Genomic DNA, 112,050 nt, shown 5'->3' with positions numbered 1-112,050 from the left:
AGCGCGACCGAGGACCTGACGACCGCCTTCGGGCGCTCCCCGTCGACCGCCGAGATCGCCCAGCGGCTGCGCATCTCCGAGGAGGAGGTGCTGTCCTGCATCGAGGCGGGACGGTCGTACCACGCCACCTCGCTGGAGGCCGCGCAGGAGGGCGACGGGATGCCCGGACTGCTGGACCGGCTGGGATACGAGGACCCGGCCCTGGACGGCGTCGAGCACCGCGACCTCGTCCGGCACCTGCTCGTCCAGCTCCCCGAGCGGGAGCAGCGCATCCTGCTGCTGCGTTACTACAGCAATCTCACCCAGTCGCAGATCAGCGCGGAGCTCGGTGTCTCGCAGATGCACGTGTCCCGGCTGCTGGCGCGCAGCTTCCAGCGGCTGCGGTCCGCAAACAGGATCGAGGCGTAACCGGAAAGAGCGAATCGTCCCACAGCGCTCTTCTGTGCACTTCTGGCCCGAAAGCCCGTCAGACCCCTTGTTTCCAGGGCTGATTCGCATCTCGGATGTCGATATGTCACTACAGCGCGTTGCCGACATGTGACATTCTGCGGAAAGCGCGTTTGCCGGAGCCTCGGCGCCGGTATTCCAGGTGATGGCTGCGTTCCTCGATCGGGGAGCGTCCGCCGCGACCGTCCCGCGACCCAAAGGGGGTGGCATGTCCGCAGAACAGGGCAGCTCGAAGGTGCTCACGCTCGCGGAGAGCGAGACAGCTCCCCATGCTCTCGACGCACTCGGCCCCATCGACGAGGGCCCGGCCCTCCCGACCACGCCCGCTCCGGAACTCCCGGACACGGCGGCCCTCGACACCCGCACCCTGTCCCGCTCCCTGTTCCTGCGGCTCGCCGCACTGGACGAGGACAGCCCGGAGCGCGCCTACGTCCGGGACACCCTGATCGAGCTCAACCTGCCGCTGGTGCGGTACGCGGCGGCGCGGTTCCGCTCGCGCAACGAGCCGATGGAGGACATCGTCCAGGTCGGCACCATCGGGCTGATCAAGGCGATCGACCGCTTCGACTGCGAACGGGGCGTGGAGTTCCCGACGTTCGCGATGCCGACGGTGGTCGGTGAGATCAAGCGGTTCTTCCGCGACACGTCGTGGTCGGTGCGGGTGCCGCGCCGGCTGCAGGAGCTGCGCCTGGCACTGACGAAGGCCGGCGACGAGCTCTCCCAGAAGCTGGACCGCTCCCCGACGGTCGCCGAACTCGCCGCCGTGCTGGGCGTGTCGGAAGAGGACGTCGTCGACGGGCTCGCGGTCGGCAACGCGTACACGGCGTCCTCGCTGGACTCTCCCGCCCCCGAGGACGACGGCGGCGAGGGCTCGCTCGCGGACCGCCTCGGCTACGAGGACACGGCGCTGGAGGGCGTGGAGTACCGCGAGTCCCTCAAGCCGCTGCTGGCCAAGCTGCCGCCCAGGGAGCGGCGGATCATCATGCTCCGCTTCTTCGCCAACATGACCCAGTCGCAGATCGGCGAGGAGGTCGGCATCTCCCAGATGCACGTCTCGCGGCTGCTCACCCGGACGCTGGCCCAGCTGCGGGAGGGCCTCATCTCGGACTGAGGCACGACGGAGGGCGGAGCGCCCGAGGGACGCTCCGCGCGTGACATCGGTTTCGTGGCCGCCGGGGCGCCTTGTGGGGGCGCAACGGCGGCCGCCGCGTTACCGGCTACTTCAGCGCGAGCCAGGCCACCGCCGCGACGACGGCCACGGCGACGACGACGCCGACGATCAGACCGATCCGCGGACCGCCGCCGGTGCTCGCGGCGGCCTGCCGGCCCTGGGGTTCCTCGTCGACGAACGCGCGGAACATCTGGGTGCTGCCGGCGGGGTCGTGGTTGCCCTGCGGGCCCTGGGTGTTAGCCATGCCCCGAGACCCTAGCGAATGCCCGGCGAGGCGCCCAAGTGGGGGCGCCGGCAAGGGCCGACGGGTGGTGCCGGCCGGGAGTGACGGGCGGCGCCGGCCGGGAGTGACGAGCGGCGACGGCCAGGTCTGACGAGTGGTGCCACCGGCGCGGACACCCCCGGACCTGCGGGTTTACTTTCGCGATTACTTGCCTTTGCCAAGTTTTGGGGCCAGGAGACCCGTTTTTATTTGCCTTCAGCAACCATCCATTCGTATCGTTGCCCTAAGCAATCAAAACGGGAGGTGCCATGGCCGGACAGGCGCAGTACGAGGAACTGGTCCGACAGTTCAGCGCCTTCGGCGCCGTCAAGCGGGAAATGAACCGGATCATGCCGACCGGCTGCCCCAGCGGCTCCGCCGCCGTGCTGGCACTGCTCGGCCGCCACGGCGACATGCGCATGAGCAGGCTCGCCGAGCTGCTGTCCGTGGACATGTCGGTCACCAGCCGCCACGTCGCCCATCTGGCCGAGCGCGGCTGGCTCGAACGCTTCCCCGACCCCGCCGACAAACGGTCCCGCATCCTGCACCTCACCCCCGCCGGCCGGACGCAGCTCGACGAGCTGTTCCGGCGGTCCACCCAGCTCCTCTCGGAGCGCCTGGACGACTGGTCCGACGACGAGGTCAGCCGGCTCACCCAGCTGATGACCCGGCTCAGGGACAGCTTCGGCGACTGCCGGGCGGCGCCCCGCCCGGCACCTCCCGTTCCCGAACAGACCACCCGTACACCCGCAAGCACGTAAGAGAAGGAAGTCCATGGCAACGACCACACCGAACGGTGTGCGGGCTCATGCCAAGCACGGGGGAGGCTCCTCCGCAGACGCTCCGATGACCCATCGGCAGATCATGGAGGCGCTGTCCGGGCTGCTGCTCGGCATGTTCTGCGCCATCCTGTCGTCGACCATCGTCACCAACGCCCTGCCCGAGATCGTGGGCGACCTCGGCGGCGGCCAGAGCGCCTACACCTGGGTCGTCACCGCCTCGCTGCTGACGATGACCGCCTCCACCCCCCTGTGGGGCAAGCTCGCCGACCTCACCAGCAAGAAGATCCTGGTCCAGGCGGCCCTGGTCGTCTTCGTCATCGGCTCCGTCGTGGCCGGTCTGGCGCAGAACCCGGGCATGCTGATCACCGCGCGGGCCATCCAGGGCCTGGGCGCCGGCGGTCTGTCCGCCCTGGCGCAGATCATCATGGCCGCGATGATCTCCCCGCGCGAGCGCGGCCGGTACTCCGGCTACATCGGCGCCACCTTCGCCGTCGCGACCGTCGGCGGCCCGCTGCTCGGCGGCGTGATCACCGACACCAGCTGGCTCGGCTGGCGCTGGTGCCTCTACGTCGGCGTGCCCTTCGCGGTCGTCGCGCTGATCGTGCTGCAGAAGACGCTGAACCTCCCCGTGGTCAAGCGGAAGGTCAAGGTCGACTGGGCCGGCGCCTTCTTCGTCACCGCGGCCGTCTGCCTGCTGCTCGTCTGGGTCACCTTCGCCGACGACAAGTACGACTGGATGTCCTGGCAGACCGGCGTCATGGTCGGCGGCGCGCTCGTCCTGACGCTGATCTTCCTCTTCGTCGAGTCGAAGGCCGGCGAGCCGATCATCCCGCTGCGCCTGTTCAGGAACCGCACCATCGCGCTGGCCTCGCTGGCCTCGCTGTTCGTCGGCATCGCGATGTTCGCGGGCACCGTCTACTTCAGCCAGTACTTCCAGCTGGCCCGGGACAAGTCCCCGACGATGTCGGGCGTCATGACCATCCCGATGATCGGCGGCCTGTTCATATCGTCGACGGTCTCCGGCATCGTCATCACCAAGACCGGCAAGTGGAAGAGCTGGCTGCTGGCCGGCGGTGTGCTGCTCACGGCGGGCCTGGGCCTGCTGGGCACCATGCGCTACGACACCCCGTACTGGCACATCGGCGTCTTCATGGCGCTCATGGGCCTCGGCGTCGGCATGATGATGCAGAACCTGGTCCTGTGCACGCAGAACCAGGTGGCCCCGAGCGACCTGGGCGCGGCCTCCTCCGTCGTGACCTTCTTCCGGTCCCTCGGCGGCGCGGTGGGCGTCTCCGTGCTCGGCTCGGTCATGTCCAGCCGGATCAGCGGCTACGCCCAGGACACCATCGGGCAGCTCAGCCCGCAGGAGCAGGCGGCGGCCGCCCAGGCCTCCGGCAGCGGCACGATCCCCGACATGGACCTGCTGCCCCCGGCCATCCGCACCTGGCTGGAGAGCGCCTACGGGCACGGCATCGCCGACATCTTCCTGTACGTCGCGCCGATCGCCCTGCTCGCCTTCCTGGTGACGCTGTTCATCAAGGAGGTCCCGCTGCGGACCTCCGGCGCGCTGGCCCAGGCCGCGGAGGCCACGGCCGAGGCCGCCCCGCCGGCGGCCCCGGCCCCGGCGGAGGCCACCCGCGTCGCCGCCGAGCCGGTTCCGGCCGGTGCGGTGGCCGCCGTGGCACCTGAGCCCCAGGGCGCCTCGGCCACGCAGCGCCTCACCGCCGTCGCCACGGCGGCCGGCCCCGGTGAGCCGGAGGCACCCGTCTCCGCCGGCGTCCCGGTACGCGGTGTCGTGCGCGGCGCCGACAGCGTGCCCGTGCCGCAGGCCGCCGTCACGCTGATCTCGCTCGGCGGGCGTCAGCTCGGCCGGTCGGTGGCGCAGGCCGACGGCGCGTACGCGGTGGACGCGCCCGGCGCCGGGTCGTACGTCCTGATCGCCGCCGCCGACGGCCACCAGCCGCAGGCGTCCACGATCGTCGTGAACGGTGAGCCCCTCGCCTACGACATCCTGCTCAGCGGCACCAGCGGGCTGACCGGAGTGGTCCGCACGGCGGACGGCGGGCTGCCGGTGAAGGACGCGATGGTGATCGTCACCGATGTGCGCGGCGATCTGCTGGCCACCGGGAGCACCGGTGAGCAGGGCGAGTTCTCGTTCGCCGAGCTGGTGCCGGGCGCGGTGACCGTGGCGGTGAACGCCGCCGGGTACCGGCCGCGCGCCCTGCCCGTCGAGGTGGGCGGCACCGGGGTCACCCGGGTCGAGGTCGACCTGGAGACCGGCGCCCAGGTGCGGGGCGTGGTCCGCGCCCCGCACGGGCCGCTGGCCGACGCCCGGGTCACCCTGGTCGACGCGGCCGGCAACGTGGCCGGCACGGCGACGACCGGTGCGGACGGGGCGTACGCCTTCGCCGATCTGGACGGCGGCGAGTACACCGTCATCGCGACGGGCTACCCGCCGGTGGCGACGGCGCTGACCGTCTCCGGCACCGGTGTCGACGACCACGACATCGAGCTCGCCCACCCGGGCGAGTAGCGAGATCCCGGCCCGTGGCGGGCGGGCGCGTCCTGTAGCGGAGACGCGCCCCCGCCACGGGCCGGTCCGTTCACGACCATTTTGTACGCGTATGAGCATGTGCAGGGAGAAAACGGGATGCCACTGACCGCGAGGATCCGCACCCGGGACGGATGGGCCGTGTCGCACGCGGTCGTCACGGTGACCGACGGGACCGGTACGCAGGTGCTGCGCGCCGGGGCGGACGCCGAGGGCGCCGTGCGGGACACCACCGCGCTGGCGCCGGGGGCGTACACCGTCGTCGTCACCGCGGTCGGGTACGCGCCCGCCGCCGCCAGCGCCATCGTCACCGCGAGCGGGCGGGCCGAGATCGGGACGGTGACGCTGGCCCGGCAGGGCGGCACCGAGCTGCCGCCGCCGGGGCCGTGGACCGTGGACCCGGCGCACTCGAGCGTGGCGGCCGTCGCCCAGCACCTGGGCATCTCCAGCGTGCGGGGCCGGTTCACCGAGTTCGCGGCCCTGGTGGAGATCGCGCCGGACGACGTCGCCAAGTCCCGCGTGGAGGCGGTGATCCGGGCGGCGTCCATCGACACCGGCAACGGCATGCGCGACACCCATCTGCGGTCCGCGGACTTCCTGGACGTCGAGCGGTACCCCGAGATCACCTACCGGTCCACGGGTCTGACCGAGGCGGGCTCGGACCGCTGGACGGTCCACGGCGAGCTGGCCATGCGGGGGGTCGTCCGGCCCGTCGACCTCGACCTGGCCTATCTCGGCACCGGGGCGGACCCGTGGGGCGGCACCCGGGCGGCCTTCCGCGCCACGGCCGAACTGCGGCGCGAGGACTTCGCGATGAACTACAACCAGGTCGTCCAGGCCGGCATCGCGGCCATCGGCACGACCCTCCGGGTGGAGCTGGACGTCCAGGCCGTGCAGGGGGAGTCGCTCCCGGCCGCGTGAGGTCCCGTCAGGGGCTGCCGGGCGGGCCGGACGATGGGGAGGGCGAGGTCGCGCGGTGCGACGTTCTCCCGCCGCGGGGCGCGCACCGGCACCCTCGTGTACGGGGTGGCCCGTCCGGACGGCGTGGCGAGCCGTGTGCCGGAACCGGCGGACCCGCGCCGCGACGTCCCCGTGCAGGACGGCCTCCCGGAGGCCGGGGCGGCCTAGTCTGACGCCATGGCACCGAACATCGCGACGAACACCCGCGTCTCCCTCGACGAACTGCTGGACTTCGTACGGCCCCGGCACCGGGCGATCCTGCTGACCCGGCGGGCCGACGGCGGCCCCCAGGGATCACCGCTGACCTGCGGGGTCGACGACTCGGGCCGGATCGTGGTCTCCACGTACCCCGAGCGCGCCAAGACCCGCAACGCCAAGCGGGACAGCCGGGTGAGCCTGATCGTCCTGAGCGACGAGTGGAACGGGCCGTGGGTCCAGATCGACGGCACCGCCGAGGTGGTGGACTCGCCCGAGTCCGTGGAGCCGCTGGTGGAGTACTACCGGAACATCGCCGGCGAGCACCCGGACTGGGACGAGTACCGCGCCGCCATGGTCAAGCAGGGCAAGTCGATCATCCGGATCACCCCGGAGCGCTGGGGCCCGGTGGCGACCGGCGGTTTCCCGGCGCGGCTGGTCGAGGGGGAGTAGACGGGTGAGGGCGGTGACAGGGGATGTCACCGCCCTCGCCGCTCCGTCGGGGCCGTCAGTCGTCGGTCGCCTTCCGCGTAAGGTCGTAGAAGGTGGCCGAGCCGGCCGTCACCTCCTCGAAGTTCTCCTGCACCCAGGTGGAGATCTGCGAGGAGCTTCCGGAGTCGCCGCCCATGCCGCCTCCCATGCCGCCGCCGGCGACGAAGTAGTGGATCTTCCCGTCCGCCACGTACTCCTTGAACTGGGCGAGCGTCGGGGACGGGTCGGTGCCGTTGAAGCCGCCGATCGCCATCACGGGTTCACCGGTGGCGAGCTGGTAGCTCGCGGCGTTCTGGGCGCCGATGGCCGCGGCGGCCCAGGTGTAGTCGCCGGCGTCGGCCTCCAGCAGTTCCTTCGCCTCGGAGTCGACGTCCGCGCCGCCGAGCAGACCGCCCATGCCTCCGCCGCCCCCCATGCGGCCCTCGGCGCTGCCGCCGGTGCCGTTCCCCGGGGCACCCTGGCCATTCTGGCCACCCTGGCCGTTCTGGCCCATGGGCCCGCCGCCGGGGAAGCCGCCGGTGCCGTTGCCGCCCATGCCGGGCGGGGTCTGACCCTGTCCCTGGCCCTGACCGCCCTGCTGCCCCTGGCCGCCGGGTCCGCCCCCGCCGGGGAAGCCGCCGCCCCTGCCCCCGCCCCCGCCGGGACCGCCGCCCATGCTCGCCCCGGCCGGACCGGCGGTGACGATCGAACCGGTGTGTCCCTCCCGCACGGTGCTCAGCGTGTACGCCGTCGGACCGGCCAGCGCGGCCACCAGGCCCAGCCCCGCCGCCGCGAGCGCCACCCGGCGCCCCACCCTGCCCGCGAAGACCAGCCCGAGGGCCGCGACCAGCCCGCCGACCAGGACCAGCCACTTCAGCCACGGCAGATAGTCGGGCGTGCGGTCGAGCAGGACGTACCCCCAGGCGGCCGTGGCCGTGGCGGCCGCCGCCAGGGCGAGCGACGCCCACAGTGCCTGCCGCCTCTCCCACAGGGCCGCCGCGCCCATGCCGACCACGGCCGCGAGGTAGGGAGCGAGGGCCACCGTGTAGTACTGGTGGAAGATGCCCGCCATGAAGCTGAAGACGACCATGGTCGTCAGCAGCGAGCCGCCCCACACCAGGAACGAGGCGCGGGCCAGGTCGGTCCGTGCGGCCTTGCGGGTGAGGACCAGGCCGGCGACGAGCAGGATCAGCGCGGTGGGCAGCAGCCAGGAGATCTGGCCGCCGATCTCGGAGTTGAACATCCGGTCCCAGCCGGTCTCCCCCCACTGTCCGCCGCCTCCCATACCGCCGCCGCCGACGCTTCCGGTCTCCTCGCCGTTGAGCCGGCCGAGGCCGTTGTAGCCGAAGGTCAGCTCCAGGAAGCTGTTGTTCTGCGAGCCGCCGATGTACGGCCGCGACGACGCCGGCCACAGTTCGACGACCGCCACCCACCAGCCGCCGGAGACGACCAGCGCGAGGGTCGCCAGGGCCAGTTGCCCCAGCCGCTTCCGCAGCCGGACGGGCGCGCAGACGCCGTAGACCAGCGCGAGGGCCGGGAGGATCAGGAAGGCCTGGAGGGTCTTGGCGAGGAACGCGAGACCGATCGCGGCCCCGGCCCACACCAGCCACTTCGTACGGCCGTCCTCCAGGGCGCGGACGACGAGGTAGCAGGCGACGGACATCAGCAGCGCCAGCATCGCGTCCGGGTTGTTGAACCGGAACATCAGCGCCGCGACCGGGGTGAGCGCAAGGACCGCGCCCGCGATCAGACCGGCAGCCGGGCTGAAGCGGCGGCGTACGGCCGCGTACACGACGGCGACCGTGCCGACGCCCATGAGCACCTCGGGCACCAGGATCGCCCAGGAGTTCAGGCCGAAGATCCGCACCGAGAGCTCCATCGGCCACAGTGAGGCCGGGGGTTTGTCCACGGTGATGGCGTTCGCCGCGTCCAGCGAGCCGAAGAAGAACGCCTTCCAGGACTCGCTGCCCGCCTGGACGGCCGCCGAGTAGAAGGAGTTGGCGTATCCGGAGGCGCTCAGGCCGTAGAGGTAGAGCAGTCCGGTGGCCAGCAGCAGGCCGAGGAAGGCGGGGCGCGCCCAGCGGGGGTCCTCGGGCCGGCCGCGCCACACTCTGCGGGCCAGCGGCCCGCGGGGTTCGCCGGGGGCGGCGTGCCGGGCCGGGGCCGGGGGTTCCCAGGTGGCGGGGTCCGCCGGGGGGCTCGGCTGGTCGTACTGCGTGGTCATCGGAAGTCCCTCGGGTCGGAGTCGGAAGGCCGGGACGGACGGGTGGGCAGCGGCGAGCGGACCGGCTGGAGCGGCAGGGTCGCGTCCTGCCAGGCGGAGGCGGCGGGGGCGTCCTGCCAGGAGGGCTCGGCGGGGGTCTCGGGGGACCGGGTGCGGTCCGGGAAGACCCACGCCCGGAAGAGCAGGAACCGCAGCACGGTCGCCGCGAGGTTGGCCGCGATGAGCACCGCCAGCTCGGTGGAGTGGGCGGGGTCGCTGGTGGCGGTGTTGAGCGCGGCGAGCGAGCCGCTGGTCAGGGCGAGACCGATGCCGAAGACGACGAGCCCCTGCGCCTGGTGCCGTACGGCCCCGCCGCGTCCCCGCACCCCGAAGGTGAGCCGCCGGTTGGCGGCGGTGTTGGCGACCGCCGAGACCAGCAGGGCGAGCCCGTTGGCAACCTGGGAGCCGGTGAAGGTCCGGAAGCCGCTGTAGAGCAGCAGGTAGAAGAGGGTGGACAGGACACCGACGACGCAGAAGCCGACCAATTGGCGGGCCAGTCCCTGCGGTACGTCCTGGAGGGTGCGGTCACGCGGGTCGTCGCCGAAGGGGCGGGCGAGCCGGTCCAGCGGCAGCGAGCCGGTGGCCAGGGCCCTGCCGACCCGCCAGACGCCCTTGAGGTCCTCGGTCGCCGTCCGCACGATGTGCACGGTGGAGTCGGGGTCGTCGACCCAGTCGACCGGCACCTCGTGGATGCGCAGCCCGGCGCGCTCGGAGAGGACCAGCAGCTCGGTGTCGAAGAACCAGCCGCTGTCCTCCACCAGCGGCAGCAGCACCTGGGCCACGTCACGGCGGATCGCCTTGAACCCGCACTGCGCGTCGGAGAAGCGGGCCTGGAGCGAGCCGCGCAGGATCAGGTTGTACGAGCGGCTGATGAACTCCCGCTTGGCGCCGCGCACCACGCGGGAGCTGCGGCTCAGCCGGGAGCCGATGGCGAGGTCGGAGTGGCCGGAGATCAGCGGGGCGACCAGCGGCAGCAGCGCGTTGAGGTCGGTGGACAGGTCCACGTCCATGTAGGCGAGGACGGGGGCGTCCGAGGCGGACCAGACGGTCCGCAGTGCCCGGCCGCGCCCCTTCTGCTCCAGGCGCACCGACCGCACCTGCGGAAGCCGTTCCGCCAGCCGGGCGGCCACGTGCGGGGTGCTGTCCGTGGAGGCGTTGTCGGCGATCGTGATGCGGAAGGCGTAGGGGAAGGTGCGGGTCAGGTGCTCGTGCAGTCTGCGGACGCACGGCTTGAGGTCCTTCTCCTCGTTGTAGACGGGGATCACGACGTCCAGGACCGGCGTGCCCGCTCCGGCGGCCGGGAGGTGCTCCCGCGCCGGCAGGGTGCCGGGAGAAGAATCGGTTCGCATGGAACCGACTCTGCTCAGGCGCCCTGTCCTGCCCATGTGGTGACGCTGTGCCGTGGCTGTGAGTACGGCTCGGACGCCAACTCCGTTTCCACGGCGGGGAGATGGAGCGTGAACACGGTGTGTCCGGGCACGCTGTCGACGGTCACGGCACCGCCGTGCGCGGTCGCCACGGCCTGCACGATGGCCAGGCCCAGACCGGTCGAACCGGTGGCGCGGGTGCGCGCGGAGTCGCCGCGCGCGAACCGTTCGAAGATGCGCGGGAGCAGTGCGGGCGCGATGCCCGGCCCGTCGTCGACCACGTCCACGCAGAGCCAGGGCCCGTTGCGGCGCACCCGCGCGGTGACGGTGGTGCCCGGCGGGGTGTGGTTGCGGGCGTTGCCCAGCAGGTTGACGAGGACCTGCTGGAGCCGGGCGGCGTCGGCGCACACCGGCGCGGGCTCGTCGGGCAGCTCGAGCCGCCACACGTGCTCCTGCCCTGCGGCGCGGGCGTCGCTGATGGTGTCCACGACGAGCGGTACGAGGTCGGTCTCCTCGAACCGCAGCGGCCGGCCCGCGTCCAGGCGGGCGAGCAGCAGCAGGTCCTCGACGAGCAGGGTCATCCGGCTCGCCTCGGACTCGATCCGGCCGAGCGCGTGCCGGGTGTCGGGGCCGACCTGCTCCCGGCCGCGCCGGGTGAGTTCGGCGTATCCCCGGATGGAGGCCAGGGGCGTGCGCAGCTCATGGCTGGCGTCCGCGACGAACTGCCGTACCCGCGTCTCGCTCTCCTGGCGGGCGTGCAGCGCCCCGTGGACGTGGTCGAGCATCCGGTTGAGCGCGGCGCCGACCCGGCCGACCTCGCTGTGCGGGTCGCACTCGGACTCGGGGACGCGCTCCTCGAGGTTCACCTCGCCGGTGTGCAGGGGCAGTTCGGAGACGCGGGTGGCGGTGGCGGCGACCTTGCGCAGGGGGCGGGTGGCGACGCCGACGATGACGGCTCCGGCGAGGGAGGCCGCGATCAGTCCGGCGGCGGTGACGCTGATCTCGACGAGGATCAGGGTGTTGATGGTGTTTTCGACGTCCGCGGTGGGGAGGGCGACGTAGAAGGTGCCGTTGGGGCCCGCCCGGTAGGCGGCGCGGTAGGTGCCGAGGCCGGGGATGTCCACGGTGTGCTCGGTGAAGTCCCGGGCGACGGAGCCGAGCGCGGCGGTCTGGGCCGCGTCCAGCGACTTGGCGCTCATCGAGAAGTCGTCCTCGGACTTCTTCCCGTACAGGGCCTCGGTGACGGCGCCGTTCTCGACCTTCGCCGCGATGGTGTAGCTCGGCTGCGGGCCGTGGGCGACGAACTCGGTGAGATCGACCGGCTTGGGATCCCGGCCGGCCCCGCCCTGCCCCGGCGGTCCGAAGTCGCCCGACGCCCGCGTCGCGACCTCCTTCAGCTGCCCGTCGAGCTGCTCGTACAGATGGGACCGCAGCGCCAGTGTGGTCACGGACCCGATCACCGCGCACACCACCGCGATCAGCACCACGGACGCGACGACGAGCCGCGTCCGCAGGGTGCGCGGGGTGCGCGCCCGCCGCCGCGGACGCGGCCGTCGCCGCGGACGCGGCCGTCGCCGTCCGCTCACGAGACCGCGGGCTTGATCATGTAGCCGGCGCCGCGCCGGGTGTGGATCATCGGTTCCCGGCCCGCGTCGATCTTCCGGCGCAGGTACGAGATGTACAGCTCGACGACGTTCGCCTGCCCGCCGAAGTCGTACGACCAGACCCGGTCGAGGATCTGGGCCTTGCTGAGCACGCGCCGCGGATTGCGCATGAGGAAGCGCAGCAGCTCGAACTCGGTGGCGGTGAGGTGGATGCCGTCGCCGCCGCGGGTGACCTCGTGGCTGTCCTCGTCGAGGGTGAGGTCGCCGACGACCAGCATCGACTCGGAGCGGCGGTCGGCCGCTCCGGAGCGGCGGATCAGTCCGCGCAGCCGGGCGACGACCTCCTCCAGGCTGAACGGTTTGGTGACGTAGTCGTCGCCGCCGGCGGTCAGTCCGGCGATACGGTCCTCGACGGCGTCCTTGGCGGTGAGGAACAGCACGGGTACGTCCGGGAGTTCGCGGCGCAGCCGGCCGAGGATGGCCAGGCCGTCCATGTCCGGCAGCATCATGTCCAGGACGACGGCGTCGGGCCGGAACTCGCGTGCGGTGCGGAGGGCCCCCTGGCCGTCCCCGGCGCTGCGGATCTGCCAGCCTTCGTACCGCAGGGCCATGGACAGCAGCTCGGTGATCGACTGCTCGTCGTCCACCACAAGCACGCGGACGGGGCTCCCGTCCGGCCTCAGCAGTTCGGTGCGCCCCTGGGGCGAGATCGTGGTCATACCGCACACGATGTCCGGGGCCTCTGAGAACACCCTTTCGGCAACCTGTGTTTTGGCTGAGAAACTCACAGGCTGTTCTCAGCCGGGGCGGGGCGGCCCCGCTCAGCCGGGCGGCAGGCCGAAGAGCCGGGCCGCGTTGTCGTGGCAGACCGCCCGCAGCCAGGCGTCCCCGAGGTCCAGCCGCTCCAGCGCGCGGAGCTGGTGGAGGCAGGGGAGGGGATGTCGGGGAAGTCGGTGCCGAGCAGGATCCGGTCGCCGAGGGCGGCCGGCCGGGGCAGGGAACTCCCGTCACGATGCCGAAGCGGACGCCCGGTGGCCGTCCGACCGATCCCGCCCCATATCCGGTGCTCCACAGGGCAGGGAACTCCCGTCACGATGCCGGGGCAGACACCCGGCGGCCGTCCGACGGATGCGCCGACGGCGTCCAGTGCGTGCCGGGCCCCGGATCAGAACAGCCCGTCCTGCGCCGCCGCCCGGTCCCTGACCGCCCTGACCGGCACCGTGAACTCCCGTCCCGGGGCCGGGAGCAGGTCCCACCCGGTCAGCAGCCGGGTGTCCAGCACCACGACGCCCTTCCCCGTCGCCAGATGCAGATCAGGACCGGCGGCGGCCACCAGCTCCCCGCTCACCGCGCCCCCGGCGACCAGCTCGCTCACCTCCCCCACGGCGGCCGGCACCCCCGCCAGCCCGAACACCCCGACGTGATCGACCGGCCGGAACGGCTCACGGGCGAGCGACTCCGGCCATCCGTCCAGGGCGACCGCCCGCGCGTGCAGCCCGGCGATCTCGGCCGCCCGCTCCTCCTCCCCGGCCGGGAGGACCGCCCGCACCGCCCGCTTGCCGGCGTACGGAATCCGGTCGGGCACCCGGAGAGCCGCGCGCAGCAGCTCCTCGGTGCGCCGCGCCGCCATCAGCGGCCCGGTCCCCAGCCAGCTGAAAGAGACCGCCCCCTGCTCCAGCAGCCGCGCCGGTCCCCGCTGTACGGCGGTGATCCCCACCTTGGTCATCCCCGGCCCGAACCACGCCAGGTACACGCGGTAGGGCCGCGGATCGTCCGCGAGGGTGTCGGCGGCCACCGAGTGCGCCCGGTCCAGCCGGGCGCACTCCTCGCAGCGCGCCCCCGTGCTCCGCCCCGGGACGGCCGCCGCCAGCGGACACGCGTGCCCCCGTGCCCCCACGCAGGTCCGCACTCCCCCTTCCCCGACCTCGAAGGCCACCCGTTTCCCCCGGGGCAGCGCGGAGCGCCGGCCGCCCTCCCACGCCAGCACGGGACCGTCCGCCGACCACCGCAGCCCCGAGCACCGCCACGCCTGTGCCATCTCCGACGAGCCTAGGGGGCACCACTGACAACGGCCACGCACCGCCTCCCGGCAGAGAACACACGCCGAGGTGCCGAGCGGGAACCGGAGTGCAAACCTGGTGGAGGGGCCGCAACGCTCGGGGACAGCCGAAAGGTCGGACACATGGCGAGCAATGTCAGCGGCACGCGCCACCACCAGGCCGGGTGGGAGGCCAAGAGCCCTTGGGCGACGAGCTGGACGGCTGCGGCGGCGGTCCTGATGACGTTCGGCGGCATCATGGCGATCTTCCAGGGCATCGCCGCCATCGCCCAGGACGACGTCTTCGTCGCCACCCGGAACTTCACCTACGAGTTCAGCCTGACCGGCTGGGGCTGGGTCCACCTGATCCTCGGCGCCCTGGTGACCGTCGCCGGTCTCGCCCTGTTCACCGGGGCCACCTGGGCCCGCATGGTGGGCGTCGCACTGGCCGGGCTCAGCATGGTCGCCAACTTCGTGTGGCTGCCGTACGCACCGGTCTGGGCGGTCGCCCTCCTCGTCATCGACGGCTTCATCATCTGGGCCCTGTGCGCACCACGCCGCGAGTCCCGGACCTAGAGCGCACCTCCGCGGCCCGGAACGCCCTGTGGCTCTGGCTGGTCCAGGCGGCGGGCGTGGCGACGATGGTCACCGCGTACTTCCTCCTGCCCCTGGACCGTCTGGGCCCGCGCCGCCCGGCCCTGAGCTGGCTCCTCTTCGGCCTCGCGCTGACGCTGATCGCGCTCCTGCTGCTGCGGCAGGTCGTCCACGTCCTGCTCGGCCGCCCGGACGTCCGCCCGGGGCTGGTCATCCCCCTGCTGATGAGCCTGTCCGTCCTGGTCTTCGCGACCGCCTACCAGGCCCTGGCCCAGCGCCCCGGCGAGCTCGACGGCATCGCCACCCGCCTCGACGCCCTCTACTTCACGGTGGTCACCCTCGCCACCGTCGGCTACGGCGACATCACCCCGCACGGCCAGGCGGCCCGCCTGGTCACCATCCTGCAGATCCTCTACACCTTCGTCTTCCTCACGGCGGCGGCCACCGCCCTGACCAGCCACCTCCGCACCGCACTCCGGCACCACGAGAGCACCCACCGTCCGGAGTGACCCCGTGTCGCGCGACAGAGTGACCGGCGTCACACTGGAAGGGGCGGGGGCGCACCCTGTACCGCACCTTCCCGAGGGGTGTCCGCTCATGAGCGGCATAACGGCAACCACGTTCGACAGCCTGCGCGAGACCCTGCGGGGACGGGTCGTCACACCGCAGGACACGGATTACGACGAGGCCCGCGGCATCTACAACGCCATGATCGACCGGCGTCCGGCCGCCGTCGCCCGGTGCGCGGGCGCGGCGGACGTCCGGGCCACCGTCGCCTTCGCCCGGGAGACCGGCATCGACCTCGCCGTCCGCGGGGGCGGCCACAGCGGGCCGGGGCTGTGCCTGGTCGACGGCGGGCTCACCCTCGACCTGTCCCCGATGCGCTGGGTACGGGTCGACCCGGAGACCGGGACCGCGCAGGTGGGCGGGGGCGGCCGGCTGGGCGACCTGGACCACGAGACGCACGCCTTCGGCCTCGGCGTGCCGGCCGGGATCATGTCGACGACGGGCGTCGGCGGTCTCACGCTGGGCGGCGGGCACGGGTACCTGACCCGCACGTACGGGCTGACGGTCGACAGTCTGATCGCCGCCGACGTCGTCCTCGCCGACGGCTCCTTCGTCACCGCCACCGAGAAGGAACACCCGGACCTGCTGTGGGCGCTGCGCGGCGGCGGCGGCAACTTCGGCGTGGTCACGTCGTTCACCTTCCGGCTGCGGCCGGTGCACACGGTCGGGGTCGCCGTGACCGTCTGGCCCATCGACCGCACGGCGGAGGTGCTGCGCTGGTACCGGGAGTTCCTGCCCGCCGCGCCCGAGGACCTCTACGGATTCTTCGCGGTGCTGTCCGTCCCGCCCGGCCCGCCCTTCCCCGAGCCGATCCACGGACAGAAGATGTGCGCCGTGATCTGGTGCTACACCGGTGACCTGGAGTCCGGCCGGCTGGAGGACGTCCTGTCCGTGGTCAACGACCCGGCCCCGCCGGCCTTCCACTTCACCACGCCGATGCCGTACCCCGCCCTGCAGAGCATGTTCGACCCGCTGATCCCCAAGGGCCTGCAGTGGTACTGGCGGGGCGACTTCTTCGACTCCATCCCGGACGAGGCCGTCGCGGTGCACGAGCGGTACGGCCACGCCCTGCCCACCGACCTGTCGACGATGCACCTGTACCCGGTGGACGGAGCGGCCCACCGGGTCTCCCCCGGCGACACGGCCTGGGCCTACCGGGACGCCGTGTGGTCCGGCGTCATCGCGGGCGTCGACCCCGACCCGGCCAACGCCGACGTGCTCCGGCAGTGGTGCGTCGACTACTGGACCGACCTGCACCCGCACTCCATGGGCGGCTCGTACGTCAACTTCCTCGGCGAGTGGGAGGGCCCCGAGCGCGTCCGCTCCACCTATCGCGACAACTACGACCGCCTGACCGCGGTCAAACGCGCCTACGACCCGCACAACTTTTTCCACGCCAACCAGAACATCCCGCCGTCCGCGGCCTGATCCGCGGCTCTGGACGGACCCGACGCGGCCTGCCGGGTCTCGAAGCCGGGTGTGGACCTGTGCCAGGATCGCCGGATGCTGCGACTCACCGATTTCATCATCGACTGCCCGGACACGATGAAGCCGGCGGCTTTCTACTCCGAGGTGACGGGCCGTCCGGTCAAGGAAGGCAGCTCCGAGGACTGGGCCGGCATCAAGTTCGGCGAGATCGAGCTGGCCTTCATCCGGGTGGACGACTACCGCGCTCCGCAGTGGCCCGACAGCGAGCACCCCAAGCAGTTCCACCTCGACTTCGAAGTGGATGACATCGAGTCCGAGCAGCGCCGCGTCCTCGACCTCGGCGCGACACTGAGGCAGGACTTCATCGGCCCCGAAGGCTACGGCTGGCGGATCTACACCGACCCGATCGGCCACCCCTTCTGCCTGTGCCGCAACAAGGGAGTCATCTGGACCGACCAGGGCCCGGTCTGGCCCGAGCGCGACTGATCAGCCGCCCGCTTCCCCACCCGCCGCTCTCCCCGGCTCCCGTCCCGTCCACCGCCTCGGCCGCGGGCGGAGCCGGTCCGGGTGCGGCGGCGGGCCGGAACACCCGGCACGACAAAGCCCCCTCCGGGATGATCCCGAGGGGGCTTCGACCTGTGTGCACTCGGCAGGATTCGAACCTGCAACCTTCTGATCCGTAGCTCTATGTGGATCGGTCGGTGACGGTCAGACCGGGCGGACGACGGCCCTACGAGTACGTTGCCAGTTAGGGGTGGTTGCTGTGGTTGCTGTACTTCGCTGCTGTACAGCAACCACAGTGATCAAGCTTGGGGCAGCAGGTCAGGCCTTGAACACTTGTAGCTCTTCCCCTCTGGCCAGATGATCGATTGCCCAGCAGTCTCCGCGAGCCCGATGAGGTCTGCGCGAGGCTTGCTTGGCACGAGCACGGCTCGGTACTTCGCGCGCACGAAGCGGTTGTAGTCGAGAAGCTGGCCAAGCGCCATGCGCATGTTCTCCCGTGTCACGCTGCCCTTGGCTTCGATGAGGAGATCGAGGTCCGGTACGTAGAGGTCCGTGAGGAGAGGCCTGGTCTCTCCTTCAGGCAAGATCCGTTGCCGGTGCACCCGGTAGCCCTTGGCGCGCAGATAAGCGCTGAAGTCTAGGACCAGCTTGCCCTCCCGACGCTCCGCCTCGTAGGGCTCGCGGTTCGGGTCGACGTACGTCTTCTCGGTCTCTAGTCGCTCAATGTCGATCTCGGTGACAGGTTGCTCCTGATCGGCGAGCAGCCGGCCCAGCTTCGTGCCAGCGTGTTTGGGCGGCGTGTCCAGCGGGCGAAGCTTGAAGACAATGACCTTGCGAAGCGGCCCGTCTCCAGTCTCCGGCGCGTCCGCTTCGTACCATCCCGCCACAGCGAACCGGCCGAGGTAGGTCACGTTGCCCCGGGCTCCCTGGAAGACCCGCAGGGCTCGCCCCTCGACCTCATGGTTCAGGATGCTGGCGTTTCCGGAGAGCATGCGCTGATCTCCGTATTGCCCTTCCCCGCTGTAGTGGAAGAGCTCATCGGGCATCCAGCCGTCGTAGTACCCGTGCTTCTCGCCGGCGATCGGGTCCGTAAAGATCATTACGTTCGGCGTCTTGGCTGATGGTCCGATGCCGCCCTGCGTCCGTCCGCCGTACTTGGCGTGCAGCTGCTTGCGCTCGATCACGTCACCTGGTTCGAGGTCCCACTCGATGGCCTCGCGCTCCGCGGAGCTCACCTCCGTCACGGTCGCTCTCCTCCTTAGCCCAACCGCGTCTACTGCGGCTGGGCTTAGTGTACGCTTGCCAAGCCGCATGGGAATCAGATGGTCGAATCGGATACCAGAATCACGCATCCGATTTGGATAGGACAGGTTGGAGGTGCTGGAGACACGACGAAACTTCTGAAGGAATTAATTGATCTGCACCGGCTTGCAATTCGTCTGCCGCTGACGCCCCGTCAAGCTCGAAGCTCCACAGGTATGCTGAGCCTGCTCGCTCCTTACCGATCACCGCTCCTCGTCGCACACCCGCGGTCGAGGGCCCGGCTCGCCCGGGAAGCAACACAGGTGAGGAGCAAGGTATGGGAAGGCGAGAGTCTGACGACGACCGCGAGGATGAGCGTGATCCTGACCCGGACCCACGGTGGTTCCGGCTTCTGATCAAAGCTCTGCCGGCCGTGGCAGCTGTCGCAACCTGTGTGGAGCAGCTCGTAGTACGGCGCTAGCGCCGTGGAGTGGTGCCGGACGACAGCGGACCGAAGCGGGTCCGACCGTTACCTAGTCGGCCGGACCCGCTTCGATTACTCCACGCACGAGCCCGGTCCTGGTCGGCAAACCGGGGCCGGGCCTCCGTGCTGGAGGTCTAGGCGCGATCTAGGGGTGCAACTTGATGTTGCATCTCCACTCAATAGGACCTACTGTCTCGCGTCGCCACTATATCTACCCTGGAGCTGGTTAGCTCCAGGTGGCGTTATTAGCGTTAGCGCTAACCGACGGTTCCTAACCGTGATGGCCATACCCGTAACCGCCCAACGCCACCGCAACCCACCACCCTCCCCAGCTCCCATCCCGTCCGCCGTCGACCCACACACCGTGGAGCGGGCGTGGTTCAGGGCGTCCAGGTGGAGCGCGCCACTGTACGAACGACCTGGGCGCCCTGGGCCGCGTCTGCTCGGCTCTGCCTGGGTCGATGGTGGTCGGGATGGGAGCACCCCGCGCACGCCACTACGGACCCGCAGTCGGGAACGGCGCCCCCTCCATCCCGGTGCCGGCCGATCCCCCGCCGGAGGCATCGTCTTGACCGTGGGCTGCTCTGTGCGGTGATCGCCTCATGGCCTCGGCCCTATCCATATGTGGGCGCGCGTCGGCGCAGCGCGGGCGGAGCGGGCCGGAGGCAGGAGCGGCGCCCGGAGCGGAGCCGGGAAGCGCGCCCGGCGGAGCGGAGCGCAGCCGGGGCTTGATGAGGTAGAGAAACTTGTAACAGCTCAGGTGCGCAGCGGTTCAGGGCTCGATGTCTCGTCGGTGAGACCGTGGTCGGCTGGACGGGTAGGGCGTTGGGCTAGCCAGCCAGACACTCGTGGGCCCCCGTTGACGGCGTTGCCTTCGAGGACGGTCCTCACGTGCTGGAAGCCTTCGTCCAGGTAGTACCGCTGAAGGCGCTCGTTGGTGGTCCACGCGTCGAGTCGTAGCCACTTGGCACCAGCGCGGTACGCCCGATCGCCGGCCCAATCGAGAAGCTTGCTCCCAAGGTCTTGTCCTGCGTACCCGCGCGAGACCGTCAACTTGTTGACGAACATCGAGGGGTCGCCGAGTTCCGCAGCATTCCACAACCCCTCTTCCGCCTCCGGCGTGAGTGTGATGGTGCCGGCGGTGCGCTCACCATCCCTCAGCATGAAGACGGTTCCGGCCTCGATGGTCGCCAAGAGTCGGTCCGCCGGGTATGGGCGGCTCCATTGGTCACTGCCAAGCTTGCTGATCCATTCCGCTGCTTCCTCCCGGAAGCTGAGCAGCCGGTCAAGGTCGGCGGGCGTGGCGCTCGTGATTCTCACTTGACGTCGTTCTCATTCCGGGCGCTCAGGTCGCCGATCTCGTAGTTCATGCGGTTCAGGTCACCGCGGAAGGTCGTCACCGTGCACCGGACGGGGCGCTCACTTGTATAGCCCGTGCGTGTCCAGAGCAGCACTGGGACGCCGGGGCCAATCTCAAGGAGGTGTGCTTCCTCCGGGGTCGGCATGCGGGTGGAGATCTCGTCTGCGTAGCCCACCTGCTCGATACCTCGGCCGGCTAGGTAGCGGGTGGTGCCCTCGTCGATGTCGCCTGGTTCGGCGAGTCGCGGCGCTTCCTGGATGAGCCAATCCGGGTAGTGGGTCGCCTGAGTCGACCACGGCACGTCATCGACGAAGCGGTGACAAAACCGCAGTACGGACCGGGAACCTGCCTCAACTCTCAGCCGCTTGGCGACGTACTCCGGCGTGGGCGTCATCTCCACCCGGAAGCGTTGATGTGGGCGACGGCCGGCGTTCGTGACGTCGGTTGAGTAAGCGTCGCCGTTCTGCGGGAAGGTCAGGTTCTCGAAGCGTGAGGCGTTCAGTTCGAAGACCTCATGCTTTCGCACCTCGTAGCCCAGCCCCTGACTGGACGTAACGAGTCCTTGGCTGACCAGCAAGCTCAGTCCTGATCGGACGGTGTTCCGGGAGGCATCGAAACGGCTGGCCAAGTCGGCCTCAGACGGTAGCCGGTCCCCAGGGGCGTACGTGCCGTTGTCGATCTCACGACGCAGCGCGTCGGCCACCTGCTGGTACTTCGGCTGCTTGCTCATGCCTCCATCATGACGCACTCGCTCAACTTGTTGGTACATGTTCGCGCGAAGTGCTTGACGTCTCACTCACGGTGCGTCAATCTCGAAGCATCAACTTGTACCAACAAGTTGAGCAAGAGGTCCAAGAGGCCTAACTCTGATGTGTTCTGGAGTGAGCTATGCCGTCGTTCAAGATCGACGTTTCGACCGCTGTGGTGTTCGTGGCGACCGCGCCGGAACCCAAGATGGCGAACAAGAAGACCGGTGAGCGGGCCGTGGACCGGGACACCGGTGCGGCGCTGTCGACGGTGGGCCTGCTGGTCTCGGACGAGGGAGAGGGCAACCTCTACCAGGTGACCATCCCGGAGACGGGTTACCCGGAGGGTCTGGCGCCGGGCATGCCGGTGCGGGTCGTCGGGCTGAGGGCGCGGGACTGGGAGAACGAGTTCAACGGCCAGAAGCGGCACGGGATCTCGTTCCGCGCGGTCGCGATCACCTCGGTGGCCTGACCGTGACTGACCTGCCGACGTGGCTGGAGGCCACGGGAGCCTTAGCGGGGGCCGGCGGTCTCGGCTATGCGAAGGTCCGCGCGCCGCGCGTGTACTGGTCGCTGGTCGGGATGCCGGTCACCTGGGGCCGGTTCACCTTCTCCTACGCCTCGACCATGGACGTGTGCGGTCTGACGGTTCAACCGTCCGCGCTGCGGGCGTTCATGACGCGCAACGTGGCCCGCCGTGAGGTGCGGCCGGTTCCGCCGAAGGTGCGCCGGGTGCGTCCGACCTCGACCGGGCTGCGGGTCTCGCTGCGTCTGCCCGCGGGGCTGGAGCCGGCCGACATCGCCGCTTCCTCGCAGCGCCTGCGGCACGCCTGGGGTGTGCAGTCGGTGACCGTGGTGGAGTCCAAGCCGGGCTATGTCGAGCTGCGCATGACCGGCTATGACGTGCTCGGCCGGGTCCGGATGCCGCGCCGGGCCGTGCCTCGCGGGCTGGTGGTTCCGGTGGCGCTGCGGGAGGACGGCACGGTCTTCGAGCGGGACTACCGCAAGATCCCGCACGCGCTGACGCTGGGTGCGAACCAGTCGGGCAAGTCGATGTATCAGCGCAACCTGATCCAGGGCCTGGCGCGGCTGCCGGTGGGTCTGGTCGGGATCGACTGCAAGCGCGGGGTCGAGCAGTCCCGGTACGCGCCGCGGCTGTCGGCGCTGGCCACCGACCGCGAGAGTGCCGGACACCTGGTCGACGCGCTGGTTGCGGAGATGGAAGAGCGCTTCGATCTGCTCGCCCTGTACGGCGTCTCGGACCTGTGGGAGCTGCCCGCGAAGGTGCGGCCGGCGCCGCTGGTCGTGCTGATCGACGAGGTGGCAGAGCTGTTCCTGGTGACCTCCAAGAAGGAGGAAGCGGCCCGCGATCACACGGTCATGCAACTGGTCCGCCTCGGCCAGATGGCCCGCGCCATCGGGATCTTCCTGGAGGCGTGCGGGCAGCGCTTCGGCTCCGACCTGGGCAGGGGCGCAACCGCCCTGCGGGCCCAACTCACCGGCCGGGTCGTCCATCGCGTCAACGACAAACAGACCGCCGAGATGGGCTTGGGTGACATCGCCCCGGACGCCGTGGTCTCCGTGACCGGGATCCGGGCCGACCGTCCCGGCGTCGCGGTCGCCGGTGACGCCTCCGGTTACTGGTCGCGCATCCGCACCCCCGAGACCACCCCGGCTCAAGCGGCGGCCATCTGCCGGGAGTTCGCCCACCTGACCCCGGACCTGCCGTTCCTGGCTCCGTTCCGCCCGGCCCTCTGCGCCGATGCGGCTGTGGAGCCCGCCGGTATCTAGCCCCCGGCTGCTCGCCCGGTCGGCGTGACCGTCTCACGCCATGCCCTTACCCGAGCCATGCCGAAAACCGAAGGGAGAGATCGCAGTGACGGTCATTCCGTTCCCGAAGCCCGACCCCGGTCCGGTGGATCCGCTGGAGTCGGCCTTGCTCTCCGCCTGGAACAACTCGCCGGACGTCATGGACGACTACCAGGACGAGGAGCCGGAGGACACCTCCGACTCCCCTTGGGCCTGGTGAGCGCCATGGCCGCACGCAAGTCGACCGCCCGCCGAACGCCGCCGGCCAAGCCGTGCCCGGCCTGTGAGGGCACTGGCGAGGTTTCCCGGTCCGTCCACGTCGGCCGCAAGCGCCGGGTCGCCGGACAGCAGACCGGCATCTGCCTGTCCTGCCTGGGTGCCGGAGAGATCCCCGCCGACGCCTGACCCGCCCGAGCTGGGGCCGACCCTCGGCCCCCGCCTCGGCCCGATTTTCCGAACGGAGGTGAAGACCGTGTTCCGCTCGATCCGCATCGACGCCGTGCTCATTCAGGCCGTGATCGCCGGTGCCCTGTCCTTCGCCCACCTGCACGACCTCGCCGAAGCGGCCGGACAGACCGGATGGAAGGCATGGGCCTATCCCGTCTCGGTCGACCTCCTCTTGGTCGCCGCCTGGCGCCGACTGCGCACCGCCCGCCGCGACCGCTCGGCCTGGACATGGTTCGTCATCGCTCTGGTCGCCTCGCTCGGCGCGAACGTGGCGACCGCCGGACTCCTCGACCTCGACCACGTCCCGGCCTGGCTGCGCATCCTCGTCGCCGGCTGGCCCGCGCTCGCCTTCCTCGGCGGCACCCTCCTCGTCCACCAACCCACCAACCCCGCGCCGGAACCGGTCTCTGCGCCTGCTCCCGTGCCGGTCGTCGACCGCCCCGAGACACCCGAACCGGCCCCGGAGGTCACCACACCGGAGCCTGCTCCAGCACTTCCTCAAGCCACGGCCCCCGCGGTTCCGCCCGCGCTGGTGGACCACGCGCGCAAGGTCGCCACCGAGCACCGCACCCGTACCGGCACGGACATCGACACCGCCACCCTGCGCGCTCGCCTCGGCATCCCGGAAGACCTCGCCGGCGCGATCGTCGCCCAACTCGCCTGAAAGGAGGTGACCCCTTCGTGCGCCCGAACCGCTTCTACGACGTGATCCGCATCGGCCCCGTCAAGGTCGGCACGTTCAACAACGGCCGCGGCCAGACCCGGCACACCGCCGCCTGCACCGCCCCGAACTGCGGCTTCTCCACCGAGCACCGCGACCGCTCCGCGGCCGAACTCGCCGCCCGTACCCACCGCTGCACCTGAGAGGAGGCCACCACCATGCAGCTCCCCGAAGACCAGCTTCGCGCCGGTCACATCCCCGCCGACCTCTACCGGCAGATCCCGCCCGGCACCGACCTGCGCCGCGTCGTGATCGTCCAGGAAGCACCCCGCTCCTACCGGGGGCCCATCGTCCTGACGCTCGTGGTCGTCACGGGGTCGGTCGCGGTGCTGCTGGTGATCGCCTTCGTCGTCCAGGCCATCGCCGGCGCCGCCGTCGCGGTTCTGTCGGCCACCGGCGGACTCAGCTACGCGATCAATCGCACCTCCAAGACCAGGAAGGGCATCTGACATGGGCTTCTTCAGCCGCAAGAGCAACGACACCCCGGCCAACCCGGAGATGACCGAACTCGGCCGTGAGTACGCCATCGCCCGGCGCCATGGCGACCGCAAGACCGTCCGACGCATCACCCGGCAGATCGGCGAGTCCGGTCTGAGCGGGAGCGACCGCGCCTCGTTCGAGCAGGGCCGCGACTCCTACGACGCGATCCCGCCGGCCTACTCCAAGCGCCGCAACCGCCGCCGCTAACGCCCTCCGGGGCGGCCTCAACCGCCAAGTGTCCGCCGCCCCGGACGGCTCCACCACTTCCTGATCTTTCGATCCGAAAGGGCTGTCCTCATCATGCATCACAACGACCCCTTCGCCGCCCGCGTCTGCCCCCACTGCGACGGCTTCGCCATCGTGGTCATCGACCGCGGGTCCCGTGACCGCTACGGGCAGCGTGTCACCGTCCCCGTCATCTGTCCGGCGTGCTGGGGCTGGGGTGTCTACCCCCGCATGCCGCGCCGCCGGTTCAACGCGCCGGCCGGGAGGTGACGGCCGTGGCTCTCCTCGACTGGCGCTCGCCCGAGCACTTCGACCACACCGGCGACCAGCCGTGCGTCCTCTGCGACAAGCCGACCCCGCTGCGCTCCGACCGGGGCAAGCCCGTGCACAAGGTGTGTGCGGAGGACTGGATGGACCGCCACGCCGCCGAGGAGGACGACGCGTGACCGACGCCGCCACCATGGCGGGCCTGGACCCGGCCACCCTCGCCGACGTGCTGAGGCTGGCCGGGTCCACCGGCTTCGACCGCATCCAAGACCAGATCCGACGTACCGGCGGCTGCTCCGACCCGATCCACCTGATGGGCTCGACCGTCACCCGCGACGCTGTCACCGGGCACGTGCTGCACGCGTACTCGACCGACACCGAACCGGGCGGGCGACTCCGCGTCGCCTGCGGCAACCGCCGCGCCTCGCGCTGCCCCTCCTGCGCCTGGACGTACGCGGGCGACACCTACCACCTGATCCGCGCCGGCCTCATCGGCGACCCGGCCAAGGGCACTCCGGAGACGATCCGGGACCACCCGCGGGTGTTCGCCACCCTCACCGCACCCTCGTTCGGCCCGGTCCACAACCGGCCCGGTGACCGGCCCTGCCGCTGCGGTGTCCGCCACGGCGAGGACGCTCCCGAGCTGGGCACCCCGCTCGACCCGGAGGCGTACGACTACGAGGGCGCGGTGCTGTGGAACAACCACGCCTCCGAGCTGTGGCGCTACTTCACGATCTACCTGCGCCGGGAGATCGCCAAGTGGGCCGGGCTCACGCAGAAGGACACCCGCGAACAGTCGCGCGTCTCCTTCGGCAAGGTCGCCGAGTACCAGAAGCGCGGCGCGGTGCACTTCCATGCCGTGATCCGCTTCGACGGACCCGACGGGCCCGACAGTCCGCCGCCCGCGTGGGCCACCCTCGACCTGCTCACCGACGCGATCCATGCCGCCGCCGCCCGCGTCGGCGTCGACGTCCCCGCCGCCGGGGACCAGCCGGCCCGCACCCTGCGCTGGGGCACCCAGCTCGACGTACGGCCGATCCGGGCCTTCGGCGGCGGCGAGGAGATCAGCGAACAGGCGGTCGCCTCTTACGTCGCCAAGTACGCCACCAAAGCGGCCGAGACCACCGGCGCCACGGACGCCCCCGTGCACTGCCGTACCTGCCGGGGCACCGGCCGTTCCCCCCGCTACGACCGCGCCGGCTCAGCACTCGGCCGCTGCGCCACCTGCCAGGGCACCGGGCTGGGTGAAGACCTCGCCCGCCTGGAGATCCCCGAGCACGCCCGGCGCTTGATGGCCGCGTGCATCGACCTCCAGCCGCTCTACTGCGATCGGCTGCTGGCCCGGTGGGCCCACATGCTCGGCTTCCGCGGCCACTTCTCCACCAAGTCCCGCAGCTACTCCACCACCCTCGGCGCCCTGCGCCAGGTCCGCGCCGACTACCGCGCCGCCCAGCAACGCGCCGCCCTCGGCCTGCCCGACCTCGACGACACGGAGGCAACCACTCTGACCCTCGCCCACTGGACCTACGCCGGCCACGGCCACACCCCCGGCGAATCCTGGCTCGCCGCCAACATCCGCCGCGACATCCAGCACAACCGCGAAACCGCCCGCGAGGAACTACCCGCTCTGCTCGACCTGGAAGGAACCGCCACATGACGACGGCTGTGATCACACGCAAGTGGTACACCACGGCAGAGGTGGCCGAGATGCTCGGCTTTGGCCTGTCCAAGACCAAGATGCTCGTCCTCACCGGAGAGATCCGCTCCGTCAAGGTCGGCCGTAACCGTCGCATCCTCCCGGCCTAGGTGGACGAGTACGTGCAGCACGTCGCCTCTCAGGCTGAGGAGATGTCGGCATGAGCGGCAAGCGCGCCAACGGCGAAGGCTCGATCTACCAGTACAAGAACGGTTACGCGGCCTACGTCTGGGTGACCAAACCGGACGGCAAGCGGGCTCGGAAGTACGCCTATGGGAAGACCCGGGAGGAGGTTCACGAGAAGTGGCTCAACCTCCATGCGGAGGCGAAAAGAGGGCCTGTGGCCACCCGGCACCCGACGGTGAGCACCTTCCTCGCGTACTGGCTCGACTCGGTCGTGAAGCCGAACCTGGCTCCCTTGTCGTACGTCTCGTACGAGGGTTCCGCCCGGCTCTACATCGTTCCGCACCTCGGCTCGAAGCGACTGGACCGGCTCACGGTCCGGGATGTCCGCGAGTGGCTTACCAAGCTGGCTACCGTCTGCCAGTGCTGCGCTCAGGGCAAGGACGCGAAGCGGGAGCCTTCCCGTCGGAAGTGCTGTGCGATCGGGGAGTGCTGCGAGTCCTATCCGTCCCGCCGTGTGGTCCAGGCCGCGCGTGATGCCCTGCGGGCGGCCCTGACCCATGCGGTCTCCGAGGAGCTGATCAGTAAGAACGTCGCTTCGCTGGTGAAGGTGCCCAAGCCGCGACGTCGCCGGATCAAGCCTTGGTCGGTCGCGGAGGCAAGCCAGTTCCTCACCGATGCCGCCGCGCGGGATGACCACCTCTTCGCCGCGTGGGTCCTGGTGCTCTGCCTCGGCCTGCGTCGTGGTGAGGTCCTGGGGCTGACGTGGAAGTCCGTGGACTTCGAGCGGGGCGAGCTGTACGTGGACCACCAGATCCAGCGCGCCGGACGTCAGATCTTGCACCGGGAGACCAAGACCGAGGACTCCGACGACTTCCTTCCTCTGCCGGCACTCTGCCTCAAAGCTCTGCGGATGCGTCGCGCACAGCAGATCGGAGACCGGAAGGCCGTCGGGGAGCTCTGGCAGAACGATCACGACCTGGTCTTCACCACGAAGTACGGCACGCCCATCGAGCCAGGCAACATGACCCGCATGTTCGCCCTGCGCGCTCGCCGCGCCGGACTCCGGGTGATCCCACTCCGGAACACCCGGCACACGTGCAGCTCGCTCCTGGTGGCTCTCAAGGTCCACCCGAAGGTGGCGCAGCGCATCCTGCGGCACTCGCAGATCGCCATGACGATGGAGGTCTACGCCGAAGCGAGCGAGGAGGAGGTGCGCGCCGCGATCGGCAAGCTGTCGAACGCGATGGGTGGTAGCGGCACCGACTAGTCGAAGCCGGTTGCTGTACTTCGCTGCTGTACGCCCCTGAAACGCAAGAGGCCCCGGATCTCTCCGGGGCCTCTCACCTGTGTGCACTCGGCAGGATTCGAACCTGCAACCTTCTGATCCGTAGTCAGATGCTCTATCCGTTAAGCTACGAGTGCTTGTCTTTTCAGTTTTCTCGCCGCTCCCCGGTCCTTTCGGCCCGCTCGCGGCGACAGGAAGAACATTACATGACTGCCGCCGTCATGTGAAATCCGTTTGGCTCACCCCTTGTGACCTGCGCAAACGCGGGATCGGCCAGGGAGCGGGAACGACGAAGCCCCGGCCATGGGACCGGGGCTTCGTGAGGTGGCGGAGGCGGAGGGATTTGAACCCTCGATGGGCTTTAAGACCCAAACCGCATTAGCAGTGCGGCGCCATAGACCGGACTAGGCGACGCCTCCATGCACAGAGCCCTCCGCGCGTGAGCGCGAGTGGATCGGTGCGTGCCGATGATGACACACCCGCGTGGGCTGTCACCAATCGCCACCCACGGTACTAGGCGGGGAGCCCGCAGGGCAAAGCACTTCCGCCCTCGCGTCGGTGTGGCGCGACGTCCCGCGCGGTGGCGCGTTGATCAGGCCATGTCGCAGCTCATTCCTCAGGTCGTGTCGCGGGGCCGGCGGGCGGACACCGCGCGCCCCGTGCCCGTGCTGTGGCGGCTCGTCGCCGTCGCGGCCCTCACCTCGCTGTCCACCGCGCCCCCGGCGGCGTACGCGCAGGGCGCTCCCCCGCGCGGTGACCGCCTCACCGTCACCGTGCGCGACGCGGGCGGCGGGGCGGACGGGACGTACGAGGTGCGGTGCCGGCCCGGTGGCGGCGACCATCCCGACCCCGCCGGGGCCTGCGCGGCCGTCGAGCGGAACACGCGGTGGGGGCGGGACGCCTTCGCCCCGGTGCCGCGGGACACCGTCTGCACCCTGCAGTACGGCGGGCCCGCCACCGCCCGCGTCACCGGCACCTGGGCCGGCCGCCCCGTCGACGCGGCCTACGACCGTACGAACGGATGCGAGATCGTCCGCTGGGACCGGCTGGTGCCGCTGCTGCCCGCAGCGGGCGCCGGGGGACGCGGGTGAGGGAGACCTCGGGGGCGGCGGGAGTGACGGGTGGGACAGGGGGCGCGTGGTGGCGAGTCGGGGCACAGGGGACGTAAAGGTCCCGCGAAGGTTCGGGACGCGTCGGTGCAGGCAGTCGCGTGTTCCGGACGTACCGGGCGTCACATCGCCGTCACTTTCCCGTGCGATGTCCGTCCCATCCGGCGTCGCGAGCGCAATCCCAGCCCTTAGACTCCCTCGCGTGACACGCTGCGGGCAGGTTGGCAAGATGGCCCGAGCGGTCGGCACGTCGCGGTAACAGGGAGGAAGCGTCTCGTGAGCAGCAGGCCATCCCGGGGCACTGCTCGCCTCGCAGCCATACTGGACGCGCTCCCGGACGCCCTGGTGCTGGTCAACGCCAACGGGACGATCGTCAACGCCAACGCCATCGCCCTGGAGGCCTTCGAGACCCCGGGCACGGCGCTGGTGGGGCGCGGGCTGCTGGACCTGCTGCCGGACTTCGACTCCAAGCTCATCCCGGGCTCCATGCGGCGGCCCGACCACATCGATCCCCGGGCGCGGACCAAGCCGACGCGGATGGTCGCCCGGCGGACCGACGGGACCGAGTTCCCGGTCGAGGTCACCAGTGCGAATCTGGAGAACGGCCAGCAGGCGTACGACAATTCCGGCTACACCGGCGACGAGCTGCTGATGCTCGTCGTCCGCGACCTCTCCGGCACCGTCGACACCGAGGCCGAGCTGGCGCGTTCGCAGCGGCAGACCGAGATGATCCTGCGGGCCGCCTCCGAGGGTGTCGTCGGGACCGACACCGACGGGCGGATCGTCCTCGTCAACCCGGCCGCCGCCCAGATACTGGGCTACCGGGCCGGTGAACTCGGCGGGCGCGAGCTGCACACGCTCGTCCTCCACTCGCGTGCCGACGGCTCCCCCTTCCCGTACGACGAGTCCCCGCTCGCCGACACCCTGCGCTCCGGGCGCAAGCACCGGGTGCGCGGTCAGGTGCTGTACGCCAAGAACGGCGACAAGCTGCCGGTCGACCTGACGACCGCGCCGGTGCGCGACGGCGACCAGCTCGTCGGTGCCGTCATGACGTTCCTCGACCGCCGCCCCTACGACGCGCTCGCCGAGGAGAAGGAGCAGGCCGAGCGGGAGCACGCCGAGGAGCTGGAGCGGCTCGCCGAGGAGCACGGCTCCGAGCTCACCGCCCTGCGCCAGGGCCACGTCACCGAGCTGGAGAAGCTGCGCGAGCAGCACGCGGAGGAACTCGCCGCGAACGAGGAGCGGTACGCCGCGCTCGGCGAGCGGGAGAAGGACCGCTACGAGGCCCTCGCCGCGCGTCACGACCAGTTGCTCACCCTGCTGGGGCGGTCCCTGCGGGGCCCGCTGGAGGAGCTGCGCCGGGAGCTGTCCGCGCTGGCCTCCGACGACGCCGGTCAGCTGTGGCCCGAGGCCAACCAGGTGCTCCACCACCTGTCGGCCGGCTACGCCCGGATCACCACCCTCATCGACAACGTCCTCGGCTACCAGCGGCTCGACGCCGGTGGTGAGCAGATCGCCCGTACGAAGGTGATGCTCGACGCCGTCGTCGCCGCCGGGGTCGACGGGGCCGTGGAGCTCATCGGGCCCGGGCGGGTGCAGTTCGCGGTGCACGCGCCGCCCATCGAGGCCGAGGTCGACCCGCGGCTGCTCGCGACCGCCCTCGCGCATCTCGTCGCGGACGTCGCGGGTGTCGACGCGACCGGCAACACGCCTGTGTCGGCGGGCGGTTACCTGGACAACACGGTCGTGGTCGCGGCGGCGCAGCGCGGTGAGGTCGTCCGCATCGAGGTGCGCGGGCCGTACGGCGGCGGCGACCCGGTGCACGAGCCGATCGTGCGCGGGATCGTCCGGGCGCACGGCGGTGTGCTGCAGACGCACGAGGTGCCCGGGATGAGCGGCAGCGCGTTCGTCCTCGAGGTGCCGATCGGGAACGGGGCGGGGTCCGTGCCGGCCGCCGGACCGGCAGCGCCGGCGGTGTCGGCGGTGTCGGCCGAGGTGGCCGTTCCCGCCGAGCCGGTCCCCGCCGGCGGCGGGCGGCGCCGGGCGCGGCGCGCGTCCGTGGACGCCTTCCTGGAGAGCGAGGTGCCGGGTCCGGACGACGGTTCCGGTACGGACTCCGCGCCCACCGGACGGCGCAGGCGCCGGGCGGCCGCCGCCGTCGACGACGAGCCCGCGCAGGCGTCCGGCGGCACCGGGCGGCGGCGCGGCCGGCCGGCCGAGGACGCGCCGGCCGCGGTGGGTGCCGAGGTCGAGCTCGCCGGGGCCGCCGGGGTGTCCGAGGGGGCCGTCGTCACCGCCGCCGAGCACGCGGCGGGGGCCGCCGCGTCGAACACCGGGCTGGGCGGGACCGTACCGCCGCAGGGGGTGCCGGGGCCGTCCGGGCAGCGCGCCCGGCAGGGGTCCGGCGAACAGCACGCGCTGCCGCCGGCGCTGCCCGCGCCGTCCGGCACCCCGCAGACCGAGGTCGCGGTGCATGTTCCGGCTCAGGCTTCGGAGCAGGCGCAGGCGCAGCCGACGGGACGGCGCCGGCGTGCGCTGGCCGCCGCCACCGAGCGGGCGGCGGCGCAGGAGGCGGCGCCCCGTACGGTGTTCGCGCTGCCACCGGCCGAGGCGGACCAGGAACAGCACACCGGCCTGCCCGCCCAGGCCGAGGCGATCGGACAGGCCGACGCGACCGGGCGGATCGAGTCTGTCGGGGCTGCCGGACAGGCCCGGGTCGACAACGGCCGCCATGACGCCGTTCCGCACGACCAGGCCGACGACCACACCCCGCCGCAGCCGCACCCCACCAGCGCACCGACGGGCCGCCGCCGGCGGGCCGCCGCCCAGCCGGCAGGGCCCGACGGCGCACCCACCGGGGCTCCCGTTCCGGCCGCCCAGGCGGCGACCGTCCAGGCTCCGGGGGCTTCGGCGCCGTGGGAGGCGGCACCCGCGCAGGGGGTGCCTGCCGCGCCTCAGGGGACTCCGGTCCCGCCGCCGGGGGCTCCCGTACCGGCACAGGGGACGGCTGTTCCGGCCCAGGGGGCCGCGGTTCCGCCGCAGGGCACGTCCGCCGCGCCGCAGGGCGCACCCGTGCCCGCACAGGGCGCGGCCGTTCCCCCGCAAGGGGCTCCCGTAGCCGCACACAGTGCCGCGGTCCCGCCGCAGGGCTCCGCGGTCCCGGCACCCGGCGCTCCTGTTCCGGCACCCGGTGCCGCGGTCCCGGTGCAAGGTGCCGCGGCTCCGGCGCAGGGCGCTCCCGTGCCCGCACAGGGCGCGGCTGTTCCTCCGCAGGGGGCTCCGGTACCGGCACACGGTGCCGCTGTCCCGCCGCAGGGCGCCACGCCCCCGGCGCACGGAGCTCCCGTACCCGCACAGGGCGCGGCCGTTCCTCCGCAGGGGACCCCGGTACCGGCACACGGTGCCGCCGTCCCCCCGCAGGGCACGTCCGCCGCGCCGCAGGCCGCATCCGTGCCCGCACAAGGCGCGGCCGTCCCCCCGCAAGGGGCTCCCGTAGCCGCACACAGCACCGCCGTACCGCCGCCGGGCGCCACGCCCCCGGCACCCGGCGCCCCGGTACCGGCTCCCGGTGCCGCCGTACCCCCGCAGGGGCAGGCGGCGCAGCCGCTTCCCGTCGCTCAGCCGCTTCCCGCCGAGGCCGCGCCCGGGTCGGGTGCCGCGGCCGGAGGTGGTCCCGTCCCGCAGCAGTGGCCCGCCGCCGGTGACACCTCCGGTGCCGGTACGGCCGTACCGGCGGCCGCGGGCCCGCCGCAGCCGACCCCCGCCGCCGGCACCCCGTTGCCGCCCGAGGGCGCGCCGGCGCGGCGGGCCGCTCAGCCGTTGCCGGCGGAGGCCTCGGCGCCGGTCGATCCGAACTCCACGCAGGGGCGGGCGATCAGCGTGCGGACGCTGGGGCAGGGTGTGCCGTTCAACCGGCAGGCCGCCCAGGTGCAGCAGCCGCTGCCGTCGGCCACGCCTCCCCCGCACCAGCCGGGCGGCTCCGGCCGCCGCCGCAAGCTCGGTACGCGCCCCGAACCGGCCGCGGGCGGCGAGCAGAACGCGCGCCCTCATCCGCCGGCCGAGCCCGTACCCGCCGGCGCGCACGCACACGCCCCGGCGCACTCCCGGCTCGCGCCGGGGACCGAGGGCACCGGACGGTCGTACGCCATAGGGGCGCCCGACGCGAACGCCGCCGAGGGGCCCGAGCCGCTGGACGGTCCGGGCGGGGCCGTCGAGGTGGCGGACCCGCCGCGTCCGCAGCCGATGGACGACGAGCTGCCGCCGGAGCCGCTGGACAACCCGCGCCGGCTGCTGGTGTGGCCCGCGCCGGACGTCACCACCCAGCAGGCGCTGAGCGACCGCGGCTACCGGCCGGTGATCGTGCACTCGCGCGAGGAGGTCGACGCGCAGATCGCGGCGTTCCCCGCCGCGCTGTTCGTGGACCCGCTGACCGGGCCGATCACCCGTACGGCCCTGCAGTCGCTGCGGCAGGCCGCGGTGGCCGCCGAAGTGCCGGTGCTGGTCACGGCCGGGCTCGGACAGGCCTCGCGCGACGCCGCGTACGGCGCCGATCCCGCCGTACTGCTGAAGGCGCTCGCGCCGCGCGACAGCGATCAGCACCCCCCGCGCGTGCTGCTGATCGAGGAGCACGCGGAGATCGCGCTGGCGCTGACCGGGACGCTGGAGCGGCGCGGGATGCAGGTCGCGCGGGCCGCGAGTGACGCCGACGCGGTGGCGCTGGCGGGGCAGTTCCGGCCGAACCTGGTGGTGATGGACCTGATGCGGGTGCACCCGCGCCAGGCCGGGCCCGCCGGGATCGTCGACTGGCTGCGGGCGAACGGACAGCTCACCCGCACCCCGCTCGTCGTCTACACGGCCGCCGTCGGCCAGGCGGACCTGCCGCGGCTGGCCTCCGGCGAGACGGTGCTGTTCCTTGCGGAGCGGTCCACCAGCGAAGAGGTGCAGGACAGGCTCGTCGACCTGCTGTCGCGGATCGGGACCAACTGACCCGCACCCGGCTGCGCGCACCGGCCGGCTGATGCGGCACGGCGGGAGTCGGCCCGTCGGCACCGGCTGCGCGCACCGCCGTCAGCGGGCGGCCAGGCGGCGGGCCGCCTCCTTCACGGACGCGCGCAGCCGGGCACGGTCGTCCGCCTCCCCGCCGACCAGGATGCGGCGCATCTGCGGGACGACGGCCGTCCAGTTGGCCAGCGCGGTCAGCAGGAACAGCAGGTCGCCGGCCGGGATGGCGTCGGTGACGACGCCCCGCTCCTGGCCGTCCCGGAGCAGGGCGACCTTGCGGACGTAGTGCTCCTGGCGTTCGCCCTCGTGGGGCAGCTCGTCGGTGCCGTACTCCAGGCCCTCCCAGAAGAGCAGGCGCAGCAGTTCGGGGTGGGCGGCGTGGTAGTCCATCAGCCGGTCGACCCAGCCCTCGATGTCGTCCGGGTCGACGGGGACGGACTCGGCGAGGTCCAGCATCTTCCGCTCCAGGACGATCGCGAACAGCTCCGCCTTGTTGCCGAAGTAGGCGTAGATGAGCTGCTTGTTGGCCTTCGCCTCGGCCGCGATGCGGTCGATGCGGGCGCCGGCGATGCCGTGGCGGGCGAACTCTGCGACCGCCGCCTCGAAGATCCGGGCCTTGGTGGCCTCGGGGTCCCTGACTGCCATGAGGACAGGGTAACCAACTGTTTGGTTGACAGGGAATCCGGCGGAAGTCCAGACTGTTCCCTCATCAGCCAACCAACCAGTTAGTTGTTAGAGCAGGCTCGAAGGGGTATCCCGCTCATGTCCTCAGCGCCCAGCGCCACCGGCCGGTCCGCCCGCAGGCCACCGGTCACCACTCCCGATCGGCATCCGGGTCCGGGCCCGTCCCGCGGCTCCGGTGCGTTCCTCACGCTCATCGCCGTGTGCACCGCGGTCACGGCCGCCAACATCTACCTCGCCGCGCCCCTGCTCTCCCTGATCGCCCGCGACTTCGGCTCCACGTCGTCGGCCGTGGCCTGGATCGCCTCGGTCGCCCAGCTCGGGTACGCCGTCGGCCTGCTCTTCTTCGCCCCGCTCGGCGACACCGCCGACCGGCGCCGGCTGGTCACCGTCCTCACCCTGGTCACCACCGTGGCCCTGCTCGCCGCCGCCGTCGCCCCCGGCACGGGCGCACTGGCGGCCGCCGTGTTCGTCGCCTCGGCCGGGACCGTCGTACCGCAGCTCCTCGTCCCGCTGGTCGCCGAACGCGCCCCCGCCGCCCGCCGCGCCCGCCATGTCGCGGCCGTGATCGCCGGCCTGTTCACCGGCATCGTCGCGGCCCGGGTCCTCGGCGGTCTCGCCGGGGAGGCCTTCGGCTGGCGGTGGGTGTTCGCGGGCGCGGCCGTCCTCACGCTCACTCTGGGCATCGCCACCGCCCTGGTCCTGCCGTCCGGACGGCGCCGCCGCGACGGCTCGCTGTTCGGCGGCCTCGCCGCGCTGCCCGGGCTGCTGCGCCGCTCGCCCGACCTGTGGCGCGCGTCGGTGCGCCAGGCGGGGATGTTCGGCGCGTGGAGCGCCCTGTGGACCTCGCTCGCCCTGCTGCTGACGGGCCCGGCCTACGGCCTGTCCACCGCCACCGCCGGACTGTTCGGGCTCTTCGGGCTCGCGGCGAGCGCGGTGGCACCGCTGGCGGGCGGGCTGGTCGACCGTTTCGGCGCCGCCCGGGTCGTACGGAGTGCGTATCTGCTCGCGGCCGTCTCCGTGCCGCTGTTCTGGCTGGGCGGGCAGGTCGTCTGGGCGCTGTTCGTCGCCGCGGTCGCGATCCACGCGGCCCTGGTCGCCTCCCACGTCGCCAACCAGACCCTCGCCCTGACCACCACCTCCAGCCCGGCCGTCGCCAACACGGCCTATGTCGTCTCCGGCTTCGCCGGCGGCGCCACCGCCTCGGCCCTCGCGGGCAGCGCCTTCACCCACTTCGGCTGGAGCGGGGTGTCGGCGGTGGCGGCGGTCTGGCTGGCGCTGGGATGGGGGAGCACGGCGGTACGGCGGTGAGGGTGGTGCCGGCGGTGGCGGCCGTCGCCGTACGGCTCGCCCCTCCACCGGTGACGGAGCCACACGCCGCCGGGCGGTGAGGTTCCGCCTCACCGCCCGGCGCGTCCGGCGTACGCCGTGTCAGAGCCGGGTGACGTCCAGCTCCCCGGCGGCGTACTGCCTGCGCAGCACCTTCTTGTCGAACTTGCCGACGCTGGTCTTCGGCACTGCCGCGATCACCGTCCAGCGCTCCGGGAGCTGCCACTTGGCGATCTTTCCCTCCTCCTGGAGGAAGGACCGCAGGGTGGTGAAGTCGGCGGTGGAGCCCTCCTTGAGGACGACCGTGGCCAGCGGGCGCTCGCCCCACTTGTCGTCCGGGACGGCGACGACGGCGGCCTCGGCGACGTCCGGGTGGGACATCAGCGCGTTCTCCAGCTCGACCGAGGAGATCCACTCGCCGCCGGACTTGATGACGTCCTTGGCGCGGTCGGTGAGGGTGAGGAAGCCGTCGGGGGAGATGGTGCCCACGTCGCCGGTCTTCAGCCAGCCGTCCTCGCTGAACTTGTCGGCGGGGCGCAGGGGTTCGGCGTCGGGACCGTTGTAGTAGGCGCCGGCGATCCACGCGCCGCGCACCTCCAGCTCGCCGGCCGACTCGCCGTCCCAGGGGAGGCGTTCGCCGCCGGGGCCGGTGAGGCGGGCCTCGACGCCGGCCGGGAAGCGGCCCTGGGTCAGCCGGTAGGCGAACTCCTCCTCGGTGCCCACGGCGTGGGCCGGCGGGCGGGCGATGGTGCCGAGCGGGGAGGTCTCCGTCATGCCCCAGGCGTGGCAGACCCGCATGCCCAGCTTGTCGAACGCCTCCATCAGGGCGGGCGGGCAGGCGGAGCCGCCGATGGTGACCTGGGTGAGGGAGGAGACGTCCCGCGGCCTGGCGGTCAGTTCGGCGAGCAGGCCCTGCCAGATGGTGGGGACGGCGGCGGCGTGGGTCGGCCGCTCGGCCTCGATCATCTCGGCGAGCGGGGCGGGCTGCAGGAAGCGGTCCGGCATCAGCATGTTGACGCCGGTCATGAAGGTGGCGTGCGGCAGGCCCCAGGCGTTGACGTGGAACTGCGGGACCACGACCAGCGAGGTGTCCTGGTCGGTCAGGCCCATCGACTGCGCCATGTTGACCTGCATGGAGTGCAGGTAGATGGAGCGGTGGCTGTAGATCACGCCCTTGGGGTCGCCGGTGGTGCCGGAGGTGTAGCACATGGCGGCGGCGGCGCGCTCGTCCAGCTCCGGCCAGTCGTAGGCGACGGGATGCCCGGCGAGCAGGTCCTCGTACTCGTGCACCCGCGCGGTGGCGTCCGCCAGCGCGGAACGGTCTCCGGGGCCGGAGACGACCACGTGCTCGACGGTCTTGAGGTGCGGCAGCAGGGGCGCGAGGAGCGGGATCAGCGAACCGTTGACGATGATCACCCGGTCGGCGGCGTGGTTGACGATCCACGCGAGCTGCTCGGCCGGCAGGCGGAGGTTCAAGGTGTGGAGGACGGCACCCATGGAGGGGATCGCGAAGTACGCCTCGACGTGCTCGGCGTTGTTCCACATCAGGGTGGCGACCCGGTCGTCGCCGGTGACGCCGAGGTCGTCGCGCAGGGCGTGGGCCAGCTGGGCCGCCCGGGCGCCGATCTCCGCGTAGGAACGGCGGTGCGGTGCGCCCTCGCCGGTCCAGGTGGTCACCTGCGAGGTGCCGTGGATCGTCGACCCGTGGGTCAGGATCCTCGAGATCAGCAGCGGTACGTCCTGCATGGTGCTCAGCACGGCGTCCTCCTGGGCGACATTGCCTGCGGGGCGGTAAGAGTTGCGCCGATTCTGCGCACATACCGCGCGGTATGTCACTAGGGGAGCGAATGATCGATCACGCCGCGTCGGCGGACCGGAGCGTGTCAGCCGCGGACGAGCCCCAGTTCGGCGTCCTCGCGGAGCTTGCCGAGCGCCCTCGACACGGCCGACTTCACCGTGCCCACCGAGACGCCGAGCACCTCGGCCGTCTGCGCCTCGCTGAGGTCCTCGTAGTACCGCAGCACGACCATCGCCCGCTGCCGCGCGGGCAGCCGCATGATCGCCCGCCACATCGCGTCACGCAGCGCCTGCTGCTCGGCCGGGTCGTCGCCGCCGGGCACCGGGTCGGGCTCGGGCAGCTCGTCGCAGGTGAACTCGTCGACCTTGCGCTTGCGCCACTGCGAGGTGCGCGTGTTCAGCAGCGCCCGGCGCACGTAGCCGTCGAGCGCCCGGTGGTCCTCTATGCGCTCCCAGGCGACGTACGTCTTGGTGAGCGCGGTCTGCAGCAGGTCCTCCGCGTCGCTCGGGTTCCCGGTCAGCGACCGGGCGGTACGCAGGAGCACCGGCTGGCGAGCCCTCATGTACGACGAGAACGACGGGTACGGGAGGGTCTGCGCCGCTGTCGCTGGAGTGGCGGCTTTCGAAGCGCTGGTGCAGACGGGTGTGGTCATGGCTCCACGCTATGAGCGGGGCCGGTCCGGCGGATCGCCCGCAGGTCCCGAAGGCACGTCCCCCTCAGGTTGTAGGGGTGGGGCCGGCTGCACCTCCTGAAGGTGGACCGGTGGGTGAGGGGTACTGCGGGTCGGACCCCGAGGGAGCGCCCCTGGAACGACCGGGCGACGACACCGAAGCACCGCCGCCCGGACGCCCCGCACCCCACGAAGCACGCCCGCACGGTCAGGGCGCCGGCCTCACCACAGCGGGGTGAAGACGATGGCCACGTTGTCGTTGCCCTGGTTGACGGCCGTGAAGGCGGAGCCGGTGACCTGGGCGGTGTTGTTCTGGTTCGTGGCGCCGGCTCCGGTGGCCTGCTGCTGCGTGGTGGCCGAGTTGCCGAAGTTGTCGCCGCCGACACCGCTGCCCAGGGCGTCGTTCTCGGAACTGGTGGCCGTCGCGTTCGATCCGTCGTCCGCGAGGGCGCCGCCGTCCGCCGCCGCGACGCCGGTGAAGAGGGCGGCCGCGAGCGGCAGGGCGGAGACCGCGGCGATGACGCGGGCGGTACGGATGCTTGCCATGGTGTGTTCCCTCCAGAACAAGGACGCACCGGCTCATGACCGTGTGCGGCTCATGACCGTGCGTGTGTGAAGTACGGCTGTTACCAGGGAAGTTGTCCCCCCGCCCCGGCGCTGTGGACGACGTCGCGAGATCAAGGCTGCCCGGGGAAACCCTCGCGAACCACCCTGGACACCGTTATTCGCACGCAAGTGTGACGACAAGGCGATAAACCCTGACGCGCCCCTTGAATCCCACCCTTTTCCTAGGGGAGAACCCCGCCCCGCTCCCGTAAGGGATGAAGCGTTCCGCCATCCCCGCCACCCGCCGCCCCCGCCCCGGCACGACGGACAGCCCCCTTCCCTTGCTCGAACATTCGTACGAAAATAGAGGCATGGCCACCACCGACCGGCAGGCCGCGACCCTGGCCCTCGCACACGCCCTGTCAGCCGCCGAACGCGGACTGGCCGTCATCCCCCTGTCCCGGACGAAACTCCCGGCCCTGCGCTCCCCGCACCGCGACGACCCGGAGCCGTCAGGTCCGCCCTGCCGCGGCGAATGCGGCCGCTTCGGCCACGGCATCCACGATGCCTCCACCGATCCCGCCCGCATCCGCGCACTGTTCGCCGCCGCACCCCGCGCCACCGGCTACGGCATCGCCTGCGGACTGCCCCCGCACCACCTCATCGGCGTCGACCTGGACATCAAGACCGGTACGGACTCGTTCGCCGCCCTGCGCGAACTGGCCCGGCGCCACCTGTTCACGATCCCCGCCACGGTGATCGTCCTCACCCCGAGCGGCGGCCGTCACCTGTGGCTGAGCGGCCCGCCGGACGTCGTCGTCCCCAACTCCGCGGGCCGGCTGGCCCCCGGCATCGACATCCGGGGCGCCGGCGGCTATCTCGTCGGCCCCGGTTCCCACACCGACCACGGCCCGTACACCACCGCCCCGGGCACCGCGCGTCTGGCCCCGGCGCCCTGTCCGCCCGCCCTTCTGCGCCTGCTCCTCCCACCGCCCCGCGCCCACCACCCGGCGTCCCCACCGGCCGACGGACACGGCCGGGGCCTGGTCCAGTTCGTCCTCGCGGCACACGAGGGCCAGCGCAACACCCGCCTGTTCTGGGCGGCCTGCCGCGCCTACGAGGACGGAATCGGCCCGGCTCTGGTAACCCCCTTGGTAGACGCGGCCCTCAGCACCGGCCTGTCCGAACACGAAGCCCGCGCGACGATCGCGTCGGCGGCACGGCTGGCGGGGCACCGCCCCTGACCATCCCTCGCCCGTCACCCATGCCGCCCTGTTCCCCCACGAAAACCGAAAGACCCCGATGCACCACCGCCCTAAAGTGCCGACCATGTCGCTCGCCCGTGTCCTCCTCCACTCCGGCCGCCCGGTCGACCTCTCCGAGCTGCGGATGTCGTCGACGTACGGCGGAATGCTCGAGGGCTATCCGTGCAAACCCCTCAACGACCGGAAGATCGACCGGCTGCTCCGGTCCGCCGAGCGCGACTTCCCCGGCGCTCCGGTCCACCTGATCCCGCCCCCGCGCGAGTACCCCGACCAGTACGCGGGTGCCTTCGGCCCCGTGGAGGTGCTGCCCGCCGTGACGTGCGTCGGCAGCTTCCGGTCCGAGGCGCTCGACCCGGCCTATGACCGCTCCCGCCTCACCGTCGTCTGGTTCCAGCCCTCCCCGCGCGTACCGTCCGGCTGTGAAGCGGAGCCCTCACTGCGGGACCTGCCCTAGGAACGACTGGCCGAGGACGAAGAGTTCTAGAGACCGGCGCTCGGACCCGCTCCGGGCGCGTGAGGTGACGGTTCCGCGAGGTGATGCACACGTACGGAGTGGCGGCAGCCTGAACGTCATCACACGTACGGGTGAGTGTCGAGGCCCGTCGCCGGGGTACGAAGCCGCTGCCCCGGCCTCCGCGAAGGCCACCCCCGTCGAAGGCGCGAGAGGGGAAAAGGCCTGGTGGCAGGAGATCGCGCGAAAGAAAACGATGCCGCGGGAGACCTTTTCGATCATCTGCTGTCAGTGGTGTGCGCGTGTCTACAGCGACCTAAACGTCCTGATTGTTCAGAATGTTGCCTACTGCCCCAGTTGAAACTATGAAGTTTCATTGCCGAGGAGCATGACATGCAGGTTCGCAGGTGGCTCCCAGACCAGCCCACTCGTATCGGCCGTCACGACTGGCCGGACGAGGGGGACAACGGAACGCACATGCGGCTGCGGGCCGGCTCCATCGTGGTACTGGACCGGCAGGGGTGGCGGATCCTGGAGATCAACGGCTACCCGAGCAACTGGTGGCCGGAATCCTACGAGAAGGCGTGGCGTGACCACGTGGAACTGTGGTGGCACGCCAACGAACTGCGCCGGGCCAACAACCAGGCGGTCAAACCGGCCCCCGAGCGGGCCGAGTTCTACAAACGCCCGGTGGTGCTGGTGCTGCGCAACGAGAACCTGCCCCGTTCCACACCGAAGCACTGGTGCGCTCCCGCCAGCCACGACTGGCGGGTCCTCCCCGAGCACTACGCCGTCTGCCGCGCCTGCGGCGAGCTGCCGCCCTGCCACCACGGGGAGTACCGCTGGGAGGGCGGCCCCCGCTGGCCGGAGCAGGACGGCGGTATCCCGCTCATGGTGCCGGAGGGCTGCTGCATGGGATGCGCCGAGCCGATCCGCCCCCGGGTGCGGACCGTGCGCTTCCCGGGCCCGAACCTCTGGTACCCGGACCTGGGGGAGGACACGGCCGTCTTCCACGCCCGCACGGCCTGCGCCGACCAGGTCGACCGTTACCGCATGCAGTGGCAGGCCGAGTACAACCCGCGCTCCTCCGCCCACTCCGCCACGCCCTCGTTCCCGGGTTTCGAGCACTTCGTACTCCCCCGCACACGCCACGCGCCGGACGTGTCCCCGCACGACCGGCGGACCCCCCAGGACCCGCACCGGCCGGAAGCGGAGGAATGCTCCTCCGTGACCGGCGACTTCGGCGCCTTCCCCGCCCCGTTCGACGGACGCCGGACGGACCCGGGGACCGGCACACCGCCGACCGCCCCGCCGGCACCCCCGGCCGCCCCGCCGACGCCCGCGGCCTCCGGCACACCCGCGGCGGACCCGGCGGCGCCAGCGCCTCTTCCCACGGTTCCCGCGGTTCCTGCGGTTCCCGCGACCGGTATGAGCGTGCCCGCCACCGCGCCGGCCGAGGCGCCCGCACCCACCGCCCCTTCCCTCGAAGGCCTCGGGCCGGCCCTCCGGTCCGCGCAGGAACTGGACCTGGTGCTGGCGGGCAGCCCGTCCTTCCACAACGCCGAGCAGGCGGCCCGGGTGATCGAGGAACTCACCGCCGCGGTCCGCAACATCGCGCTCTGCCTGAACAACCCGTCCGCACGCGAACGCCCCTGACCCGGGCCGGACGGCCGCGAGCACCCGAGCGGAACCGTCATCGCGCCCACTGCGCCGAGGGCCCGCCGTCTCCCTCCCCGGCCGGCGGGTTCCCGCGCGGGTACGTCGTCCGGCACGGCCGAGCGGACGAAGCCGCGGCACCTGATGGCCGCCCGGCGGGGGACCGGCCGGCACCGGGATGGGAGCCGGGGAGAGTGGCGGGTCGAGGAGGATCTTCCGCCCCGGAAGGAAATCGTGTCGGAAGTCCGGTCCAGGTTGGCCCTGTGAACCACAGCCGTTCCCACACCGGGGCGCCCCACGAACCCGACTTGCCGCCCTACCAGGTGGTCCTGGCGGAAACCGACTGGGGCTCACTCCAGACGGCTTTCGGGAACGGTGAGGACCTTCCCGCACTTCTGGCACGGCTGTTGGAGCCGGATCCCAAGGTTCAGGTCACCGCCTTGTCGGAGCTGGGTGAACTGGTCAGCCACCAGAACACCATCTACGAAGCCACCGCCCCCGTCGCCCTGTATGTCGCCGGCATCCTCAGCCACCCGGCGGCCATGACCCTCCGGCCCTATCGCAGCGCCCCCATCCGCGCGACGCTGTTGAACTGGCTGGTTTCCACGGCCTACGACGCCTCCGACGAGATCGTCGGCCGCACGGAGCGGTACTTCCCCGGATTCCTCACCCCCGACACCACCGTGACGGCCTTCCGGGACCTGCGCCCGATGCTCTACCGGGCCGTCGCGCCCTTCCTCCAGGACAGCCACGAGGACGTGCGCGAAGCCGCCGTCATCGCCGCGCTCATCCTCGCCGAGCACCCCGCGCTCGCCGAGCACCGCGATCACCTCGCCGCGCATGCGTACCTCGTCCTGGACACCAGCGCCGACGCCCCCAACCGGCGCGTCGCCCGGAAAGCACTCGAAGCATGGGGCCACAGCGTCCCCGGCCCTGAACCTCTCCCGGAGGAGCCCTGGGACCGGGGGCCGCACAGCGATGGCCGCGGCGATCTCGAACCTCCCTTCTGACCACTGCGCGCACGTGCCCCGGCCGTGCCCGGCCGAGCGGGAAGCCATGGGGACCGCGGCCAGCCGCGGAGAACCGAGCACGAGAACGGCCCCTGACCGAATTACCAGGTCAGGGGCCGTTCTCATTGCTCATCGCGCGGAGGCGGTGGGATTTGAACCCACGGTGACATCGCTGCCACGACGGTTTTCAAGACCGTTCCCTTCGGCCGCTCGGGCACGCCTCCCCGCACCGGCCGGTGATCGGCGGCGCGGGGACAAGGGTAACGGGTCCGGGGTCCGCGGGTGAGGTCAGCTGTCGCCCACGCGGGAGCCCAGGGTGAGCTCCGTGGTGCGTTCCTTGCCGTCGCGCTCGTAGGTGATCGTGACCTCGTCGCCCGGCTTGTGGGTCCAGATCTCGCCGATCAGGGTGGGGCCGGAGTCGATGACCCGGTCGTCGAGCTTGGTGATGACGTCACCGGGCCGCAGGCCCGCCTTGTCGGCGGGGCCGCCGGGGTCGACGGGCTCGGAGCTGCCCGCGCCCTGCTCGGTGATCTTCGCGCCGCCCGCCGCGTCCTCCAGGGAGACCGACGCGCCGATCTTGGCGTACACCGGCTTGCCCGTCCTGATCAGTTCCTGAGCGACGTACTTGGCCTGGTTGATCGGGATGGCGAAGCCCAGGCCGATCGAGCCGGCCTGCCCGGTGCCGAAGCCGCCGTTGCTGGTGGACTGGATCGCGGAGTTGATGCCGATCACGTTGCCCTGCGCGTCGAGCAGCGGGCCGCCGGAGTTGCCCGGGTTGATGGACGCGTCGGTCTGCAGGGCGCTCATGTAGGAGGCCTGGTTGCCGCTGCCGTCGCTGGAGGCGACCGGGCGGTTCTTCGCGCTGATGATGCCCGTCGTGACCGTGTTGGACAGGCCGAAGGGCGCGCCGATCGCGATCGTCGAGTCGCCGACGGCCACCTGGTCGGAATTGCCCAGGGGGAGGGGATCGAGGTCCGAGGGGGCGTTGTTCAGCTTGATGACCGCGACGTCGTAGCCCTGTGCGTGGCCGACCACCTCGGCGTCGTACTTCTTGCCGTCGGGGAAGGCCGCCGTCACCTTGCCGCCGTCGACGGCCTCGGCCACGACGTGGTTGTTGGTGACGATGTGGCCCTCTTTGTCGAAGACGAAGCCCGTGCCGGTGCCGCCCTCGCCGCTGCTGCTCTCGGCCTCGATGGTGACCGTGCTCGGCAGCGCCTTGGCGGCCACGGCGGCGACCGTGCCCGGGTCGCGCTTCACGTTGCCGCCGCTGGTGGACGCCGAGACGGTCGTCGAGCCGTTGCCGTCGTTCTCCTTGGCCAGCGTGTAGCCGAGACCGCCGCCCGCGCCGCCCGCGACCAGCGCGGCCACCAGGACCGCGGCGAGCAGACGGCCGCGCCCGCCGCCGTTCTTCGGCGCGGGGTGCTGCTGGTAGGAGGAACCCCAGCCGCCCGGACCGTGCCCGGCACCACCGTCGCCGCCGCCGTACGACGGGGTGGACGGCGGCGGGGGCGGGGGCCAGGAGGCGTCAGGGGCGGAGGAAGAAGGGGCGGGGTCCGGGTTTCCGTGGGCGCCGTGCGGGCCCCAGCCGGTCTCGCCCACCGGGGTGTGAGGGGCGGAGCCGTATCCCTGGTCCGCGTTCCGCACGGACGCCTGCGGCGGTGCGGACGGGGCCGGGTCCGGAGCCGCTCCCGGGGCCGGGTGCGCCGGAGCAGCGGGAGCATCCACCGGCGCGGGCGGCGGTGCGGACGGCGCCGGGGGTACCGCGGTGCCCTCGTTCTCGGTGCTCACAGCTTCTCTCCTCGATCCACGGCTGTTGTTGTCGGTCACGCTCGTTCACGCCCGTCCACGGGTCCGGCGCGACGCGGCTGTGCATGCCTTTTTGTATGACGTCAGCTTTTCCCACGGGCCGTCAGGGCACCATAAGCCGTTCCTGTGGGTCCGGGGCCATTCTTTATATAGGGCATTACTCACTTAAGGCGCACCACTCGATGCCTCCGACCGGACGGCGACACCGTTCACCCCACTCCTGGCACCCGTCTACCCGTGCACGGTGGCACCATGACGCGGTGACCCACGCACGGCAGCACCCGATCCGAGTCGTCGCGCACCGCGGGGCCTCCGAGGACGCCCCCGAGCACACCCTGGCCGCATATCGCAAAGCGATCGAGGACGGCGCGGACGCGCTCGAATGCGATGTGCGCCTGACCGCCGACGGTCACCTCGTGTGCGTTCACGACCGTCGCGTCAACCGTACGTCCAACGGGCGCGGTGCGGTGTCGGCGCTCGAGCTCTCCGATCTGGCCGCCCTGGACTTCGGCTCCTGGAAGAGCCGCGACGCCTTCGGGGGGCCACGCGTCGAGGAGCCCGACTGGGAGCACCGCCCGGAGGACCGGGAGGCCACCTCCGTCCTCACCCTGGAGCGGCTGCTGGAGCTGGTCTCCGACGCCGGGCGCCAGGTCGAACTGGCGATCGAGACCAAACACCCCACGCGGTGGGCGGGACAGGTGGAGGAGCGGCTGCTGCTCCTGCTCAAGCGGTTCGGCCTCGACGCGCCCGCCGCGGCGGAGGACTCCCCGGTACGCGTGATGAGCTTCTCCGCGCGGTCGCTACACCGCGTACACGCCGCCTCGCCGACGCTGCCCACGGTCCATCTGACGCAGTTCGTCTCACCGCGGCTGCGCGATGGACGCCTGCCCACCGGCGTGCGGATCGCGGGGCCCTCAATCCGCATCGTGCGCGGCCACCCCGCGTATATCGAGCGCCTGAGGCAGTCCGGGCACCAGGTGCACGTGTGGACCGTGAACGAGCCGGAGGACGTGGACCTCTGCGTACGTCTCGGCGTAGACGCCATCATCACCAACCGCCCCCGTGCGGTCCTCGATCAGCTCGGCCGCTGACCGCACGGCGCACCACCCACCCCACCGGCCCCAGGAGCAGTGCGCACGAGTCTTGACCTCGTGCCCGATCCCGGCGCATCCTCACATCTCGGCCACAGCGACGAAATCCAGCCACACGGCTACGGGGAGTGCTCCGGCGCGTTCGGTGCGTATTCGATCGCTTGGAGTGCGTCACCGCTCGCGGACCGACCGGTTTCCCGTTCGGGCCCATGGGGCATCCACACCGTGGCGTGGGGCGAAGGAGGTCTCGGGGGTGGCGTTGGTGGTGGCACAGGAGGTGCCCACGTCGTCGTGCATGGCCGTGCCCCATGGCCCTGCGGGCGTGGGGCAGGCGAGGCGCCGTATGCGCGCGCAGCTGCGCGACGGCGGGGTGGCGGACCCGGTCATCGACGATGCCGTACTGATTCTTTCCGAGCTGCTGAGCAACGCGTGCAGACACGGCCGGCCGCTCGGTGACGCCCTGGCCGGGGACGGGGACGTACGCGCCGCCTGGCGGGTGGACCCGTGCGGACGGCTCGTCGTGGAGGTCACGGACGGCGGCGGCCCGACCCGTCCGGCTCCGGCCACCCCGTCGGTCACGGCGCACGGCGGCCGGGGGCTGAACATCATCACCGCGCTGGCCGACGACTGGGGCGTACGCGACGAGGTGCCGGGCGAGGTCACGGTGTGGGTCGTCGTCCACGACGACGTGTACGACCCGGACGCCGGAACCGGGCACCGGCGCGAGGACTTCGCCGCACGGGTGGCGGCGCCCGCCGTTTCCCACGTGCCCGGGCTGGACTTCGCGGACGTCTTCGACGAGCTGGACTGAGTTCGACGAGCCGGACCGAGGGCGGCCCCGGCCGGGGGCGACGCCGGTCCGGCGCGGTGCCCGCGGTGTCCACAGGTCGGCACGTCGTCCACAGGTTCCCGTCGGTCGTGGCATGAACGGCTAGGCTCGCGCCCGTACGAGACGAGCCGTAACCGGGAGACACCCACGATGGCCAAGAAGCGACCCCAGACGAAGGCCAAGCGCCCGCAGCTCACGGACGGGCAGATCCCGGTCGTCGGCGCCCGCGAGCCCTGCCCGTGCGGCAGCGGCCGCCGTTACAAGGCCTGCCACGGCCGTGCCGCCGCGCACGCGGTGACCGAGCTGGTGCACCGCCCGTTCGAAGGCCTGCCGGGCGAGTGCGACTGGGTGGCGCTGCGCGAGCTGGTGCCGGCCGCCACCGTCGAACTGACGCTCAAGGACGGCCTGCCCGAGGGCGTCCCGTCGGTCACGCTGGCCACGGTGCTCCCGATGGCCTGGCCCGCCCTGCGCCGCGACGACGGCTCGGTCCTGCTCGGCCTGCAGAACGACACTTCCTCCGGCGACATCAGCCGCGATCTCGCCGACACCCTGCGGCGCGCGCTCACCGCCGACCCGGGCACTCCGGTGCAGGCCCGGCGCGCCCCCGCCGACGGGGTCCGGCTGCAGGACCTGCTCGACCCCGAGGGCGCTTTCGAGCCGGTCGTGCACAGCGGGTTCGAGTTCTGGGTCCCGGACTCGGAGAACGCCACGCCGGACGTCACCGCCTCCCTGGAGCGGGCCAACGCCGCGGCCATCCCGACCGTCAAGCTGTCGGGCGTGGACTCCGCGTACTGGTGCGAGACGCCCGAGAAGAACCATCTGCGGTGGGTCATGCCGCATCCCGAGGAGCAGCTTCTGGACGCTCTCGCGCGGTTGCACGCGGCGGGCGGCTCCTCGCTCGGTGAGGGCACCCGTCTCGTGGGCTCCTTCCGCGCTCACGGGCTCACCGTGCCGGTCTGGGACCTGCCCAGCGGGGTCGGCGCCGAGGACGTGGAGAAGCCGGCGGCCGAGTTCGCCGAGCGGCTCGCCGCCGCGCTGGCCACGGACGCGCCGCTGACCGCCGACGAGCGCCGTGCGCGCGGCGGCCTGACGAACCGCCAGGTCACGCTGAGCTGAGGTCCGGTCGCACACCCGGTTCCGCCGGTCGCCCGACCGGCGGAACCGCCCCGTCACGCACCATCGGCCTCCTGCGCAACTCCCGCCGCGTACAAGTCAGTCGGTGACCGGAAAGGCCGTGATCGAATTTGCGAACCGGCGATCTCTTGTTACCGTTCCCATAGCCCGGTTGCTGGTGCATCCCCCGTCGCCAGCAACCGGGTCTTTGCGTGTCGGCCACCGTTCACGGAGCGCGGTCACCCGTCAACCGCCCGTTGCCACAAGGGAGTTGCCTCCGGAGCGCAACGGCTGCGGTCCCCTTACGGCGCCGGCCCCGACCTCCGCGGCCGCCGTGCGGCACACGCGGCCACCCCGAGCGCACCGACCGCGCCGACCCGGCGTCCCGCGCGTGGCAGCCCGTCCCCGGCACGGTGCGTCCGCCGCCGGGTCCCCTGAGGCCGGGTACGGCGTCCCAGGCCCCGCCGGTGGCGTCGCGGTGGTGAGTCCGCGCCCCGGGATCCCGCCCTCGCGCCGGCACACGGGCCCGTGCCCCTGAGCCGTCGGGGAAGGCAAGGAGAGCACGGGGCGGCGCCGCGCGGCGGGCCGTGCGGAACCGGTGCGGTCCCCGGGCCCGGACGGGTGCACCCCGTCGGCGGCAGTGGCACCTCGACATCCCGTGCACAGCGGTCCGTACCGCACCGGTCGGCCCCGCGGGCGTGTCCCCGGCCCCGCCACGGCGGCACGCGACCGGGCGGGCCGCCACGGTACCCGTGAGGCGCGTGGGCACCCCGGTCCGGGAGGGAGGGGCCGCGCCCGGCCGGGACGCCGTGCGCGCACCCGCTACATCTCGGGCGCGCTCACACCCCTACGCGTGAGGGCGTCGACCACGGCGTCCACCACCGCCTCGACATCGGGCACCCACGGTGCGGCCGAGCCGGGCAGCGGCGCGCGTTCCCAGCGGATCTCGCCCTGCGCGGTCCCGGACGGGGGCAGCGCGAGGTAGCCGCCCTCACCGTGGAAGCGGAGGGAGCCGGGGACGAAGTCCTTGGCGTACAGCAGCTCGCCCAGCTGCTCCATGGAGTACGGCTTCACCAGGATCGACCAGCGGGCCGGCGCGGCGACGACCGGACCGAGCCGCATGCCGCGGCGGTCGAGCGCGGCGAGGGCGCGGGCGGCCGGCAGGGCGGGCAGGGACACCGCGCAGGGGGCCTTGCCTCCGGTGGCGAGGACGATCGGTGCCGTCGGCCGGTTGCCCCACCACCAGCGCACCATGCGCGCGTCGGTGGTGGCGGCGAGGAGGCCGGGGTCGAACGGGTGGGCACCCGGCACCGTGCACTCGGGGTCGGGGCAGACGCAGCGGGACCGGCCCTGCGGGTCCGCCGCCACGCCCGGGAGTACGGGCCACTGCCAGTCCGTGGCGAAGGTCAGGGCCGCGCCGATCAGATCGGGCCCTCCGTCGCCACGCCGGGACAGGAGCCTGCGTCGCCTTCCGAGGATCTCGCGCATGAGCGCTCGTTCCTTTCCGTTGCACGCCTGGCAACACCGTGGTCCAGATCACGCCATGTGTCGATCACTTCACTGTGCGTACCTATGGGCGCATCACACCCCCGTGCCGGGCAGGGGATACCCCTATGGGCCGAGCATGGGCTGCCTCCGCGGCCGTTCCACCCGTACCGCGTCTATCGGCAGTACGGGCGTGGCGTGGGGGTGGCGAAGTCTGGCGTTTGCCGTCGCGCGTGGTTCTCTCCGCCTCCGCCGCGGGAGGATGGGGCACGGTCGTCGGTGGTTAAGACGCCCGGGTCCGTCGCCAGGTTCCCGGGTGGTTCCCCACCACACCTGGCCTTCACCGAGTACGTACCCATCACGACCGTCGTGACGCTCCGTCGAGCAAACCCAGTCGACCGCAATATGCCTCCCCCTGAGGCAGTTTCAAGCCAACTTCACATTTCGGCAAGGGGGTCTGCGGGAATTCTCTCCAGCCCCACGGACACCAGGAATCCCAGCAGGACAATGCTGGACATCTCCTCACGAGTACGTGTACATGTGGAGACACTGCCGGTGACGCAGAATGACATGGGGGTTTGCGATGCTTTCGAGCAGTACGTACCGGTCGGAAAGCCGGACACCATGAACGCTCCGCACCCTCCGAAAGTGGCCGGAATCGATTCAACGGTTCCCTCACCCGCACACACTGTCGCGTCCGTCACCGCGGGTACCTCCCCGGCTCCCCCGGCAAACCCCCAGAACGCGCCGGGCGCGCTGCTCCAGGACCGGCTCGCCGGCTGGGTCTCCGACCTCACGACCCTCCACGAACTCACCGAACGCCTGGCCCGCGCGAGCACGCTCGACGAGGCCCTCCAGGAACTGCTGCGCGCGGGAGCCGCCCTGGTGGGCGCGCGACGCGGGCTCGTCGCCCTGGAACCCTCCGACGGTCTCGGACCGGCCACCACCCTCGGCCTGGGACTGGCCCGCGCGGATCTCGGCCACCTGGAGACGGTGCCGCGCGGCGCACTGCCGTACGGCAGGATCCTCGACGGGCTGCCCGGCTCCGACGACGGCGTCACCGAACCCGACCTGTCCGCCGAGAAGTGGCTCGACCCCCGGCACCGCGAGGTCGCCGCCCGCCTCGGCTACGCCGCCAGCTTCGCCCTCCCGCTCGCCACCGGGACCTCTGGGCGCCTGGGCGCCGCGGTGTGGCTCTACGACGAGCCGGCCGAGCCGTCGAAGCGGCAGCGCCACCTCGTGGGCCTGTACGTCCGCCACGCCGCCGAGCACCTGGCCCGGCTCCTCGAACTCGAGCGCACACGCGCGTGCATGGCCACGATGGCCGAGGAACTGCTGCCCTCCCGCCTCCCCCGGGTCCCCGGTGTCCAGCTCGCCGCGCGGCACCGCACCTCCCCGCGCGGGGGCGGCGACTGGTACGACGCGCTGCCCCTGCCGGACGCGGCCCTCGGTCTCGCCGTCGGGTCCGTCACCGGGGCGGGACCCAGCGCGGTCGCGGCGATGGGGCGGCTGCGGGCGTCGCTGCGCGCGTACGCCGTGATGGAGGGCGAGGACCCGGTCGCCGTCCTGTCCGACCTGGAGCTGCTGCTGCGGCTCACCGAGCCCGCCCGGTCGGCCACCGCCCTGTTCGGTTACTGCGAACCCGCGCTGCGCCGGATCACCCTGGCCGGCGCCGGGCACAGTCCGCCGCTGCTGCTCGGCGAGCGCCGCACCGAGTTCGTCGAGACGTCGGTCTCCGCGCCGCTGGGCATGCTCGCCTGCTGGGAGGCGCCGAGCGTGGAGGTCCAGGCGGAGCCGGGGGAGACGGTGCTGCTCTACACCGACGGGCTGCTGCACCGCACCGGCGACCCGACCGACCGCGCCTTCGCGCGGCTGCACGCGGCGGCGGCCGGGGTGCCGAAGGCCCTGCGTCACGACCCCGGCGCCGTCGCCGACCACGTCCTGCGCGCGGTGCTGCCCGAGGGCGCGGACACGGCGGACTCCAGGGAGGACGTGGTGCTGCTGGCGGCACGGTTCGCGTAGCCGTCCCGTCCCTCTCCGCCACCGGTCCGTGCCCCATTCGGCCGTTTCCGCCCGACCGTACGATGGGGGGTGGTCCAGTGCCGTATCGAGGAGGATGACCGTGGCCGAGGAGCTGCCGGAGACCCCGGAGACTGCCGAGGAAGAGCCCGTCAAGCAGCGCAAGAACGGCCTGTACCCGGGCGTGTCCGACGAGCTGGCCGAGAACATGAAGAACGGCTGGGCCGACACCGAGCTGCACGATCTGCGGCCGATCCCCCAGGCCGCCGAGACGGCCGCCCGCCGCGCGGCGCTCTCCGCCCGTTTCCCGGGTGAGCGTCTGGTCGTCCCCGCGGGCAACCTGAAGACGCGGTCGAACGACACGGAGTACGCCTTCCGCGCATCGGTCGAGTACGCCTACCTCACCGGCAACCAGACGGAGGACGGCGTCCTCGTCCTGGAGCCCACGGCCGACGGCCACAAGGAGACGATCTACCTCCTGCCCCGTTCCAACCGTGAGAACGGCGAGTTCTGGCTGGACGGGCAGGGCGAGCTGTGGGTCGGCCGCCGCCACTCCCTCACCGAGGCCGAGAAGCTGTACGGCATCCCCGCCTCCGACGTGCGCGAGCTGGCCGGCGCGCTGCGCGAGGCCACAGGGCCGGTCCGGGTGGTGCGCGGGTACGACGCCGGGATCGAGGCGGCGCTGACCGACAAGGTCACCGCCGAGCGCGACGAGGAGCTGCGCGTCTTCCTCTCCGAGGCGCGGCTGGTCAAGGACGACTTCGAGATCGGCGAACTGCAGAAGGCCGTCGACTCCACCGTGCGCGGCTTCGAGGACGTCGTGAAGGTCCTCGACAGGGCCGAGGCGACCTCCGAGCGCTACATCGAGGGAACGTTCTTCCTGCGCGCCCGCGTGGAGGGCAACGACGTCGGCTACGGCTCCATCTGCGCCGCCGGACCGCACGCCTGCACCCTGCACTGGGTGCGCAACGACGGCCCGGTCCGCTCCGGCGACCTGCTGCTGCTCGACGCGGGCGTGGAGACGCACACGTACTACACGGCCGACGTCACGCGCACGCTGCCGGTCAGCGGCACGTACAGCGAGCTGCAGAAGAAGATCTACGACGCCGTGTACGACGCCCAGGAGGCCGGTATCGCGGCGGTGAAGCCGGGCGCCAAGTACCGCGACTTCCACGACGCCGCCCAGCGCGTGCTGGCCGAGCGGCTCGTCGAGTGGGGCCTGGTCGAGGGCCCGGTGGAGCGGGTGCTGGAGCTGGGCCTGCAGCGCCGCTGGACGCTGCACGGCACCGGTCACATGCTCGGCATGGACGTCCACGACTGCGCCGCCGCGCGGACCGAGACGTACGTCGACGGCACGCTGGAGCCCGGCATGGTGCTCACCGTCGAGCCGGGTCTGTACTTCCAGGCCGACGACCTGACCGTGCCCGAGGAGTACCGGGGCATCGGCGTCCGCATCGAGGACGACATCCTCGTCACGGCGGACGGCAACCGGAACCTGTCCGAGGGGCTGCCCCGGCGGTCGGACGAGGTCGAGGCGTGGATGGCGGGCCTGAAGGGCTGACGCACGGCACGACGGCCGGGCACGCGCGCGTGCCCGGCCGTTCCCGTTCCCGCCGCCGCACCGCGACCCGGCCGCGCCGTGGCCCGCCGTACCGCGATCCGCTACACCGCGACGAGCGGAGCGTCCTCGCGCCATTTGAGGATCTTGTCGAAGCTCACCACCGCACCGCCCCGGCCCGGCCTGTTGCCGATGTGGACGTGGTCGGCGAGCTCCCGGATGAGACCCAGGCCCCGTCCGTGTTCCGCGTCGGACGGCGCGGGACGGGCCGGCGGGCGGGGACGGCTCCCGGTCACGCCGGGGAAGCCGGGGCCCGCGTCGGCGACCTCGATGCGGCACTTCTCGCCGTCGAGGTAGGCGGTCACCCGGAACGCCTCCGAGGCGCCGTCCCGCGCGGCGTCCCCGCCGTGCTCGACCGCGTTCGCGCAGGCCTCACTGAGGGCGACGGACAAGTCGTAGGAGATGTCGGGGTCGACGCCCGCGGTCTCCATGGTGCCGAGCAGCAGGCGCCGGGCGAGCGGCACGCTGGCGGCGTCGCGCCGCAGATGGAGTGACCACCAGATGCTCATGCTCCAGCCTCCTGGCTGCGGCTCGACATACCGTTACGTATTGCCCTGAGTGCTCACCGGTAAGCGTGAAGTTGACGTGACACCGCCCATATGGCGGGTGTGTCGTGGATACGATCGGTGTATGCGGGGCATGTCGTACCGGATGTGACCTTTCGGTCGTACCTCATCTTGCGGACCTGCCGTACGGCGGCCGGTGGGCCGGTGCGATGATGAGCGCGCCATGTCTGCCCCCCACCCGTGTACGACACGCTCCGGACGAGGCCTCCGGATCCTGCGGGCCGCGGTGTTCGCCGCGGTCTGCGTCGTGCTGGCCGGGGCAGGGCACACGCTCGCCTCCCGCACCGCCGTACCGCTGTGGACGCTGGGCGCGGGCTTCCTCGGGGTCCTCGCGGTCGCCGCGCCGCTCGCCGGACGCGCGCGGTCGCTGCCGGGGATCGTGGTGCTGCTGGCGTGCGGCCAGACGGCCCTGCACACGCTGTTCGGCCTGGGGCAGCACGGCGCGCCCGCCACGGGGCCGTCGTCCGCGCTCTCCGACGCCGCGCTGGTCGAGCGGGCCGCGCGGCTGCTGTGCGGGCCCGCCTCGGCGGGGCTCAGCCCCGCACAGGCCGAGCGCGTCCTCATCGACGCGCGGGTCGGGCATGCCGGGGCCGCCACCCACGCGCAGACCACCGCGGACGCCCCGGCGTGCCTGCTGCCGTCGCTGCCGATGCTGCTCGGGCACGTCCTCGCGGCGCTGGCCGCGGGATGGCTGCTGCGCCGCGGTGACCTGGCCCTGCTGCGGCTGGCCGCACTGTCGGCGCACGGTGTCGCCGAGGGCGCCCTCGTGCGGTCCCTCCGCGCGGCGCTCGCCCTGGTGCGTGCCCTGCGCGCCGGGCTCCCGGGAGCACCGGAAGGGGCCCCGCGCATGGCGCGTACCGCGCTGCTCGCCCCGCTTCCGCCCCGTTCCGCCGGACTGCACCACACGGTGATCCGCCGGGGCCCGCCGGCCGCCGGCACCGCACTCGCTCTCGCCGCCTGACGCGAGGCGACCACCACTCCGGGTTTTCCGGCCGAGGGGCCGAGGAGAGGGGCGCCGTCGTGCGGCACGCGCGTGCGGCCGTTTCCGTGTGCGCCCGGCCGTCCCGTCCGAAGGGTCCGTCCGGTCGTACGCGCGGCACATCCCTCACCGTCAGTGAAACCTCAACCGAAGCGGAGTGCTTCTGCCATGAAGGCTTCCCGTATCGCCGCCGCCGGCGCCGCCGCCGGTGCCGCCGTCCTCGCCGTGTCCACCCCCTGCTTCGCGCACGTCAGCGTGCAGCCGGAGGGTGAGGCCGCGAAGGGCGGCTACGCGGTCGTCGGCTTCAAGGTCCCCAACGAGCGGGACAACGCCTCGACCACCAAGCTCGAGGTCACCTTCCCCACGGACCACCCGCTGGCGTCCGTGATGCCGCAGCCGGTCGACGGCTGGGACGTCAAGGTCACCACGTCCAAGCTGGACAAGCCGCTGGAGATGCACGGCAAGAAGATCGACGAGGCCGTCTCCAAGGTCACCTGGACCGCCGAGGGCGACGGCATCGAGCCCGGCTTCTTCCAGAAGTTCCCGGTGTCCGTCGGCACGCTGCCCGAGGACGCCGACGAACTCGTCTTCAAGGCCCTGCAGACGTACTCCAACAAGGAGGTCGTCCGCTGGATCGAGGTGCCGCAGGAGGGCCAGGAGGAGCCCGAGCACCCGGCTCCCGTGCTCACCCTGTCCGAGGCCTCCGAGGACGGCCACGCGCACGGTGCCGCGGACGACGACAAGGCCTCCGGCGACACCGCGGCGGCCGAGAACGCCTCCGCCCAGACCTCCGCCTCCGGTGACGAGGGCGACTCCGGCGGTACGGACACCACCGCCCGCGTCCTGGGCGTCGTCGGCATCGTGGTCGGCGCCGCGGGCGTCGCCTACGGCGTCCTCGCCGGCCGTCGGCGCACCACCGCCTGACCCCTCCTCCTTCTCGACGGCGCGCACCGGGCCGCTCACGGCCCACGTGACCTCCCGGTGCGCGCCGGAGCACTCACCTCTCAGGACCATTCATGCGCAAGAAGACCTTCGCGGCCGCGGCCCTGCTCGCCGTCGCCTCCCTCACCCTCTCCGCCTGCGGGAGCGGGTCCGGCGACAGCGGCGATCCCATCGCCGTGGTGTCCGAGGAGGCCGGCGCCCAGAAGGCGGGCACCGTCCTCGACAATCCGTTCGAGAAGCCGGACCTCGTCCTCACCGACACGGACGGCAAGAAGTACGACCTCCGTGAGGAGACCGCGGGCAAGCCGACCCTGATCTACTTCGGCTACACGCACTGCCCCGACGTCTGCCCGCTGACGATGAACAACCTCGCCGTGGCCAAGAAGCAGCTCCCCAGGGAACAGCAGGACGAGCTGCGGATCGTGTTCGTCACCACCGACCCGGAGCGTGACACCTCCGCCGCGCTGGGCACGTGGCTCAAGGGCATCGACCCCCAGGTCGTCGGCCTGACCGGCGACTTCGCCACCATCCAGGCCGGTGCCCGCACCCTCGGCATCTCGATCGACCCGCCGCGCAAGGACGACAACGGCAAGACCGTCTCCGACCACGGCACCCAGGTCATCGCCTTCTCCCCGAAGACCGACGGCGGCTACGTCCTCTACGGCGAGGACGCCACCGTCGACGACTACACCAAGGACCTCCCCAAGATCATCAAGGGGGAGAACCCGTGAGGCGCCCGGCAGCCGCGGCCCTGGTCGTCGCCGGGGCGCTGGCCCTGGCCGGCTGCGGCGGCTCCGGCAGCGGCCCGGCGGAGCTGTCCGTCGGCTCCGCGTACATGCCGCAGCCGGTCTCCGACATGGCCGCCGGCTTCCTCACCATCACCAACGACGGCGACTCCGCGGACCGGCTGACCTCGGTCAGCAGCGACGTCGCCGACCAGGTCACCGTGCACGAGACCGTCGACGGGGCCATGCAGGAGGTCGAGGCCCTCGACATCCCGGCCCACGGCAGCCTGGTGCTGGAGAGCGGCGGCAACCATCTGATGTTCGAGCGGCTGAAGCGGAAGCCGAAGCAGGGCCAGAAGGTCTCCGTCGAGCTGCGCTTCGCCGAGTCGGACCCCGTCACGGTCGAGATACCGGTGAAACCGGCCACCTACACCCCGAAGACCGGACACTGAGGGAGACACCCCCGTGACCCAGACCATCGCCCCCCGCGTGCGGATCCTGGTGCTGCTGCTCCTGGCGGTCACCGGCGCGCTCCTCGCCGGAGCCGCCCCCGCCTCCGCGCACGCCGCGCTGACCGGAAGCGATCCCGGGCAGGGGGCGGTGGTCGACACGGCACCCGCCCAGGTCTCGCTCACCTTCTCCGAACAGATCGCGGTGAGCGACGACGCCGTGCGCGTCCTCGACCCCAAGGGCAATCGGGTCGACAAGGGCACCCCGGCCAACCCCGGCGGCACGACATACACCGTGCGACTGCTCAGCGGACTGCCCGACGGCACCTACACCGTGGCCTACCAGGTGGTGTCCGCGGACAGCCACCCCGTCGCCGGAGCCTTCACCTTCTCCATCGGCGCCCCCTCCGAGACCTCCGTCTCCGCCTCCGCACCGGCCTCCGACGACGGCCTGATCGGCCTGCTGTACGGCATCGGCCGCTACGTGTCGTACGCCGGCTTCGTCGTCATGGCCGGCGGGGCCGCCTTCGTGCTCGCCTGCTGGGGGCGCGGCGCCGGGGTGCGGGCGGTACAGCGGCTGGTCGTCTCCGGCTGGCTGACGCTCACCGCGGCCACGCTCGCGCTGCTGCTCCTGCGCGGCTCCTACACCACCTCCGGGGCGGTCGGCGACGTCTTCGACCTGTCGCTGCTCGGGGACGTGCTCCAGACGAAGACCGGCGCGGCACTGGTCTCCCGGCTGCTGCTGCTCGCCGCGGCGGCCCTGTTCATCGCGGTGCTGTTCGGCGCCTACGACAAGCGGGAGGCCGAGGAGAAGCGGGACCTGACCTTCGGGCTGGCGATCGGCGGGACGGTCGTGGCGGCCGGGCTCGCCGCGAGCTGGGCCATGTCCGAGCACGCCTCCCAGGGACTCCAGCCCGGTGTCGCCATGCCCGTCGACGTGCTCCACCTGCTGGCCGTCGCCGCCTGGCTCGGCGGACTCACCACCCTGCTCGTCGCGCTCTACCGGGCGCCCGCCGACACCCCGGTCGACCGGGACGCCGTCCAGCGGTTCTCACGGCTCGCCTTCGGCAGCGTGGTGGCGCTGGCCGTCACCGGCGTCTACCAGAGCTGGCGGCAGCTCGGCTCCTGGTCGGCGCTGACCGACACCCGGTACGGACAGCTGCTGCTCGCCAAGATCGGGCTCGTGGCGGTGATGGTCGCGACCGCCTCGATCTCACGGCGCTGGACGGCACGGCTGGCGGAGGCACCGGTCCCGGCGGCGCGTGAGGAGAAGAAGGAGAAGGAGAAGCAGCCGGCAGAGGCGGGCAAAGCCACCGAAGCCGGAAAGAACAAGTCCGGGAAGGACGAGTCCGGGGCCGAAAAGGGCGGTGACGCCCGGGCCGCCCAGCTCGCCCGGCAGCGGGCCGCGATGGAGAGCGCCCGGCAGAAGCGGCTGCGCGACGCCGACCCCCACCGCTTCGGGCTGCGCCGCTCCGTACTCGCCGAGGCGGGCATCGCCGTCGTCCTGCTCGCCGTCACCACCGTGCTGACGCAGACCGAGCCGGGGCGCACCGAGCAGGAGGCCGCGGCGGCCACCTCCGCCTCGTCGTCCGCCTCGACCGGCCAGGGCACCGGCGCGGTGACACTGAACATGCCCTTCGACACCGGCGGCGAGAACGGCAAGGGCGTCGTCACGATCGACCTCGACCCCGCCCGGGTCGGCGACAACGACATGCACGTCTATGTGGAGGGCCCGGACGGCCAGGCCGTCGACATCCCCGAGGTGAAGGTCGCCCTCACCCTCTCCGCCAAGGACATCGGACCGCTGCCCGTCGTCCCCGACCACATCGCCACCGGACACTGGTCGGCGAGCGGAGTACAGATCCCCATGACGGGCGACTGGAAGGTCGAGGTGACCGTACGGACCTCCGACATCGACCAGGTGACCGTCTCGAAGAACGCGAAGATCGGCTGAACCACCATGGCTGACCAGACCCTTCCGCAGGCCCGGACCCCCGGGGCACCCCAGAAGGAGACCGGAGACCGGACCACCGGGAACGGCATCTCCCGGCGCCGGCTGCTCGGCACGGCCGGCGCCACCGGACTCGCCCTCGGGGCGGCGGGCGGAGCCGTGGGATACGCGGCGGCACCCGCCGCAGCCACCCCGCTGACGTCGGTGGGCGACGGCCAGGTCGCGTTTCACGTGAAACATCAGCCCGGCATCACCCAGCCGCTCCAGGCCCGCGGCCACCTCATCGCCTTCGACCTCGCGCCCGGGACCGGACGCAAGGAGGCCGCCGCCCTGCTGCGCCGCTGGTCGGACACCGCCCGCCGGCTGATGGCGGGCGAGCCCAGCGCGCAGGACGACACCGGCGTGTCCCGTGACGCCGGCCCCTCCTCACTGACCCTCACCTTCGGCTTCGGTCACAGCTTCTTCGCCCGCACCGGCCTGGAGAAGCAGCGCCCGGTCGCCCTGGACCCACTGCCCGACTTCTCCTCCGACCACCTCGACAAGGCCCGCAGCAACGGCGACCTGTGGGTGCAGATCGGCGCCGATGACGCCCTCGTCGCCTTCCACGCCCTGCGCGCCGTCCAGAAGGACGCGGGCTCCGCGGCGAAGGTGCGCTGGCAGATGAACGGCTTCAATCGCTCACCCGGCGCCACCGCCCACCCCATGACCGCCCGCAACCTGATGGGCCAGGTCGACGGCACCCGCAACCCCAAGCCCTCCGAGTCCGACTTCGACGAACGGATCTTCGTCCCCGGGAAGGGCGAGCCGGCCTGGATGGCGAACGGCTCCTACGCCGTCGTACGCCGCATCCGCATGCTGCTGGACGACTGGGAGAAGCTGCCGGTCAAGGAGCAGGAAAACGTCATCGGGCGCCGCAAGTCCGACGGAGCGCCGCTGTCCGGAGGCACCGAGACGTCCGACATGGACCTGGAGAAGACGGACTCCCGGGGCAACCTGGTCGTCCCGATCAACGCCCACGCGAGGATCACCCGCCCCGACCAGAACGGCGGTGCCGCCATGCTCCGCCGCCCGTTCTCGTACCACGACGGCATCGACGCGGACGGGACACCGGACGCGGGACTGCTGTTCATCTGCTGGCAGGCCGATCCGCTGCGCGGCTTCGTGCCGGTGCAGCGCAAGCTCGACCGGGGCGACGCCCTGACGCCGTTCGTCCGCCACGAGGCGAGCGGGCTGTTCGCGGTGCCGGGCGGCGCGGCGGAGGGAGAGTATGTGGGGCAGCGGCTGCTGGAGGGGTGAGAACCGTCCCGCGTCACCCCTGAGGGCACCGGCGGGGCAGCCGTCGGCCGGGGGCCCCATTAGGGTGAGGTCATGCCAGCGAGCTATGCGTATCTCGGCCCAGAGGGCACCTTCACCGAAGTCGCCCTGCGCACGCTTCCCGAGGCGGCCACCCGTGAGCTGATCCCGTACGTGTCCGTGCAGTCCGCGCTCGACGCGGTGCGCGTCGGCGAGGCCGAGGCCGCGTTCGTCCCCATCGAGAACTCCGTCGAGGGCGGTATCACCACCACCCTCGACGAGCTGGTCGCGGGCACCCCGCTGACGATCTACCGCGAGGTGCTGCTGTCGATCACCTTCGCGCTGCTCGTCCGTCCGGGCACCAAGCTGTCGGACATCAAGACGGTCACCGCCCACCCGGCCGCCCAGCCGCAGGTCCGCAACTGGCTCAGGACGCACCTCCCGGACGCCGTCTGGGAGTCGGCCGCCTCCAACGCGGACGGCGCGCGACTGGTCCAGGAGGGCCGGTACGACGCCGCCTTCGCCGGTGAGTTCGCCGCCGCCCGATACGGCCTGGAGGCCCTGGAGACGGAGATCCACGACGCGGAGAACGCCCAGACCCGGTTCGTGCTGGTGGGCCGCCCGGCCCGGCCCGCCGCGCCCACGGGGGCCGACAAGACCTCCGTCGTCCTGTGGCAGCGCGACGACCACCCCGGCGGGCTGCGCGACCTGCTGGGTGAGTTCGCCACCCGTGGCATCAACCTGATGCTGCTCCAGTCCCGGCCGACCGGTGCCGGGATCGGCAACTACTGCTTCTGCGTCGACGCCGAGGGGCATATCTCGGACCGCCGGATGGCCGAGGCGCTGACGGGGCTCAAGCGCATCTGCCTGCAGGTGCGCTTCCTTGGTTCGTATCCGCGTGCGGATGTACACCCCGGGGAGGTACGGCCGCCGTTCCCCGGGACATCGGACGAGGAGTTCGTGGGGGCGGCGGAGTGGGTCGCGCGGTGCCAGGACGGGCGGTTCTGACGGAACCGGCCGGTCTTACCTGCTGATTTTCGTTATCCACAGGAGTTATCCACAGGTCTGCTTCTTCATCTGGGGACAAGTCGACACCGGAGCCCCATCCTGTCGACACATCGCTCCCCAGGGCATGACCTCGTTCATCGCCCCGCACATCCCCCTTCGTCCACCCTTTTCCTTTGGTCAACCCTTTGGAGTGAGTCTTTTCCACTCAAAAGTGGGGAGGAAGGGAGTTTGTCCTGGGAATCCTCGGCTTTGATCAGACGTTTCGGAGCGATCAATTCCGCAGTCCACAGATCTTCCCCACAACCTGTGGATAACTTCCCGAGTATGTGGATGCCTGTGGAAAACCGAGGCCCAAGTTCCGTGCCGCACAAGGGATCCCGGTCAACCCGCGTCCCGCGAACTGACCCGTTCCAGGGGGAGCGCCCCATTCATTGACCTTGCGGAACATTCCGCGTAATCACCCCATAACGGAACGTGCGCGACCGCACCGCAATAGTGAGTCGTGAGGCGTCACCCCGCACCGGTAGCCTTGACCGCGTGATTGACCTTCGCCTGCTTCGTGAGGACCCCGACCGTGTGCGCGCTTCTCAGCGCGCCCGTGGAGAGGACGTCGCGCTCGTCGACGCCCTCCTGTCTGCCGACGAGCGGCGCAGGTCGTCCGGCGTCCGCTTCGACGAGCTGCGCGCCGAGCAGAAGTCGCTCGGCAAGCTCATCCCCAAGGCCGCCGGTGACGAGAAGGCCGAGCTGCTGAAGCGGGCCGGCCAGCTCGCCGCCGACGTCAAGGCGGCCGACGCCGACCGCGACGCCGCCGCGACCGAGACCCAGGACCTGCTGCTCAAGCTGAGCAACCTCGTCCACCCCGACGTACCCGTCGGCGGCGAGGAGGACTTCGTCACGCTGGAGACGCACGGCAGCATCCGTGACTTCGACGCCGAGGGCTTCGCGCCCAAGGACCACCTGGAGCTGGGCCAGCTCCTCGGCGCCATCGACGTCGAGCGCGGCGCCAAGGTCTCGGGCTCCCGCTTCTACTTCCTGACCGGCGTCGGCGCGCTGCTCGAGCTCGCCCTGGTGAACGCCGCGATGGCGCAGGCCACGGCCGCCGGCTTCACGCCGATGCTGACCCCCGCGCTGGTGCGCCCCCAGTCGATGGCGGGCACCGGGTTCCTCGGCCAGGCGGCCCAGGACGTCTACCACCTCGACAAGGACGACCTCTACCTGGTCGGCACGTCCGAGGTGGCGCTGGCCGCGTACCACATGGACGAGATCATCGACGCCGACCGGCTGCCGCTGCGGTACGCGGGCTTCTCGCCCTGCTTCCGCCGCGAGGCCGGCTCGCACGGCAAGGACACCCGGGGCATCTTCCGCGTGCACCAGTTCGACAAGGTCGAGATGTTCTCGTACGTCGCCCCGGAGGACTCCCAGGCGGAGCACCAGCGGCTGCTGGAGTGGGAGAAGCAGTGGCTGACCTCGCTGGAGCTGCCGTTCCGCGTGATCGACGTCGCCTCGGGCGACCTGGGCTCCTCGGCCGCGCGCAAGTACGACTGCGAGGCGTGGATCCCGACCCAGGGCAAGTACCGCGAGCTGACCTCGACCTCGGACTGCACCGAGTTCCAGTCGCGCCGGCTGTCGATCCGCGTCCGTGAGGACAAGAAGGTGCGCCCGCTGGCCACGCTCAACGGCACGCTGTGCGCCGTACCGCGCACGATCGTGGCGATCCTGGAGAACCACCAGCAGGCCGACGGTTCCGTGCGCGTGCCGGAGGTGCTGCGTCCGTACCTGGGCGGCCGGGAGATCCTGGAGCCGGTCACCAAGTGAGCACCGCCCCCTTCCCGTACCGGCTCATCGCCACCGATCTCGACGGCACGCTGCTGCGGGGCGACCACTCGGTCTCCCGCCGCACCCGTGACGCGCTCGCCGCGGCCACCGCGGCGGGCGCCGCGCACATCGTCGTCACCGGCCGCGCGGTGCCCTGGACCCGCCCCATACTCGACGACCTCGGCTACGAGGGGCTCGCCGTCTGCGGCCAGGGCGCCCAGGTGTACGACGCCGGGGCGCACCGCCTGCTGACGTCGGTGACCCTGGACCGGCAGCTGGCCGGGGTGGCGCTGGCGAAGATCGAGGCGGAGGTCGGTCCGCTGCACCTGGCGGCGAGCCGCGACGGGCTGGACGGCGAGGTGCTGGTCGGTCCCGGTTACGAGGTCGTGGGCGGGCTGCCCGCGACGCCGTTCACGGACGCGTCGGACCTGTGGACGGCACCGCTGAACAAGCTGTACATCCAGCACCCGGATCTGACCTCGGACGAGCTCGCCGACGCGGCCACCCGCGCGGCGGGCGGGTTCGTCACCGTCACCATGGCGGGCGAGGGCATCGTCGAACTGCTCCCGCTCGGCCTGTCGAAGGCCACGGGGCTGTCCCTGGCGGCGCGCCGGCTGGGCGTGAAGGCCGCGGAGACGATCGCCTTCGGCGACATGCCCAACGACATCCCGATGTTCGCCTGGTCCGCCCACAGCGTGGCCATGGCCAACGCGCACGGGGAACTGAAGGCGGTGGCCGACGAGGTGACCACCTCCAACGAGGAGGACGGCATCGCGCTGGTCCTGGAACGGCTGCTGGCGTCGTAAGCGCGGGCGGATCGTGCCTCCCCCGGTGCCTGAAGGGCCTGGGAGGTGCCCCGGCGGCACGGGTGGGCGCACCGGCACCTCGCGGCACCGGGTTGCGCACCCCCACCCGCCCGGCCGCACGCCTCTGAAGAGGCGAAAGCAGGGAAGGGCGGCCCACGCGACACGCGTCGCGTGCTCGAAGCGGCCGCCCCGGGCAGCTCCCCGTGCGGAGCGGACTCGACGGAGCGGTAGGGATCACTCCGGAGACCGCCGCGGGCTGCCCTCACGGGAGGGGGACGTACCGCCGTGCACGGGCGTCGTCCCGCTCCTCTCCCAGCCGATGACGCCGGACCTTCCCGGCGATGCGGACACGACCACTCTGCCCGCCGGGCAAGTCCGGCGCCACCGAATAAAACGGGACTCACCGGTCCCCGCGTCTCACTCCTCGCCGGCGAGCGTCAGCGACCGCAGCTTCTGCCCGGCGTACCAGGTGGCCAGCACGGTGACCGCGGCCAGCAGCACCGTCGCGGTCGTCAGGCCCACGTCCGAGGTGACCAGGTCGCCGCCGGAGACCTTCTGCGCCACGGCCAGCGCCCACTGCTGGACGCTCAGCGTGCGCGCGCCGGACACCAGGGAGCCGAACAGCGCCTCCCAGACCAGCGCGTAGACCAGCCCGAACACCACCGCGTGCCGGGAGACCGTGCCGAGCAGCAGGAAGAGCGCCGCGTACGCGATGGAGGCGACCAGCGCGGCCACGGTGTAGGCGACGGCGACCTGCTGGCCGTTGCCGTTCAGGATGAAGCCCGCGATCAGCGTGGGCACCGCCGAGAACACCATGGTGACGGCGATCGCGACGATCAGCTTGGTGTAGATGATGGTCGGCCGCTTGATCGGCTTGGACAGCAGGTACACCACCGAGCCGTCGTCGATCTCGGGGCCGATGGCCCCGGTTCCGGCGATGACGCCGATGATCGGCACCATGGTGGCGAGCGCGAGCCCGCCGAGGATGTCGGCCGCGGTCTGGTCGTCGGCGCCGGCGAGGGCGCGCACCGCCAGGGAGATCGCGATCAGCAGCAGGGGCAGGGCGCCCAGGATGAGGGCCCGGCGCCGGCCGAGCAGGGCCCGGTAGGTGAGCCGGGCGACTGTGGGGTCGTACATCTTCGGCCTCCTACGCGGCGACGAGATACGAGAAGACGGACTCGAGGGACTCGTCGGAGGGCGAGACCGTGAGCAGCCGGATGCCGTGCTCGCGCGCGACCTTCGGCAGCAGGGCGGTGAAGCGGCCGAAGTCGACGGCCTGGATGCGCAGCGCGCCCTCGGCGTGGTCGACCTCGATGCCGGACGTCGACGGGTCGGCGATCAGCGCGGCCGCGAGGGCGCGGTCGTCGCTGGAGCGCACCAGGTAGCGGTGCGGGCGGTCCGTCATCAGGCGGCGGATCCGGCGGAAGTCGCCGCTGGCCGCGTGCCGGCCGGCGACGACGACCTCGATGTGCCAGGCGAGCTGTTCGACCTCTTCGAGGATGTGGGAGGAGAACAGCACGGTGCGGCCCTCGTCGCCCATGCGCCGCAGCAGGTCCATGAGCTGCATGCGCTGGCGCGGGTCCATGCCGTTGAACGGTTCGTCCAGGAGGAGCAGCGACGGCTGGTGGACCAGCGCGGACGCCATCTTCACGCGCTGCCGCATGCCCTTGGAGTAGGTGGCGATCTTGCGGTCCTGCGCGTACTCCATCTCGACCGTGGCGAGCGCCTTCTGTGCCGCCTTGGCTCCCAGGCCATGGAGTTCGGCGTTGGCGAGAACGAATTCGCGGCCGGTGAGGAAGTCGTACATCGCCTCGCGTTCGGGGACGATGCCGATGTGCTGGTAGATGGCCTCGTTGCGCCACACCTGCTGTCCGTCGAGGGTGACGGTGCCGGTGGAGGGGGCGAGGAAGCCGCCCATCATGTTGATGAGGGTGGACTTGCCGGCGCCGTTGGGGCCGAGCAGGCCGGTGACGCCGGGGCCGATGGTCATGGTGATGTCGTTGACGGCGACCACGTTGCCGAACCAGCGGGAGACGTGGTCGATGCTGAGCGTGGTCACAATCCCACCTTCTTGTAGCGACGCACCAGGAGGCCGTAGCTCGCGGCGATCAGGCCGAGGGTGAACAGGACGTAGACGACGCCCTCGGCGTTGGTCGGGCCCACTCCGCCGGGGAAGGCGGAGGTCGCGCCCAGGAAGGCGGACTGCACGCCGTCGATGAGGGTGATCGGCGAGAACAGGCCGATCCAGGCGATGGCGTCGCCGCTGCTCTGGACGTCGGCGATCGCCTGGAGGGTGGAGACCGCGCCGTAGGTGATGGTCAGGACGGCGATGACGGCCGCGATGCCGAAGCCGCGGCGCGGGGTGACGGCGGCGATGACCAGGCCGATGCCGGCGAAGAGCAGCGAGAGCAGTGCCACGGAGACGAGTCCCTGTGCGAATCCCTTGGTCTGGTCGGTGAAGTCGAGCTTGGCCAGCAGGGCGCCGATGTACAGCACGAGCAGGGGGGCGGCGGTGAGGATGAACAGGGCCGACGCCAGCGCGGCGAACTTGGCGCGTACGTAGTCGGCGGTCTCGATGGGCCGCGAGAAGTACAGCGGTACGGTCTTGAAGCGCAGGTCGCGGGAGACGGACTGGGGTGCCTGCGAGGCGACGTACAGGCTGATGACGGCCTGCATGATGATCGCGTAGCGGGTGTAGTCGACGGGCAGGTCCTTGGCCTTGGTGGCGACGGCGACGGCCACCATGATGGCGGCGGGCACGCACATCACCACGAACAGCAGCATCGGCAGCACCTTGGACTTCACCGAGCGGCCGAGGCCGTAGGCGCCGCGCAGGGACTGCGAGTACAGCGAGAGCCTGGCGTAGGAGCGGCCGAGGCGGGGGCCGTCGTAGGAGCGGTAGCCGATGTTGTGGATACGGGTGTCACCCGATGCGGTGGCCGGTGTCCGCGTGGACTGCTCAGTTGCCATGGCCGACCGCCTCCTTCCGCTGCGCGCCGCTGTCCACGTCGTCCTTGAAGACCTCGGAGATGTGGTGCCGGCGCTGTTCCATGCGCACCAGGCCGAGGCCGAGGTCCGCGATGACGTCCCGGACCAGGTCGTAGGTGTCCTCGCCCTGCGCGGTGAGCAGCAGGATGTGTCCGGCGCCCGGCAGTCCGCTGCCGTCCTCGACGGTCACCCCGCGCGCGTGGAGCGCGTCGCGCACCGCGCGGGTGCCGTCCGGGTGCTCGTCGGTGTCGGTGACCTCGATCGCGAGGGTCGTGGTGTTCTGGGTGAAGTCCGTGGTGGAGCTGGAGCGCAGCAGCTTGCCGCCGTCGACGACCACGACGTGGTCGCAGGTGCGCTCCAGTTCGCCCAGCAGGTGGGAGGTGACCAGGACCGAGATGCCGAAGTCGGTGTGGATGCGGCGAATCAGGCCGAGCATCTCGTCGCGGCCGACCGGGTCGAGGCCGTTGGTGGGCTCGTCCAGGAAGACCAGCTGGGGGTCGTGCACGAGGGCCTGCGCGAGCTTCACGCGCTGCTTCATGCCGGTGGAGTAGCCGCCCATGGGGCGGTAGCGCTCCTCGTAGAGGCCGACGTGGCGCAGGGTGTCCGCGGTGCGCTCCCGCGCGGCGGTGGGCGGCAGGCCGGACATGCGTGCCATGTGGACGACGAACTCGGTGGCCGAGACGTCCGGCGGCAGGCAGTCGTGCTCCGGCATGTAGCCGACCCGTTCGCGGATGGCGGCGCCCTCGGTGGCGACGTCTAGTCCGAGTACTTCGGCGCGGCCCTCGGTGGCGGGGGACAGACCCAGCAGGATCTTGATCAGTGTGGACTTGCCGGCTCCATTGGCTCCGACGAGTCCGGTCACACCGGGCCCGACGTCCACGGAGAGCCGGTCAAGAGCGGTCACCCGGGGGAACCGCTTGCTCAGGCTTTCGGTCGCGATCACAGTCACGTCCATGACACTAGTGACCCGTACCACTCCGGTCGTCAGACCGGAGAGCCGTCTTGGCGTCCGCCTGGAGTCGTACGGGCCCGTAGGGGGAGACCTGCCTGAGAGTTACGCACAGGCTCCGGGGCGCCGTTGACGGGGCCTGCGGCGACTGCCACATTCGCCGGTGTGACGGGACTGAGGGGTGCGCGGGAGCGGCGGGTGCGTACGGGCGGGGTCGAGCTGTGCGTGGCCGAGCTGGGTGAGCGCGGGCGGCCGGTGGTCGTCCTGGTGCACGGCTATCCGGACAGCAAGGAGGTGTGGTCGGAGGTCGCGCCCCGGCTCGCCGGGCGTTTCCACGTCGTGGCGTACGACGTCCGGGGCCACGGCCGGTCCACGGCACCGCGTCCGCTGCGCGGCGGGTTCACCCTGGAGAAGCTGACCGACGACTTCCTGGCCGTCGCCGACGCGGTCAGTCCGGACCGGCCGGTGCATCTGGTGGGACACGACTGGGGTTCGGTGCAGTCCTGGGAGTTCGTCACGGTCGGGCGCACCGCGGGGCGGATCGCCTCCTTCACGTCGATGTCGGGGCCGTCGCTCGACCACTTCGGGCACTGGATCAGCCGCCGTCTGAAGCGGCCCACCCCGCGCCGGGTCGCCCAGTTGCTGGGCCAGGGCGCCAAGTCCTGGTACGTGTACCTGCTGCACACGCCCGTGCTGCCCGAGCTCGCCTGGCGCGGTCCCCTGGGCAGACGCTGGCCGCGGATCCTGGAGCGTGTCGAGAAGGTGCCCGCCGGCGGCGGCTACCCGGCCCCGTCCCTGCCGTCGGACGCGGCCCACGGGGCCTGGCTCTACCGGGACAATGTGCGGCCCCGGCTGCGCAGCCCGCGCGCCGACGCCCACGCGCACGCGCCCGTGCAGCTCATCACGCCGCTGGGGGACGCGTTCCTCTCGGAGCGGCTCCACGAGGACCTGGAGCGGTGGGTGCCGCGGCTGACCCGGCGGACACTGCCGGCCGGGCACTGGATTCCGCGCACCCGCCCCGACCTGCTGGCGACGTGGATCGGCGAGTTCGTGGCGTCCGTGGAGGACGGCCGGCCGGAGGTGACGGCTCCGGGCCGGTACGCCGACCGCTTCGGCGGGCAGCTCGTCCTGGTCACGGGGGCGGGCAGCGGCATCGGGCGGGCGACCGCGCTCGCGTTCGCGGAGGCGGGCGCGCGCGTGCTGGCGGTCGACCGGGACGCGGAGGCCGCGGCCCGTACCGCCGGGGAGGCCCGCGGTCGCGGAGCGGCGGCGGCCTGGGCGGAGACGGTGGACGTGTCCGACGAACAGGCCATGGAGAAGCTCGCCGAACGGGTCACCACCGAGTACGGCGTGGTGGACGTCCTGGTGAACAACGCCGGCATCGGGCTGGGCGGCTCCTTCTTCGCCACCACCCCGGAGGACTGGAGGGAGGTCCTCGACGTCAATCTGTGGGGGGTGCTCCACGGCTGCCGGCTCTTCGGGCGGCGGATGGCCGAGCGCGGACAGGGCGGTCACATCGTCAACGTCGCCTCGGCGGCGGCGTTCCAGCCGTCCAGGGCGCTGCCGGCCTACAGCACGTCCAAGGCGGCGGTGCTGATGCTGAGCGAGTGCCTGCGGGCGGAGCTGGCGGGCCGGGACATCGGTGTGACGGCGGTGTGCCCCGGGTTCGTGAACACCTCCATCACCTCCACCGCGCGTTTCGCGGGCGCGGACGCCGAGGAGGAGGGGCGGCTGCGGAAGCGGGCGGCACGCCTGTACGGGCTGCGGAACTATCCGCCGGAGAAGGTCGCCGCCGCGATCCTGCGGGCGGTGGTGCGTGACGAGGCGGTGGTGCCGGTCACCGCGGAGGCGTGGACCGCGTACGCGCTGTCGCGGTGGATGCCGGGGGTGCTGCGGAGGATCGCGCGGGTGAAGCCGCCGATGTGAGGGTGGCCGGTGGGTGGCCGGTCGACGCGGGGCAGGTCGACGCGGGGCAGGTTGTCCACAGAGAGCATCAATTCCCCTGTGGATAAACGCACTTGGCTGTGGATCAAACCTCCGGAGCTAAATCGATCGCGTGACGTGCGTCTCTCCCGGCAAGCTGAACGGATGGATGAAAGACGCACCGTGAAGGTGTCGAAGTACCTCTCCAAGCATCTGCGCCATCAGCCCGAGAGGATCGGGCTGACCCTCGACGAGGGTGGCTGGGTCGAGATCGAGGCGCTGATCGCCGCCGCGTCCGCGCACGGCTTCCGGTTCACCCGGGAGGAACTGGACCACGTCGTCGCCACCAACGACAAGCGGCGCTTCGCCGTCGAGGGCACCCGGATCCGCGCCAGCCAGGGACACAGCGTCGAGGTCGACCTCGGACTGGCACCGGCCGTCCCACCGGCGTACCTGTACCACGGCACCGTCGCCCGGAACCTGGAGGCGATCCGCGCCGAGGGGCTGCGGCCCATGAACCGGCACGATGTACACCTCTCCGCCGACCGCGAGACGGCGACCCGCGTCGGCGCCCGCCGGGGCCGCCCGGTCGTGCTGTCCGTGGACGCGGCCGCCATGCACCGCGACGGCCATGTCTTCCACGTGAGCGCCAACGGCGTGTGGCTGACCCGGGCCGTACCGAGCCGGTACCTGCGGTTTCCCGCGGGCCACTGAGACGGACCAGGAACGGCGTGATCGTTTCACGTGAAACACGGCTCGCCGCATAGGCTCGGGGTATGACTCTGCGCCTGAGCACCGTGATCCTCCCGTACCGCCGCTGGCACGAGGGCAGCCGTTCGGCGTGGGTGCGCGCCGAGGAGCTCGGCTTCCACACGGGGTACACCTACGACCACCTGTCCTGGCGCACCTTCCGGGACGGTCCCTGGTTCGGCGCCGTTCCCACCTTGACCGCCGCCGCGGCCGTGACCGACCGGATGCGGCTGGGTACGCTGGTGACCTCGCCGAACTTCCGGCACCCGGTGACCCTCGCCAAGGACCTCATCTCCCTCGACGACATCTCCGGCGGGCGCGTCACGCTCGGGATCGGCGCGGGCGGCACCGGCTTCGACGCCACAGCGCTCGGCCAGGATCCCTGGACGCCCCGCGAGCGCGCCGACCGCTTCGCCGAGTTCGTGCCGCTGCTCGACCGGCTGCTCACCGAGGACTCGGTGTCGTACGAGGGGGACTTCTACGCGGCGCACGAGGCGCGCAACATTCCGGGCTGTGTGCAGCGGCCCCGGCTGCCGTTCGCCGTGGCGGCCACCGGACCGCGCGGACTGCGGCTCGCGGCACGCCACGGGCAGGCCTGGGTGACCACGGGCGATCCCCGGCTGTACGAGAACGGCACGCCCGAGCAGTCGGTTCAGGCCATTCGCGGTCAGGCGGAGAAGCTCGCCGACGCCTGCGCCGAGCTGGGCCGGGACGTGACCGGGCTGGACAAGATCCTGCTCACCGGATTCACCCCGGACCGGGGCCGTCCACTGGAGTCCCTGGACGCCTTCGTCGACTTCGCGGGCCGCCATGCCGAGCTGGGCTTCACCGAGATCGTGATCCACTGGCCCATCCCCGGCTCGGACTTCGCCGCGGACCAGAAGGTCTTCGAACGGATCGCCATGGAGGCGCCGGCGCAGCTCCGGTGACCCTCGCTGTCCCAGGGCACGGGAAGGACCGCTGGTGACGACGGTAACCACTCAGATGTGCGGAGTCTCGCACGGTCGTGCGGGCATATGCGGGACAATGGCCGGGTGACCTCAGCGACCCGACAGCCCGAGACCCAGGCAGCCCCCACCCGACCGCGGCTCATCGCCACCGACCTCGACGGCACCCTGCTGCGCGACGACAAGTCGGTGTCCCCGCGCACCGTCGCCGCGCTCGCCGCCGCCGAGGAGGCGGGCGTCGAGGTCTTCTTCGTCACCGGCCGCCCGGCCCGCTGGATGGACGTCGTCAGCGACCACGTCCACGGCCACGGGCTCGCCATCTGCGGCAACGGCGCGGCCGTCGTCGATCTGCACGGCGGCCCCGGCGCGCACCGCTTCGTGAAGGTGCGCGAGCTGCCCCGGAAGAACGCGCTGGACGCCGTACGGCTGCTGCGCGAGGCGGCGCCGGGCACGGTGTACGCCGTGGAGCAGACCTACGGCTTTAACCAGGAGCCGGCGTACCCGAAGCTGCACATGGAGGTCCCGGACGCGCTCGCTCCCGCCGAGGAGCTGCTGGCCCCGGACTCCCCCACCGCCGGCGAGCCGGTGCTCAAGATCCTCGCCCACCACCCCGAGCTCGACCCCGACGCCTTCCTCACCCTGGCCCGGCTCGCCGTCGGCGACCGCGCCAACGTCACCCGCTCCAGCCCCAGCGCCCTGCTGGAGATCAGCGGCCCCGAGGTGTCCAAGGCCAGCACGCTCGCCCTGTGCTGTGCCGAGCGCGGCATCTCGCACGAGGAGGTGGTCGCCTTCGGTGACATGCCGAACGACGTCGAGATGCTGACCTGGGCCGGCCGTTCCTACGCGATGGGCAACGCCCACCCGGACGTGATCGCCGCCGCCTCGGGCCGCACGGTCGCCAACAACGACGACGGGGTGGCCGTGGTGATCGAGCGGCTGCTGGAGGAGCACGCGTAGCTCAGAGCGGCACCCCGTGCCGCTCCAGCCATGCCACGGGATCCACCGCCGACCCCGTCTCCGGCGTGACCCGCACCTCGAAGTGCAGGTGCGGGCCCGTGGAGTTGCCGCTGGTGCCGGACTGGCCGATCCACTGTCCGGGCGCGACCCGCTCCCCCTGGTCGACGGCGACGGCGGCAAGATGGGCGTACTGCGTGTAGTAGCCGTCCGCGTGCCGGACCACGATCGCGATGCCGAAGGCGCCCCCGCAGGACACCCTCACCACCTTCCCCGCACCCACGGCCCGCACCGGTGTGCCGATCGGCACCGCGAAGTCCTGCCCGGTGTGCCGGTTCGCCCACCGGGCGCCGCCGCTGCCGTAGGAGGCGGACAGTTCGTACGTCTCCACCGGCGCCACCCAGCCGGTGGTGAACCGTGTCTCCGGCTGGTCGAGGCGGACCGCGCCGCGGCAGGCGCCGGCCGCGACGGAGGCGTCCGCCTGGCCCTGGAGCTTCCACCGCGCCGCTTCGAGCTTCCGCTCGATGCCCTGCCGCAGGGCGGCGAGTTCCGTGTTCCGCTCCTCCAGCTCCTTCCACGCCGCCGCGGCCTTCGCCTCGTCGCGGGCGAGCCGGGCCTCGGCCCGTTCGCTCCTGCCGATCGCCTTGTCGAGCGACACCTCCGCCTGCCGCACCACCCGCTGGCCGCGCATCAACTCCTCGGGGTCGTCGGCGAGCAGCAGGTGCGCGGTGAGCGGCAGTCCGCCGCCGTCCCGGTACTGGGAGCTCGCGATCCGGCCCAGGTCCTTGCGCAGCACCGCCGTCTCCCGCCGCTCCCTCTCGAGCCGCTCCTCCAGCAGCCGCGCCCCGGCCCGCTGCTTCTCGGCCTCGCGCAGACCGGCCTCGTACCGCTCCGTCGCCGCCGCCGCTTCCTCGTACAGCCGCGCCACCTCCGCGCTGACGCCGGACGCCGCACCGTGTCCGGGGACGTGGTCGCCGTCGGCGGGCCGGGCGGCGACCACGGCGAGCGCGCACAGCAGCACGGCGGTGAGCAGCGGATGACGGCGGGTGAAGCGCATGACTGCGATCCTGGCCCCGCCCCGGCGCACGGTCCTGTTCATGTCGTACACATGGGGGACCACTGGCCCCGTACGGACCAGCGATACCGCCGAACAGCCGTCCTTCCCGACACGTTTGACGTGCCGTCACGCGGAAGGTGTTCACCGGGCTAGCGTGCCGCCACCAGGAGACCCGCCTGCTCCTCCCTGCGCGCCATCGCCCGCAACGGACCGGCCGCGGCCACCAGTTCGGCGTACGGACCGCGCTGCACCACCCGTCCCTCGTCCAGCACGAGAACCTCGTCCACCGCCTCCAGACCGGCCAGCCGGTGGGTGATAAGCAGCGTCGTACGGCCCTCGGTGGCGGCCAGCAGGTCGGCGGTGAGCGCGTCGGCGGTCGGCAGGTCGAGGTGTTCGGCGGGTTCGTCCAGCACCAGCACGGGGAAGTCCGCGAGCAGCGCCCGGGCGAGCGCCAGCCGTTGCCGCTGCCCGCCGGACAGCCGCGCCCCGTGCTCGCCGACGAGCGTGTCGATTCCGTCGGGCAGGCCGTCGGTCCACTCCAGCAGCCGGGCCCGGCGAAGAGCGTCGCGCAGCTCGTCCTCGGTCGCGTCCTTCCTGGCGAGCAGCAGGTTCTCCCGTACCGAGCTGTTGAAGAGGTGCGCGTCCTGCGCGCACAGTCCGACCAGCCGCCGCACGTCGTCGCCGTCCAGGGCGTACGCGTCCACCCCGGCCAGGGTGTAGGCGCCCGCGTCCGGGTCCAGGAACCGCAGCAGCGCCTGCGCGAGGGTCGTCTTCCCGGAGCCGGACGGGCCGACCACCGCGATCCGGCGGCCCCGTTCCAGCGTCAGGTCCACCCCGGCGAGCGCGTCCCGGTCCTGTCCGGGGTGTCGGGCGGCCAGCCCCTTGACCACGAGCGGGAACGGCGAGGCGGGTGCCTGCCGGGGCGTCCGGGGCTCCCGCACGGGGACCGGGGCGTCCAGGACCTCGTACACGCGCTCGGCGCTGCGGCGCACCCGCTGCCGGTACTGCACGGCGAGCGGCATCCCGAGGACGGCCTCGAACGCGGCCAGCGGGGTGAGGACGACGACGGCGAGGGCCACACCGTCCAGCCGGCCGGCGGCCACGGCCTGGACGCCGGCGAGGGCGGCGGCCGCCACGGTCAGTCCTGAGACCATCGCGGTGAGCCCGTCGCCGAGGGCGGTGGCGGTGGCGGCGCGCGAGGCGATCCGGGTGAGTGTGCCGTCGGCCCGGCGGGTCTCGGCGGCCCGCGCGGGCAGGGCACCGGCGACGGTCAGCTCCGCGGTACCGGTGAGCAGATCGGTCACGCGGGTCGCGAGGACGCCCCGCGCCGGTGCCAGCCTGCGTTCCGCGCGGCGGGCCACAGCAGAGGTCAGCAGGGGCACGCCGACGCCCGCCGCGAGGAGCCCGGCCGCGAGCACGGCGCCCGCCTCGGGCAGCAGCCAGGCGGTGAAGCCGACGGTCAGGGCGGAGACGGCGACGGCCGCACCGGCCGGCAGCAGCCAGCGCAGCCAGTAGTCCTGGAGCGCGTCCACGTCGGAGACCAGCCGGGAGAGCAGGTCGCCCCGGCGGGCGCCGCGCAGTCCGGCGGGCGCCAGCCGCTCCAGGCGCCGGTACACCGCGACGCGGGTGTCGGCCAGCATGCGCAGCACGGCGTCGTGCGACACGAGCCGCTCGGCGTAGCGGAACACGGCCCGGCCGATGCCGAAGGCGCGGGTCGCCGTCACGGCCATCATCAGATACAGCACGGGCGGCTGCTGCGAGGCCCGGGAGATGAGCCACCCGGAGGTCGCCATGAGCCCGACGGCACTGCCCAGGGCGAGGGTGCCGAGCAACAGCGCGAGGGTGATCCTCCCCCGCCGGGCGCCGGACAGGGCACGGACGCGGGCGAGGACACCGCCCGGGACCGTGGCCGCCTCGGATTCGGCGGGCCCGCCGGCCGGTACGGAAGCGGCTTCCGCGGCCGGCACGGGGCCGGCCGCCCGGCGTACGGGCTCCCCGTGGACGCCCGCGGGAGCCGGTCCGGCGAGCCGCACCACCCGGTCCGCGACGGCCAGCAGCGCCGGCCGGTGCACCACGAGCAGCACCGTCCGTCCGGCGGCCAGCCGCCGTACCGCCGCCACGACATCGGCCTCGGTGGCGCCGTCCAGCGACGCCGTCGGCTCGTCGAGGAGCAGGACGGGCCGGTCCGCGAGGAACGCCCGGGCCAGTGCCAGACGCTGCCGCTGCCCGGCCGACAGTCCCGTCCCGTCCTCGCCGAGCACGGTTTCGGCGCCGTCGGGCAGCGCGTCCACGAACTCCAGCGCCCCGGCGTCCCGCAGGGCGCGCCGCACGGCGTCGTCGTCCGCGTCGGGGCGGGCCAGCCGCACGTTCTCGGTGATCGTCCCCGCGTACAGGTGCGGCCGTTGCGGCACCCAGGCGACGCGGGCGTGCCACTCGGCGAGGTCGAGTCCGGCGAGGTCGGCTCCCCCGATCCGCACCCGGCCCCCGGTGGGGCGGACGAACCCGAGCAGCACGCTCAGCAGGGTCGACTTGCCCGCGCCGCTCGGTCCGACGAGCGCGACCGTCTCCCCGGGGGCGACGGTGAAGGACACGTCCGTCACCGCGTCCGTGGACCGGCCGGGATGGCGGACCGTCACGTCCTCGAAGGCGAGGGCGCCCGTCGGCACCGCCGCCGTCCCCGGCGCGGGCACGGGCGTCTCCAGCACCGAGAAGATGTCCTCCGCCGCCCCGAGGCCCTCCGCCGCCGCGTGGTACTGGGCGCCGACCTGCCGCAGCGGCAGATAGGCCTCGGGCGCCAGGATCAGGACGATCAGGCCGGTGTAGAGGTCCAGTTCGCCGTGGACGAGCCGCATGCCGATCGTCACCGCGACCAGCGCCACCGACAGTGTGGCGAGCAGTTCCAGTGTGAAGGAGGAGATGAAGGCGATCCGCAGCGTCCGCATGGTCGCCCGCCGGTACTCGTCGGTGATCCGGCGGATCGACTCCGCCTGCGCCTTGGCCCGTCCGAAGACCTTCAGCGTCGGCAGTCCGGCGACGACGTCCAGGAAGTGGCCGGACAGCCGGGACAGCACCAGCCACTGGCGGTCCATCCGGGACTGGGTGGCCCAGCCGATCAGCACCATGAAGACCGGGATGAGCGGCAGGGTGCCCACGATGATCGCCGCCGAGACCCACTCCTCGGTGACGATCCGCGCCAGCACCGCCACCGGGACGACCACCGCGAGCCCCAGCTGGGGAAGGTAGCGCGAGAAGTAGCCGTCGAGGGCGTCGACCCCCCGGGTGGCCAGCGCGACCAGCGATCCGGTGCGCTGACCGTCCAGCCACCCCGGCCCCAGCGCCGTCGCCCGCTCCAGCAGCCGCCCCCGCAGCTCCGACTTGACCACGGCGCTCGCCCGGTGCGCGGCCAGCTCGGTCAGCCAGCCGACCAGACCGCGGCCGAGTGCGACGACGACGAGGAGCAGCAGGGGAGTGCCGAGATCGGCGGCGGACCGTCCGTCTCGGAACGCGCCCACCACGACCTCGGCAATGAGCATGGCCTGGGCGATGACCAGCACCGCGCCCATGGCGCCCAGGCCGACGACCGCCACCAGGAAGCCACGGGTGGCGCGGGCGTACCGGAGCAGGCGCGGGTCGATCGGTTTCACGTGAAACACACCCTCAGTGCACGGGGTCGGCGATGTGCTGGGTGCCGATCCGCTTGCGGAACACCCAGTACGTCCAGCCCTGGTAGAGCAGCACCACCGGTGTGGCGATCACTGCGAGCCAGGTCATGATCTTCAGGGTGTAGGGGCTGGAGGAGGCGTTGGTGACGGTCAGGCTCCAGTCGGCGTCCAGCGTGGACGGCATGACGTTCGGGAAGAGCGTCAGGAAGAGCATCGCCACGGCGGCCACGATGGTGAGGCCGGACAGGGTGAACGACCATCCCTCGCGACCCGCCTGGTTCGCCAGCAGGGCGGCGACCAGCGCGGCGACCGCCACGACCAGCGCGACCAGGCTGGTGCCGTCGCCGCGGTCGGCCTGTGTCCACAGCAGGAAGGCCGAGGCCAGTGCGGCGGTGACGAGGCCGACGCGCAGGGCCAGCCTCCGCGCCCGCTCCCGGATATCACCGACCGTCTTCAGCGCCGTGAACACCGTGCCGTGGAAGGTGAACAGTGTCAGGGTGACCAGACCGCCCAGCAGCGCGTACGGGTTGAGCAGGTCACCGACGTTCCCCACGTACTCGAACTCGGCGTCGATCTTCACGCCGTGCACGATGTTCCCGAAGGCCACGCCCCACAGGAAGGCCGGGAGCAGCGAGGTCCAGAAGATCGCCGTCTCCCAGTTGCGCTGCCAGTTCTCCTCCGGCCGCTTCACCCGGTACTCGAAGGCGACACCGCGGACGATCAGGCAGACCAGGATGAGCAGCAGCGGCAGGTAGAAGCCGGAGAAGAGCGTGGCGTACCACTCGGGGAAGGCGGCGAAGGTCGCGCCGCCGGCCGTGAGCAGCCACACCTCGTTGCCGTCCCAGACGGGGCCGATGGTGTTGATCAACACCCGCTTCTCGGCGCGGTCCCGGGCGAGCAGCTTGGTGAGGACGCCGACCCCGAAGTCGAAGCCCTCCAGGAAGAAGTAGCCGGTCCACAGGACGGCGATCAGGACGAACCAGACGTCGTGCAGTTCCATGACGGTGCAGCTCCCTCGGCCTAGTACGAGAAGGCCATCGGCTTGTCGGCGTCACGGAGGTCGCCGCCGAGCTTCGTGGGCGGGTTGAGGTCGGAGTCGCTGAGCTCGGGCGGGCCCGCCTTGACGTACTTGACGAGCAGCTTGACCTCGATGACGGCCAGGACGGCGTAGAGCAGGGTGAAGACGGACATCGAGGTGAGGACCTCGGCGGTGGAGACGCCGGGGGAGACCGCGTCCCGGGTCTGCATGACGCCGTAGACCACCCAGGGCTGCCGGCCCATCTCGGTGAAGATCCAGCCCCAGGCGTTGGCGATCAGCGGGAACGCCATGGTCCACAGCGCGAGGAGCCAGTAGAGCCGGGTGAGCCGGGATCCGAGGGGCTGCTTCAGCAGTACCAGGCGCGGGACCTCGTCCTCGCCGGTGCGGTGGGCGGCCGGCAGCAGGAACTTCTTGCGGGTGAGCCACAGCCCGAGGAGGCCGAGCGTGAAGGAGGCCATGCCGAAGCCGATCATCCAGCGGAAGCCCCAGTAGGCGACCGGGACGATGGGCTTGTAGTCGCCGGGGCCGAACTTCTCCCGGAGGGCCTCGTTGGTGTCGTTGATGCCGGGCACGTACGACTCGAAGTCGCTGTGGGCCAGGAAGGACAGCAGGCCGGGGATCTCCAGGGCGACCTTGTTGTGGCCCTGGTCGACGTCGCCGTAGGCGAACACGGAGAACGGCGCCGGTTCCTCGCCGTCCCACAGGGCCTCGGCGGCGGCCATCTTCATCGGCTGCTGCTCGTACATGACCTTGCCGAGGGTGTCGCCGCTGACCGCGGTGAGCAGACCGCCGACCGCCAGGGTCACCAGGCCGAGCCGGAGCGAGGTCCGCATCACCGGGATGTGCTTCCTGCGCATCAGGTGGAAGGCGGCGATGCCGACCATGAAGGCGCCGCCCGTGAGGAAGGCCGCCGAGAAGCTGTGGAAGACCTGGTTGAGGGTGGTGTTCTGGGTGAGCACCAGCCAGAAGTCGGTGAGCTCGGCGCGGCCCTTCTCCTCGTTGATCCGGTAGCCGACCGGGTGCTGCATCCAGGAGTTGGCGGCGAGGATGAAGTACGCCGACAGCAGGGTGCCGATCGAGACCATCCAGATGCAGGCCAGGTGGATCCTCTTGGGCAGCTTGTCCCAGCCGAAGATCCACAGGCCGATGAAGGTGGACTCGAAGAAGAAGGCGATCAGGGCCTCGAAGGCGAGCGGAGCACCGAAGACGTCACCGACGAACCGCGAGTAGTCGGACCAGTTCATGCCGAACTGGAACTCCTGCACGATGCCGGTGACCACACCCATCGCGATGTTGATCAGGAAGAGCTTGCCCCAGAACTTCGTCGCCTTGAGGTACTTCTCCTTCTCCGTGCGCACCCAGGCGGTCTGCAGCCCCGCGGTGAGGGCGGCGAGCGAGATCGTCAGGGGAACGAAGAGGAAGTGGTAGACGGTGGTGATACCGAACTGCCATCGCGCCAGGGTCTCCGGCGCCAGAGCCAGATCCACGTCGTCGCTCCTTACTTCGCCGTGGTCGCGGCGGCCTGCTTGATCCCGTTCGTCCCCGACATCTCGGAGGAAAACGGGATGCGCTTGTGAAAGCGTTCACATTCACAAGCAATTATGACCTACCGTTTTTCTGACCGGGAAGGGGGGTCCCCTGTGACGTCGACCCCACTGCGCGCACTTCCGGCACACACGAAGGCGGCCGGCGGACAAGCCGCCGGCCGCCTGGACGTACACGCTGGTCAGAGCTGCTTACGGAAGCCTTCCGCCGCCTTCAGGAAGATGTCGTTCGCCTCGGTCTCGCCGACCGTGACCCGCACGCCCTCCCCGGGGAACGGCCGGACGACCACACCCGCCTGCTCGCACGTCTGCGCGAACGCCGCCGTGCGCTCCCCCAGCCGCAGCCAGACGAAGTTGGCCTGGGTCTCGGGCACCGTCCAGCCCTGGTCCCGCAGCGCGTCCATCACGCGGTTGCGCTCACAGACCAGCGAGCCGACCCGGCCGATCAGCTCGTCCTCGGCGCGCAGCGAGGCGATCGCCGCGTCCTGGGCGATCTGGCTCACCCCGAACGGCACCGCCGTCTTGCGCAGCGCCGCCGCCACCGGCTCGTGGGCGATGGCGAAACCGACGCGCAGCCCCGCCAGGCCGTACGCCTTGGAGAAGGTCCGCAGGACGCAGACGTTGGGCCGCTCCCGGTAGATCTCGACGCCGTCCGGCACCTCGGTGTCCCGGATGAACTCGCGGTAGGCCTCGTCGAGCACCACCAGGACATCGCCCGGCACCCGGTCGAGGAAGCGCTCCAGCTCGGCCCGTCGCACGACCGTGCCGGTCGGGTTGTTGGGGTTGCAGACGAAGACGAGCCGGGTCCGGTCGGTGATCGCCCCGGCCATCGCGTCCAGGTCGTGCACATCGCCCGGGGTCAGCGGCACCTTGACCGAGGTGGCGCCGCTGATCTGCGTGATGATCGGGTACGCCTCGAAGGACCGCCAGGCGTAGATCACCTCGTCGCCCGGACCCGCCGTGGCCTGCACCAGCTGCTGGGCGACACCGACCGATCCGGTGCCGGTGGCCACGTGGGACACCGGGACGCCGAAGCGCTCGGACAGCTCGGCCGTCAGCGCCGTACAGGCCATGTCCGGGTACCGGTTGAAGGAGGACGCCGCGGCCGTCACGGTCTCCATCACGCCCGGCAGCGGCGGATAGGGGTTCTCGTTGGAGGACAGCTTGTACGCCACCGGTCCGTCGGCCGCCGCCGGCTTGCCCGGTTTGTACGTGGGGATCCCCTCCAGCTCGGCGCGCAGCTTGGGGCTCGTCTCGCTCACCGCAGTCCTCCTCGCGAAGACCGGCGGCACCCGTGTCCGCCGCCGACATCCAATACTGCTCACCTTAAGAGGATTCGACGCCGCTGCGTAGAGGAGCGCCGGATGCCCACGCCTGCCTCGTACGTCACAGCGGCAACAAGGGCAACGTAACCCGAAGGTGTACGAATGGCGTGCGGGCCAGGGGCGCGCTGCACATATATCTACGCGCCGGTGGCTTGCGCCGTGGCGCGCGTCCCCCGTGCAGGTGAGTTGAGACCTCTTCGCAACATCGCACCCACGGCAGGCTCGCATGCGCCGACACCCCAGCTCCTGGCATGGGAACGTTCAACACCCTTTATTTCCAAGGTAATTGACTCTAATTGATCATGCAGAAACGTGCCTATCAACGCGTGCATATGCGTCCGCCCTACCCCACCGCATGAGCCCTACTATCGGCTCGCCATGACAGCAGCAGGGAAGCACCAGGTGAGCCGCGCGGATACCTCACGCCGAAGCAGCCGGCCGGAACGAGCGGGCATCAGGGACGTGGCCGCCGCCGCCGGAGTCTCCATCACGACCGTCTCCGACGCCCTCAACGGCAAGGGCAGGCTCCCGGACGCCACCCGGCGCCACGTCCGCGAGGTGGCCGACAGGCTGGGGTACCGCCCCTCGGCCGCCGCCCGCACGCTCCGCACCGGGAAGTCCGGACTCATCGGCCTGACCGTGACGACATACGGGGATGAACCTTTCACCTTCACCGAGTTCGCGTACTTCGCCGAGATGGCGCGTGCCGCCACCTCCGCCGCGCTCGCCCGCGGCTACGCCCTCGTCATCCTGCCCGCGACCTCCCGCCACGACGTGTGGTCCAATGTCGCCCTGGACGGCACGGTCGTCATCGACCCCTCCGACCAGGACCCGGTGGTCAGCGAGCTGGTCCGCCAGGGCTTACCGGTCGTCTCCGACGGCCGCCCGGCCGGCTCACTGCCGGTCACGGCCTGGGTCGACAACGACCACGAGGCCGCCGTGACGGGCATCCTCGACCACCTCGCCGACGCCGGCGCCCGCCGCATCGGCCTGCTCACCGGCACCACCACCGACACGTACACCCACCTGTCGACCACCGCGTATCTGCGCTGGTGCGAGCGTGTGGGCCAGGACCCGGTCTACGAGGCCTACCCGGCGCACGATCCGTGCGCGGGCGCCGTCGCCGCCGACCGGCTGCTCGCCCGCCCCGACCGGCCCGACGCCGTCTACGGCCTGTTCGATCCGAACGGCACCGATCTGCTCGCCGCCGCCCGCCGCTACGGCCTGCGCGTCCCGGACGACCTGCTGCTCGTCTGCTGCAGCGAGTCCACGGTCTACGCCAACACCGAACCGCCCGTCACCACGCTCTCCCTCAAACCGCGCCGCATCGGTACGGCGGTGATCCAGCTGCTCATCGACGCCATCGAGGGGGTCGACCCGGACCAGCCGGTGGAACAGGTCATACCGACCGAGCTGATCGTGCGGACCTCCTCGCAGCGGCGCCCGCCCCGTACGACGGTCAGCCCGCCGAGGTCGCCGAAGGGGTCGTGAGGCGGGGACCCGCGTGGGGTTGCGTCGCGGGGTCGGGGGTGTGGTGGTGCGGCGAGGCCGCCGCAGTCGGGCCCGTACCGTGTTGCCACAGTGAACCGGGTGGGGACCGGGTAAGCGGCGGCCTCCGCCGCACCACCACACCCCGCTCCCGTGGATCGGCGCCTGCGGGAGTCCTGGTGGTCGGGGCGCAGGGGCCCCGGGTGGGCGTATCGCGGTCGGAGCGTGGAGCTTCCGCTTCCGGAGGGGGGAAGCGGCAGTTCCGCGGCGGCCCCGGAGGAGTGGGAAGAAAGGGTTCCCTGGTTGCCTCTCCGGGCGAAACAGGCGGGCCCCCGGAACATCACTGGCGGAAGGAGCGCGGCCGGGGCGGGTTCAGGGCGGACGAAGACCTACTCAAACGGGGCGAAAGCCGCGGTGAACCGGAGTCTTGCTCCGATTCACCACCCCTGGGTCATCACATGGCACGATCCGCGTTCCTATGATGGGCCCACGACACCGCGGGCCGCTGCGACCAGGCAGTCCGACGCGGTGCGGAAGCGGCGCGATGGTGGAGGGGTCGATGACTCAGGGGGCCGGTCAGGGACCCGAGGTGGAGCGGACGGCGACGCTGCGCGACTTCCGGGTACCCGCGTACGTCCACGAGACCGGTCCGTACGCCCAGAGCACGCACCCGGGCGACGTCGTCCCGCCCTCCGAGGAGACCTACCCGGAGGGATACACACCCACCCAGCGGGACCTCCCCGTCATCAATCGGGGTGACACTGTCCAGGTGACCGTCGACCCCGCGTCCGTCCCCGCCCCGCAGCCCGCCACCGGCCAGGGGCCGCTGTACGTGGTCGGTGACGTCCACGGCTACCTCGACGAGCTGGTGGCCGCCCTCCAGGATCAGGGCCTGCTCGACGCGTCGGGCCAGTGGTGCGCGGGCACGGCGCGGCTGTGGTTCCTCGGCGATTTCACCGACCGCGGCCCGGACGGCATCGGCGTCATCGACCTCGTGATGCGGCTGTCCGCCGAGGCCGCCGCCGCCGGCGGCTACTGCAAGGCCCTCATGGGCAACCACGAGCTGCTGCTGATCGGCGCCAAGCGGTTCGGCGACACCCCCGTCAACTCCGGCGCGGGCACCGCCACCTTCCAGGCGGCCTGGCTGCTCAACGGCGGGCAGAAGACCGACATGGACCGCCTCCAGGACCACCACCTGCAGTGGATGTCCCGCCTCGACGCCGTCGAGGCGGTCGACGGCCACCTGCTGCTGCACTCCGACACCACCGCCTACCTCGACTACGGCCGCTCCATCGAAGAGGTCAACGACACCGTCCGCGAGACGCTCACCCGCAACGACGCCGACGAGGTCTGGGACCTGTTCCGCAAGTTCACCAAGCGGTTCTCCTTCCGCGACGAGGGCGGCGCCGACGCGGTGCGCTCCCTGCTGGATACGTACGGCGGCACCCGGGTCGTTCACGGTCACAGCCCGATCCCCTATCTGACGGGCCAGGTCGGTTCCGAGGACGGCGAGGACGACAGCGGCCCCGTGGTCACCGGACCTCATGTCTACGCCGACGGACTCGCCATCGCGATGGACGGCGGAGTCACCATGGCCGGAAAACTGCTGGTCCAGCAACTGCCGCTGGGCGTCTGACGGTTCAGCGGGCCGTGACCGTGCGGCCCGCAACCGCCCCGTGCACGTGCCAATTTCGGTAAACCCCCTGTCACCGCGCGCCGTCACCGCTCTACCATCGGCTTATCCGTAGCAGGCTCCCCTCCGTTTCTGCCCGACGGCTCGTCAGCATGCCGAGCCCCAAGCCCTACGGAGCATCGGGGGATGCACATGAACAGCGTTCCGCAGCACCTGCTGAGCGAGGACCGCCAGGAATACCAGCGGATTCTCGATGAGGCGCTGCGCTCCGCACCACACCACCCGGAACTGGCCGCGGTCGGACAGCGGCTCACCTCGGAACAACTGCGCACGATGGCACTCAACGCCACCGCGATCATCACGACGGCCGCGGCGACCGAGTACCAGCACTACGTGAAGGTCCGCGAGGAACGGCGCCGGCCGCCGGAGTCGTCCGTCCCGTCGGTCCGCGAGTCCGGTTCCACCGAGCCGGACACGAACACGGTGGGGCTCGCCGCCACCATGGGAGAGGTCGCCGAGGCCACCGGGGCCGGCGCCGTCGCCGTCGTCGCCGTCCTGGCGCCCGTCCTGGCCGGAACCGCAGCCGCGATCTTCCTGCTCGTCGGCTACGTCCTGCGGATGCTCGACCCCGACGCCGCGTTCGCCCGGACCATGCTCACCACGGGGTGGGTGTTCGGCGCGGTGACGGCGGTCGCCATCCTCGTCGCCGCCGTGGGCCTGCTGCTCACCGCGCTGCGCAACAAGCCCTCGGCGCTCGGCGGGTCGTACGGCGAACTCGACGGGGAGGTGGCCCTGGCCAGGGACGCCTGGCGCGAGGCCCTGCTGGAGCGGGGGATCCTGCCGTTCCTGCGGGACGCGCTCGCCGACCCGGCGACGGTCACCGCGCTGCAGCACACGGCACCGCCCCCGCCCGCCGGCCGTATCCCGCACCTGGGGTACGACCGGCCGGGCTTCTCCAGCCCGGAGGAGGGGGCGGCCCGTGGCACACGGCCGAGCTACTCCAGTCCGGACTACTCGAGCCCGGACTTCGGGGGACCGGAGCACCAGCCGGAGTAGCCGGGCGGCCCGTCCGTCGGCTTGCGCCCTCCGTACCGGAGGCGCGAGCCGGGTGGACGGGGCGGACGGACGGGTCCGACGACGGATCGAGCGATGGGCCGGACGACGGGTCCGGACGACGGGTCCGGACGACGGGCCGGGGCTCAGAGGATCCCCGCCCGTCCCGCGGCCGTGATCCACTGCGGGAACTCGGAGAGCAGACGGTCGTACAGCTCCGCGTCCGGCACGGTGCTGATGTCGTCGACGGCGAAGAACCCGACGTTGTCGACGCGGCGTCCCGGCAGCGTGTCGAACCGCTCCAGCACGCCGTAGTGGGACTTGCCCAGCCCCACGAACTGCCAGAAGACCGGTTCCTCCACCGCCTCACGGAGCTCGCTCTCGATCTCCTTGTTGCGGTAGACACCGCCGTCGGAGAAGAACAGGACGAGCGTCGGAGCGGACACGGGATGGTCCCGGACGAAGGCCCGCACCTCGGCGATGACCTTCTGCTCCTCGTTCTGGATGCCCACGTCCCGCATGTCGACCTGGCTGGGCTCCAGTCCCTTCTTCCGCCCGCGCCGGAACAGGCCCACCTCCCCCACCCGCACATGCAGCCGCAGCCACTCGGGAAGCTCCCCCAGTCGCAGATCCGGCAGCCGGGCCGGGTTCGAGGCGAACGTCCAGGCCTGCATCTCGCCGTCGTCGTCCAGTTGCGCGGCGACCGCCGCCATCCGCTCGACGACGTCGGCCACCACCCCCTTGGAGTACAGGAAGGACATGGAACCGGAGGCGTCGAGTACGAGGACGACGCGCGCGGTGACCTCGGCGGCCCCGTGCTTGCGCAGACTGACCGCCACCTGCTCCTTGCGCAGCGACAGCCGCTTGCGCATGTCGACGGGCAGCCTCTCCTCACCCTTGGTGAGCCGCGGGGCACCGGGGTGGGGGTGAGGCGCGGAGGGCTGCTGGGCGGGCGCGACCGGCACGGCGGGAGGAACGGACGGAGGCGGCGGAACCGGGGCCGCGGGGGAAGCGGGCGAGACCGGAGGAACGGCGGTCGCCGAGGGAGCGGACACGGCCGGAGGCGCGTCGTCCACGGTGATGCCGAAGTCCGTGGCCAGACCCGCGAGACCGGAGGCGTACCCCTGCCCCACCGCCCGGAACTTCCACTTCCCCTGCCGCCGGTACAGTTCGCCGCCGATGAACGCGGTCTCCGTCCCCGCCGCCATGTCGAACCGGGCCAGCTCGGTCCCCGCCCCGGCGTCGAGCAGCCTGAGCACCAGTCCCGGCACCTGCCCGAACGTCCCGCCGTCCGCCGACGCGCACAGCACGATCCGCTCGACCACCCCCTCCACGGCACCCAGGTCCACCTCCACGGTGTCGGTCGTCTCCCGCGCGCCGCGCTGTTTCCCGAGATACCTCACCGCGCCGGACGTGTGACGAGGCTGGTTGTAGAAGACGAAGTCCCCGTCGTCCCGCACCCGCCCGGCCTCCGTGAGGAGCAGCGCCGAGGCGTCGATGTCGGGCACACCGGTCCCGGCCGCCCAAGCGAGCTCAACGCGCACCGCACGGGCATCGACGGGAAGATTGGACCCCTTGCTCATCGGACTCGCTGTCATGGGGCCAGTCTGCCCACCCGCCCCGGCGAAGGGGAGGGGCCGCCGCACCTGCCGCCCCGCGGGAACGGTACCCACGACGGGCACCGCCCCCGCGCCGTCCGCGGTGAACGCTCAGTTCGCGATCGGCAGATACACGCGATTGCCCGCCTCCGCGAACTCCTTCGACTTCTGAGCCATCCCCTCCTCGATCTCGTCCCGGCTTCCGCCGTGTTCACGACGGATGTCCTGGGAGATCTTCATCGAACAGAATTTCGGACCGCACATCGAGCAGAAGTGGGCCGTCTTGGCGGGTTCCGCCGGCAGGGTCTCGTCGTGGAACTCGCGCGCCGTGTCCGGGTCGAGGGCGAGGTTGAACTGGTCCTCCCACCGGAACTCGAAGCGGGCGTCGGACAGCGCGTCGTCCCACTCCTGGGCACCCGGGTGGCCCTTGGCGAGGTCGGCGGCGTGGGCGGCGATCTTGTAGGTGATGACGCCGGTCTTGACGTCGTCACGGTTGGGCAGGCCCAGGTGCTCCTTGGGCGTGACATAGCAGAGCATGGCCGTGCCCCACCAGGCGATCATCGCGGCGCCGATACCGGACGTGATGTGGTCGTACGCGGGCGCGACGTCCGTCGTCAGCGGGCCGAGCGTATAGAACGGGGCTTCATCGCAGATCTCCTGCTGAAGGTCGATGTTCTCCTTGATCTTGTGCATCGGGACGTGCCCCGGGCCCTCGATCATGGTCTGAACATTGAAACGCTTCGCGACCGTGTTGAGTTCCCCGAGCGTGCGCAACTCCGCGAACTGCGCCTTGTCGTTGGCGTCCGCGATCGAGCCGGGCCGCAGGCCGTCGCCGAGCGAGTACGTGACGTCGTACGCGGCGAGGATCTCGCAGAGCTCCTCGAAGTTCTCGTACAGGAACGACTCCTTGTGGTGCGCCAGGCACCACGCGGCCATGATCGAGCCACCGCGCGAGACGATGCCGGTCTTGCGGTTCGCGGTGAGCGGTACGTACGCCAGGCGCACGCCCGCGTGGACCGTCATGTAGTCCACGCCCTGTTCGGCCTGCTCGATCACCGTGTCCTTGTAGATCTCCCAGGTCAGTTCCTCGGCCCGGCCGTCGACCTTCTCCAGGGCCTGGTAGAGCGGCACGGTGCCGATGGGGACGGGGGAGTTGCGCAGCACCCACTCCCGGGTGGTGTGGATGTTCCGGCCGGTGGAGAGGTCCATGACCGTGTCGGCGCCCCAGCGGGTCGCCCAGGTCATCTTCTCGACCTCCTCCTCGATGGAGGACGTCACCGCCGAGTTGCCGATGTTGGCGTTGACCTTCACCAGGAACCGCTTGCCGATGATCATCGGCTCGATCTCCGGGTGGTTGACGTTGGCCGGCAGCACCGCCCGGCCCGCCGCGATCTCCTCGCGGACCACTTCGGGCGCGACGTTCTCCCGGATCGCCACGTACTCCATCTCGGGCGTGATCTCACCGCGGCGCGCGTACGCAAGCTGTGTGACCGCCCGGCCCGCGCGGCCCCGGCGCGGCAGGCGCGGCCGGCCGGGGAACACGGCGTCCAGGTTGCGCAGGCCCCCGCGCGGAGAGGTGTGCTTGATCCCGTCGTCCTCGGGACGGACGGGGCGGCCCGCGTACTCCTCCGTGTCGCCGCGGGAGACGATCCAGTTCTCCCGCAGCGGGGCCAGGCCCCGGCGGACGTCGGTGTCGACGAGCGGATCGGTGTACGGGCCCGATGTGTCGTACAGCGTGACCGACTGCCCGTTGGTGAGGTGCACCTGACGGACCGGCACCCGCAGGTCGGGGCGTGTGCCCTCGACGTACGCCTTGTGCCAGCCGATGGACTTCCCGGCCTCCCCGTCCGCCGACGTCTCCGTCGGGTTCTGCGTGGAGGCAGGCGTGCGTGCGTCCTTGTTGGTCATGAGACCTACTCCCTACGCCGGCATTACCCGGTAACAGGTTCGGCGGTCGACGCAGCGGTTTCCGTCTGCCGGCGTTCCGTGGGAAACATCACTCACCTACGGTGATGTTTCATGTGAAACGTCGCTGGGACGGAGGTCAGCGCCCTCTCAGCCCGGTGCTCCGAGCTCCCGCGTGTACAAAAGCGACTCCACGCTAGCGTCATTTCTGGCGCGGTGAACAGAGGGCCCCACCCCGTTCTTGCGATGATCGGGCGGTGACCCCCACTCAGCCTCCTCCGTTTCCGCCGCCCGAACCGTCGCGCCCGCCCGGCGCCGGAGACGGCGGCGGCCATGCCCACGGGCACGGGCACAGCCACGGTCACGGCCCGGCGGCGCCCGTCTCCCAGCACCTGCGCAAGGTCATCGCGGCGATCCTCATCCCGTTCGCGGCGGCGGTGCTGATCGGGCTCGCCGTGCTGTGGCCGGGCGGTGCCCCGGCGCACGAACGCACCGGTGTCGGCTTCGACCGGCAGACGCAGCACGCGACGGTCACCAAGGTGGTCGAGCTGAGCTGCCAGTCCGTCAACGCCTCCGGAGGTGTCCCGACCGGCGACACCTCCACCGCCGAGGGCTCGTCCGCCCAGCAGCAGGCGGACGGCACCTGCAAGAAGGCCACGATCCGGGTCGACACCGGTGACGACAAGGGCCGCACGTTCAACGAGATCGTGCAGCCGGACCAGTCCCGGCAGCTGAGCGAGGGCCAGAAGGTCGTGGTGGCCTACGAGCCCTCCGCGCCCGAGGACCTCCAGTACTCGGTCACCGATGTGAACCGGCGCTTCCCGTTGGCGCTGCTCGCGGGCGTCTTCGCGCTCGCCGTCGTGGCCGTGGGGCGGCTGCGCGGCGTCATGGCGCTGGTCGCGCTGGCGATCAGTTTCCTGGTGCTCAACTTCTTCATCCTGCCCGCGATCCTGCAGGGGGCGAACCCGCTGGTCGTGGCGGTGGTGGGGGCGAGCGCGATCATGCTGATCGCGCTGTACCTGTGTCACGGGCTGTCGGCGCGTACATCGGTGGCCGTGCTTGGCACACTGATCTCGCTGCTGCTGATCGGCGTCCTGGGTTCGGTGTTCATCGGGTGGGCCGCACTGACCGGCAACACCGACGACAACACCGGTCTGATCCACGGGCTGTATCCCGGGATCGACATGAGCGGTCTGCTGCTGGCCGGCGTCATCATCGGTTCGCTCGGTGTCCTCGACGACGTGACGGTCACCCAGACGTCCGCGGTCTGGGAGCTGCACGAGGCCAACCCGTCGACGGGCTGGCGCGGGCTGTACCGCGCGGGCATCCGCATCGGCCGCGATCACATCGCGTCCGTGGTCAACACGCTGGTCCTCGCCTACGCGGGCGCCGCATTGCCGCTGCTGCTGCTGTTCTCCATCGCGCAGAGCGGCGTGGGGACGGTCGCCAACAGCGAGCTGGTCGCGGAGGAGATCGTGCGCACCCTGATCGGCTCGATCGGCCTGGTCGCCTCTGTGCCGGTGACCACGGCCCTGGCCGCGCTGGTGGTCTCGGCCGACCGCCCGACGGCTCGGACACGGGCGCAGGGGACCGGGCCGGCACCGGGCGCTCGGCCGGCCGTGGGGCACGGCGGGCGGGGCAGGCGCCGTAAGCGCTGACGTCCCGTGCGGCGGGCGGAGCGCGCTGAAGCGTTCCGCCACCGGTCCACCCGCCTGGCGTAACGCTTCAGCCGGCGCTCTGCTCCGCCAAGATCCGGTCCAGCGCGTCGTCGAGGTGGGCGTCGAAGTCGGCGAGCGCCCCCTCCTGGCCCAGTGGCACCAGCTTGTCGGTGCGGTCGAGGAAGGCCACGAGCGGTGCGGTCGACGAACGGAACAGCGCCTGATCGCTGCCGACCTGAAGCCGGATCAGCACCTCGCCCAGCGCGTCGGGGTCCACCGGCGAGACGCGTACGTCGCCCTCCCCGCAGGGCCGGCCGACGCCGTCGATCAGCAGCTCCCGGCCGAACGCCCAGGTCACGGGGGCGTCCCCCGGCAAGTGGAAGGTCAGTCGCACGGCGTAGGGATCACAGGTGTCGTAGCGGAGCTCCACCGGGATGCGGAAGGACAGCTCCTCCGACACGAGAAAGCTCATCATGACCTCTGCCTGTACGGATTCGCGCATCGCCTACCCCGTCATTCGCCACGGACTGGCCGGGCATGGACCCTGACACCAGAGGGAATCTTGCTGAACGTACACAGCAGATCACAAGGAGTGAGTTTTCAGATACTGATAGACAGCGTGAGTGACCCGACGAAACGCTCCATCTCGGCCTGCAGTCGCCGCGCCGCGGGGACGAGCCGGTCGGCCTGGTGCGTGGGCAGCGAGATGGCCACCGCCGCGGCCACGGATCCGACGGTGACGGGGATCGCCGCGCACACCGTGCCCAGCACGTACCCCTGACGCTCCATCACCGGTTCCATCCGCCGCATCCGCTCCAGGCGCCTCAGCAGGCTGTGGCCGTCGCGCACGGTGTACGGCGTGAGGGGCCACACGGGATGGCGGTCGAGATGATCGCGGCGCGCCTCCTCGTCGAGCTGGGAGAGCAGACACTGGCCGATCGCGTGGGCGTGGCCGGTCTCCCGGAAGTCGGCCCACTCCTCGACCGCGCGATGGGCGGGGGTGTCGGAGACGCAGGCGACGTCGATCTCGCCCTCGCGGTACACGGCGTAGTACACAGGCGCGCCGATCGCGTCCCGCCAGCGGGCGAGGGTGTCGACCACCGTGCTGCGACGTTTCTGCTCCGCTCCGCTGCTGCTCAGCCGCTCTGCCGCCTCTCCCAGGAAGAACAGCCCCTTGTCGCGGCGCAGATAACCCTCGTGCACCAGGGTGCGCAGCAGGTGATACGTGGTGGGGAGCGCCAGTCCGGTCTCCCGGGCCAGTTGTTTGGCGGGAGCCCCGTAGCCGTGCCTGGCGACGGTCTCCAGCAGGCGCATGGCCCGCTGGACGGAGCCGATGAGGGTCGCGGTGGGCGGCGGTGCGGGGGGCGCCGGCGAGCGGGGCTGCGGGGGGACCGCGGGCAGCTGCGCGGAGCCGGTGCCAGTCGTGGCCAAGGGTCACTCCCGAAACGCGAGAGGGCTGCCCGTGCGGGGAACACGGGTGGAGGTCGCCGCTCGCGGGGACCGTCCCCGCGTCGAGTTCCGGACTCTAACGGGCTGCCACCGCGTACGGACGGCCCGCCGGAGAAACTTCCCCCGCCCGAGGGAACCGGTGATTCCTGTTACCGCTTCACCGGTCCCCCTCGGTTCACCAGTCGCTGCGCGACGAGGAACTCGAGGTGAACTTCCGTACGACGTAGATCAGTCCGCCGACCAGTGCCACGAAGACCAGCAGCTTGAAGAGCAGACCGATCACGAAGCCGACCACGCTCGCTATCAGCCCGCCGAACACGACCAGGGCGATGACCGGCACCGCGATCCACTTCACCCACCACGGCAGTCCCGCGAAGATCTCTCGCATCGCCCTCGTCCTTACCTCTCCGCCCGCCGCGTGCCGGGTCGTGTCGATGATGTCCTGCACCCGATGCTAGGGCGGCGGGTGCTCCGGCGGGGGCTTCGGATCCCTTGTCCGCCCCTGACCGTTCCCCTAGGGAACCCCGACGGCGCCCCTCAGCTCTCGGGGGGAGAGAACACCACCAGAACCCGCAGGTCCTCGCTGATGTGGTGGAACTTGTGGGCCACTCCGGCCGGTACGTACACGACGCTGCCGCGTGCCACCTGGGTGGTCTCCATGCCGACGGTGATCGCCGCGCGGCCGCTGACGACGAAGTACACCTCGTCCTGGCTGTGCGGCTGCTGCGGGTCCTGGGCGCCGGCGTCCAGGGCGTAGAGGCCGACCGACATGTTCCGCTCGCGCAGGAACTGCAGGTATGCCCCGTCGTTGGCGGCGCGCTCCGCCTCCAGTTCGTCCAGCCGGAATGCCTTCATCGCCTGTCCCGCCCCTGCCTCACTGCCCGAGTCCGATCGTGTCTGCCACGATCAGACACATGATGAATTTCCTAGTCAAGACGATCGCCAACGCGGGCGCCCTGGCGGTCGCGGTGTGGCTGCTCGACGACATCACCCTGACCGGTGACAGCACGGGCAAGGAGATCGGCACGCTGCTCCTGGTCGCGCTGCTCTTCGGGCTGGTGAACTTCCTGGTCAAGCCGGTGGTGAAGCTGCTGAGCCTCCCCCTGCTCATCCTGACGCTCGGGCTGTTCACCCTGGTGGTGAACGCGCTGATGCTGCTGCTCACCTCCTGGCTCGCCGACCAGCTCGACCTGAGCTTCCACGTGGAAGGCTTCTGGACGGCCGTACTGGGCGGCCTGATCATCTCCGTCGTCTCCTGGGCGCTCAACGTCGTCCTGCCCGACGGGGACTGAAGCCGATGACCTACCGCGTCTGTTTCGTCTGCACCGGCAACATCTGCCGCTCCCCGATGGCCGAGTCCGTCTTCCGCGCGCGAGTGGCGGAGGCCGGACTCGACGGTCTGGTCGAGGTGGACAGCGCCGGTACGGACGGCTGGCACGAGGGCGAGGGCGCCGATCCCCGCACGGTGACCGTGCTGCGGGAGAACGGCTACGACGCCGGCCACACGGCCCGGCGGTTCGACCCGTCCTGGTTCGCCCGCCTCGATGCCGTCATCGCGCTCGACTCCGGCCACCTCAGGGCGCTGCGCCGCCTCGCGCCCACACCACGGGACGCGGACAAGGTACGACTGCTGCGCTCCTACGATCCCGGCGCCGGCGACGATCTCGACGTACCGGACCCCTACTACGGGGGCGCGGACGGATTCGACGCGTGTCTTGAGATGGTGGAGGCGGCGAGCACCGGACTGCTCGCCGCGGTACGTGAGCAGGTGGAAGGACGAGCAGCATGAACGATTCGACGACAGGCACGGGCCACGGGCCGGCGCTGCCGGGCGGGGCGGGCGACGGCACCCGCGCGGTGCGGGCCGGGCTTCCCGAGCCGGTCAAGCACGAGCCGACCCTGCCCGGGCCGGTGTTCGCCGCCCACTTCCACCTGCCGGGCGATCCCACCGGCCCGTACACCTACGGCCGGGACGAGAACCCGACCTGGACACTGCTGGAACGGGCCGTCGGCGAGCTGGAGGCGCCCGGCCGGGACGACGTCGAGACCCTGGTGTTCGCCTCGGGCATGGCCGCGATCTCCTCGGTGCTCTTCTCCCAGCTGCGCGCCGGGGACACGGTCGTCCTGCCGAGCGACGGCTACCAGGCCCTGCCCCTGGTGCGGGACCAGTTGAAGACGTACGGCATCGAGGTGCGGACCGCGCCGACGGGCGGCGACGCCCAGCTCGAGGTCCTCGACGGCGCGAAGCTGCTGTGGATCGAGACGCCCTCGAATCCCGGGCTCGACGTGTGCGACGTACGGCGGCTGGCCGAGGCGGCGCACGCGCGCGGTGCCCTGGTCGCCGTGGACAACACCCTCGCGACGCCGCTCGGCCAGCGTCCGCTGGAGCTCGGCGCCGACTTCGCGGTGGCCAGCGGCACCAAGCAGCTCACCGGGCACGGCGACGTGCTCCTGGGGTACGTCACCGGCCGGAACGCCGAGGCCATGGCCGCCGTCCGCCGCTGGCGCAAGATCGTCGGCGCCATTCCGGGGCCCATGGAGGCCTGGCTCGCGCACCGCTCGATCGCCACGCTCCAGCTGCGCGTCGACCGGCAGAACGCCACCGCACTGACGCTCGCCCGGGCGCTGCGGGAGCGGCCCGAGGTCACGGGGCTGCGTTATCCGGGGCTGCCCGACGACCCCTCGCACAAGATCGCCTCGCAGCAGATGCGGCGCTATGGGTGCGTGGTGTCCTTCACGCTGCCCACGCGCGCGCGTGCGGACCGGTTCCTCGACGCGCTGCGGCTCGTGGACGACGCGACGAGCTTCGGCGGCGTACGGTCCACGGCGGAGCGGCGCGGACGCTGGGGCGGGGACGCGGTGCCGGAGGGCTTCATCCGCTTCTCCGTGGGCGCCGAGGACCCGGAGGACCTGGTCGCGGACGTACTGCGCGCCCTGGACGCGTCAGCCGGCTGACCGGCCGGGCCGACAGGCGCCCGGCACTCCGCGGCGGACGGTCCGAGCCTCCCCCCTCGTGGCTCGGACCGTCCTCGGTTCCGCGCGCGAAGAACCGCGCGACCAAGGCTAGTTGACTCAGTGTCAGTGTCCAATCACAGTAGCGACAGCGACCTATCGACTTATTTATAGTTGGACGTCCGGGCCCGGAGCCGGTCCGGCGAGGGAGGGTGTGGCGTGGATCTGGCCTTGCTGCGGACCTTCGTGACCGTGCACCGGGCCGGTTCCTTCACCCGTGCCGCCGCCCTGCTCGGCCTCTCCCAGCCGGCCGTCACCTCACAGATACGGACACTGGAACGGCAACTGGGGCGGCCCCTGTTCCTCCGGCAGGCGCGCGGTGTGACACCGACGACCATCGGTGACGAGCTCGCCCACAAGGCGGCGCCGCACCTCGACGCCCTGGTGGAGATCACCGAGTCCGGGCTGGAGGAGGACTCCTCCCTGCGGACACTGCATCTGGCCGGCCCTCCGGAGTTCACCGCCGAGCGGGCGCTGCCCGCGCTCACGGAGCTGACCGGCGAGGACGGCCAGGGCTTCGCCCTGCGCGCCTCCTTCGGCACCGCCGAGGAAACCCTGGAAGGACTGGCCGCCGGACATCATGATCTGGCCATCAGTACGATCCGCCCACGCGGCGCGCTGCTCTCGGCGACTGCGCTCTGCGACGAGGAACACGTCCTGGTCGCCGCCCCGCGCTGGGCCGACCGGATCGGCCCCGACCCGCTCCGCCCCACGGGCCCTTCGGCCCTGGAACACGTCCCAGTGGTCGAGGTGCACGAGTCGCTGCCCTTCGTCGCCCGTTACTGGGCCTCCGTCTTCGACTCCCGCCCCGTCGCCCCGGGCACCGTCATCGTCCCGGATCTACGCGCGGTGCTGGCCTGCGCCGCCTCAGGAGCGGGGCTGGCGGTACTGCCCCGCTACCTGTGTGCGGGCGCGATCGAGCGAGGTGACGTGGTGGCCCTGCACGAACCGACGGTGCCTCCGCTGCGCACGTACTTCCTGGTGGTCCGCACCGGCACGCTGGCGATGCCGCACATCGCGCGGGCCCACGAGTGGCTGGAGCGGGCGGCCACCGACTGGTGCTGACCCACCGGTCCGGTGTCCCACCGCGGGGAGCCGGCCTCCGCCCTCCCGTGATGTTTCACGTGGAACCAGCTGGGCCACATTTCCTCCATGACCGTCCGACCCGTGGTCAAGCGCACCGCCCGAGCCGTTCTGCTGGACGGTGAGAACCTGGTTCTGATCAAGCGCACCAAACCAGGCATGGATCCCTACTGGCTCACCCCGGGCGGCGGAGTGGAGCCGGAGGACCCCACCGTCGTGGACGCCCTGCACCGTGAGGTGTACGAGGAGCTCGGCGCGAAGATCACCGACGTGGTGCCCTGTTTCGTCGACACCGTAGAGCACATCGGCGAGGACGGCGGCGCCACCGGCGTGAAGGTGCAGCACTTTTTCGTATGCCGCCTGGAGTCCATGGACCCGTCCCTGCGCCACGGTCCGGAGGTCGACGAACCCGTCGGCGAGTACGAGATCGTCCGTGTGCCGTTCACCCGCGTCGGGATCGCCTCCGTTCACCTGGTACCGCTGTCGTTGCGGCACTACCTGGACGGCAACATCGAGGGCGTACGTGCCATGCACGCCCCCGACCTGGGATAACGCCGACCCTTACGCGCAGAGCGTGTGCACCTGCGTGGCGTACTCCGGTGGTCCGATCAGGCCGGACGAGATCGCCCGGTCGAGGGCCACCGTCTCGGCCTCCAGTCCCAGTTGCCGCGAGATCTCCACGGAAGCCGAGGTGCCGGGGAGCAGGGTGCCGTCGAGATCGAAGAGATGAAGCCTCGCCATGAACGACGAGGTTAACGGCTCCTGCTTCCTTCGCCTCCGGAGAAAGGAAGCAGCCACGCGCCGTTCCCGCATGTTTCACGTGAAACATCCCGCGCCCGTGTCCGCGCTCCGTCCGTGATCGCGGTATGGCCAAAAGCTCGCACGAGTCTCCTGAAACAGGTGGACGCCGGAGCCTTCTGTCAGACAGCCTGACCTGCGTGCCGACACCTTCCCTTGCCTCTCTGCCCATCCGCCGTCTGACACTCCGCGACCTCACCGCCTGCGCCGATTTGTCCGAGGACCGAGGGTGGTCACGGGAGGAGTACAAGTGGGGCCTCCTCCTCACGGCCGGGAAGGGTTACGGGATCGACGATCCCGACGGCGGCCTGGTGGCCGCCTGCGTCGTCACCGAGTACGGGCCGCGGGAACAGCCCTCCCTCGCGGCCGTCGGCATGGTCCTGGTCGCCGAACGGCATGCCCGCCGGGGCGTGGGACGCCGGCTCATGCGTCACGTCGTCTCCGCGATGGGCACCACACCCCTCACCCTGCACGCGACCCCCTTCGGCCGGCCCCTCTACGAAGAACTCGGTTTCAAGGTCACCGGCCGTGCCGAGATGCTGCGCGGCCATTTCGTCCCCACCGGTGACCGGCCGGAGGTCGCCACCCGGGCCGCGACCGCGGAGGATCTCCCCTCGGTCGTCCGGCTCGACGAGGCGGTGTTCGGTGCCGACCGAACGCACATCGTCACCCGTCTGCCCGCCTTCGCCGATCAGCTGCGCGTCGCCGAGGAGGGCGGACGGATCATCGGTTACGCGGCCGCCTGGCCCAACATGGACACCCATGTGGTGGGCCCGCTCATCGCCCGCGACACGGCGACGGCCAAGGCACTGATCGCTTCGCTCGCCGACCACACCGACCGGCCGCTGCGCACCGACATCGATGTACGGCATGAAGAGCTGCTGAACTGGGCGAAGGCACACGGGCTGGCATCCGTCGTGTCGAATGCCGTCATGACGTACGGGACCACGGAGCTGCCCGGGGACTGGAGCCGGCGGTTCGCCCCGGTGACGGTCGCTGCGGCCTGACAACCATCGGATGTGACGACGCCGGCCCCGAAGCGCGGGGTCGGCGTCGTCACATCCGGTGGACGTCGTCGTCAGACGAGGGCCTCCACGGCGGCCGTGGCGAAGGCATGGTCCTGCTCCGGGGCGCCACCGCCGACACCGATCGCGCCGATCAGCCGGCCGTCACGCCGGACGGGCACGCCTCCGGCGATGAACAGCAGCGGCCGGTCGAGTGCGGTGGGCAGGGTGTGGAAGAGGCCTCCGGGCTGCACGGCGTCCACGAGGTCCGCGGTCGGCGCGTTCAACTGGAGCGCGGTGTACGCCTTGCGGGTGCTGGTCTCCCCGGAGATCAGCACGGCGCGGTCGTCCCGGCGGAAGGCGAGCAGGTGTCCGCCCGCGTCGAGGACGGTGACGCTGACCGTGACACCGGCCGCCTCGGCGGCCTGACGTGCGGTGGTGACCAGGGCTTCGGCTTCCGCGGTGGTGAGCGGGGCGACGGCGGTGGTGGTGCTCATGCGGTGGTTCTCCTTGTGGTGCGGGTGATGTCGGTAGTGCCGGAGTGAGGAGTCGGCGGATGCGGGGACGGCCCTGGCCCCGTACTTGCCGGCCCTGTGGATCAGTGGGAAACGGCGGTCCGTCGCTCGGTGGGCACCGGGTCGGCGAGAACGGTGCCGGGCTGGGTGTCGCGGCGCTCGAGAGCGGCCGAGACGAATGCCAGCACCAGGGCACTCGCGGCGAGAACGGCACCGACCCAGTTGGGCGCGGTGTAGCCGAGGCCGGCCCCGATCACGAGGCCGCCGAGCCAGGCGGACAGCGCGTTGCCGAGGTTGAAGGCGCCGATGTTCAGGGCCGAGGCCAGGGTGGGGGCTCCGTGCGCCTGGTCGAGGACCCGCTTCTGCAGGGGCGGCACCGTGGCGAATCCCAGGGCGCCGATGAGGGCGATGGTGACGGCAGCGGCGATCTTGTTGTGCGCGGTCAGGGTGAAGAGCGCGAGGACGACGGCGAGGGCGCCCAGGGAGAGGTACAGCATGGGCATCAGGGCGCGGTCCGCGTACCTGCCGCCGATGAGGTTGCCGCCGACCATTCCGAGGCCGAAGAGAACCAGCAGCCAGGTCACGGAGCCGTCGGTGAAACCGGCGACGTGCGTCATCATCGGCGCGATGTAGGTGATGGCCGCGAAGACGCCCCCGAATCCGAGAACGGTCATCGCCATGGCGAGCAGGACCTGGACGTTCTTCAGGGCTGCCAGTTCATGACGCAGCCGTACGCCCTCGGCCTTGGGCATGTCGGGGACCAGCCTGGCGATACCGGTCAGGCCGGCGACGCCGAGGGCGGCGACGATGCCGAAGGTGACCCGCCAGCCGAGGGACTGGCCGATGAGCGTGCCCAGCGGAACACCGACGACATTGGCGACGGTCAGTCCGGTGAACATCAGGGCGATGGCTCCGGCCTTCTTGTCCGGGGCGACCAGGTCGGCCGCGACCACCGAGCCGATGCCGAAGAAGGCGCCGTGGGCCAGTGAGGCGACCACCCGCCCGGTCAGCATGAGGCCGAAGGACGGGGCCAGCGCGGACAGCAGGTTCCCCACGATGAACAACCCCATCAGCAGCATCAGCATCCGCTTGCGGGAGACCTTGGTGCCGAGCACGGTCATCAGCGGGGCGCCGAGCATGACGCCCAGCGCGTAGCCGGTCACCAGATAGCCGGCCATGGGGATGGAGACACCGAAGTCACCCGCGACCTCGGGCAGCAAGCCCATGATCACGAACTCCGTGGTTCCGATGCCGAAGGCCCCGATCGCGAGGGCCAGAAGCGCGAGAGGCATGGAGGTCAGACCTTCCCAGAAGATTGCAGGAGCGCTTTGCGTGCTTCGACAATAATTGCAGACGCTGGCTATTTGCAAGCGCCGTATATTGCGTGCTTGCTCTACCCTGGTGTCAGCAGCTCCTGGACGGAGGGAACGCCCATGACAGCCACGGATCCCGCACTCACCGCCCTCGCTCAGGGCTGGTGCGCACTCTCCCTGCTGCACGGAAGGATCGAGGCCCACATCGAGCGCGCCCTTCAGGCCCGGCACGATCTGAGCGTGCGGGAGTACTCCTTGCTCGACGTACTGAGCCGCCAGCACGACGGCGACGGGGGCCATCTGCAGATGAAGCAGGTCGCCGACGCGGTCGTGCTCAGCCAGAGCGCCACCACGCGCCTGGTCACCCGTCTCGAGGACCGCGGACTGCTGGAGCGCTACCTGTGCCCCACCGACCGCCGGGGCATCTACACCAACGTCACCGAGACCGGCCTCAAGCTGCTGGAGGAGGCGCGGCCGACCAACGACACGGCCCTGCGCGAGGCCCTCGACACGGCGGCGGAGGACCCCGACCTCGCCCCCCTGGTCCGGGCCGTGGAGACGCTGAAGACGCCGGTGCCCGCGTAGGGTGCCGCCATGGACGATCTGGAAATACGCGCCGCGGTCGCCGATGACGTCCCCGCGATCGTCGGCATGCTCGCGGACGACCCCCTGGGCGCGCGGCGCGAGTCGCCGGATGACCTCAGCCCGTACCTGACCGCTCTGGAGCGGCTCGACGCCGACCCGAACCAGCACCTGGTCGTCGCGGTCCGTGAAGGCCGCGTCGTCGGCACTCTTCAGCTCACGGTCGTTCCCGGGCTTTCCCGTCGCGGCGCCACCCGGTCGATCATCGAAGCGGTCCGCGTCCACACGGATGAGCGCGGCAGCGGCCTGGGAAGCCGGCTCGTCGAGTGGGCGATCGACGTCTCCCGCCGCGAGGGCTGCCAACTGGTCCAGCTGACCTCCGACACCACCCGGACCGATGCCCACCGCTTCTACGAACGCCTCGGTTTCACGGCCTCCCACGTGGGCTTCAAACTGCCGCTGTGACCAAAGGCCCGGGGCTCTGTTTCACGTGAAACAGAGCCCCGGACGCTAACCGATACCCCGCCACCCTTCGGGGTCCACTCCGCCCGGCACAGGAGCCTTCTCGTCGTACGGCTGACGCGTGAACACGAAAGAGCCCAAGTCGAGATGGCTCAGCGAGCCATCCGATCGCCGTACGGGCTTGAGGAGTTCTCCGGCGTAGTAACCCTCCAGGCCCACCCAGGTGCCGTCCTCCGCCGGACGGAAACGTGAGCGCCGGCCGTTGCCGGACAACGGCTCCAACGAGACGAGACCGTCGGCCCGGAGCCGGAGCGCGAACGCGGACGTCCCCCAGTACCACTGCCCCACCAGTTCCAGTACCGCCGGATCCGCCTCTCGCAGCGGCCGCCAGGGAGCCGGGATACGCGGTTCCGCCTCGGCGACGATCCGGACGAGGTCGGCGGCGACCGTGAACGGCGCCGGCCCGGACGTGCAGTTGGCCAGGACCACCGCGCTCACATCGTCCGCCACGCCGATCGTGAGGCAGGCGAGGAAGCCCGGCAGCGAACCCGTGTGCCCGACGAGAGAACGTCCGTGCTGGTGACGGATCTCCATGCCCAGGCAGTACGCGTAGCCGCTCGCCACGTCCGCCGCCTCGACCGGCGCGGCCGGCGTCCTCATCTCCCGCAACGACTCGGCGCTCAGCACCCGTTCGTCACCCTCGGTCAGGAAGGCGGCGAAACGCGCCAGATCGGCCGCGGTGGACCACAACTGACCGGCGGGCGCCATCACCCCGAGATCCTCCAGGGGCTCGGGCAGTATCACATCGGCCCACGGATGCACCGCCCAGGCACCCGCGTGCGGCGCCTCCGCGCACACGGTCGTGCGACGCAGGCCCAGAGGTACGAGCACTTCGCGCCGAAGCACCTCCTCCCACGAGGCACCGCGCAGCTTCTCGACCAGGGCGCCGAGCAACGCGTATCCGGGGTTCGAGTAGTGGAACCGCCGGCCGGCGGGATGCAGCAGGGGCCGCTCGCCCAGCACGTCGGCGAGGCCGGGGCGCAGGGAACCAGGGGTCCGCTCCCACCAGGGGCCGGGCGTCTCGGCGGCCAACCCGCCGCTGTGGGCCAGCAGTTCGGCGACGGTCACGTCGCCCACGCCCGTACCCGGCAGGTGCTTCTCCAGCGGGTCGGCGAGATCGAGCGCTCCCTCGTCGCGCAGCCGGAGCACCAGAACGGCCGTGAAGGTCTTGGTGATCGAACCGATCCGGTACTGCACGTGCTCGTCCGGAGCGTGTCCTTCCACCGACGTCCGCGCCCCCGCCCACACGGTCTTACCGCCCCGCACCACGGCCGCCACGAGCGACGGCGCGCGCCCTTCGCTCTGGGCGACGGCGATCCTGTGCAGCAGCGCCCGACGCGTACCGGGCAGCAGTTCTTCCTGATGAGGTGTCGTCATGCCCTCAGTGCAGCATGTGCGGGTTCCGGTGAGACGTACCCCTGAAGCTGCGGCCTTCACCTTCAGACCGGATTCCGCGGTCGTGTCCGTGCCTCGGTCCCGCTTTCGCGCTTTTTCCTCAGCGAAGAAAAATCCGAAGGCCGCTCACTGACGGCCGCTCCAGTCGGCGGACCTCGGCCCGTGACACGGCAGCCACTGGTCATTGGCCTGGACCTCCAGATGAGGCCAGGCTGCGGCCAGGCGCGAAAGACCGCCGTCCCCCGGCAGGAGCACCGGGCCCAGCGACTCATCCGGCTTGAAGTGGACCGACGTCCCGGTCGTGCCATCGGCCTCGATGGGTTGAAGGTCACTGACGGGAACACCGTGTTCATAACGCTGTGTCCAGGCCCCGTTGAGGCGGCGGTTGGTATGGACGAGCCACGCGCTGAGTGCCGCGACCACGGACATGCCGCGCCGCGGACAGCCGTCAGGCAGCACCTCGGCCTGCGGGAAGTCGAAGAACCGGAGATCCTTCGTAGCCATGACCGGCTTCTTCACGCTCCGGCCGTACTCGTCCACGCGGGTGTCAGTGCCCCGTCCGTCGTCCCGCACGGATACGGAACCGTCGGGATGGAGGACAACGGCGCATCGCCCCTCACCCTTGCTCGCCGCTTCGTCGGCGGCATAGGCAAGCACCTCAAGGACGAGGTGCCAAGGCCCGCCCGGAGCGAACTCGTCGGGTTTCCGCCGGACGGACGACAGATGATCCGCGTCAACGAAGTCGGACCAATCGTGCGTCGTGTTGACCCAGAAGGCCCTCGAGGCGTCCACGACGCGAGTATCCCACCTGGCGCCGACGCCGTTGCTGAGCATGCATGTGCCGCCAGGACCAGGGCCGGTATCAGTCCCCCGGGCCGTCACACGGGCATATCGTCGACTGATGAGCGCCCACCCTGTCGACCGCCCAGCCGATCTCGACGTGGTCCGTGAGTCCTATGACCGCGTGGCCGACAACTACGTCCACATGGTGGTGACGACGGGAATCGGCGACATCCGCAGACACCCATGGCTCAAGGCATCGATCGACGCTTTCGCTGACACCGTGAGCGGCCTCGGTCCTGTCCTCGACGTCGGCTGCGGGCCCGGGACCGTGACCGCCTACCTCGCCGAACGCGGACTCGACGTGTCCGGGGTCGATCTCTCTCCTCGCATGATCGAGAACGCGCGTCGTCTTCATCCGCAGTGCCGCTTCAGCGTCGCTTCCGCCACCGACCTCGACCTTGGAGAAGCGTCCCTTGGCGGCGTGCTCGGGTGGTGGTCACTGTTCAACCTCCCCCGTGATGTCCTTCCTCAGGTTCTCGCCATGTTCGCGCGTGCCCTGAAGCCGGGCGGACATTTCATCACCGCGACCCACGTCGGCGACGAAGACGCGGTGCGCACCGAGGCCTACGGAGGAGTACCTGTTCGCTGGACGACGCACAAATGGCGGCCGGAACAGCTCGTGGACCTGATCGAGCGGGCTGGACTGCGCCCGGTCGCCGAACTGCGGCTCCCCGCGGATGAGTACAGCGGGCCGGGTTTGGTCGTCATGGCCGAGCGAACCGGCTGAGGATCAGGCGCCGAAAGCGGCATGGGGTCACTGGTTCCATGGTTCCGGGGCGTGGATCGCCGCGACCACGGCTTCGCCGCCCCGGGTCGGTTTCACCGGTGAGGCCGTGGTCGCACGAGTGGGGAGGGGGTGTCCGATCTCGCGACGCGGTCTCCCCACTCTCGTGATCAGGGCCGTGTGGTGGGTTCCGAGCCGCTTCGGCGGCTTCTCTGGTCGTCTCGTGGCTCGGCGTACGAGCTCTGTCCCACCGCCATGTCATTTCCTTCGCGGGGATCTTCCTGGCCACAGCGGTCACGTGTTTCCCGATGCGGGTCAGCTCCACCGTCAGGGCAGCAGGACGACCTTGCCGAGGTTGGTACGGGCTTCGATGATCTCGTGTGCTCGTGCCGCGTCGGCCAGCGGAATGCGGGCGTGGATGACTGGTCGCAACCGCCCGGACAGGGTCAGCTTCCACAGCGCCTCGCCATGCCGGTCATAGAGCTCACGCTGAGTGCCGGCAAACCTCGCCATGGTGAGACCGGTGATGGTTTTCGATCCTGCCAGGAGGTCGAAGGCGGGAACGGTTCCGCCGCCCGAGTTGAAGAAGACGAGTCGCCCGCCGGGTGCGAGGGCGGAGACGGCGCGTGGGAGGAGGTCTCCGCCGACTCCGTCCAGGACGACATCGACTGGCTCCCCCCAGTGCTCGCTGTCGTAGGTAACGATCTCGTCGGCGCCCAGACCGCGGAGGAATTCCGCCTTGGTGCGCGAGCTCACGGCCGCGACGACCCGTTCGATACCCTGAAGCTTGGCCAGTTGGACCGCGAGATGTCCCACCCCGCTCGCAGCGCCTGTGATCAGGACCGACTCGCCCGCGAGAGGGCGGGCCGTGGCGAGGGCGGCGAAGGCGACGTGTCCGCTGCGCACGAGCGCGACGGCTTGGACGGCGCTTGCTCCGGCCGGTACGCGGCTCGTCATGAAGCCGGGAACGATCGCCAGTTCGGAGTACGAGCCGCCATTGAAGGTGAGCGACGTGATGCGGTCACCGACCTCGAAATCCGTCACGCCCGGGCCGAGTGCGATCACCGTTCCCGCGACCTCACCTCCAAGGACTCCCGGTAGCGGCGTCCTGCCGCCTTCGCCGCGGACCTTGCGCACGGAGGGAAGGGTCACGCCGATGGCTTCCGTACGGACCAGCAGTTCCCCAGGACCGGGCTCGGGGGCCTCCGCGTCCTCGACTCGGAGCACTTCCGGACCGCCGTACTCATAGAAGCGAACGCGCCGCATGCACACCTCCAGATCATTGGGGGCCCCAACGATAGCGAAAGATCGTAGGGGTCCCCAATGATTTTCTGGTTACTCTGGCCCCATGCCCGAGACCACCCGCGCTCCCGCCCGTATTCGTTCCCTCCCCAGCTGGCTCCTGGGCCGTGCCGCGGCTCGGGGGCACCGGCTCGTCGCCGAGGCCCTCGCTCAGGTGGGCATGCGGATGATGCACCATGCCGTCCTGTCGGCCGTCGCCGAACTGGGACCCGTATCGCAGGCCGAGCTGGGCCGCAGCCTGAGCATCGATCCCAAGGACATGGTCGCGATCCTCAACGACCTCCAGAACGATGGCCTCGTGACCCGCGCGCCGGATGCCAAGGACCGCCGCAAGAACGCCATCACCCTCTCGCCGAGCGGGAAACGCCGTCTGCTTCAGACGGAGAAACTGGGCCATGAGGCGAACGATGAGCTGACCGCCGCCTTGACGCCTGCCGAGCGGACCCAGCTCATGGAGCTCCTCGCACGCATAGTCCAACAGGAAGAGCCCTGCGCTGAAACCGGCTCAGGTGGCGCATAGCGGCTCGTCACGCACGCCCGGGAAGACAGCGAGGCAGCCGCCCCGCCCTCAGGTCAGGAAGCCTCGGCATCGTGTCCGAACTCTCGGCCGGCACTGCCATGGCCACCTTCCGGATCCGGGCTTTCGCACCGCTGCGGCAACGCTCCTGCCGAACCGGGCGGATCTCGTCCCGCGGCCATGTCCGGCACGTTCGATTGTGCGCCCAGCGGGCCATGGCCGCGGGGCTCGTCCCCTCCTCCTGGGCGAGACCGGGCAGGGTCCGGCGGTGAACGACGTACTGCCCGATGAGCCAGGCGCGGTCGATGGTGCCGCGGTGTTCGTCGTCCTGCAGGCCCGCGCGGAGCGGGATGCCGTACTCCTCGGCGAGATCGGTCAGCAGTCCGCGGGAGAAGCCGGTGAGGGCGACGATCTGCCGAAGGAACCTGTGTTCGTCCAGGTGGAGCTGGGTGCAGCGCTCTGCCGGGACGGTTCGCCAACAGCGCGTACCCACTCCGATCCGGGCCGCCGCCCTGCTCACGCTGCCCTCCGCAGGACGGGCGAGAGACCGAGGGGCCGGCCGGAAGCGGTCATGAACGTCCGTGTCCGGAGCAAGTGGTGGATTCCGGAACGGAATCCGAGTTTCCACGACAGGGACGGATCAGGTCTGCGCCATGTCCACGAAGCGCGAGTAGTGGCCCTGGAAGGCGACCGTGATCGTGGCCGTCGGACCGTTTCGGTGCTTCGCCACGATCAGGTCCGCCTCACCGGCGCGCGGGGACTCCTTCTCGTAGGCGTCCTCGCGGTGCAGCAGGATGACCATGTCGGCATCCTGCTCGATGGACCCGGACTCACGCAGGTCGGAGACCATCGGTTTCTTGTCCGTGCGCTGCTCGGGGCCACGGTTGAGCTGGGAGAGCGCGATGACCGGGATCTCCAGCTCCTTGGCGAGCAGCTTGAGGTTACGGGACATGTCCGAGACCTCCTGCTGGCGGCTCTCGGCCCGCTTGGACCCGCCGGACTGCATCAGCTGGAGGTAGTCGATGACGACCAGTTTCAGATCGTTGCGCTGCTTCAGACGACGGCACTTGGCACGGATCTCCATCATCGACAGGTTCGGGGAGTCGTCGATGTAGAGCGGTGCCGCGGAGACGTCCGGCATCCGGCGTGCCAGACGGGTCCAGTCCTCGTCGGTCATCGTGCCGGAACGCATGTGGTGCAGGGCGACGCGCGCCTCGGCGGAGAGCAGACGCATCGCGATCTCGTTGCGGCCCATCTCCAGCGAGAAGATGACGCTGGGCAGGTTGTTCTTGATGGATGCGGCCCGGGCGAAGTCCAGGGCGAGCGTCGACTTGCCCATCGCGGGACGCGCGGCGATGACGATCATCTGCCCCGGGTGCAGGCCGTTGGTGAGCGAGTCGAAGTCGGTGAACCCGGTGGGCACGCCGGTCATCTCGCCGCTGCGCGATCCGATCGCCTCGATCTCGTCGAGGGCGCCCTCCATGATGTCGCCGAGCGGCAGGTAGTCCTCGCTGGTGCGCTGCTCGGTGACCGCGTAGATCTCCGCCTGCGCGCGGTTGACGATCTCGTCGACGTCGTCGTCGGCCGCGTATCCCATCTGTGTGATGCGCGTGCCGGCCTCGACCAGGCGGCGCAGCACGGCGCGCTCGTGCACGATCTCCGCGTAGTAGGCCGCGTTGGCCGCCGTGGGGACCGTCTGGACGAGGTTGTGCAGGTACGAGGCCCCACCGACCTTGTTGATCTCACCGCGTTTGGTCAGCTCCGCGGCGATGGTGATGGGGTCGGCCGGCTCGCCCTTGGCGTAGACGTCGAGGATGGCCGTGTAGATGGTCTCGTGGGCCGGCTTGTAGAAGTCGTGGCCCTTGAGGATCTCGACGACGTCGGCGATGGCGTCCTTGGACAGCAGCATGCCGCCCAGCACGGACTGCTCGGCTTCGAGGTCCTGCGGCGGCACCCTTTCGAACGCGGAGCCCCCGCCGTCCCACGCGCCGTTGTCCCGGCCGCGGTCGTGCTGCTCGTCGCGGCCCCTGCCCCGGTCCTCGCGGCGACGGGAGGCGGGCAGACGATCACTGGGTCCGCTCTCGGCCCACGGGTCGTCCAAGGGCTCGGAAATGCTCACCGAGCCACCTCCTCCCGTCCGCCGGAACGGACCTCGCCGTGCCCCTTTGTTCTACGGCACGGCACTGACAAATCAAGAGGCCCAACTCCAGTTGCCGTTCGCCGGATTTGTGGCGTTTCTGAAACCGGTGGACGGAGCGAGCGCCGGACCACCGTAGGCCCGTCGGCACCGTCAGCCAATCTGGTTATCCACAGGCCCTGTGGACGAGTGGCCCAATGCTGTGGAGAACTCCGCGAAACCTGTGCACGATCCGGTGGACAGCCTTGTGAACAAGCCCAAACCTTTGACATCCACAGGCCCGTGACCTGCATTTTCATCATCCACCGGCTGTGCAGAAGAAAAAGTTGCCCAGTCGGCTCAAGATCGCTTCATGCGATGTACCCAAGCCCACACCCGGAGCCGCGAAGTAAGGGTCTACAAAGCTTTGCATCTCTTACCTGTGGACGATTAGATTGGTGCACATGACACAGGCCCCCGCGCGGCCCGGAGCCGCTCGACGGCGGCATGACCGTGAAATCGTCATGCTGGCAGTCCCCGCCTTCGGCGCCCTCGTCGCCGAGCCGCTCTTCGTCATGGCGGACAGCGCCGTCGTCGGCCATCTGGGCACGGCACAACTCGCCGGTCTCGGCGTCGCCTCAGCCCTCCTGATGACCGCCGTGAGCGTCTTCGTCTTCCTGGCCTACGCCACCACGGCCGCCGTCGCCCGGCGTGTCGGAGCCGGTGACCTTCCTTCGGCCATCCGCCAGGGCATGGACGGAATCTGGCTGGCCCTGCTCCTCGGCACCACCGTCATGGCCGTCGTCCTGCCCACGGCACCCGCCCTCGTGGAGCTCTTCGGCGCCTCCGACACGGCGGCTCCTCACGCGACCACCTATCTGCGGATCTCCACACTCGGCATACCGGCCATGCTGGTCGTGCTCGCCGCGACCGGTGTCCTGCGGGGACTGCAGAACACCAGAACACCGCTCTACGTCGCCATCGCCGGCTTCGCCGCCAACGGTGTACTCAATGTCGCCCTGGTCTACGGCGCCGGCCTGGGCATCGCGGGCTCCGCCTGGGGCACCGTCATCGCGCAGTGCGGCATGGCCTCGGTCTACCTGGCCGTGGTGCTGCGCGGAGCACACAGGCACGGGACGTCGCTGCGCCCGGACGCCGCCGGGATCAGGGCGTCCGCCCGGGCGGGCGTCCCCCTGCTGGTCCGGACCCTCTCACTCCGGGCGATCCTGATGATCGCGACAGCCGTCGCCGCCCGTCTCGGCGACTCCGAGATCGCGGCCCACCAGATCATCCTCTCCCTGTGGAGCCTGCTCGCCTTCGCGCTGGACGCCATCGCCATCGCCGGGCAGGCCATCATCGGGCGTTATCTGGGCGCCGGCGACGACCGGGGTGCCCGTGAGGCATGCCGTCGCATGGTCGAGTGGGGTATCGCGGTCGGTGTCGTCCTCGGTGTCCTGGTGGTACTCGCCCGGCCGGTGTTCCTGCCCCTGTTCACCAGTGATGCCACGGTCACGGACGCGGCGCTGCCCGCTCTGGTGCTGGTGGCGCTGTCCCAGCCGATCTGCGGCGTCGTCTTCGTTCTGGACGGGGTCCTGATGGGCGCGGGCGACGGACCGTACCTGGCCTGGGCGATGCTGCTGACCCTCGCGGTGTTCACTCCCGCCGCCCTGCTGGTCCCCTCACTCGGGGGCGGACTCACCGCGTTGTGGGCCACGATGACGCTCATGATGACCGTGCGGATGCTGACCCTGTGGCTCCGCACCCGCTCCGGCCGCTGGATCGTCACGGGCGCCGCACGCTGACCGTTTCACGTGGAACACGGCGATGGGGGCCGCACCCCGAAGGGTGCGGCCCCCATGCTCACTGCTTCAGCGAGCGCGGCACTCAGCCGGCGACGACCTCGATGGCGACCTTGGCGGCCACCTCGGGGTGCAGACGCACGGACGTCTCGTGGGCGCCCAGCGTCTTGATCGGCGAGCCCAGCTCGATGCGGCGCTTGTCGACCTCGGGACCACCGGCGGCCTTGATCGCCGAAGCGATGTCGGCCGGGGTGACGGAACCGAAGAGACGGCCGGCGTCGCCGGAGCGGACGGCCAGGCGGACCTTGACGCCCTCGAGCTGGGCCTTCACCTGGTTGGCCTGCTCGATGGTCTGGATCTCGTGGATCTTGCGAGCACGACGGATCTGCTCGACGTCCTTCTCGCCGCCCTTGGTCCAGCGGATCGCGAGCTTCCGCGGAACCAGGTAGTTGCGAGCGTAACCGTCCTTGACGTCGACGACGTCACCCGCGGCACCGAGGCCGGAGACCTCGTGGGTGAGGATGATCTTCATGAGTCGGTCACCCTTCCCTTATCGCGCAGTGGAGGTGTAGGGCAGCAGCGCCATCTCACGGCTGTTCTTGACGGCCGTGGCGACGTCACGCTGGTGCTGCGTGCAGTTGCCGGTCACGCGGCGGGCACGGATCTTGCCGCGGTCGGAAATGAACTTCCGCAGCATGTTCGTGTCCTTGTAGTCCACGTACGTGACCTTGTCCTTGCAGAATGCGCAGACCTTCTTCTTAGGCTTGCGCACAGGCGGCTTCGCCATGATGTTTCTCCTGTGTGATCAAGAAGTGTGGGTGCGGCCCCGCCTAGAAGGGGGGCTCGTCCGAGTAGCCGCCGCCGCTGTTGCCGCCGGAGCCGCCGCCCCAGCCGCCGCCACCCTGCTGGCCACCGGCGGGAGCGCCGGTCGCCCACGGGTCGTCGGCGGGAGCGCCGCCGCCCTGCTGGCCACCGCCGGGACCGCCGCCCCAGCCGCCGCCACCCTGGCCGCCACCGCCGCCGTAGCCGCCACCACCCTGCTGACCACCGCGGCCGGTGGTCTTGGTGACCTTGGCCGTGGCGTTGCGCAGGCTGGCGCCGACTTCCTCGACGTCCAGCTCGTAGACCGTGCGCTTGACGCCCTCACGGTCCTCGTAGGACCGCTGCTTCAGCCGGCCCTGCACAATGACGCGCATGCCTCGCTGGAGCGACTCGGCGACGTTCTCCGCCGCCTGACGCCAGACCGAGCAGGTCAGGAACAGGCTCTCGCCGTCCTTCCACTCGTTCGTCTGACGGTCGAAGGTGCGGGGGGTCGACGCGACACGGAACTTCGCGACGGCCGCACCGGACGGGGTGAAGCGCAGCTCGGGGTCGTCGACAAGATTGCCGACGACCGTGATGACGGTCTCGCCTGCCATGGGGAACCTCTCGGCGGGTTTGCTGCTGGCTGCTTGTGCTGCTACTCGTGTCCCGGGATCAACCGAGCGGGAGAGCTCAGTGGGTCTCGGGGCGGAGGACCTTGGTCCGGAGGACCGACTCGTTCAGGTTCATCTGGCGGTCGAGCTCCTTGACGACCGCAGGCTCGGCCTGCAGGTCGATGACCGAGTAGATGCCCTCGGGCTTCTTCTTGATCTCGTACGAGAGACGACGACGGCCCCAGGTGTCGACCTTCTCGACCTTTCCGCCGCCGTCACGGACGACAGAGAGGAAGTTCTCGATCAGCGGGGAGACAGCGCGCTCCTCGGTGTCGGGGTCGAGGATGACCATCACCTCGTAGTGACGCATGTGGAACCCACCTCCTTTGGACTCAGCGGCCACGGTCGTTCCGTGGCAGGAGGGTCGTGATGCGTTGCCGCAACGATGCCTGTCAGTAAAACAGCCGCCACTGACAATCGAGGTCGGGCGGCGATCTTCCAGGCCGGCCGGGGCGGACCGTGGTCCTTCCTCGGCTTGCCCGGCTCTGTCCGGACAGAGACCGGTGCGGACGGTACAGAGTACCCGCACAGCGGCTTCCGGTTGAAATCCGGCCGCGGGGACAGTCAATCTGTACACATCGGGTGTGTACGGCGCTACGATCCGCCGCCTTTCGCAGGAGGTGCCCCATGGCACAGGCATTGCGACCCAACACCGCCGGAGGCCTTTTCGCCACGGACGGCAAGCCCCACCCGCTCCAGGACACCCTCATGGCGGTGACCCTGGTGCTGGGCATCACGGCCTTCATCACGGCGATGTTCCACCACCTGCACCTGCTCAGCTCCTGGACCGGCCTGGTGGGGATCCTCACCGGCGCGTACGGCCAGTGGATCTCGGTGACGACCCGCGAGCGGTTCGGTCTCGTCCTGGGTCTGGGTGCCGCGGCGGTCGGGTTCTTCCTGGGCATGGCGCACGGGGGCCTCTTCGGCTGACGTCGGGCACCCCCTACCCCCTCTTCCGAACATCGTCGAACGCCCCGGCCGACGGCGGGCCGGGGCGAAGGTCCCGTGCGCCCAACCGGGGCGCC

General features: G+C 71.2%; 106 protein-coding genes, 4 tRNA genes, 2 pseudogenes and 1 riboswitch (1 of these 113 running past the window's edge). Of the genes and pseudogenes, 64 read left to right on the top strand and 48 right to left on the bottom strand.

Annotated elements, in window-relative coordinates:
• On the top strand, positions 1–408 hold the final stretch of the coding sequence (locus IH50_RS0104090) for an RNA polymerase sigma factor SigF (RefSeq protein ID WP_078913834.1). It extends 570 nt beyond the left edge of the window; 408 of the gene's 978 nt are visible here — the last part of the coding sequence; its start codon lies off the left edge, out of view; it ends in the stop codon at positions 406–408.
• Between the two features lie 247 nt (positions 409–655).
• Positions 656–1,558, top strand: a complete 903-nt coding sequence (locus IH50_RS0104085) for an RNA polymerase sigma factor SigF (protein ID WP_030857287.1) — start codon at positions 656–658, stop codon at positions 1,556–1,558.
• Positions 1,559–1,664: 106 nt separating this feature from the next.
• On the opposite strand, the gene IH50_RS0104080 is transcribed toward IH50_RS0104085, so the two are convergent.
• Positions 1,665–1,862 (bottom strand): hypothetical protein, encoded by a 198-nt coding sequence (locus IH50_RS0104080; RefSeq protein WP_030857285.1) that lies wholly within the window; start codon positions 1,860–1,862, stop codon positions 1,665–1,667.
• 287 nt (positions 1,863–2,149) lie between these two features.
• On the opposite strand from IH50_RS0104080, the gene IH50_RS0104075 reads away from it, so the two are divergent.
• The 4 genes from IH50_RS0104075 to IH50_RS0104055 all read left to right on the top strand — a co-directional run bounded on the left by IH50_RS0104075 (position 2,150) and on the right by IH50_RS0104055 (position 6,821).
• On the top strand, positions 2,150–2,641 hold the full coding sequence (locus tag IH50_RS0104075) for a MarR family winged helix-turn-helix transcriptional regulator (RefSeq protein ID WP_030857283.1): 492 nt from the start codon (positions 2,150–2,152) through the stop codon (positions 2,639–2,641).
• Between the two features lie 13 nt (positions 2,642–2,654).
• Positions 2,655–5,195 (top strand): MFS transporter, encoded by a 2,541-nt coding sequence (locus IH50_RS0104070; protein ID WP_078913833.1) that lies wholly within the window; start codon positions 2,655–2,657, stop codon positions 5,193–5,195.
• Positions 5,196–5,312: 117 nt separating this feature from the next.
• Positions 5,313–6,134, top strand: coding sequence for a YceI family protein (locus IH50_RS0104065; protein WP_030857279.1), 822 nt, complete (start codon positions 5,313–5,315; stop codon positions 6,132–6,134).
• Positions 6,135–6,350: 216 nt separating this feature from the next.
• Positions 6,351–6,821, top strand: coding sequence for a PPOX class F420-dependent oxidoreductase (locus IH50_RS0104055; protein WP_030857277.1), 471 nt, complete (start codon positions 6,351–6,353; stop codon positions 6,819–6,821).
• A gap of 55 nt (positions 6,822–6,876) precedes the next feature.
• Here IH50_RS0104055 and IH50_RS0104050 read toward each other — a convergent pair whose 3' ends face one another.
• From IH50_RS0104050 to IH50_RS0104030, 6 genes and pseudogenes are all read right to left on the bottom strand, one after another.
• Positions 6,877–9,063, bottom strand: coding sequence for an ArnT family glycosyltransferase (locus IH50_RS0104050; protein WP_030857274.1), 2,187 nt, complete (start codon positions 9,061–9,063; stop codon positions 6,877–6,879).
• On the bottom strand, positions 9,060–10,451 hold the full coding sequence (locus tag IH50_RS0104045) for a bifunctional glycosyltransferase family 2/GtrA family protein (RefSeq protein WP_030857272.1): 1,392 nt from the start codon (positions 10,449–10,451) through the stop codon (positions 9,060–9,062). The genes IH50_RS0104050 and IH50_RS0104045 overlap by 4 nt, the downstream gene beginning before the upstream one ends.
• Before the next feature lie 14 nt (positions 10,452–10,465).
• Positions 10,466–12,055, bottom strand: coding sequence for a sensor histidine kinase (locus IH50_RS0104040; RefSeq protein ID WP_030857270.1), 1,590 nt, complete (start codon positions 12,053–12,055; stop codon positions 10,466–10,468).
• On the bottom strand, positions 12,052–12,792 hold the full coding sequence (locus IH50_RS0104035; protein WP_199822037.1) for a response regulator transcription factor: 741 nt from the start codon (positions 12,790–12,792) through the stop codon (positions 12,052–12,054). The genes IH50_RS0104040 and IH50_RS0104035 overlap by 4 nt, the downstream gene beginning before the upstream one ends.
• 102 nt (positions 12,793–12,894) lie before the next feature.
• Positions 12,895–13,073: pseudogene (locus tag IH50_RS42385) on the bottom strand (amidohydrolase family protein); the annotation flags it as partial.
• A 165-nt stretch (positions 13,074–13,238) separates the two neighbouring features.
• Positions 13,239–14,111, bottom strand: coding sequence for a DUF2797 domain-containing protein (locus IH50_RS0104030; RefSeq protein WP_030857266.1), 873 nt, complete (start codon positions 14,109–14,111; stop codon positions 13,239–13,241).
• A gap of 144 nt (positions 14,112–14,255) precedes the next feature.
• Here IH50_RS0104030 and IH50_RS0104025 point away from each other — a divergent pair, with 144 nt between their 5' ends.
• From IH50_RS0104025 to IH50_RS0104010, 4 genes are all read left to right on the top strand, one after another.
• Positions 14,256–14,687: a DUF7144 family membrane protein gene (locus IH50_RS0104025; RefSeq protein WP_030857264.1), complete on the top strand. Its 432-nt coding sequence runs from the start codon at positions 14,256–14,258 to the stop codon at positions 14,685–14,687.
• Positions 14,688–14,752: 65 nt separating this feature from the next.
• Positions 14,753–15,214 (top strand): potassium channel family protein, encoded by a 462-nt coding sequence (locus IH50_RS0104020; protein ID WP_078913843.1) that lies wholly within the window; start codon positions 14,753–14,755, stop codon positions 15,212–15,214.
• Positions 15,215–15,302: 88 nt separating this feature from the next.
• Positions 15,303–16,700 carry an FAD-binding oxidoreductase gene (locus IH50_RS0104015; RefSeq protein ID WP_030857259.1) on the top strand — a complete coding sequence of 466 codons (1,398 nt, stop codon included), beginning with the start codon at positions 15,303–15,305 and terminating at the stop codon, positions 16,698–16,700.
• Between the two features lie 75 nt (positions 16,701–16,775).
• A complete protein-coding gene (locus IH50_RS0104010) occupies positions 16,776–17,186 on the top strand; it encodes a VOC family protein (protein ID WP_030857257.1) in 411 nt (136 codons plus the stop codon).
• Between the two features lie 155 nt (positions 17,187–17,341).
• Here IH50_RS0104010 and IH50_RS41535 read toward each other — a convergent pair.
• From IH50_RS41535 to IH50_RS0103995, 4 genes are all read right to left on the bottom strand, one after another.
• Positions 17,342–17,440 (bottom strand) — tRNA-OTHER (locus IH50_RS41535).
• A gap of 63 nt (positions 17,441–17,503) precedes the next feature.
• Positions 17,504–18,448, bottom strand: a complete 945-nt coding sequence (locus IH50_RS0104005) for a hypothetical protein (protein WP_030857255.1) — start codon at positions 18,446–18,448, stop codon at positions 17,504–17,506.
• 1,238 nt (positions 18,449–19,686) lie between these two features.
• Positions 19,687–20,250: a GNAT family N-acetyltransferase gene (locus IH50_RS0104000; RefSeq protein ID WP_030857253.1), complete on the bottom strand. Its 564-nt coding sequence runs from the start codon at positions 20,248–20,250 to the stop codon at positions 19,687–19,689.
• Positions 20,247–21,020, bottom strand: a complete 774-nt coding sequence (locus tag IH50_RS0103995) for a GntR family transcriptional regulator (RefSeq protein ID WP_030857252.1) — start codon at positions 21,018–21,020, stop codon at positions 20,247–20,249. Before IH50_RS0103995 ends, IH50_RS0104000 begins: the two co-directional genes overlap by 4 nt.
• A 158-nt stretch (positions 21,021–21,178) precedes the next feature.
• On the opposite strand from IH50_RS0103995, the gene IH50_RS0103990 reads away from it, so the two are divergent.
• The 13 genes from IH50_RS0103990 (at position 21,179) to IH50_RS0103930 (ending at position 28,074) form a co-directional block, all read left to right on the top strand.
• A complete protein-coding gene (locus tag IH50_RS0103990; RefSeq protein WP_030857250.1) occupies positions 21,179–21,508 on the top strand; it encodes a hypothetical protein in 330 nt (109 codons plus the stop codon).
• 2 nt (positions 21,509–21,510) lie between these two features.
• Positions 21,511–22,827: an FtsK/SpoIIIE domain-containing protein gene (locus tag IH50_RS0103985; RefSeq protein ID WP_030857248.1), complete on the top strand. Its 1,317-nt coding sequence runs from the start codon at positions 21,511–21,513 to the stop codon at positions 22,825–22,827.
• An 85-nt stretch (positions 22,828–22,912) separates the two neighbouring features.
• Positions 22,913–23,065, top strand: coding sequence for a hypothetical protein (locus IH50_RS41525; RefSeq protein ID WP_158801152.1), 153 nt, complete (start codon positions 22,913–22,915; stop codon positions 23,063–23,065).
• A 5-nt stretch (positions 23,066–23,070) separates the two neighbouring features.
• Positions 23,071–23,250, top strand: coding sequence for a hypothetical protein (locus tag IH50_RS0103975; protein WP_030857246.1), 180 nt, complete (start codon positions 23,071–23,073; stop codon positions 23,248–23,250).
• A gap of 67 nt (positions 23,251–23,317) precedes the next feature.
• Positions 23,318–23,956: a DUF2637 domain-containing protein gene (locus IH50_RS0103970; RefSeq protein ID WP_030857244.1), complete on the top strand. Its 639-nt coding sequence runs from the start codon at positions 23,318–23,320 to the stop codon at positions 23,954–23,956.
• A 17-nt stretch (positions 23,957–23,973) separates the two neighbouring features.
• Positions 23,974–24,156: a mobile element transfer protein gene (locus IH50_RS0103965; protein ID WP_030857242.1), complete on the top strand. Its 183-nt coding sequence runs from the start codon at positions 23,974–23,976 to the stop codon at positions 24,154–24,156.
• 15 nt (positions 24,157–24,171) lie between these two features.
• The gene (locus tag IH50_RS0103960) at positions 24,172–24,462 is read left to right on the top strand and encodes a hypothetical protein (RefSeq protein ID WP_030857240.1); all 291 of its coding nucleotides are present in this window, start codon (positions 24,172–24,174) and stop codon (positions 24,460–24,462) included.
• 1 nt (position 24,463) lies between these two features.
• Positions 24,464–24,700 (top strand): hypothetical protein, encoded by a 237-nt coding sequence (locus IH50_RS0103955; protein ID WP_030857238.1) that lies wholly within the window; start codon positions 24,464–24,466, stop codon positions 24,698–24,700.
• Positions 24,701–24,793: 93 nt separating this feature from the next.
• A complete protein-coding gene (locus IH50_RS0103950; RefSeq protein WP_030857236.1) occupies positions 24,794–24,988 on the top strand; it encodes a hypothetical protein in 195 nt (64 codons plus the stop codon).
• A gap of 5 nt (positions 24,989–24,993) precedes the next feature.
• A complete protein-coding gene (locus IH50_RS41930) occupies positions 24,994–25,164 on the top strand; it encodes a hypothetical protein (RefSeq protein WP_199822036.1) in 171 nt (56 codons plus the stop codon).
• Positions 25,161–26,642, top strand: a complete 1,482-nt coding sequence (locus tag IH50_RS0103940; protein WP_030857234.1) for a replication initiator — start codon at positions 25,161–25,163, stop codon at positions 26,640–26,642. Before IH50_RS41930 ends, IH50_RS0103940 begins: the two co-directional genes overlap by 4 nt.
• The gene (locus IH50_RS37420) at positions 26,639–26,791 is read left to right on the top strand and encodes an excisionase family DNA-binding protein (RefSeq protein WP_051767156.1); all 153 of its coding nucleotides are present in this window, start codon (positions 26,639–26,641) and stop codon (positions 26,789–26,791) included. Before IH50_RS0103940 ends, IH50_RS37420 begins: the two co-directional genes overlap by 4 nt.
• Positions 26,792–26,841: 50 nt before the next feature.
• On the top strand, positions 26,842–28,074 hold the full coding sequence (locus IH50_RS0103930) for a tyrosine-type recombinase/integrase (RefSeq protein WP_030857232.1): 1,233 nt from the start codon (positions 26,842–26,844) through the stop codon (positions 28,072–28,074).
• Positions 28,075–28,156: 82 nt separating this feature from the next.
• Here the strand turns inward: IH50_RS0103930 and IH50_RS0103925 are convergent.
• Positions 28,157–28,229 (bottom strand) — tRNA-Arg (locus tag IH50_RS0103925).
• A 188-nt stretch (positions 28,230–28,417) separates the two neighbouring features.
• Positions 28,418–28,511: transfer RNA gene (locus tag IH50_RS0103920), tRNA-Ser, on the bottom strand.
• A gap of 180 nt (positions 28,512–28,691) precedes the next feature.
• Here IH50_RS0103920 and IH50_RS0103915 point away from each other — a divergent pair.
• Positions 28,692–29,183 carry an SSI family serine proteinase inhibitor gene (locus IH50_RS0103915; RefSeq protein ID WP_051767155.1) on the top strand — a complete coding sequence of 164 codons (492 nt, stop codon included), beginning with the start codon at positions 28,692–28,694 and terminating at the stop codon, positions 29,181–29,183.
• A gap of 294 nt (positions 29,184–29,477) precedes the next feature.
• Positions 29,478–34,187, top strand: coding sequence for a PAS domain-containing protein (locus tag IH50_RS0103910; protein WP_078913832.1), 4,710 nt, complete (start codon positions 29,478–29,480; stop codon positions 34,185–34,187).
• 81 nt (positions 34,188–34,268) lie between these two features.
• Here IH50_RS0103910 and IH50_RS0103905 read toward each other — a convergent pair whose 3' ends face one another.
• Entirely contained in the window at positions 34,269–34,847 is a 579-nt protein-coding gene (locus tag IH50_RS0103905; protein WP_030857226.1) for a TetR family transcriptional regulator, read from the bottom strand.
• A gap of 117 nt (positions 34,848–34,964) precedes the next feature.
• On the opposite strand from IH50_RS0103905, the gene IH50_RS0103900 reads away from it, so the two are divergent.
• On the top strand, positions 34,965–36,194 hold the full coding sequence (locus tag IH50_RS0103900; RefSeq protein ID WP_030857224.1) for an MFS transporter: 1,230 nt from the start codon (positions 34,965–34,967) through the stop codon (positions 36,192–36,194).
• Between the two features lie 120 nt (positions 36,195–36,314).
• Here the strand turns inward: IH50_RS0103900 and IH50_RS0103895 are convergent, their stop codons facing one another.
• The 3 genes from IH50_RS0103895 to IH50_RS0103885 all read right to left on the bottom strand — a co-directional run bounded on the left by IH50_RS0103895 (position 36,315) and on the right by IH50_RS0103885 (position 39,226).
• On the bottom strand, positions 36,315–37,958 hold the full coding sequence (locus IH50_RS0103895; RefSeq protein WP_063759462.1) for a long-chain fatty acid--CoA ligase: 1,644 nt from the start codon (positions 37,956–37,958) through the stop codon (positions 36,315–36,317).
• 137 nt (positions 37,959–38,095) lie between these two features.
• Complete coding sequence (locus tag IH50_RS0103890) at positions 38,096–38,662, bottom strand: SigE family RNA polymerase sigma factor (protein ID WP_030857220.1); 567 nt, start codon at positions 38,660–38,662, stop codon at positions 38,096–38,098.
• Between the two features lie 240 nt (positions 38,663–38,902).
• Positions 38,903–39,226, bottom strand: coding sequence for a hypothetical protein (locus tag IH50_RS0103885; protein WP_030857218.1), 324 nt, complete (start codon positions 39,224–39,226; stop codon positions 38,903–38,905).
• A 371-nt stretch (positions 39,227–39,597) separates the two neighbouring features.
• Here IH50_RS0103885 and IH50_RS0103880 point away from each other — a divergent pair, with 371 nt between their 5' ends.
• The 4 genes from IH50_RS0103880 to IH50_RS0103865 all read left to right on the top strand — a co-directional run bounded on the left by IH50_RS0103880 (position 39,598) and on the right by IH50_RS0103865 (position 43,608).
• Positions 39,598–40,470, top strand: coding sequence for a bifunctional DNA primase/polymerase (locus tag IH50_RS0103880; RefSeq protein WP_030857216.1), 873 nt, complete (start codon positions 39,598–39,600; stop codon positions 40,468–40,470).
• Positions 40,471–40,555: 85 nt separating this feature from the next.
• Positions 40,556–40,945, top strand: a complete 390-nt coding sequence (locus IH50_RS0103875; RefSeq protein WP_037871976.1) for a hypothetical protein — start codon at positions 40,556–40,558, stop codon at positions 40,943–40,945.
• Between the two features lie 390 nt (positions 40,946–41,335).
• Entirely contained in the window at positions 41,336–42,598 is a 1,263-nt protein-coding gene (locus IH50_RS0103870; protein ID WP_030857212.1) for a hypothetical protein, read from the top strand.
• Positions 42,599–43,038: 440 nt separating this feature from the next.
• Positions 43,039–43,608: a hypothetical protein gene (locus IH50_RS0103865; RefSeq protein ID WP_234328075.1), complete on the top strand. Its 570-nt coding sequence runs from the start codon at positions 43,039–43,041 to the stop codon at positions 43,606–43,608.
• Positions 43,609–43,745: 137 nt separating this feature from the next.
• On the opposite strand, the gene IH50_RS0103860 is transcribed toward IH50_RS0103865, so the two are convergent.
• Together IH50_RS0103860 and IH50_RS0103855 are read right to left on the bottom strand one after the other, a co-directional pair.
• Positions 43,746–43,832, bottom strand: a tRNA-Ser gene (locus IH50_RS0103860).
• A gap of 64 nt (positions 43,833–43,896) precedes the next feature.
• Positions 43,897–45,396, bottom strand: coding sequence for a S1C family serine protease (locus IH50_RS0103855; protein ID WP_030857208.1), 1,500 nt, complete (start codon positions 45,394–45,396; stop codon positions 43,897–43,899).
• A 278-nt stretch (positions 45,397–45,674) separates the two neighbouring features.
• Here IH50_RS0103855 and IH50_RS0103850 point away from each other — a divergent pair, with 278 nt between their 5' ends.
• The 3 genes from IH50_RS0103850 to IH50_RS0103840 all read left to right on the top strand — a co-directional run bounded on the left by IH50_RS0103850 (position 45,675) and on the right by IH50_RS0103840 (position 48,450).
• Positions 45,675–46,505: a glycerophosphodiester phosphodiesterase gene (locus IH50_RS0103850; protein WP_030857206.1), complete on the top strand. Its 831-nt coding sequence runs from the start codon at positions 45,675–45,677 to the stop codon at positions 46,503–46,505.
• Between the two features lie 166 nt (positions 46,506–46,671).
• On the top strand, positions 46,672–47,316 hold the full coding sequence (locus IH50_RS37415) for an ATP-binding protein (protein WP_037871941.1): 645 nt from the start codon (positions 46,672–46,674) through the stop codon (positions 47,314–47,316).
• 168 nt (positions 47,317–47,484) lie between these two features.
• Positions 47,485–48,450 (top strand): DUF5926 family protein, encoded by a 966-nt coding sequence (locus IH50_RS0103840; RefSeq protein ID WP_030857203.1) that lies wholly within the window; start codon positions 47,485–47,487, stop codon positions 48,448–48,450.
• A gap of 819 nt (positions 48,451–49,269) precedes the next feature.
• Here the strand turns inward: IH50_RS0103840 and IH50_RS0103835 are convergent.
• Positions 49,270–49,935 (bottom strand): bifunctional DNA primase/polymerase, encoded by a 666-nt coding sequence (locus tag IH50_RS0103835; RefSeq protein WP_030857201.1) that lies wholly within the window; start codon positions 49,933–49,935, stop codon positions 49,270–49,272.
• A gap of 504 nt (positions 49,936–50,439) precedes the next feature.
• Here IH50_RS0103835 and IH50_RS0103830 point away from each other — a divergent pair.
• A complete protein-coding gene (locus IH50_RS0103830) occupies positions 50,440–51,954 on the top strand; it encodes a PP2C family protein-serine/threonine phosphatase (protein ID WP_078913831.1) in 1,515 nt (504 codons plus the stop codon).
• A 100-nt stretch (positions 51,955–52,054) separates the two neighbouring features.
• Positions 52,055–53,512, top strand: a complete 1,458-nt coding sequence (locus tag IH50_RS0103825) for an aminopeptidase P family protein (protein WP_107061967.1) — start codon at positions 52,055–52,057, stop codon at positions 53,510–53,512.
• A 101-nt stretch (positions 53,513–53,613) separates the two neighbouring features.
• Here the strand turns inward: IH50_RS0103825 and IH50_RS0103820 are convergent, their stop codons facing one another.
• The gene (locus IH50_RS0103820; protein WP_030857196.1) at positions 53,614–54,078 is read right to left on the bottom strand and encodes an ATP-binding protein; all 465 of its coding nucleotides are present in this window, start codon (positions 54,076–54,078) and stop codon (positions 53,614–53,616) included.
• 220 nt (positions 54,079–54,298) lie between these two features.
• Between IH50_RS0103820 and IH50_RS0103815 the strand changes: the two genes are divergently transcribed.
• From IH50_RS0103815 to IH50_RS0103775, 9 genes are all read left to right on the top strand, one after another.
• A complete protein-coding gene (locus IH50_RS0103815; RefSeq protein ID WP_030857194.1) occupies positions 54,299–55,096 on the top strand; it encodes a hypothetical protein in 798 nt (265 codons plus the stop codon).
• A gap of 186 nt (positions 55,097–55,282) precedes the next feature.
• The gene (locus tag IH50_RS0103810; protein WP_030857192.1) at positions 55,283–56,038 is read left to right on the top strand and encodes a YcnI family protein; all 756 of its coding nucleotides are present in this window, start codon (positions 55,283–55,285) and stop codon (positions 56,036–56,038) included.
• Positions 56,039–56,130: 92 nt separating this feature from the next.
• Positions 56,131–56,787 (top strand): SCO family protein, encoded by a 657-nt coding sequence (locus tag IH50_RS0103805; protein WP_030857189.1) that lies wholly within the window; start codon positions 56,131–56,133, stop codon positions 56,785–56,787.
• Positions 56,784–57,233, top strand: a complete 450-nt coding sequence (locus IH50_RS0103800) for a copper chaperone PCu(A)C (protein WP_030857187.1) — start codon at positions 56,784–56,786, stop codon at positions 57,231–57,233. Before IH50_RS0103805 ends, IH50_RS0103800 begins: the two co-directional genes overlap by 4 nt.
• A gap of 13 nt (positions 57,234–57,246) precedes the next feature.
• Positions 57,247–59,184, top strand: coding sequence for a copper resistance CopC/CopD family protein (locus tag IH50_RS0103795; RefSeq protein WP_030857185.1), 1,938 nt, complete (start codon positions 57,247–57,249; stop codon positions 59,182–59,184).
• A gap of 6 nt (positions 59,185–59,190) precedes the next feature.
• Positions 59,191–60,477, top strand: coding sequence for an iron uptake transporter deferrochelatase/peroxidase subunit (gene efeB, locus IH50_RS0103790; protein WP_030857184.1), 1,287 nt, complete (start codon positions 59,191–59,193; stop codon positions 60,475–60,477).
• Between the two features lie 72 nt (positions 60,478–60,549).
• Positions 60,550–61,482, top strand: coding sequence for a prephenate dehydratase (gene pheA / locus IH50_RS0103785; protein WP_030857182.1), 933 nt, complete (start codon positions 60,550–60,552; stop codon positions 61,480–61,482).
• A gap of 537 nt (positions 61,483–62,019) precedes the next feature.
• The gene (gene serS / locus IH50_RS0103780; RefSeq protein ID WP_037871938.1) at positions 62,020–63,297 is read left to right on the top strand and encodes a serine--tRNA ligase; all 1,278 of its coding nucleotides are present in this window, start codon (positions 62,020–62,022) and stop codon (positions 63,295–63,297) included.
• Positions 63,294–64,103 carry an HAD family hydrolase gene (locus IH50_RS0103775; protein ID WP_030857178.1) on the top strand — a complete coding sequence of 270 codons (810 nt, stop codon included), beginning with the start codon at positions 63,294–63,296 and terminating at the stop codon, positions 64,101–64,103. Before serS ends, IH50_RS0103775 begins: the two co-directional genes overlap by 4 nt.
• Before the next feature lie 417 nt (positions 64,104–64,520).
• Here IH50_RS0103775 and IH50_RS0103770 read toward each other — a convergent pair whose 3' ends face one another.
• Genes IH50_RS0103770 through IH50_RS0103755 form a run of 4 tightly spaced genes read right to left on the bottom strand, consistent with a single transcriptional unit; the run spans position 64,521 to position 68,046 of the window.
• A complete protein-coding gene (locus IH50_RS0103770) occupies positions 64,521–65,240 on the bottom strand; it encodes an ABC transporter permease subunit (protein WP_030857176.1) in 720 nt (239 codons plus the stop codon).
• A 10-nt stretch (positions 65,241–65,250) separates the two neighbouring features.
• Positions 65,251–66,162: an ABC transporter ATP-binding protein gene (locus tag IH50_RS0103765; protein ID WP_030857174.1), complete on the bottom strand. Its 912-nt coding sequence runs from the start codon at positions 66,160–66,162 to the stop codon at positions 65,251–65,253.
• Positions 66,159–67,073, bottom strand: a complete 915-nt coding sequence (locus IH50_RS0103760) for a membrane protein (RefSeq protein WP_030857171.1) — start codon at positions 67,071–67,073, stop codon at positions 66,159–66,161. Before IH50_RS0103760 ends, IH50_RS0103765 begins: the two co-directional genes overlap by 4 nt.
• Positions 67,063–68,046, bottom strand: a complete 984-nt coding sequence (locus tag IH50_RS0103755; RefSeq protein ID WP_078913830.1) for an ABC transporter ATP-binding protein — start codon at positions 68,044–68,046, stop codon at positions 67,063–67,065. The genes IH50_RS0103760 and IH50_RS0103755 overlap by 11 nt, the downstream gene beginning before the upstream one ends.
• A 159-nt stretch (positions 68,047–68,205) precedes the next feature.
• On the opposite strand from IH50_RS0103755, the gene IH50_RS0103750 reads away from it, so the two are divergent.
• The 4 genes from IH50_RS0103750 to IH50_RS0103735 all read left to right on the top strand — a co-directional run bounded on the left by IH50_RS0103750 (position 68,206) and on the right by IH50_RS0103735 (position 72,617).
• Positions 68,206–69,966: an SDR family oxidoreductase gene (locus IH50_RS0103750; RefSeq protein WP_030857167.1), complete on the top strand. Its 1,761-nt coding sequence runs from the start codon at positions 68,206–68,208 to the stop codon at positions 69,964–69,966.
• 162 nt (positions 69,967–70,128) lie between these two features.
• Positions 70,129–70,677, top strand: a complete 549-nt coding sequence (locus IH50_RS0103745; RefSeq protein WP_030857165.1) for an RNA 2'-phosphotransferase — start codon at positions 70,129–70,131, stop codon at positions 70,675–70,677.
• A 62-nt stretch (positions 70,678–70,739) separates the two neighbouring features.
• Positions 70,740–71,642: an LLM class flavin-dependent oxidoreductase gene (locus tag IH50_RS0103740; protein ID WP_030857164.1), complete on the top strand. Its 903-nt coding sequence runs from the start codon at positions 70,740–70,742 to the stop codon at positions 71,640–71,642.
• An 87-nt stretch (positions 71,643–71,729) separates the two neighbouring features.
• Positions 71,730–72,617 (top strand): HAD family hydrolase, encoded by an 888-nt coding sequence (locus IH50_RS0103735; protein WP_199822035.1) that lies wholly within the window; start codon positions 71,730–71,732, stop codon positions 72,615–72,617.
• 1 nt (position 72,618) lies between these two features.
• Here the strand turns inward: IH50_RS0103735 and IH50_RS0103730 are convergent, their stop codons facing one another.
• The 5 genes from IH50_RS0103730 to hisC all read right to left on the bottom strand — a co-directional run bounded on the left by IH50_RS0103730 (position 72,619) and on the right by hisC (position 81,178).
• Entirely contained in the window at positions 72,619–73,671 is a 1,053-nt protein-coding gene (locus IH50_RS0103730) for a M23 family metallopeptidase (RefSeq protein WP_030857160.1), read from the bottom strand.
• A 149-nt stretch (positions 73,672–73,820) separates the two neighbouring features.
• Positions 73,821–77,315 (bottom strand): thiol reductant ABC exporter subunit CydD, encoded by a 3,495-nt coding sequence (gene cydD / locus IH50_RS0103725; RefSeq protein ID WP_030857158.1) that lies wholly within the window; start codon positions 77,313–77,315, stop codon positions 73,821–73,823.
• 13 nt (positions 77,316–77,328) lie between these two features.
• Positions 77,329–78,333 (bottom strand): cytochrome d ubiquinol oxidase subunit II, encoded by a 1,005-nt coding sequence (gene cydB / locus IH50_RS0103720; protein WP_030857156.1) that lies wholly within the window; start codon positions 78,331–78,333, stop codon positions 77,329–77,331.
• Between the two features lie 20 nt (positions 78,334–78,353).
• On the bottom strand, positions 78,354–79,859 hold the full coding sequence (locus tag IH50_RS0103715) for a cytochrome ubiquinol oxidase subunit I (RefSeq protein WP_030857154.1): 1,506 nt from the start codon (positions 79,857–79,859) through the stop codon (positions 78,354–78,356).
• Positions 79,860–80,098: 239 nt separating this feature from the next.
• On the bottom strand, positions 80,099–81,178 hold the full coding sequence (gene hisC, locus IH50_RS0103710) for a histidinol-phosphate transaminase (RefSeq protein ID WP_030857152.1): 1,080 nt from the start codon (positions 81,176–81,178) through the stop codon (positions 80,099–80,101).
• 441 nt (positions 81,179–81,619) lie between these two features.
• Here hisC and IH50_RS0103705 point away from each other — a divergent pair, with 441 nt between their 5' ends.
• The 3 genes from IH50_RS0103705 to IH50_RS0103695 all read left to right on the top strand — a co-directional run bounded on the left by IH50_RS0103705 (position 81,620) and on the right by IH50_RS0103695 (position 85,418).
• A complete protein-coding gene (locus IH50_RS0103705; RefSeq protein WP_078913829.1) occupies positions 81,620–82,732 on the top strand; it encodes a LacI family DNA-binding transcriptional regulator in 1,113 nt (370 codons plus the stop codon).
• Between the two features lie 541 nt (positions 82,733–83,273).
• Complete coding sequence (locus IH50_RS0103700) at positions 83,274–84,365, top strand: metallophosphoesterase (protein ID WP_107061964.1); 1,092 nt, start codon at positions 83,274–83,276, stop codon at positions 84,363–84,365.
• A 183-nt stretch (positions 84,366–84,548) separates the two neighbouring features.
• On the top strand, positions 84,549–85,418 hold the full coding sequence (locus tag IH50_RS0103695; RefSeq protein ID WP_030857146.1) for a hypothetical protein: 870 nt from the start codon (positions 84,549–84,551) through the stop codon (positions 85,416–85,418).
• A 143-nt stretch (positions 85,419–85,561) separates the two neighbouring features.
• Here the strand turns inward: IH50_RS0103695 and IH50_RS0103690 are convergent, their stop codons facing one another.
• Both IH50_RS0103690 and thiC read right to left on the bottom strand, forming a co-directional pair.
• Positions 85,562–87,013, bottom strand: coding sequence for a VWA domain-containing protein (locus tag IH50_RS0103690; RefSeq protein WP_030857144.1), 1,452 nt, complete (start codon positions 87,011–87,013; stop codon positions 85,562–85,564).
• A gap of 111 nt (positions 87,014–87,124) precedes the next feature.
• Entirely contained in the window at positions 87,125–88,921 is a 1,797-nt protein-coding gene (gene thiC, locus IH50_RS0103685) for a phosphomethylpyrimidine synthase ThiC (protein WP_030857142.1), read from the bottom strand.
• Positions 88,914–89,103, bottom strand: a riboswitch (TPP riboswitch). It overlaps the preceding gene by 8 nt.
• Before the next feature lie 72 nt (positions 89,104–89,175).
• Between thiC and IH50_RS0103680 the strand changes: the two genes are divergently transcribed.
• Positions 89,176–90,576 (top strand): YibE/F family protein, encoded by a 1,401-nt coding sequence (locus IH50_RS0103680; protein ID WP_030857140.1) that lies wholly within the window; start codon positions 89,176–89,178, stop codon positions 90,574–90,576.
• A gap of 67 nt (positions 90,577–90,643) precedes the next feature.
• Here IH50_RS0103680 and IH50_RS0103675 read toward each other — a convergent pair whose 3' ends face one another.
• The 4 genes from IH50_RS0103675 to IH50_RS0103660 all read right to left on the bottom strand — a co-directional run bounded on the left by IH50_RS0103675 (position 90,644) and on the right by IH50_RS0103660 (position 92,880).
• Positions 90,644–91,078: an SsgA family sporulation/cell division regulator gene (locus IH50_RS0103675; protein WP_030857138.1), complete on the bottom strand. Its 435-nt coding sequence runs from the start codon at positions 91,076–91,078 to the stop codon at positions 90,644–90,646.
• 98 nt (positions 91,079–91,176) lie between these two features.
• Positions 91,177–92,007 carry an IclR family transcriptional regulator gene (locus IH50_RS0103670; RefSeq protein WP_420709002.1) on the bottom strand — a complete coding sequence of 277 codons (831 nt, stop codon included), beginning with the start codon at positions 92,005–92,007 and terminating at the stop codon, positions 91,177–91,179.
• A gap of 193 nt (positions 92,008–92,200) precedes the next feature.
• Positions 92,201–92,413 (bottom strand): DUF5326 family protein, encoded by a 213-nt coding sequence (locus IH50_RS0103665; RefSeq protein WP_030857134.1) that lies wholly within the window; start codon positions 92,411–92,413, stop codon positions 92,201–92,203.
• A gap of 149 nt (positions 92,414–92,562) precedes the next feature.
• A complete protein-coding gene (locus IH50_RS0103660; protein ID WP_004929283.1) occupies positions 92,563–92,880 on the bottom strand; it encodes a cupin domain-containing protein in 318 nt (105 codons plus the stop codon).
• Between the two features lie 59 nt (positions 92,881–92,939).
• Between IH50_RS0103660 and IH50_RS0103655 the strand changes: the two genes are divergently transcribed.
• The 5 genes from IH50_RS0103655 (at position 92,940) to IH50_RS0103635 (ending at position 96,672) form a co-directional block, all read left to right on the top strand.
• On the top strand, positions 92,940–93,317 hold the full coding sequence (locus tag IH50_RS0103655; RefSeq protein WP_030857132.1) for a phage holin family protein: 378 nt from the start codon (positions 92,940–92,942) through the stop codon (positions 93,315–93,317).
• Between the two features lie 5 nt (positions 93,318–93,322).
• Positions 93,323–93,814 carry a low molecular weight protein-tyrosine-phosphatase gene (locus IH50_RS0103650; protein ID WP_030857130.1) on the top strand — a complete coding sequence of 164 codons (492 nt, stop codon included), beginning with the start codon at positions 93,323–93,325 and terminating at the stop codon, positions 93,812–93,814.
• Complete coding sequence (locus tag IH50_RS0103645) at positions 93,811–94,980, top strand: cystathionine gamma-lyase (RefSeq protein ID WP_030857128.1); 1,170 nt, start codon at positions 93,811–93,813, stop codon at positions 94,978–94,980. Before IH50_RS0103650 ends, IH50_RS0103645 begins: the two co-directional genes overlap by 4 nt.
• Before the next feature lie 216 nt (positions 94,981–95,196).
• On the top strand, positions 95,197–96,102 hold the full coding sequence (locus tag IH50_RS0103640) for a LysR family transcriptional regulator (protein ID WP_030857126.1): 906 nt from the start codon (positions 95,197–95,199) through the stop codon (positions 96,100–96,102).
• Between the two features lie 87 nt (positions 96,103–96,189).
• The gene (locus IH50_RS0103635; RefSeq protein ID WP_030857124.1) at positions 96,190–96,672 is read left to right on the top strand and encodes an NUDIX domain-containing protein; all 483 of its coding nucleotides are present in this window, start codon (positions 96,190–96,192) and stop codon (positions 96,670–96,672) included.
• Positions 96,673–96,684: 12 nt separating this feature from the next.
• Here IH50_RS0103635 and IH50_RS0103630 read toward each other — a convergent pair.
• Positions 96,685–96,861 (bottom strand): annotated as a pseudogene (locus tag IH50_RS0103630) (hydrolase); the annotation flags it as partial.
• A 197-nt stretch (positions 96,862–97,058) separates the two neighbouring features.
• Here IH50_RS0103630 and IH50_RS0103625 point away from each other — a divergent pair.
• A complete protein-coding gene (locus tag IH50_RS0103625; RefSeq protein WP_030857120.1) occupies positions 97,059–97,925 on the top strand; it encodes a GNAT family N-acetyltransferase in 867 nt (288 codons plus the stop codon).
• Between the two features lie 71 nt (positions 97,926–97,996).
• On the opposite strand, the gene IH50_RS0103620 is transcribed toward IH50_RS0103625, so the two are convergent.
• Positions 97,997–98,419, bottom strand: coding sequence for a GlcG/HbpS family heme-binding protein (locus IH50_RS0103620; protein WP_030857118.1), 423 nt, complete (start codon positions 98,417–98,419; stop codon positions 97,997–97,999).
• Positions 98,420–98,520: 101 nt separating this feature from the next.
• Positions 98,521–99,729, bottom strand: a complete 1,209-nt coding sequence (locus IH50_RS0103615; RefSeq protein ID WP_030857116.1) for an MFS transporter — start codon at positions 99,727–99,729, stop codon at positions 98,521–98,523.
• A gap of 141 nt (positions 99,730–99,870) precedes the next feature.
• Here IH50_RS0103615 and IH50_RS0103610 point away from each other — a divergent pair, with 141 nt between their 5' ends.
• Both IH50_RS0103610 and IH50_RS0103605 read left to right on the top strand, forming a co-directional pair.
• The gene (locus IH50_RS0103610) at positions 99,871–100,335 is read left to right on the top strand and encodes a MarR family winged helix-turn-helix transcriptional regulator (protein WP_030857114.1); all 465 of its coding nucleotides are present in this window, start codon (positions 99,871–99,873) and stop codon (positions 100,333–100,335) included.
• 9 nt (positions 100,336–100,344) lie between these two features.
• Positions 100,345–100,797, top strand: a complete 453-nt coding sequence (locus IH50_RS0103605) for a GNAT family N-acetyltransferase (RefSeq protein ID WP_030857112.1) — start codon at positions 100,345–100,347, stop codon at positions 100,795–100,797.
• 45 nt (positions 100,798–100,842) lie between these two features.
• On the opposite strand, the gene IH50_RS0103600 is transcribed toward IH50_RS0103605, so the two are convergent.
• Together IH50_RS0103600 and IH50_RS0103595 are read right to left on the bottom strand one after the other, a co-directional pair.
• Entirely contained in the window at positions 100,843–102,231 is a 1,389-nt protein-coding gene (locus IH50_RS0103600) for a serine hydrolase domain-containing protein (RefSeq protein ID WP_030857110.1), read from the bottom strand.
• Positions 102,232–102,375: 144 nt separating this feature from the next.
• A complete protein-coding gene (locus IH50_RS0103595) occupies positions 102,376–103,041 on the bottom strand; it encodes a hypothetical protein (protein ID WP_051767164.1) in 666 nt (221 codons plus the stop codon).
• A gap of 109 nt (positions 103,042–103,150) precedes the next feature.
• Between IH50_RS0103595 and IH50_RS0103590 the strand changes: the two genes are divergently transcribed.
• Positions 103,151–103,819: a class I SAM-dependent methyltransferase gene (locus IH50_RS0103590; protein ID WP_030857099.1), complete on the top strand. Its 669-nt coding sequence runs from the start codon at positions 103,151–103,153 to the stop codon at positions 103,817–103,819.
• A 324-nt stretch (positions 103,820–104,143) separates the two neighbouring features.
• Here the strand turns inward: IH50_RS0103590 and IH50_RS0103585 are convergent, their stop codons facing one another.
• The gene (locus IH50_RS0103585; RefSeq protein WP_030857097.1) at positions 104,144–105,082 is read right to left on the bottom strand and encodes a quinone oxidoreductase family protein; all 939 of its coding nucleotides are present in this window, start codon (positions 105,080–105,082) and stop codon (positions 104,144–104,146) included.
• A gap of 82 nt (positions 105,083–105,164) precedes the next feature.
• Here IH50_RS0103585 and IH50_RS0103580 point away from each other — a divergent pair, with 82 nt between their 5' ends.
• Entirely contained in the window at positions 105,165–105,638 is a 474-nt protein-coding gene (locus IH50_RS0103580) for a MarR family winged helix-turn-helix transcriptional regulator (protein WP_030857095.1), read from the top strand.
• A gap of 7 nt (positions 105,639–105,645) precedes the next feature.
• Here the strand turns inward: IH50_RS0103580 and IH50_RS41925 are convergent, their stop codons facing one another.
• Complete coding sequence (locus IH50_RS41925; RefSeq protein WP_030857093.1) at positions 105,646–106,155, bottom strand: hypothetical protein; 510 nt, start codon at positions 106,153–106,155, stop codon at positions 105,646–105,648.
• A 120-nt stretch (positions 106,156–106,275) separates the two neighbouring features.
• A complete protein-coding gene (gene dnaB, locus IH50_RS0103570) occupies positions 106,276–107,754 on the bottom strand; it encodes a replicative DNA helicase (protein WP_030857090.1) in 1,479 nt (492 codons plus the stop codon).
• A 461-nt stretch (positions 107,755–108,215) separates the two neighbouring features.
• Between dnaB and IH50_RS0103565 the strand changes: the two genes are divergently transcribed.
• The gene (locus IH50_RS0103565) at positions 108,216–109,553 is read left to right on the top strand and encodes an MATE family efflux transporter (RefSeq protein WP_030857088.1); all 1,338 of its coding nucleotides are present in this window, start codon (positions 108,216–108,218) and stop codon (positions 109,551–109,553) included.
• Positions 109,554–109,635: 82 nt separating this feature from the next.
• Here the strand turns inward: IH50_RS0103565 and rplI are convergent, their stop codons facing one another.
• The 4 genes from rplI to rpsF form a co-directional block, all read right to left on the bottom strand.
• Positions 109,636–110,082: a 50S ribosomal protein L9 gene (gene rplI, locus IH50_RS0103560; protein ID WP_030857086.1), complete on the bottom strand. Its 447-nt coding sequence runs from the start codon at positions 110,080–110,082 to the stop codon at positions 109,636–109,638.
• 18 nt (positions 110,083–110,100) lie between these two features.
• Entirely contained in the window at positions 110,101–110,337 is a 237-nt protein-coding gene (gene rpsR, locus IH50_RS0103555) for a 30S ribosomal protein S18 (RefSeq protein ID WP_003949403.1), read from the bottom strand.
• A 43-nt stretch (positions 110,338–110,380) separates the two neighbouring features.
• Positions 110,381–110,968 carry a single-stranded DNA-binding protein gene (locus tag IH50_RS0103550; RefSeq protein ID WP_030857084.1) on the bottom strand — a complete coding sequence of 196 codons (588 nt, stop codon included), beginning with the start codon at positions 110,966–110,968 and terminating at the stop codon, positions 110,381–110,383.
• A gap of 76 nt (positions 110,969–111,044) precedes the next feature.
• Positions 111,045–111,335 carry a 30S ribosomal protein S6 gene (gene rpsF / locus IH50_RS0103545; RefSeq protein ID WP_004929252.1) on the bottom strand — a complete coding sequence of 97 codons (291 nt, stop codon included), beginning with the start codon at positions 111,333–111,335 and terminating at the stop codon, positions 111,045–111,047.
• A gap of 317 nt (positions 111,336–111,652) precedes the next feature.
• On the opposite strand from rpsF, the gene IH50_RS0103540 reads away from it, so the two are divergent.
• Positions 111,653–111,955 (top strand): hypothetical protein, encoded by a 303-nt coding sequence (locus IH50_RS0103540; protein ID WP_030857081.1) that lies wholly within the window; start codon positions 111,653–111,655, stop codon positions 111,953–111,955.
• Positions 111,956–112,050 lie beyond the last annotated feature (95 nt).

It is taken from the genome of Streptomyces sp. NRRL S-37 (assembly GCF_000721605.1).
Taxonomy (GTDB): Bacteria; Actinomycetota; Actinomycetes; order Streptomycetales; family Streptomycetaceae; genus Streptomyces.
The sequence above is the reverse complement of the archived record's forward strand: the minus strand, read 5'-3'. Positions and strand labels throughout refer to the sequence as shown.

What these genes read in the sequence shown, in the direction of transcription:
- IH50_RS0104085 (WP_030857287.1), top strand. Translation starts at nt 656, where the DNA reads ATGTCCGCAGAACAGGGCAGCTCGAAGGTGCTCACGCTCGCGGAGAGC.
- IH50_RS0104080 (WP_030857285.1), bottom strand. Translation starts at nt 1,862, where the DNA reads ATGGCTAACACCCAGGGCCCGCAGGGCAACCACGACCCCGCCGGCAGC.
- IH50_RS0104075 (WP_030857283.1), top strand. Translation starts at nt 2,150, where the DNA reads ATGGCCGGACAGGCGCAGTACGAGGAACTGGTCCGACAGTTCAGCGCC.
- IH50_RS0104070 (WP_078913833.1), top strand. Translation starts at nt 2,655, where the DNA reads ATGGCAACGACCACACCGAACGGTGTGCGGGCTCATGCCAAGCACGGG.
- IH50_RS0104065 (WP_030857279.1), top strand. Translation starts at nt 5,313, where the DNA reads ATGCCACTGACCGCGAGGATCCGCACCCGGGACGGATGGGCCGTGTCG.
- IH50_RS0104055 (WP_030857277.1), top strand. Translation starts at nt 6,351, where the DNA reads ATGGCACCGAACATCGCGACGAACACCCGCGTCTCCCTCGACGAACTG.
- IH50_RS0104050 (WP_030857274.1), bottom strand. Translation starts at nt 9,063, where the DNA reads ATGACCACGCAGTACGACCAGCCGAGCCCCCCGGCGGACCCCGCCACC.
- IH50_RS0104045 (WP_030857272.1), bottom strand. Translation starts at nt 10,451, where the DNA reads ATGCGAACCGATTCTTCTCCCGGCACCCTGCCGGCGCGGGAGCACCTC.
- IH50_RS0104035 (WP_199822037.1), bottom strand. Translation starts at nt 12,792, where the DNA reads ATGACCACGATCTCGCCCCAGGGGCGCACCGAACTGCTGAGGCCGGAC.
- IH50_RS0104030 (WP_030857266.1), bottom strand. Translation starts at nt 14,111, where the DNA reads ATGGCACAGGCGTGGCGGTGCTCGGGGCTGCGGTGGTCGGCGGACGGT.
- IH50_RS0104025 (WP_030857264.1), top strand. Translation starts at nt 14,256, where the DNA reads ATGGCGAGCAATGTCAGCGGCACGCGCCACCACCAGGCCGGGTGGGAG.
- IH50_RS0104020 (WP_078913843.1), top strand. Translation starts at nt 14,753, where the DNA reads ATGGTCACCGCGTACTTCCTCCTGCCCCTGGACCGTCTGGGCCCGCGC.
- IH50_RS0104015 (WP_030857259.1), top strand. Translation starts at nt 15,303, where the DNA reads ATGAGCGGCATAACGGCAACCACGTTCGACAGCCTGCGCGAGACCCTG.
- IH50_RS0104010 (WP_030857257.1), top strand. Translation starts at nt 16,776, where the DNA reads ATGCTGCGACTCACCGATTTCATCATCGACTGCCCGGACACGATGAAG.
- IH50_RS0103995 (WP_030857252.1), bottom strand. Translation starts at nt 21,020, where the DNA reads ATGAGCAAGCAGCCGAAGTACCAGCAGGTGGCCGACGCGCTGCGTCGT.
- IH50_RS0103990 (WP_030857250.1), top strand. Translation starts at nt 21,179, where the DNA reads ATGCCGTCGTTCAAGATCGACGTTTCGACCGCTGTGGTGTTCGTGGCG.
- IH50_RS0103975 (WP_030857246.1), top strand. Translation starts at nt 23,071, where the DNA reads ATGGCCGCACGCAAGTCGACCGCCCGCCGAACGCCGCCGGCCAAGCCG.
- IH50_RS0103960 (WP_030857240.1), top strand. Translation starts at nt 24,172, where the DNA reads ATGCAGCTCCCCGAAGACCAGCTTCGCGCCGGTCACATCCCCGCCGAC.
- IH50_RS0103955 (WP_030857238.1), top strand. Translation starts at nt 24,464, where the DNA reads ATGGGCTTCTTCAGCCGCAAGAGCAACGACACCCCGGCCAACCCGGAG.
- IH50_RS0103950 (WP_030857236.1), top strand. Translation starts at nt 24,794, where the DNA reads ATGCATCACAACGACCCCTTCGCCGCCCGCGTCTGCCCCCACTGCGAC.
- IH50_RS37420 (WP_051767156.1), top strand. Translation starts at nt 26,639, where the DNA reads ATGACGACGGCTGTGATCACACGCAAGTGGTACACCACGGCAGAGGTG.
- IH50_RS0103930 (WP_030857232.1), top strand. Translation starts at nt 26,842, where the DNA reads ATGAGCGGCAAGCGCGCCAACGGCGAAGGCTCGATCTACCAGTACAAG.
- IH50_RS0103915 (WP_051767155.1), top strand. Translation starts at nt 28,692, where the DNA reads ATGTCGCAGCTCATTCCTCAGGTCGTGTCGCGGGGCCGGCGGGCGGAC.
- IH50_RS0103905 (WP_030857226.1), bottom strand. Translation starts at nt 34,847, where the DNA reads ATGGCAGTCAGGGACCCCGAGGCCACCAAGGCCCGGATCTTCGAGGCG.
- IH50_RS0103900 (WP_030857224.1), top strand. Translation starts at nt 34,965, where the DNA reads ATGTCCTCAGCGCCCAGCGCCACCGGCCGGTCCGCCCGCAGGCCACCG.
- IH50_RS0103895 (WP_063759462.1), bottom strand. Translation starts at nt 37,958, where the DNA reads ATGCAGGACGTACCGCTGCTGATCTCGAGGATCCTGACCCACGGGTCG.
- IH50_RS0103890 (WP_030857220.1), bottom strand. Translation starts at nt 38,662, where the DNA reads ATGACCACACCCGTCTGCACCAGCGCTTCGAAAGCCGCCACTCCAGCG.
- IH50_RS0103885 (WP_030857218.1), bottom strand. Translation starts at nt 39,226, where the DNA reads ATGGCAAGCATCCGTACCGCCCGCGTCATCGCCGCGGTCTCCGCCCTG.
- IH50_RS0103880 (WP_030857216.1), top strand. Translation starts at nt 39,598, where the DNA reads ATGGCCACCACCGACCGGCAGGCCGCGACCCTGGCCCTCGCACACGCC.
- IH50_RS0103875 (WP_037871976.1), top strand. Translation starts at nt 40,556, where the DNA reads ATGTCGCTCGCCCGTGTCCTCCTCCACTCCGGCCGCCCGGTCGACCTC.
- IH50_RS0103870 (WP_030857212.1), top strand. Translation starts at nt 41,336, where the DNA reads ATGCAGGTTCGCAGGTGGCTCCCAGACCAGCCCACTCGTATCGGCCGT.
- IH50_RS0103840 (WP_030857203.1), top strand. Translation starts at nt 47,485, where the DNA reads ATGGCCAAGAAGCGACCCCAGACGAAGGCCAAGCGCCCGCAGCTCACG.
- IH50_RS0103835 (WP_030857201.1), bottom strand. Translation starts at nt 49,935, where the DNA reads ATGCGCGAGATCCTCGGAAGGCGACGCAGGCTCCTGTCCCGGCGTGGC.
- IH50_RS0103830 (WP_078913831.1), top strand. Translation starts at nt 50,440, where the DNA reads ATGCTGGACATCTCCTCACGAGTACGTGTACATGTGGAGACACTGCCG.
- IH50_RS0103820 (WP_030857196.1), bottom strand. Translation starts at nt 54,078, where the DNA reads ATGAGCATCTGGTGGTCACTCCATCTGCGGCGCGACGCCGCCAGCGTG.
- IH50_RS0103815 (WP_030857194.1), top strand. Translation starts at nt 54,299, where the DNA reads ATGTCTGCCCCCCACCCGTGTACGACACGCTCCGGACGAGGCCTCCGG.
- IH50_RS0103810 (WP_030857192.1), top strand. Translation starts at nt 55,283, where the DNA reads ATGAAGGCTTCCCGTATCGCCGCCGCCGGCGCCGCCGCCGGTGCCGCC.
- IH50_RS0103805 (WP_030857189.1), top strand. Translation starts at nt 56,131, where the DNA reads ATGCGCAAGAAGACCTTCGCGGCCGCGGCCCTGCTCGCCGTCGCCTCC.
- efeB (WP_030857184.1), top strand. Translation starts at nt 59,191, where the DNA reads ATGGCTGACCAGACCCTTCCGCAGGCCCGGACCCCCGGGGCACCCCAG.
- pheA (WP_030857182.1), top strand. Translation starts at nt 60,550, where the DNA reads ATGCCAGCGAGCTATGCGTATCTCGGCCCAGAGGGCACCTTCACCGAA.
- IH50_RS0103770 (WP_030857176.1), bottom strand. Translation starts at nt 65,240, where the DNA reads ATGTACGACCCCACAGTCGCCCGGCTCACCTACCGGGCCCTGCTCGGC.
- IH50_RS0103760 (WP_030857171.1), bottom strand. Translation starts at nt 67,073, where the DNA reads ATGGCAACTGAGCAGTCCACGCGGACACCGGCCACCGCATCGGGTGAC.
- IH50_RS0103755 (WP_078913830.1), bottom strand. Translation starts at nt 68,046, where the DNA reads ATGGACGTGACTGTGATCGCGACCGAAAGCCTGAGCAAGCGGTTCCCC.
- IH50_RS0103745 (WP_030857165.1), top strand. Translation starts at nt 70,129, where the DNA reads ATGGATGAAAGACGCACCGTGAAGGTGTCGAAGTACCTCTCCAAGCAT.
- IH50_RS0103740 (WP_030857164.1), top strand. Translation starts at nt 70,740, where the DNA reads ATGACTCTGCGCCTGAGCACCGTGATCCTCCCGTACCGCCGCTGGCAC.
- IH50_RS0103735 (WP_199822035.1), top strand. Translation starts at nt 71,730, where the DNA reads ATGCGGGACAATGGCCGGGTGACCTCAGCGACCCGACAGCCCGAGACC.
- IH50_RS0103730 (WP_030857160.1), bottom strand. Translation starts at nt 73,671, where the DNA reads ATGCGCTTCACCCGCCGTCATCCGCTGCTCACCGCCGTGCTGCTGTGC.
- cydB (WP_030857156.1), bottom strand. Translation starts at nt 78,333, where the DNA reads ATGGAACTGCACGACGTCTGGTTCGTCCTGATCGCCGTCCTGTGGACC.
- IH50_RS0103705 (WP_078913829.1), top strand. Translation starts at nt 81,620, where the DNA reads ATGACAGCAGCAGGGAAGCACCAGGTGAGCCGCGCGGATACCTCACGC.
- IH50_RS0103700 (WP_107061964.1), top strand. Translation starts at nt 83,274, where the DNA reads ATGGTGGAGGGGTCGATGACTCAGGGGGCCGGTCAGGGACCCGAGGTG.
- IH50_RS0103695 (WP_030857146.1), top strand. Translation starts at nt 84,549, where the DNA reads ATGCACATGAACAGCGTTCCGCAGCACCTGCTGAGCGAGGACCGCCAG.
- IH50_RS0103690 (WP_030857144.1), bottom strand. Translation starts at nt 87,013, where the DNA reads ATGACAGCGAGTCCGATGAGCAAGGGGTCCAATCTTCCCGTCGATGCC.
- thiC (WP_030857142.1), bottom strand. Translation starts at nt 88,921, where the DNA reads ATGACCAACAAGGACGCACGCACGCCTGCCTCCACGCAGAACCCGACG.
- IH50_RS0103675 (WP_030857138.1), bottom strand. Translation starts at nt 91,078, where the DNA reads ATGCGCGAATCCGTACAGGCAGAGGTCATGATGAGCTTTCTCGTGTCG.
- IH50_RS0103665 (WP_030857134.1), bottom strand. Translation starts at nt 92,413, where the DNA reads ATGCGAGAGATCTTCGCGGGACTGCCGTGGTGGGTGAAGTGGATCGCG.
- IH50_RS0103660 (WP_004929283.1), bottom strand. Translation starts at nt 92,880, where the DNA reads ATGAAGGCATTCCGGCTGGACGAACTGGAGGCGGAGCGCGCCGCCAAC.
- IH50_RS0103655 (WP_030857132.1), top strand. Translation starts at nt 92,940, where the DNA reads ATGATGAATTTCCTAGTCAAGACGATCGCCAACGCGGGCGCCCTGGCG.
- IH50_RS0103650 (WP_030857130.1), top strand. Translation starts at nt 93,323, where the DNA reads ATGACCTACCGCGTCTGTTTCGTCTGCACCGGCAACATCTGCCGCTCC.
- IH50_RS0103645 (WP_030857128.1), top strand. Translation starts at nt 93,811, where the DNA reads ATGAACGATTCGACGACAGGCACGGGCCACGGGCCGGCGCTGCCGGGC.
- IH50_RS0103635 (WP_030857124.1), top strand. Translation starts at nt 96,190, where the DNA reads ATGACCGTCCGACCCGTGGTCAAGCGCACCGCCCGAGCCGTTCTGCTG.
- IH50_RS0103620 (WP_030857118.1), bottom strand. Translation starts at nt 98,419, where the DNA reads ATGAGCACCACCACCGCCGTCGCCCCGCTCACCACCGCGGAAGCCGAA.
- IH50_RS0103615 (WP_030857116.1), bottom strand. Translation starts at nt 99,729, where the DNA reads ATGCCTCTCGCGCTTCTGGCCCTCGCGATCGGGGCCTTCGGCATCGGA.
- IH50_RS0103610 (WP_030857114.1), top strand. Translation starts at nt 99,871, where the DNA reads ATGACAGCCACGGATCCCGCACTCACCGCCCTCGCTCAGGGCTGGTGC.
- IH50_RS0103605 (WP_030857112.1), top strand. Translation starts at nt 100,345, where the DNA reads ATGGACGATCTGGAAATACGCGCCGCGGTCGCCGATGACGTCCCCGCG.
- IH50_RS0103600 (WP_030857110.1), bottom strand. Translation starts at nt 102,231, where the DNA reads ATGACGACACCTCATCAGGAAGAACTGCTGCCCGGTACGCGTCGGGCG.
- IH50_RS0103590 (WP_030857099.1), top strand. Translation starts at nt 103,151, where the DNA reads ATGAGCGCCCACCCTGTCGACCGCCCAGCCGATCTCGACGTGGTCCGT.
- IH50_RS0103585 (WP_030857097.1), bottom strand. Translation starts at nt 105,082, where the DNA reads ATGCGGCGCGTTCGCTTCTATGAGTACGGCGGTCCGGAAGTGCTCCGA.
- IH50_RS0103580 (WP_030857095.1), top strand. Translation starts at nt 105,165, where the DNA reads ATGCCCGAGACCACCCGCGCTCCCGCCCGTATTCGTTCCCTCCCCAGC.
- IH50_RS0103565 (WP_030857088.1), top strand. Translation starts at nt 108,216, where the DNA reads ATGACACAGGCCCCCGCGCGGCCCGGAGCCGCTCGACGGCGGCATGAC.
- rplI (WP_030857086.1), bottom strand. Translation starts at nt 110,082, where the DNA reads ATGAAGATCATCCTCACCCACGAGGTCTCCGGCCTCGGTGCCGCGGGT.
- rpsR (WP_003949403.1), bottom strand. Translation starts at nt 110,337, where the DNA reads ATGGCGAAGCCGCCTGTGCGCAAGCCTAAGAAGAAGGTCTGCGCATTC.
- IH50_RS0103550 (WP_030857084.1), bottom strand. Translation starts at nt 110,968, where the DNA reads ATGGCAGGCGAGACCGTCATCACGGTCGTCGGCAATCTTGTCGACGAC.
- rpsF (WP_004929252.1), bottom strand. Translation starts at nt 111,335, where the DNA reads ATGCGTCACTACGAGGTGATGGTCATCCTCGACCCCGACACCGAGGAG.
- IH50_RS0103540 (WP_030857081.1), top strand. Translation starts at nt 111,653, where the DNA reads ATGGCACAGGCATTGCGACCCAACACCGCCGGAGGCCTTTTCGCCACG.